Source organism: Corynebacterium sp. p3-SID1194 (assembly GCF_025144155.1).
Lineage (GTDB): Bacteria > Actinomycetota > Actinomycetes > Mycobacteriales > Mycobacteriaceae > Corynebacterium.
This window is the reverse complement of the sequence record NZ_JALXWY010000002.1, coordinates 1-112,801: the sequence shown is the minus strand read 5'-3', so window position 1 is coordinate 112,801 and position 112,801 is coordinate 1. Positions and strand designations below refer to the sequence as shown.

At 63.8% G+C, this 112,801-nt stretch carries 119 protein-coding genes, 1 pseudogene and 1 riboswitch (1 of these 121 cut by a window edge); of the genes and pseudogenes, 93 read left to right on the top strand and 27 right to left on the bottom strand.

Annotated elements, in window-relative coordinates; translation table 11 throughout:
* From M3G19_RS02740 to M3G19_RS02680, 13 genes are all read left to right on the top strand, one after another.
* Positions 1–313 carry the 3' end of a hypothetical protein gene (locus M3G19_RS02740; RefSeq protein ID WP_259900328.1) on the top strand. It extends 1,496 nt beyond the left edge of the window, so 313 of the gene's 1,809 nt are visible here — the last part of the coding sequence; the start codon falls outside the window, past its left edge; its stop codon occupies positions 311–313.
* A complete protein-coding gene (locus M3G19_RS02735; RefSeq protein WP_259900327.1) occupies positions 313–1,353 on the top strand; it encodes a hypothetical protein in 1,041 nt (346 codons plus the stop codon). Before M3G19_RS02740 ends, M3G19_RS02735 begins: the two co-directional genes overlap by 1 nt.
* The gene (locus tag M3G19_RS02730; RefSeq protein ID WP_259900326.1) at positions 1,353–2,447 is read left to right on the top strand and encodes a TRAFAC clade GTPase domain-containing protein; all 1,095 of its coding nucleotides are present in this window, start codon (positions 1,353–1,355) and stop codon (positions 2,445–2,447) included. The genes M3G19_RS02735 and M3G19_RS02730 overlap by 1 nt, the downstream gene beginning before the upstream one ends.
* Positions 2,444–3,022 (top strand): hypothetical protein, encoded by a 579-nt coding sequence (locus M3G19_RS02725; RefSeq protein WP_259900325.1) that lies wholly within the window; start codon positions 2,444–2,446, stop codon positions 3,020–3,022. Before M3G19_RS02730 ends, M3G19_RS02725 begins: the two co-directional genes overlap by 4 nt.
* The gene (locus M3G19_RS02720) at positions 3,019–3,453 is read left to right on the top strand and encodes a hypothetical protein (RefSeq protein ID WP_259900324.1); all 435 of its coding nucleotides are present in this window, start codon (positions 3,019–3,021) and stop codon (positions 3,451–3,453) included. The genes M3G19_RS02725 and M3G19_RS02720 overlap by 4 nt, the downstream gene beginning before the upstream one ends.
* Before the next feature lie 19 nt (positions 3,454–3,472).
* Entirely contained in the window at positions 3,473–4,225 is a 753-nt protein-coding gene (locus tag M3G19_RS02715) for a hypothetical protein (protein WP_259900323.1), read from the top strand.
* A 27-nt stretch (positions 4,226–4,252) separates the two neighbouring features.
* On the top strand, positions 4,253–5,635 hold the full coding sequence (locus M3G19_RS02710; RefSeq protein WP_259900322.1) for a hypothetical protein: 1,383 nt from the start codon (positions 4,253–4,255) through the stop codon (positions 5,633–5,635).
* A gap of 255 nt (positions 5,636–5,890) precedes the next feature.
* The gene (gene rpsL, locus M3G19_RS02705; RefSeq protein WP_259900321.1) at positions 5,891–6,262 is read left to right on the top strand and encodes a 30S ribosomal protein S12; all 372 of its coding nucleotides are present in this window, start codon (positions 5,891–5,893) and stop codon (positions 6,260–6,262) included.
* A 6-nt stretch (positions 6,263–6,268) separates the two neighbouring features.
* Positions 6,269–6,736 (top strand): 30S ribosomal protein S7, encoded by a 468-nt coding sequence (gene rpsG / locus M3G19_RS02700; protein WP_259900320.1) that lies wholly within the window; start codon positions 6,269–6,271, stop codon positions 6,734–6,736.
* A 209-nt stretch (positions 6,737–6,945) separates the two neighbouring features.
* Positions 6,946–9,069: an elongation factor G gene (gene fusA, locus M3G19_RS02695; RefSeq protein ID WP_259900319.1), complete on the top strand. Its 2,124-nt coding sequence runs from the start codon at positions 6,946–6,948 to the stop codon at positions 9,067–9,069.
* Positions 9,070–9,459: 390 nt separating this feature from the next.
* Entirely contained in the window at positions 9,460–10,650 is a 1,191-nt protein-coding gene (gene tuf / locus M3G19_RS02690; protein WP_259900318.1) for an elongation factor Tu, read from the top strand.
* 103 nt (positions 10,651–10,753) lie between these two features.
* Positions 10,754–12,844 (top strand): TerD family protein, encoded by a 2,091-nt coding sequence (locus M3G19_RS02685; RefSeq protein ID WP_259900317.1) that lies wholly within the window; start codon positions 10,754–10,756, stop codon positions 12,842–12,844.
* Positions 12,845–13,317: 473 nt separating this feature from the next.
* On the top strand, positions 13,318–14,085 hold the full coding sequence (locus tag M3G19_RS02680) for a hypothetical protein (protein WP_259900316.1): 768 nt from the start codon (positions 13,318–13,320) through the stop codon (positions 14,083–14,085).
* Here M3G19_RS02680 and M3G19_RS02675 read toward each other — a convergent pair.
* From M3G19_RS02675 to M3G19_RS02650, 6 genes are read right to left on the bottom strand one after another with little or no spacing between them, the layout of a single operon-like run.
* Positions 14,082–14,642, bottom strand: coding sequence for a hypothetical protein (locus M3G19_RS02675; protein WP_259900315.1), 561 nt, complete (start codon positions 14,640–14,642; stop codon positions 14,082–14,084). The genes M3G19_RS02680 and M3G19_RS02675 overlap by 4 nt on opposite strands.
* Positions 14,639–15,211 (bottom strand): DUF6286 domain-containing protein, encoded by a 573-nt coding sequence (locus tag M3G19_RS02670; protein WP_259900314.1) that lies wholly within the window; start codon positions 15,209–15,211, stop codon positions 14,639–14,641. The genes M3G19_RS02675 and M3G19_RS02670 overlap by 4 nt, the downstream gene beginning before the upstream one ends.
* The gene (locus tag M3G19_RS02665; RefSeq protein ID WP_259900313.1) at positions 15,208–16,290 is read right to left on the bottom strand and encodes an Asp23/Gls24 family envelope stress response protein; all 1,083 of its coding nucleotides are present in this window, start codon (positions 16,288–16,290) and stop codon (positions 15,208–15,210) included. The genes M3G19_RS02670 and M3G19_RS02665 overlap by 4 nt, the downstream gene beginning before the upstream one ends.
* The gene (locus tag M3G19_RS02660) at positions 16,290–16,490 is read right to left on the bottom strand and encodes a hypothetical protein (RefSeq protein ID WP_259900312.1); all 201 of its coding nucleotides are present in this window, start codon (positions 16,488–16,490) and stop codon (positions 16,290–16,292) included. The genes M3G19_RS02665 and M3G19_RS02660 overlap by 1 nt, the downstream gene beginning before the upstream one ends.
* Before the next feature lie 54 nt (positions 16,491–16,544).
* Positions 16,545–16,862: a hypothetical protein gene (locus tag M3G19_RS02655; protein ID WP_210574955.1), complete on the bottom strand. Its 318-nt coding sequence runs from the start codon at positions 16,860–16,862 to the stop codon at positions 16,545–16,547.
* 2 nt (positions 16,863–16,864) lie between these two features.
* Complete coding sequence (locus M3G19_RS02650; RefSeq protein ID WP_259900311.1) at positions 16,865–17,362, bottom strand: Asp23/Gls24 family envelope stress response protein; 498 nt, start codon at positions 17,360–17,362, stop codon at positions 16,865–16,867.
* A 632-nt stretch (positions 17,363–17,994) separates the two neighbouring features.
* Between M3G19_RS02650 and rpsJ the strand changes: the two genes are divergently transcribed.
* The 16 genes from rpsJ to M3G19_RS02570 all read left to right on the top strand — a co-directional run bounded on the left by rpsJ (position 17,995) and on the right by M3G19_RS02570 (position 27,795).
* A complete protein-coding gene (gene rpsJ, locus M3G19_RS02645; protein WP_003848085.1) occupies positions 17,995–18,300 on the top strand; it encodes a 30S ribosomal protein S10 in 306 nt (101 codons plus the stop codon).
* 14 nt (positions 18,301–18,314) lie between these two features.
* A complete protein-coding gene (gene rplC, locus M3G19_RS02640) occupies positions 18,315–18,968 on the top strand; it encodes a 50S ribosomal protein L3 (RefSeq protein WP_259900310.1) in 654 nt (217 codons plus the stop codon).
* Positions 18,965–19,654: a 50S ribosomal protein L4 gene (gene rplD / locus M3G19_RS02635; protein ID WP_210574962.1), complete on the top strand. Its 690-nt coding sequence runs from the start codon at positions 18,965–18,967 to the stop codon at positions 19,652–19,654. The genes rplC and rplD overlap by 4 nt, the downstream gene beginning before the upstream one ends.
* Positions 19,654–19,956: a 50S ribosomal protein L23 gene (gene rplW, locus M3G19_RS02630; RefSeq protein ID WP_210574964.1), complete on the top strand. Its 303-nt coding sequence runs from the start codon at positions 19,654–19,656 to the stop codon at positions 19,954–19,956. The genes rplD and rplW overlap by 1 nt, the downstream gene beginning before the upstream one ends.
* A gap of 42 nt (positions 19,957–19,998) precedes the next feature.
* Entirely contained in the window at positions 19,999–20,835 is an 837-nt protein-coding gene (rplB, locus tag M3G19_RS02625; protein WP_259900309.1) for a 50S ribosomal protein L2, read from the top strand.
* A gap of 16 nt (positions 20,836–20,851) precedes the next feature.
* Positions 20,852–21,127, top strand: coding sequence for a 30S ribosomal protein S19 (gene rpsS, locus M3G19_RS02620; protein WP_005286746.1), 276 nt, complete (start codon positions 20,852–20,854; stop codon positions 21,125–21,127).
* Positions 21,128–21,130: 3 nt separating this feature from the next.
* Positions 21,131–21,487, top strand: coding sequence for a 50S ribosomal protein L22 (gene rplV, locus M3G19_RS02615; protein WP_210574969.1), 357 nt, complete (start codon positions 21,131–21,133; stop codon positions 21,485–21,487).
* A 3-nt stretch (positions 21,488–21,490) separates the two neighbouring features.
* Positions 21,491–22,234 carry a 30S ribosomal protein S3 gene (rpsC, locus tag M3G19_RS02610; RefSeq protein WP_259900308.1) on the top strand — a complete coding sequence of 248 codons (744 nt, stop codon included), beginning with the start codon at positions 21,491–21,493 and terminating at the stop codon, positions 22,232–22,234.
* 5 nt (positions 22,235–22,239) lie between these two features.
* Entirely contained in the window at positions 22,240–22,656 is a 417-nt protein-coding gene (rplP, locus tag M3G19_RS02605; protein ID WP_259900307.1) for a 50S ribosomal protein L16, read from the top strand.
* On the top strand, positions 22,656–22,889 hold the full coding sequence (gene rpmC / locus M3G19_RS02600) for a 50S ribosomal protein L29 (RefSeq protein WP_210574975.1): 234 nt from the start codon (positions 22,656–22,658) through the stop codon (positions 22,887–22,889). The genes rplP and rpmC overlap by 1 nt, the downstream gene beginning before the upstream one ends.
* Positions 22,889–23,152 (top strand): 30S ribosomal protein S17, encoded by a 264-nt coding sequence (gene rpsQ / locus M3G19_RS02595; RefSeq protein WP_210574978.1) that lies wholly within the window; start codon positions 22,889–22,891, stop codon positions 23,150–23,152. The genes rpmC and rpsQ overlap by 1 nt, the downstream gene beginning before the upstream one ends.
* A gap of 91 nt (positions 23,153–23,243) precedes the next feature.
* Positions 23,244–24,149, top strand: a complete 906-nt coding sequence (locus M3G19_RS02590) for a hypothetical protein (protein WP_259900306.1) — start codon at positions 23,244–23,246, stop codon at positions 24,147–24,149.
* A gap of 28 nt (positions 24,150–24,177) precedes the next feature.
* Entirely contained in the window at positions 24,178–25,176 is a 999-nt protein-coding gene (locus M3G19_RS02585; protein ID WP_259900305.1) for a hypothetical protein, read from the top strand.
* Positions 25,177–25,325: 149 nt separating this feature from the next.
* Positions 25,326–26,318 carry a hypothetical protein gene (locus tag M3G19_RS02580; RefSeq protein WP_259900304.1) on the top strand — a complete coding sequence of 331 codons (993 nt, stop codon included), beginning with the start codon at positions 25,326–25,328 and terminating at the stop codon, positions 26,316–26,318.
* A 46-nt stretch (positions 26,319–26,364) separates the two neighbouring features.
* On the top strand, positions 26,365–27,294 hold the full coding sequence (locus M3G19_RS02575; RefSeq protein WP_259900303.1) for a hypothetical protein: 930 nt from the start codon (positions 26,365–26,367) through the stop codon (positions 27,292–27,294).
* 57 nt (positions 27,295–27,351) lie between these two features.
* Positions 27,352–27,795: a hypothetical protein gene (locus M3G19_RS02570; protein WP_259900302.1), complete on the top strand. Its 444-nt coding sequence runs from the start codon at positions 27,352–27,354 to the stop codon at positions 27,793–27,795.
* Here M3G19_RS02570 and M3G19_RS02565 read toward each other — a convergent pair.
* The 4 genes from M3G19_RS02565 to M3G19_RS02550 form a co-directional block, all read right to left on the bottom strand.
* On the bottom strand, positions 27,792–29,396 hold the full coding sequence (locus tag M3G19_RS02565; protein ID WP_259900301.1) for a GTPase family protein: 1,605 nt from the start codon (positions 29,394–29,396) through the stop codon (positions 27,792–27,794). The genes M3G19_RS02570 and M3G19_RS02565 overlap by 4 nt on opposite strands.
* Positions 29,383–31,227, bottom strand: coding sequence for a GTPase domain-containing protein (locus tag M3G19_RS02560; protein WP_311198330.1), 1,845 nt, complete (start codon positions 31,225–31,227; stop codon positions 29,383–29,385). The genes M3G19_RS02565 and M3G19_RS02560 overlap by 14 nt, the downstream gene beginning before the upstream one ends.
* A gap of 57 nt (positions 31,228–31,284) precedes the next feature.
* On the bottom strand, positions 31,285–32,079 hold the full coding sequence (locus M3G19_RS02555) for a formate/nitrite transporter family protein (protein WP_259900300.1): 795 nt from the start codon (positions 32,077–32,079) through the stop codon (positions 31,285–31,287).
* A 70-nt stretch (positions 32,080–32,149) separates the two neighbouring features.
* Positions 32,150–33,718 carry a bifunctional hydroxymethylpyrimidine kinase/phosphomethylpyrimidine kinase gene (locus tag M3G19_RS02550; RefSeq protein ID WP_259900299.1) on the bottom strand — a complete coding sequence of 523 codons (1,569 nt, stop codon included), beginning with the start codon at positions 33,716–33,718 and terminating at the stop codon, positions 32,150–32,152.
* A riboswitch (TPP riboswitch) is annotated at positions 33,708–33,863 on the bottom strand. (Overlaps the previous gene by 11 nt.)
* 319 nt (positions 33,864–34,182) lie before the next feature.
* Between M3G19_RS02550 and rplN the strand changes: the two genes are divergently transcribed.
* The 4 genes from rplN to M3G19_RS02530 all read left to right on the top strand — a co-directional run bounded on the left by rplN (position 34,183) and on the right by M3G19_RS02530 (position 37,102).
* Complete coding sequence (gene rplN / locus M3G19_RS02545; RefSeq protein WP_210575002.1) at positions 34,183–34,551, top strand: 50S ribosomal protein L14; 369 nt, start codon at positions 34,183–34,185, stop codon at positions 34,549–34,551.
* Entirely contained in the window at positions 34,552–34,866 is a 315-nt protein-coding gene (rplX, locus tag M3G19_RS02540; RefSeq protein ID WP_210575004.1) for a 50S ribosomal protein L24, read from the top strand.
* On the top strand, positions 34,866–35,447 hold the full coding sequence (rplE, locus tag M3G19_RS02535) for a 50S ribosomal protein L5 (RefSeq protein WP_210575006.1): 582 nt from the start codon (positions 34,866–34,868) through the stop codon (positions 35,445–35,447). The genes rplX and rplE overlap by 1 nt, the downstream gene beginning before the upstream one ends.
* Positions 35,448–35,848: 401 nt before the next feature.
* Entirely contained in the window at positions 35,849–37,102 is a 1,254-nt protein-coding gene (locus M3G19_RS02530; protein WP_259900298.1) for an ATP-binding protein, read from the top strand.
* A gap of 138 nt (positions 37,103–37,240) precedes the next feature.
* Here M3G19_RS02530 and ldh read toward each other — a convergent pair.
* Positions 37,241–37,564, bottom strand: a pseudogene (ldh, locus tag M3G19_RS02525) (L-lactate dehydrogenase); the annotation flags it as partial.
* Positions 37,565–37,587: 23 nt separating this feature from the next.
* Positions 37,588–38,382 carry a siderophore-interacting protein gene (locus M3G19_RS02520; RefSeq protein ID WP_259900297.1) on the bottom strand — a complete coding sequence of 265 codons (795 nt, stop codon included), beginning with the start codon at positions 38,380–38,382 and terminating at the stop codon, positions 37,588–37,590.
* A 130-nt stretch (positions 38,383–38,512) separates the two neighbouring features.
* Between M3G19_RS02520 and M3G19_RS02515 the strand changes: the two genes are divergently transcribed.
* Genes M3G19_RS02515 through M3G19_RS02500 form a run of 4 tightly spaced genes read left to right on the top strand, consistent with a single transcriptional unit; the run spans position 38,513 to position 42,352 of the window.
* A complete protein-coding gene (locus tag M3G19_RS02515; RefSeq protein WP_259900296.1) occupies positions 38,513–39,454 on the top strand; it encodes an ABC transporter substrate-binding protein in 942 nt (313 codons plus the stop codon).
* 7 nt (positions 39,455–39,461) lie between these two features.
* Positions 39,462–40,481: an iron ABC transporter permease gene (locus M3G19_RS02510; protein ID WP_259900295.1), complete on the top strand. Its 1,020-nt coding sequence runs from the start codon at positions 39,462–39,464 to the stop codon at positions 40,479–40,481.
* Positions 40,482–41,510: an iron chelate uptake ABC transporter family permease subunit gene (locus tag M3G19_RS02505; RefSeq protein WP_259900294.1), complete on the top strand. Its 1,029-nt coding sequence runs from the start codon at positions 40,482–40,484 to the stop codon at positions 41,508–41,510. It begins immediately after the preceding gene.
* A 35-nt stretch (positions 41,511–41,545) separates the two neighbouring features.
* The gene (locus M3G19_RS02500) at positions 41,546–42,352 is read left to right on the top strand and encodes an ABC transporter ATP-binding protein (RefSeq protein ID WP_259900293.1); all 807 of its coding nucleotides are present in this window, start codon (positions 41,546–41,548) and stop codon (positions 42,350–42,352) included.
* 37 nt (positions 42,353–42,389) lie between these two features.
* On the opposite strand, the gene M3G19_RS02495 is transcribed toward M3G19_RS02500, so the two are convergent.
* Positions 42,390–43,178: an HAD-IIA family hydrolase gene (locus M3G19_RS02495; protein ID WP_259900292.1), complete on the bottom strand. Its 789-nt coding sequence runs from the start codon at positions 43,176–43,178 to the stop codon at positions 42,390–42,392.
* 138 nt (positions 43,179–43,316) lie between these two features.
* Here M3G19_RS02495 and M3G19_RS02490 point away from each other — a divergent pair, with 138 nt between their 5' ends.
* On the top strand, positions 43,317–44,141 hold the full coding sequence (locus M3G19_RS02490) for an ABC transporter ATP-binding protein (RefSeq protein ID WP_259900291.1): 825 nt from the start codon (positions 43,317–43,319) through the stop codon (positions 44,139–44,141).
* Positions 44,138–44,902, top strand: a complete 765-nt coding sequence (locus M3G19_RS02485; RefSeq protein ID WP_259900290.1) for an ABC transporter permease — start codon at positions 44,138–44,140, stop codon at positions 44,900–44,902. Before M3G19_RS02490 ends, M3G19_RS02485 begins: the two co-directional genes overlap by 4 nt.
* A gap of 21 nt (positions 44,903–44,923) precedes the next feature.
* Here M3G19_RS02485 and M3G19_RS02480 read toward each other — a convergent pair whose 3' ends face one another.
* Positions 44,924–45,931, bottom strand: a complete 1,008-nt coding sequence (locus M3G19_RS02480; protein WP_259900289.1) for an L-lactate dehydrogenase — start codon at positions 45,929–45,931, stop codon at positions 44,924–44,926.
* Between the two features lie 196 nt (positions 45,932–46,127).
* Here M3G19_RS02480 and M3G19_RS02475 point away from each other — a divergent pair, with 196 nt between their 5' ends.
* From M3G19_RS02475 to eccB, 21 genes are all read left to right on the top strand, one after another.
* The gene (locus M3G19_RS02475) at positions 46,128–46,853 is read left to right on the top strand and encodes a DUF2786 domain-containing protein (RefSeq protein WP_210575037.1); all 726 of its coding nucleotides are present in this window, start codon (positions 46,128–46,130) and stop codon (positions 46,851–46,853) included.
* 140 nt (positions 46,854–46,993) lie between these two features.
* Positions 46,994–48,439 carry an esterase-like activity of phytase family protein gene (locus M3G19_RS02470; RefSeq protein ID WP_259900288.1) on the top strand — a complete coding sequence of 482 codons (1,446 nt, stop codon included), beginning with the start codon at positions 46,994–46,996 and terminating at the stop codon, positions 48,437–48,439.
* 388 nt (positions 48,440–48,827) lie between these two features.
* Positions 48,828–49,226, top strand: a complete 399-nt coding sequence (gene rpsH, locus M3G19_RS02465) for a 30S ribosomal protein S8 (RefSeq protein WP_210575045.1) — start codon at positions 48,828–48,830, stop codon at positions 49,224–49,226.
* A 17-nt stretch (positions 49,227–49,243) separates the two neighbouring features.
* Positions 49,244–49,780: a 50S ribosomal protein L6 gene (gene rplF, locus M3G19_RS02460; protein WP_259900287.1), complete on the top strand. Its 537-nt coding sequence runs from the start codon at positions 49,244–49,246 to the stop codon at positions 49,778–49,780.
* Between the two features lie 3 nt (positions 49,781–49,783).
* Complete coding sequence (rplR, locus tag M3G19_RS02455; RefSeq protein WP_246875142.1) at positions 49,784–50,191, top strand: 50S ribosomal protein L18; 408 nt, start codon at positions 49,784–49,786, stop codon at positions 50,189–50,191.
* Between the two features lie 38 nt (positions 50,192–50,229).
* A complete protein-coding gene (gene rpsE / locus M3G19_RS02450; RefSeq protein ID WP_210575065.1) occupies positions 50,230–50,913 on the top strand; it encodes a 30S ribosomal protein S5 in 684 nt (227 codons plus the stop codon).
* Positions 50,914–50,918: 5 nt separating this feature from the next.
* The gene (gene rpmD, locus M3G19_RS02445; protein ID WP_210575049.1) at positions 50,919–51,104 is read left to right on the top strand and encodes a 50S ribosomal protein L30; all 186 of its coding nucleotides are present in this window, start codon (positions 50,919–50,921) and stop codon (positions 51,102–51,104) included.
* Between the two features lie 8 nt (positions 51,105–51,112).
* Positions 51,113–51,631, top strand: a complete 519-nt coding sequence (gene rplO / locus M3G19_RS02440; RefSeq protein WP_259900286.1) for a 50S ribosomal protein L15 — start codon at positions 51,113–51,115, stop codon at positions 51,629–51,631.
* A gap of 308 nt (positions 51,632–51,939) precedes the next feature.
* Positions 51,940–53,271 (top strand): preprotein translocase subunit SecY, encoded by a 1,332-nt coding sequence (gene secY, locus M3G19_RS02435; RefSeq protein WP_259900285.1) that lies wholly within the window; start codon positions 51,940–51,942, stop codon positions 53,269–53,271.
* Entirely contained in the window at positions 53,271–53,816 is a 546-nt protein-coding gene (locus M3G19_RS02430; RefSeq protein WP_210573904.1) for an adenylate kinase, read from the top strand. The genes secY and M3G19_RS02430 overlap by 1 nt, the downstream gene beginning before the upstream one ends.
* Positions 53,817–53,891: 75 nt before the next feature.
* A complete protein-coding gene (gene map, locus M3G19_RS02425) occupies positions 53,892–54,689 on the top strand; it encodes a type I methionyl aminopeptidase (protein WP_259900284.1) in 798 nt (265 codons plus the stop codon).
* A gap of 62 nt (positions 54,690–54,751) precedes the next feature.
* Positions 54,752–55,567, top strand: a complete 816-nt coding sequence (locus M3G19_RS02420) for a L,D-transpeptidase (protein WP_259900283.1) — start codon at positions 54,752–54,754, stop codon at positions 55,565–55,567.
* Positions 55,568–55,757: 190 nt separating this feature from the next.
* The gene (gene infA, locus M3G19_RS02415) at positions 55,758–55,976 is read left to right on the top strand and encodes a translation initiation factor IF-1 (RefSeq protein WP_259850028.1); all 219 of its coding nucleotides are present in this window, start codon (positions 55,758–55,760) and stop codon (positions 55,974–55,976) included.
* Positions 55,977–56,231: 255 nt separating this feature from the next.
* A complete protein-coding gene (gene rpsM / locus M3G19_RS02410; protein WP_005286639.1) occupies positions 56,232–56,600 on the top strand; it encodes a 30S ribosomal protein S13 in 369 nt (122 codons plus the stop codon).
* A 3-nt stretch (positions 56,601–56,603) separates the two neighbouring features.
* Positions 56,604–57,011, top strand: coding sequence for a 30S ribosomal protein S11 (gene rpsK / locus M3G19_RS02405; protein WP_210573900.1), 408 nt, complete (start codon positions 56,604–56,606; stop codon positions 57,009–57,011).
* 30 nt (positions 57,012–57,041) lie between these two features.
* Positions 57,042–57,647, top strand: coding sequence for a 30S ribosomal protein S4 (rpsD, locus tag M3G19_RS02400; protein ID WP_259900282.1), 606 nt, complete (start codon positions 57,042–57,044; stop codon positions 57,645–57,647).
* 147 nt (positions 57,648–57,794) lie between these two features.
* Positions 57,795–58,808: a DNA-directed RNA polymerase subunit alpha gene (locus M3G19_RS02395; protein ID WP_210573898.1), complete on the top strand. Its 1,014-nt coding sequence runs from the start codon at positions 57,795–57,797 to the stop codon at positions 58,806–58,808.
* A gap of 50 nt (positions 58,809–58,858) precedes the next feature.
* Positions 58,859–59,446, top strand: a complete 588-nt coding sequence (gene rplQ, locus M3G19_RS02390; protein WP_259900281.1) for a 50S ribosomal protein L17 — start codon at positions 58,859–58,861, stop codon at positions 59,444–59,446.
* 299 nt (positions 59,447–59,745) lie between these two features.
* Positions 59,746–60,666, top strand: a complete 921-nt coding sequence (gene truA / locus M3G19_RS02385; RefSeq protein WP_259900280.1) for a tRNA pseudouridine(38-40) synthase TruA — start codon at positions 59,746–59,748, stop codon at positions 60,664–60,666.
* Positions 60,667–60,714: 48 nt separating this feature from the next.
* Positions 60,715–62,874 (top strand): DUF6541 family protein, encoded by a 2,160-nt coding sequence (locus M3G19_RS02380; RefSeq protein WP_259900279.1) that lies wholly within the window; start codon positions 60,715–60,717, stop codon positions 62,872–62,874.
* A 98-nt stretch (positions 62,875–62,972) separates the two neighbouring features.
* The gene (eccB, locus tag M3G19_RS02375) at positions 62,973–64,268 is read left to right on the top strand and encodes a type VII secretion protein EccB (RefSeq protein ID WP_259900278.1); all 1,296 of its coding nucleotides are present in this window, start codon (positions 62,973–62,975) and stop codon (positions 64,266–64,268) included.
* Positions 64,269–64,322: 54 nt separating this feature from the next.
* Here eccB and mycP read toward each other — a convergent pair whose 3' ends face one another.
* Entirely contained in the window at positions 64,323–65,549 is a 1,227-nt protein-coding gene (mycP, locus tag M3G19_RS02370; RefSeq protein WP_259900277.1) for a type VII secretion-associated serine protease mycosin, read from the bottom strand.
* Complete coding sequence (gene eccD / locus M3G19_RS02365) at positions 65,549–66,877, bottom strand: type VII secretion integral membrane protein EccD (RefSeq protein WP_259900276.1); 1,329 nt, start codon at positions 66,875–66,877, stop codon at positions 65,549–65,551. Before eccD ends, mycP begins: the two co-directional genes overlap by 1 nt.
* A 279-nt stretch (positions 66,878–67,156) precedes the next feature.
* On the opposite strand from eccD, the gene eccCa reads away from it, so the two are divergent.
* The 10 genes from eccCa (at position 67,157) to M3G19_RS02315 (ending at position 77,792) form a co-directional block, all read left to right on the top strand.
* Positions 67,157–70,804 carry a type VII secretion protein EccCa gene (eccCa, locus tag M3G19_RS02360; protein WP_259900275.1) on the top strand — a complete coding sequence of 1,216 codons (3,648 nt, stop codon included), beginning with the start codon at positions 67,157–67,159 and terminating at the stop codon, positions 70,802–70,804.
* Positions 70,801–71,838 (top strand): type VII secretion-associated protein, encoded by a 1,038-nt coding sequence (locus tag M3G19_RS02355; RefSeq protein WP_259900274.1) that lies wholly within the window; start codon positions 70,801–70,803, stop codon positions 71,836–71,838. Before eccCa ends, M3G19_RS02355 begins: the two co-directional genes overlap by 4 nt.
* A gap of 140 nt (positions 71,839–71,978) precedes the next feature.
* Positions 71,979–72,302: a WXG100 family type VII secretion target gene (locus M3G19_RS02350; protein ID WP_259900273.1), complete on the top strand. Its 324-nt coding sequence runs from the start codon at positions 71,979–71,981 to the stop codon at positions 72,300–72,302.
* A gap of 90 nt (positions 72,303–72,392) precedes the next feature.
* On the top strand, positions 72,393–72,680 hold the full coding sequence (locus tag M3G19_RS02345; RefSeq protein ID WP_087117191.1) for a WXG100 family type VII secretion target: 288 nt from the start codon (positions 72,393–72,395) through the stop codon (positions 72,678–72,680).
* Positions 72,681–73,106: 426 nt separating this feature from the next.
* Positions 73,107–73,550 carry a 50S ribosomal protein L13 gene (rplM, locus tag M3G19_RS02340; RefSeq protein ID WP_210573880.1) on the top strand — a complete coding sequence of 148 codons (444 nt, stop codon included), beginning with the start codon at positions 73,107–73,109 and terminating at the stop codon, positions 73,548–73,550.
* Positions 73,550–74,125, top strand: coding sequence for a 30S ribosomal protein S9 (rpsI, locus tag M3G19_RS02335; protein ID WP_259900272.1), 576 nt, complete (start codon positions 73,550–73,552; stop codon positions 74,123–74,125). The genes rplM and rpsI overlap by 1 nt, the downstream gene beginning before the upstream one ends.
* Positions 74,126–74,305: 180 nt before the next feature.
* On the top strand, positions 74,306–75,649 hold the full coding sequence (gene glmM, locus M3G19_RS02330; protein ID WP_259900271.1) for a phosphoglucosamine mutase: 1,344 nt from the start codon (positions 74,306–74,308) through the stop codon (positions 75,647–75,649).
* Positions 75,650–75,707: 58 nt separating this feature from the next.
* Positions 75,708–76,061, top strand: coding sequence for a hypothetical protein (locus M3G19_RS02325; RefSeq protein ID WP_259900270.1), 354 nt, complete (start codon positions 75,708–75,710; stop codon positions 76,059–76,061).
* Positions 76,054–77,544 carry a hypothetical protein gene (locus M3G19_RS02320; RefSeq protein WP_259900269.1) on the top strand — a complete coding sequence of 497 codons (1,491 nt, stop codon included), beginning with the start codon at positions 76,054–76,056 and terminating at the stop codon, positions 77,542–77,544. The genes M3G19_RS02325 and M3G19_RS02320 overlap by 8 nt, the downstream gene beginning before the upstream one ends.
* Entirely contained in the window at positions 77,544–77,792 is a 249-nt protein-coding gene (locus tag M3G19_RS02315; protein ID WP_210573876.1) for a hypothetical protein, read from the top strand. The genes M3G19_RS02320 and M3G19_RS02315 overlap by 1 nt, the downstream gene beginning before the upstream one ends.
* Before the next feature lie 18 nt (positions 77,793–77,810).
* On the opposite strand, the gene M3G19_RS02310 is transcribed toward M3G19_RS02315, so the two are convergent.
* Positions 77,811–78,662, bottom strand: a complete 852-nt coding sequence (locus M3G19_RS02310; protein ID WP_259900268.1) for a dienelactone hydrolase family protein — start codon at positions 78,660–78,662, stop codon at positions 77,811–77,813.
* A gap of 105 nt (positions 78,663–78,767) precedes the next feature.
* On the opposite strand from M3G19_RS02310, the gene glmS reads away from it, so the two are divergent.
* From glmS to groL, 11 genes are all read left to right on the top strand, one after another.
* Positions 78,768–80,639, top strand: coding sequence for a glutamine--fructose-6-phosphate transaminase (isomerizing) (gene glmS / locus M3G19_RS02305; RefSeq protein ID WP_259900267.1), 1,872 nt, complete (start codon positions 78,768–78,770; stop codon positions 80,637–80,639).
* Positions 80,640–80,693: 54 nt separating this feature from the next.
* Positions 80,694–81,353, top strand: a complete 660-nt coding sequence (locus M3G19_RS02300) for a hypothetical protein (RefSeq protein WP_259900266.1) — start codon at positions 80,694–80,696, stop codon at positions 81,351–81,353.
* Between the two features lie 25 nt (positions 81,354–81,378).
* On the top strand, positions 81,379–82,500 hold the full coding sequence (gene alr / locus M3G19_RS02295) for an alanine racemase (protein ID WP_259900265.1): 1,122 nt from the start codon (positions 81,379–81,381) through the stop codon (positions 82,498–82,500).
* Complete coding sequence (gene tsaE / locus M3G19_RS02290) at positions 82,497–82,997, top strand: tRNA (adenosine(37)-N6)-threonylcarbamoyltransferase complex ATPase subunit type 1 TsaE (protein ID WP_259900264.1); 501 nt, start codon at positions 82,497–82,499, stop codon at positions 82,995–82,997. Before alr ends, tsaE begins: the two co-directional genes overlap by 4 nt.
* Before the next feature lie 10 nt (positions 82,998–83,007).
* Positions 83,008–83,544, top strand: a complete 537-nt coding sequence (locus M3G19_RS02285) for a hypothetical protein (RefSeq protein ID WP_259900263.1) — start codon at positions 83,008–83,010, stop codon at positions 83,542–83,544.
* A 20-nt stretch (positions 83,545–83,564) separates the two neighbouring features.
* Positions 83,565–84,314 carry a tRNA (adenosine(37)-N6)-threonylcarbamoyltransferase complex dimerization subunit type 1 TsaB gene (tsaB, locus tag M3G19_RS02280; protein WP_259900262.1) on the top strand — a complete coding sequence of 250 codons (750 nt, stop codon included), beginning with the start codon at positions 83,565–83,567 and terminating at the stop codon, positions 84,312–84,314.
* Complete coding sequence (gene rimI, locus M3G19_RS02275; protein WP_259900261.1) at positions 84,315–84,845, top strand: ribosomal protein S18-alanine N-acetyltransferase; 531 nt, start codon at positions 84,315–84,317, stop codon at positions 84,843–84,845.
* A complete protein-coding gene (gene tsaD, locus M3G19_RS02270) occupies positions 84,842–85,927 on the top strand; it encodes a tRNA (adenosine(37)-N6)-threonylcarbamoyltransferase complex transferase subunit TsaD (protein WP_259900260.1) in 1,086 nt (361 codons plus the stop codon). The genes rimI and tsaD overlap by 4 nt, the downstream gene beginning before the upstream one ends.
* A 54-nt stretch (positions 85,928–85,981) precedes the next feature.
* Entirely contained in the window at positions 85,982–86,431 is a 450-nt protein-coding gene (locus tag M3G19_RS02265; protein ID WP_259900259.1) for a hypothetical protein, read from the top strand.
* 194 nt (positions 86,432–86,625) lie between these two features.
* Positions 86,626–86,928, top strand: a complete 303-nt coding sequence (gene groES / locus M3G19_RS02260) for a co-chaperone GroES (protein ID WP_076599172.1) — start codon at positions 86,626–86,628, stop codon at positions 86,926–86,928.
* 21 nt (positions 86,929–86,949) lie between these two features.
* A complete protein-coding gene (gene groL / locus M3G19_RS02255) occupies positions 86,950–88,557 on the top strand; it encodes a chaperonin GroEL (protein WP_259900258.1) in 1,608 nt (535 codons plus the stop codon).
* A gap of 143 nt (positions 88,558–88,700) precedes the next feature.
* On the opposite strand, the gene M3G19_RS02250 is transcribed toward groL, so the two are convergent.
* A complete protein-coding gene (locus M3G19_RS02250; RefSeq protein ID WP_259900421.1) occupies positions 88,701–89,012 on the bottom strand; it encodes a WhiB family transcriptional regulator in 312 nt (103 codons plus the stop codon).
* A gap of 559 nt (positions 89,013–89,571) precedes the next feature.
* Here M3G19_RS02250 and M3G19_RS02245 point away from each other — a divergent pair.
* A complete protein-coding gene (locus M3G19_RS02245; RefSeq protein ID WP_259900257.1) occupies positions 89,572–90,186 on the top strand; it encodes a sigma-70 family RNA polymerase sigma factor in 615 nt (204 codons plus the stop codon).
* A 31-nt stretch (positions 90,187–90,217) separates the two neighbouring features.
* On the top strand, positions 90,218–91,162 hold the full coding sequence (locus M3G19_RS02240) for a hypothetical protein (RefSeq protein WP_259900256.1): 945 nt from the start codon (positions 90,218–90,220) through the stop codon (positions 91,160–91,162).
* A 12-nt stretch (positions 91,163–91,174) separates the two neighbouring features.
* Here the strand turns inward: M3G19_RS02240 and M3G19_RS02235 are convergent, their stop codons facing one another.
* On the bottom strand, positions 91,175–91,546 hold the full coding sequence (locus tag M3G19_RS02235) for a DUF5319 domain-containing protein (protein ID WP_259900255.1): 372 nt from the start codon (positions 91,544–91,546) through the stop codon (positions 91,175–91,177).
* Between the two features lie 177 nt (positions 91,547–91,723).
* Between M3G19_RS02235 and guaB the strand changes: the two genes are divergently transcribed.
* The 5 genes from guaB to M3G19_RS02210 all read left to right on the top strand — a co-directional run bounded on the left by guaB (position 91,724) and on the right by M3G19_RS02210 (position 97,340).
* Positions 91,724–93,247, top strand: a complete 1,524-nt coding sequence (guaB, locus tag M3G19_RS02230) for an IMP dehydrogenase (protein WP_259900254.1) — start codon at positions 91,724–91,726, stop codon at positions 93,245–93,247.
* 48 nt (positions 93,248–93,295) lie between these two features.
* Complete coding sequence (locus tag M3G19_RS02225; protein ID WP_259900253.1) at positions 93,296–94,510, top strand: GuaB3 family IMP dehydrogenase-related protein; 1,215 nt, start codon at positions 93,296–93,298, stop codon at positions 94,508–94,510.
* 207 nt (positions 94,511–94,717) lie between these two features.
* Positions 94,718–95,662: a metal ABC transporter substrate-binding protein gene (locus M3G19_RS02220; protein ID WP_396121732.1), complete on the top strand. Its 945-nt coding sequence runs from the start codon at positions 94,718–94,720 to the stop codon at positions 95,660–95,662.
* 32 nt (positions 95,663–95,694) lie between these two features.
* Positions 95,695–96,444 carry a metal ABC transporter ATP-binding protein gene (locus tag M3G19_RS02215; protein WP_259900252.1) on the top strand — a complete coding sequence of 250 codons (750 nt, stop codon included), beginning with the start codon at positions 95,695–95,697 and terminating at the stop codon, positions 96,442–96,444.
* The gene (locus tag M3G19_RS02210) at positions 96,441–97,340 is read left to right on the top strand and encodes a metal ABC transporter permease (RefSeq protein WP_259900251.1); all 900 of its coding nucleotides are present in this window, start codon (positions 96,441–96,443) and stop codon (positions 97,338–97,340) included. The genes M3G19_RS02215 and M3G19_RS02210 overlap by 4 nt, the downstream gene beginning before the upstream one ends.
* Here the strand turns inward: M3G19_RS02210 and M3G19_RS02205 are convergent.
* The gene (locus tag M3G19_RS02205; RefSeq protein WP_259900250.1) at positions 97,290–97,976 is read right to left on the bottom strand and encodes a metal-dependent transcriptional regulator; all 687 of its coding nucleotides are present in this window, start codon (positions 97,974–97,976) and stop codon (positions 97,290–97,292) included. The two genes, M3G19_RS02210 and M3G19_RS02205, sit on opposite strands and share 51 nt — an antisense overlap.
* A 119-nt stretch (positions 97,977–98,095) precedes the next feature.
* On the opposite strand from M3G19_RS02205, the gene guaA reads away from it, so the two are divergent.
* Positions 98,096–99,700, top strand: coding sequence for a glutamine-hydrolyzing GMP synthase (gene guaA / locus M3G19_RS02200; protein ID WP_259900249.1), 1,605 nt, complete (start codon positions 98,096–98,098; stop codon positions 99,698–99,700).
* A gap of 90 nt (positions 99,701–99,790) precedes the next feature.
* Here guaA and M3G19_RS02195 read toward each other — a convergent pair whose 3' ends face one another.
* The 3 genes from M3G19_RS02195 to M3G19_RS02185 form a co-directional block, all read right to left on the bottom strand.
* Entirely contained in the window at positions 99,791–100,963 is a 1,173-nt protein-coding gene (locus M3G19_RS02195) for a PspC domain-containing protein (protein ID WP_259900248.1), read from the bottom strand.
* A gap of 77 nt (positions 100,964–101,040) precedes the next feature.
* Complete coding sequence (locus tag M3G19_RS02190) at positions 101,041–101,787, bottom strand: PspC domain-containing protein (protein WP_259900247.1); 747 nt, start codon at positions 101,785–101,787, stop codon at positions 101,041–101,043.
* An 81-nt stretch (positions 101,788–101,868) separates the two neighbouring features.
* The gene (locus M3G19_RS02185) at positions 101,869–102,279 is read right to left on the bottom strand and encodes a hypothetical protein (RefSeq protein ID WP_259900246.1); all 411 of its coding nucleotides are present in this window, start codon (positions 102,277–102,279) and stop codon (positions 101,869–101,871) included.
* A 91-nt stretch (positions 102,280–102,370) separates the two neighbouring features.
* Here M3G19_RS02185 and M3G19_RS02180 point away from each other — a divergent pair, with 91 nt between their 5' ends.
* Together M3G19_RS02180 and M3G19_RS02175 are read left to right on the top strand one after the other, a co-directional pair.
* Positions 102,371–103,159, top strand: coding sequence for a hypothetical protein (locus M3G19_RS02180; protein ID WP_259900245.1), 789 nt, complete (start codon positions 102,371–102,373; stop codon positions 103,157–103,159).
* A complete protein-coding gene (locus M3G19_RS02175; RefSeq protein ID WP_259900244.1) occupies positions 103,160–104,731 on the top strand; it encodes a DNA polymerase Y family protein in 1,572 nt (523 codons plus the stop codon).
* A gap of 39 nt (positions 104,732–104,770) precedes the next feature.
* Here M3G19_RS02175 and M3G19_RS02170 read toward each other — a convergent pair whose 3' ends face one another.
* Positions 104,771–105,523, bottom strand: coding sequence for an AMIN domain-containing protein (locus M3G19_RS02170; RefSeq protein ID WP_259900243.1), 753 nt, complete (start codon positions 105,521–105,523; stop codon positions 104,771–104,773).
* A gap of 155 nt (positions 105,524–105,678) precedes the next feature.
* Here M3G19_RS02170 and M3G19_RS02165 point away from each other — a divergent pair, with 155 nt between their 5' ends.
* A complete protein-coding gene (locus M3G19_RS02165) occupies positions 105,679–106,587 on the top strand; it encodes a sucrase ferredoxin (RefSeq protein ID WP_259900242.1) in 909 nt (302 codons plus the stop codon).
* On the opposite strand, the gene M3G19_RS02160 is transcribed toward M3G19_RS02165, so the two are convergent.
* The 3 genes from M3G19_RS02160 to M3G19_RS02150 are packed head-to-tail and all read right to left on the bottom strand — an operon-like array spanning position 106,574 to position 109,238.
* On the bottom strand, positions 106,574–107,269 hold the full coding sequence (locus M3G19_RS02160; protein ID WP_259900241.1) for a methionine ABC transporter permease: 696 nt from the start codon (positions 107,267–107,269) through the stop codon (positions 106,574–106,576). The two genes, M3G19_RS02165 and M3G19_RS02160, sit on opposite strands and share 14 nt — an antisense overlap.
* A complete protein-coding gene (locus tag M3G19_RS02155) occupies positions 107,269–108,363 on the bottom strand; it encodes a methionine ABC transporter ATP-binding protein (protein WP_259900240.1) in 1,095 nt (364 codons plus the stop codon). The genes M3G19_RS02160 and M3G19_RS02155 overlap by 1 nt, the downstream gene beginning before the upstream one ends.
* Positions 108,363–109,238 (bottom strand): MetQ/NlpA family ABC transporter substrate-binding protein, encoded by an 876-nt coding sequence (locus M3G19_RS02150; RefSeq protein ID WP_259900239.1) that lies wholly within the window; start codon positions 109,236–109,238, stop codon positions 108,363–108,365. The genes M3G19_RS02155 and M3G19_RS02150 overlap by 1 nt, the downstream gene beginning before the upstream one ends.
* A gap of 138 nt (positions 109,239–109,376) precedes the next feature.
* Between M3G19_RS02150 and M3G19_RS02145 the strand changes: the two genes are divergently transcribed.
* Entirely contained in the window at positions 109,377–112,526 is a 3,150-nt protein-coding gene (locus M3G19_RS02145) for an error-prone DNA polymerase (RefSeq protein WP_259900238.1), read from the top strand.
* Positions 112,527–112,801: the final 275 nt, after the last annotated feature.

Genomic DNA, 112,801 nt, shown 5'->3' with positions numbered 1-112,801 from the left:
CGTGATCACTGCTGATCCCCAGCAGCGGACCGAGACGATCCGCCAGCTCATCGACCTGGCGGGGCGCATCTCTGCCCGCGCGGTGCCGAGCCAGTCCAACGTCGATGCCGTGGCCCTCCGCACCTGGGAAGACTTCTTCCTCACCGCGCCCGACTCGGCGCAGGACACCGCCTTGGCCGCGCACGCCGTCAGCGCACTGCCCGACGCATTCGCTGCCCTGCGTATCGAACGCACCGAGCAGTTCCTCAGCCGCGTCATCCAATCGCTGACGCAGAACACCCGCGGGTACGCGAACCAGAAAGGAGACCGGTAATGGCTCTTGAGAAACGCATGGGGCACGGCGAAGAGTACGAATTCGCCACTGACGGCGGTCCGTTCCGCGCGATTCTGGTCATGGAGCTCAACGACGGCGGCCGCTTCCGCGCCTACAACGGCGAGACCGAGCTGCCTCGCACCGGCGACCGCTACGCCCTGCGCGAATTGAACGGCCCCGCCGCCATCGAGGTGCGGCCGGATAATGAAGTCTTCGGCAACCGCGCCGAACTCTACGTCCGCGTCCAAGCCCGCGACACCGCCGATGGACTCGTGGACTTGGCCCTCCCGCCATTCAAAGTCGCAGCCCGCGACACCTTCACCCCGCTGACCCTCCTTCCCACCGCCACGGGCGTGCGCGTCATCGGCGGCGATGGCGGGGGAGTGGGCGCCGTCCGCCCCCACGTGGGCGACACCGGTGGCAGCTCTGTCAGTTCCGTTAGTTCTGTCAGTTCCGTCAATTCCGGTAGCTCGGTCGCGCCCGCCGCCGGTGCCACCGCCACTTCCGACTCCGCCGCACCGACTGTCGGGTCGACCCCGACTGTTCCGGCTGGCGGCGCTAGCACGGACGCCGTGCACATCATCGTCGACTCGTCCGCATCCATGCTGCGCAGCACCACCGTCGAGCAGATGGACGCGATGCTCAGCTTCGCTGTCAATGCCGTCTCCGTCATGCGCTGCGCAAAGCATCTGACCACCTCCTCCGGTCAGGCCGTGCCCGGCATCGTGGACACCCTTGAGGTGCCCGCCGGGACGACTGAGGCGCTGCGCGGCAACGACATCGGCTGGGAGATCAACGCGACGGATATCTCGCCCACGGCCGCCGTCATCGCCATCTCCGACGATGTTCCGGCCCGCCTGCTCGGCCGCAGCGCACCCGTCCACGTCATCTCGCCGCGACCGGTCGCCACCTCCGCCGGCATCACAGCAACGCTTTTCGATGACCGCCTCCACCGCGCCGTCGCCGAAGGCGATGCCCGCAGCTACCGCGACGCCATTCACTCTCTCCGTGGCGCCATCGATGCGGGGGTGACGTCCTGATGAACCCGAACGTCCCGTACGTGATCCCGTCTAAAGACCCGGTCACATTCGAAATCCTCGACCCTTCCGGCTCCGCGCCGAAGCACGAGGGAATCGACCTGCCCGATAACTGGATCAATTCCGGTGTCCTCACCGTGGCCATGGCCGGCGCTCGCTCGTCAGGGAAGAGTCTGTACATCGCGGTCGTCGTCAAGCTGCTGCGCGATATGTTGGCAGTCAACCGTGGCTTTTTGAATGCCGCCGACGAATACACGCGCCGCACCTACGAGGAAAACTACGAGCGCCCCCTCTTCGAAGAGATGGGACTCATGCCGCCGACCCCGCCGTCAGCGAACCCCGACGCGTACCAGAACCGCCCTCTCATCTACGACCTCGGTCTGCAACCCCGCGTCAACCCCGCCAATAATGAGCCGGTCAACCAGCGCATTTACCTCGTGCTCCAAGACGTCGCCGGCGAGGACCTCCGCGAAGAAGGCTTCCCCGAGCGCGCGCCGAAACTCGGGTTCTTCCGCCACGCCGACCGCATTGTGTTCCTCTACGACCCGATGGCTGTCAACCGCATCCGTCAGCTTCTTGAAGGCACCGTGTCCACCAACGAAGTCGGTCGCGAAAACCCCGCGATGATTCTGCAGAACATCCTGCGGCTCATGTCACCCGAACGCATGCCTGGCATCGCGCTCACCCTGTCCAAGTTCGACATGCTCCAGCGTCTCGCCGACGTTGACCAGGTCGGCAGCGGCGGCATCCAGGGCCAGACCGTGGACTGGCAGGCCGCCATGAGCAACTACGGTGCCTCTTTCCGCCGCGAATCCAACCCGCCCAACGAACCCTTCGATTGGGCCGACCGCAGTTCCATGCACTTCGAGATCCGCAGCATGCTCAGCGCCCTCGGCGCCATGGAGATGCTCAATCTCCTCGAAACCCAATCACCCACTGGCCAGCCCGTTCCGTACAGCTGCCACGCCGTTTCCGCCCTCGGCGATTCCCCCGAAGGCGACAGCGTGTCCCGCATGGGCATCGCCCCGTTCCGCGTCCTTGACCCCATCCGCGAAATGTTCGCCCAATACGGCCTGTTTGAGGGAGGAAAACAATGACCCACCACAACCAAGGCTGGCTCGCCCGCGAGGAACGCCGCCTCACCGACGCGTCCGCCGCCACACCTACCACCACGTCCGCCGACCCCGCCGCTGCCGCCGCCGCGCCCGCAGCCTCCGCCCCGGAGGTTCCGCAGCAGCCGGCACAACCTGCGGCTACTGATCAAACTGCCGCCCCGGAGCAGCCCGTCGCTCCGGCCCAGCCCGAGCAGCAGCCGTACGCGCCGCAGCCTGAGCAGCAGCAGCCTTACGCGCCGCAGCCTGAACAGCAGCCGTACGCACCGCAGCCTGAGCAGCAGCCGGCGCAACCCGAGGTCGCACAGCCTGAGCAGCAGCCAGCCGCACCGCAGCCCGCTGAGTCGCAACCCTCGATGGAGCAGTGGCCGGCACTGCACCCCACCGAGCAGCCTTCGGCACAGCCTGAAGCTCAACCTGCGCCGGGCCAGCAGCAGGTGCCGGGTCAGCAGTACCCGCAGTACCAGCCGCAGCAGCAACCGCACAATGACAACCCGTACGCGTCGCCCTACAAATTCGATCAGGGGGTCGCGCCGCGAGAAGAAGGGCCGCAACGATGACGAACGGCATGAACCCAGGAGCGCAGCCAGGCTTCGGGCCCGGTGGTAATACGCCGCAGTTCCCGCAGCACGCCAACCCCGCGAACCCGGCCCAACCGGCGCAACCCGCAGGTGGCTTCGGCCAGAACCAGTTCGGTGGGCCGCGCCCGTTCCAGCAGGCCGGTCAGGCCAATCCTTCTCAGATGAGCACGGATGAAGCGGACACCATTGCCGCCGCCCGCGACGAGAAGGTGCAGGAGACTGAGCAGCGACGCTCCCGGATTTGGAGCAAAATCCTCGGTGTCATCGGTCTTGCTCTGCTGATTGCCTTCATCGCGATCGTGGCCTGGACGTTCATCCCCGATCCGCCGCTCGACCCCACTGCGGCACCGCTGCACGTGGCAGATATACACCTCAATGCACTGGGCGTTGTGCCCGTTCAGGACCTGTAGGAAAACGAGGTACGAGAAAATGACCCGCGAAAACCCCACCGCAGCTGACCAGTACGACTTCACCGACGTCGCGCCATTCGCGGCACTGCCGGACGCCCCGCAGCCGGCGCATGAGCAGCCGCGCCAGGCAGCACAGCCAGTGCAGCAAGTTCAGCCAGCGCAACCAGTGCAGCCGACGCAAGCAGAGCCGCAGACGGAAGTGATCAAGGCCCAGTCGCCGGGTCCATCCACGCCAGGATTTGCGCTTGGCGCGGCACCGGCTGCCGCAGCATCGGCAGCTGCACCGGCAGGCGGGAGCACCGCTGCGGAGGTCGGGGGAGCGACAGCACAAGCACGGTCGCAGGCCCCGCAGACACCGCAACAGCAGGAGCGCTACGAGTCGACCCCGTACGGTACGCAGCTGGGCGGGGCGACGCGCAATGAGGAGCAGCGCTACGAATCGAACCCGTACGGCGGCGGCAGCTACGAACAGCGCGCGGAGCAGCGTCCGACGGCGCTGGGCGGCGCAGGGGCTGAGCGCTCGCGTGTCCAAGACACGCCGGAGCCGCGGCGGGTTCCGCAGACGACGGCGCGTGACAGCGAGACATACGGTGAGCCTTACGGTGATGCGCAGCAACGCCAGCGGAGCGAGGCGCGCACCGGTGCGAAAGGCAAGCAGGACGGGTCCAAATCGGGTCTGGTCATACTGGCGGCGATCTGCGTCGTGCTGCTGATCATCTTCGTGCTGGGACTGCTCATCCTTCTGAACGTGGTGCCCTTCCCGGGCCTTTAATTCGTCTTGCCAGATTAAGGAGGTGCTATGGCGGACAACCAGAATTCGATCAACTACTTCGGACTCCAGGACTGGTGGGGTGGACTCACTGACATGGACCGGACGATTCTGGACGAGGTCTTCAAGCAAAAGAGCCAGCACGGCCAAAGCATCCTCAACGCGCCAGCAGAGCGGTCCATTGACGTCAGTTTCCTGTCCGATTTGCTCATTTGGGTGAGCAAGAACCCGGAGCTGCAGGGAAAAATCATCGATAAACTAATGGAGCGTTACGCGCACCTTCCCGCACCTGACCAGCTTGACGACGACGCACTGATCGACCTCCACCACGCGCAGATCCGCGTCATGAACTACTTCTACGGGCAACGCAACTACGCCTCGCACGCCCTCGACATGACGTTGCGGATCGCGCAAGACAACGTCAATATCGAAGCGCGCGTCCTGCGTGCCAAGCGCGAGCGCATCAAACGCGGCGCGTACCGCAAAGCCGGCGCGCTGGAGAAGAAAGCGGAAGAAGCAAGCAGCAAGGGGAACCTCCAGGAGGCTGCGAAACTGCAGCTCGAGGCGCGAGAAAAGCGCATCAAAGGCGCGCACGACAGCTCCGCCTACAGCGAGGAGCACCCGTGCTTCCGCCAGATGGCGATCATCGCGGAGAAGAACAACGACCTCCTGCTCGCGTACCGCATCGCACTCGACGCGCGCAGCGCAGGCTGGATCGACCGCAACGACGACTGGACGCGCCGCATCAACCGCCTCGCGCCGAAGCTCGGCAACAACGAAGACAGCGGGCCGTTCGGCGGCTACTTCGGCGCATTCAACCTCTCGGGCTTTTTCAAAAAGGAGTTCACGCCCGACGAGCAATCACGCATCATCGACGAGCTCACGGCAAAGCATCCGCTTATCGACGGCACCGCCGAGCCCGACGGCCACACCGCTCGCACCGCCCTCGCCCTGCTGGCGGAAACCGTCGCCGCAGTGCTCGGCGCCGACAACGGAGCCGTCGTCGCCCATCTGGACAACATGCAGAAGCACCTGAAGCGGTACGCGGGCGACACCGGCGGCGACGCCTGGGAGCGCCACCTCACCTTCGGCCGAAACTCGATGATTTGCTTCGCCGTTGCCCAAGGGCGCGCGAAAATTCCGTGGTCCTGGGCAAACGGCATCGACCCTATGCTCTTGATGCAGTGGTACACCACCAGCGCCCTGGCCTTCGAAAGCGCCGCGCGCAATGATTTCGACGAGAGCCACTCCGGCAACGCCGACACCGTGCCCACCCACCCCGCGCGCAGTGCCATCCTCTTCCTCACAGAAGCGTTGGGGAACGACGGGGAGATCGAACCCATCGCCGCCGAATCGCGTGACGACGGCTGGGCCGGCCCCTGGGACGCCGTCATCGCCCGGCACCGCTCCTAACCCACGCTGGGGCAACGGAGCTCCGCGCTATGGCGAGGCGCGATTTGCTTTTGCCTGTCTTCAGCGTGTAATTTCTCTACCGATTCCGCCCCGCGTGCCGGGGTAGGGAAACCATTGAACTCCACGCACCCTCCAGGGCAGCGAAGGTGAGTTCATGTGAAAACGGCAGGGCCCCGAAGAAGAGCCCCCATTTTTGCATGTTTGACCACCTTTTCGGTCCAGGGGAGTGCGACCCCCGAACAAGAAAGAGTTGGTATGCCAACTATCCAGCAGCTGGTCCGCAAGGGCCGTCACGACAAAAGCAAGAAGGTGGCGACTGCTGCGCTGAAGGGCTCCCCGCAGCGCCGCGGCGTGTGCACCCGCGTGTACACCACCACCCCGAAGAAGCCGAACTCTGCTCTCCGTAAGGTCGCGCGTGTCCGCCTGACCTCCGGCATCGAGGTCTCCGCCTACATTCCGGGCGAAGGCCACAACCTCCAGGAGCACTCCATGGTCCTCGTCCGCGGCGGCCGTGTGAGGGACCTCCCGGGTGTTCGCTACAAGATCATCCGCGGCGCACTGGATACCCAGGGCGTCAAGGACCGCAAGCAGGCTCGCTCCCGTTACGGCGCGAAGAAGGGACAGTAAAGAACAATGCGTAAGCAGCAAGCTCCGAAGCGTCCCGTTGTCAAGGACCCGGTTTACGAATCCGAGCTGGTCACCCAGCTGATCAACAAGATCCTCCAGGACGGCAAGAAGTCCACCGCACAGCGCATCGTCTACGGCGCGCTCGAGATGTGCCGCGAGAAGACCGGCACCGACCCGGTCGGCACCCTCGAGAAGGCACTGGGCAACATCCGCCCGGACCTCGAGGTCCGCTCCCGCCGCGTCGGCGGTGCGACCTACCAGGTCCCGGTTGAGGTCCGTCCGGGCCGCTCCACCACCCTCGCCCTCCGTTGGATGGTGACCTTCACCCGCCAGCGCCGCGAGAACTCTATGACCGAGCGCCTCGCCAACGAGATCCTGGACGCATCCAACGGTCTCGGCGCATCCGTGAAGCGCCGCGAGGACACCCACAAGATGGCAGAGGCAAACCGCGCCTTCGCCCACTACCGCTGGTAGTTCCCCGCTGCAACGTACCCGGCGGGGGTGTTCTTTGGTTGCCCCGCCGGATACTGGCACGAAGTTTCAAAGACTTCGTAATGCCAGATCAGCGATAAAGTGGCAGAATCGACCAAGGAAAATATCCGCCAAGGCGTCTTCGGCCGCCCCGTGAAAAACGGGGGATACGGCTAATGGGCGTCGACGACAAACGAGTTGGGGTACACAACGTGGCACAAGAAGTGCTTAAGGATCTGAACAAGGTCCGCAACATCGGCATCATGGCCCACATCGATGCTGGTAAGACGACCACGACCGAGCGCATCCTCTTCTACACGGGTCTGAACCGCAAGGTCGGCGAGACCCACGACGGTGGCGCAACCACCGACTGGATGGAGCAGGAGAAGGAACGCGGCATCACCATTACGTCCGCTGCCGTGACGTGCTTCTGGAACAACAACCAGATCAACATCATCGACACCCCGGGTCACGTGGACTTCACCGTTGAGGTGGAGCGTTCGCTGCGCGTCCTCGACGGCGCTGTCGCCGTCTTCGACGGCAAGGAAGGCGTTGAGCCGCAGTCCGAGCAGGTGTGGCGCCAGGCCGCGAAGTACGACGTTCCGCGTATCTGCTTCGTCAACAAGATGGACAAGCTCGGTGCGGACTTCTACTACACCGTGCAGACCATCGTGGATCGCCTCGGTGCGAAGCCGTTGGTCATGCAGCTCCCGATCGGCGCCGAGGACGACTTCGACGGCGTCGTCGACCTGCTGCAGATGAAGGCCATCACCTGGCGTGGCAAGGTCGAAATCGGCGCTGAGCCGACCATCGAGGAGATCCCGGCTGACCTCCAGGAGAAGGCGGAGGAGTACCGCGAGAAGCTGCTCGAGACCGTCGCTGAATCCGACGAAGAGCTCATGGAGAAGTACTTCGGCGGCGAAGAGCTGACCATCGACGAGATCAAGGGCGCCATCCGCAAGATGACGGTCGACTCGGAGATCTACCCGGTCTACTGCGGTACCGCATACCGCAACAAGGGCGTTCAGCCGCTTCTTGACGCTGTCGTCGACTTCCTTCCGAGCCCGTTGGACATCGGCGAGGTTCACGGCACCGCCATGGACTCCGACGAGCCCATGACCCGTAAGCCGTCCGTCGAGGAGCCGTTCTCCGCACTGGCGTTCAAGATCGCTGTGCACCCGTTCTTCGGCAAGCTCACCTACGTGCGCGTCTACTCCGGCCAGGCAATCCCGGGCGAGCAGATGCTCAACTCCACGAAGAACAAGAAGGAGCGCGTGGGCAAGCTCTTCCAGATGCACGCGAACAAGGAGAACCCGGTCGAGCACGCCGACGCCGGCAATATCTACGCGTTCATCGGTCTGAAGGAGGCCACCACCGGTGACACCCTCTGCAACCCGGACCACCCGATCATCCTGGAGTCCATGGACTTCCCGGACCCGGTGATCCAGGTCGCCATCGAGCCGAAGACCAAGGCTGACCAGGAGAAGCTCGGCACTGCCATCCAGAAGCTCGCTGAAGAGGACCCGACCTTCACCGTCAAGCTCGACGAAGAGTCCGGCCAGACCGTCATCGGCGGCATGGGCGAGCTCCACCTCGACGTCCTCGTCGACCGCATGAAGCGCGAGTTCAAGGTCGAGGCGAACATCGGTTCCCCGCAGGTGGCGTACCGCGAGACCATCCGCAAGAAGGTCGAGTCCCTCGACTACACCCACAAGAAGCAGACCGGTGGTTCCGGTCAGTTCGCGAAGGTCATCGTCACCGTCGAGCCGTACGAGCCGGACCCGGAGACCCTGGAAGAGGGCGAGTCCGCAACCTACAAGTTCGAGAACGCCGTCACCGGTGGCCGCGTCCCGAAGGAGTACATCCCGTCCGTCGACGCTGGTATCCAGGACGCAATGCAGTACGGCTTCCTCGCCGGCTACCCGCTGGTCAACATCAAGGCCACCCTCGAGGACGGCGCCTACCACGACGTCGACTCCTCCGAGATGGCGTTCAAGCTGGCAGGTTCCCAGGTGCTCAAGGAAGCCGTCGCTAAGGCGAAGCCGGTTCTGCTCGAGCCGATGATGGCCGTCGAGGTCGTCACCCCCGAGGAGTACATGGGCACCGTCAACGGTGACATCAGCTCCCGCCGTGGCCAGGTCTACTCCATGGAGGACCGCTCCGGCGCCAAGGTCGTCAAGGCAAAGGTCCCGCTTTCCGAGATGTTCGGCTACATCGGTGACCTCCGTTCCTCGACCGCGGGCCGCGCGAACTTCACCATGGTGTTCGACTCCTACGCCGAGGTCCCGAGCAGCATCGCTCAGGAGATCATCGACGAGCGCAACGGCAACGCCTAAAACGCGATGCCAACGGTGCTCCCCTAGAACCCTCCGTGCCACTAGGGGAGTGCGGGCGCCGCGGTAGCGGTCGAGCTGAGAGCCTCACCAAGTGAGACTTTGAGCCGGCCGTTACCACTAGGTGGGTCCACGCCACGTGGGTCGCCCGAAAGGCCATGAGGGAGGGCCTGAAAGCCTCCCCACCATGGTTTGAAAAACGGCGTTAACAAATCTAGGATCATGTAACTGGCACATTGTGAAATGGCCATTGTTTCCATGCCCGACGCACCGGTAAACCACCCCCCGAAGGTGGGACACGGTGGACCGCGTGCTAGGAAATGAAAGCAAGGCAGAAGTAAATCCACGTGGCTGCGAGAGTCGTAGTCACATGCACGTCCAGGAGGACAAACAGTGGCAAAGGAAAAGTTCGAGCGCTCTAAGCCGCACGTGAACATCGGCACCATCGGTCACGTCGACCACGGCAAGACCACCACCACCGCCGCTATCACGAAGGTGCTGGCTGACCAGTACCCGGAGGAGAACAAGGCTTTCGCTTTCGACTCGATCGATAAGGCTCCGGAGGAGCGCGAGCGCGGCATTACCATCAACATCTCCCACGTGGAGTACAACACCCCGAAGCGCCACTACGCTCACGTCGACGCCCCGGGCCACGCCGACTACATCAAGAACATGATTACCGGTGCTGCTCAGATGGACGGCGCGATCCTCGTGGTTGCTGCTACCGACGGCCCGATGCCGCAGACCCGCGAGCACGTGCTGCTCGCCCGCCAGGTCGGCGTTCCGTACATCCTCGTTGCACTGAACAAGTGCGACATGGTCGATGACGAAGAGATCATCGAGCTCGTCGAGATGGAGATCCGCGAAATGCTCGCAGAGCAGGACTACGACGAGGAAGCTCCGATCGTCCACATCTCCGCTCTGAAGGCTCTCGAGGGCGACGAGAAGTGGGTCCAGTCCGTCGTGGACCTCATGCAGGCTTGCGACGACTCCATTCCGGATCCGGAGCGCGAGACCGACAAGCCGTTCCTGATGCCGGTCGAGGACATCTTCACCATTTCCGGTCGCGGTACCGTTGTTACCGGCCGTGTCGAGCGTGGTGTCCTGAACCTCAACGACGAGGTCGAGATCATCGGTATCCGCGAGAAGGCCCAGAAGACCACCGTCACCTCCATCGAGATGTTCAACAAGCTTCTCGACACCGCTGAGGCTGGCGACAACGCCGCTCTGCTGCTCCGTGGTCTCAAGCGTGAGGACGTCGAGCGCGGCCAGGTCATCATCGCACCGGGCGCTTACACCCCGCACACCAAGTTCGAGGGTTCCGTCTACGTCCTGTCTAAGGACGAGGGCGGTCGCCACACCCCGTTCTTCGACAACTACCGTCCGCAGTTCTACTTCCGCACCACCGACGTGACCGGTGTTGTGAAGCTGCCGGAGGGCACCGAGATGGTCATGCCGGGCGACAACGTCGACATGACCGTCGAGCTCATCCAGCCGGTCGCTATGGACGAGGGCCTGCGCTTCGCTATCCGCGAGGGCTCCCGCACCGTCGGCGCTGGCCGCGTCACCAAGATCCTGGACTAGTCCTCGACTAGCTTCCTAGATCAGCCGCACCTCCTCTACGAGGTGCGGCTTTTTTATTTTGTTGGCAGGAGTTTCAACGCCCAGAGATCTAAAGTCGTGTGGCATGACGCAACTGCCGTTTGACCCTGTCGCCATAGAAGTTTCCGCAGATGCCCGGCCACGGCTAGCTGAGATAGCGCTCCGCCGACGCAACCTGCTCCATGTTGTGCCGGGGTCTTCATCTCCGGACCAGGTTCACACTTGCCTATACGAGCTAGCGTTACTCGGGTACCGGGTCGAGGACGAGGATGTCGACGCATTGGCGGCGGCAGACCCCCAATCGCTGCGCGATGTGGTCGCTGCAGCAAAGGAGATCACCGGTCAGAGGGCCAAGAAGACGACGCTGCACCCCGACTTCAGGGCAACCGTTCCAGGATTGTCCGACGATAAGTTGATGCTCTCCGCCGTGTTGCATTACGTCTACGGCTCCGCCGGCTACCAATGGTTGCCACCTCGCCCGCCCGCGGAGGTGATGCAACGAGAACCTCTGCAGGTGCGCACGTTGCGTCCGGTGCGGACAGGGAACGGGGCGGACATTGCGTCGATAAGCGAAGCGCTCGTTGCGTCCTCCCAGCCGTATTCTGACGTCGATGCGGCGGATGTGCGCACCTTGAGCCCATTCGTGCCCGCAGCCGTTGACGTGCCCATCCGCGAAAACCTAGCTTTTCTCGCGGCGATCCGGGCTGGCGGCCACGACTGGACACCGTTTCTGAAAACACCAACGGATGTCCTCCGCCTCGCCAGCGAGTTAAGCGGTGGGTCGCGCAGCCTCGGGGAGAACACCCGGTTCCGCCTCCGTCGGGCAGACCGCCGCCGCGTCATGGCGGCTTTGGAGGATGTGCTGCAGCGGGGTGAATGGACTGAGCACCTCCACGACGTGCAGCGGAACATAGAGCGGTGGAAGCGACTGTTTCGCGCCCTGCACCCCCAGGAATACCGGTGGGCGGAGCGAACGAACGCTATGCGCGACCTCGTCCACGGCAACGGCATCGATATCGGCCCAGCGCGCGAACACCGCATTGAGCAGCTTGTCGCCGCAGGCGATATCGATGCGCTGCTCCCGCTGCTCGCGGAGAATCCCGGCGATTTCGCTCGCCGCCTTCACGCTCTCGTACGGCATCTCCCACAACACCGGAACGCTATCGTCCAGGCGTTCCGAGCAATTGCCCCACAAGTGGCGCCTCGTGTGCTCGTGCAGATGTGGAATTTCTTCAACTCGGAACGCATGCAAACCATGCCCTACCGCGTCGTTCTGCCGCGCCGGGCCGGAAGTGGCACGTCATTCATCCTGAACACGCTATCCCTGGACGAGGATTACAGCGATATCGTCGCCGCGGTGGAATACGGGCTGTCCGGGCGCCTTGCCGGAAGATCCTTCTTCTTCGACGAACCGTTCCCCTTCGCCTCCCAACGCCTGGCTATCCCGTTGGGTCTGCGCAGCGCGTCGAGCGGCACCCGGACAGCGGGCCGCGGCAGCCGTATCGCGCTCGGGGATAACCGCTACATGCGCTTCTTCCTGCATTGGCGCAATAAGCCGGAACGGTCCGTCGACCTCGATTTGACGGCGTATTTCGCCAGCGAAGACGGGAAGAAAGAACGCCATATTTCGTACACATACCTTCGCGACGAAGAGACGGGAGCGTTTCATTCCGGTGATCTGACATCCGCGCCGAACGGGGCCGCAGAGTACATCCAGCTGGACATCGAGGCTACGAAAGCCGCAGGCTACCGCTATCTCGTACTCCTTGGGTATGCGTATTCGGGTGGGCCTTTCGACACGGTCCCCGAGGCCCAGATCGGTGTCATGACAAACAGGACCATCTCGGCGGGGGAGGACTTCGAAGCCAGCGAGGTGATCGCGCGGATCGACTTGACAGCAAAGTCGAACTACGCCACGGTCGCCGTCATCGACCTGGAGCGCCGCGAGCTCGTGTGGGTGGACTGGAACACCAAAGTGCACGCGAACGCGCCGATCAACACCGAAACCACACGAACGGAAACGCAGGTCTTGCTCGACAACGTGCGGGGCAATGCCACGATGAGTATCGCCACCTATATTCGACTTGCAGGCGGAACGCTTCTCAGCGAACCAGCCGACCCTTCCCACACCCTCGACCCATTCCACACCGAAGAAGTTCTGAAACTCTTGAGCTAGAATCAGTGGCAGCACTCCGGCCATGAGTGGGCATCCTCCACCTTTCTTGAGATTGCTCTCAAATACCGCACACTCGCCATCCGGGTGCTTTCATTTTGCACTTTGCAGGTTGTGGCGTTTACCCGCGCTGCAATTGCCACTAGGTTTTCGGCTTCGCGTTGATCCACGATCCGGTGACGGATCCGTCGGCGTGCACAGCGCCGCTCCACGAGTAGTGGCGGGGCCACCGTGTGAGAAACGGGATTGCAGGTGGGGTTCCCGGGCGTAGTTGGTGGTGCCGTCGCTGAGACAGTATGCGACGCGCACTCCGCACGCGCCAGCGTTGTCGCGCACGTATTGCGCTTCTAGGAGGGTAACGGGTGAGCCTTCAGCAAAGTCGCAGGGCGCGAGGCGAAGCAGGGACGTATCGACGTCGAGCGCTACTGGCCACATGCCTTGATTTTATCGTTTGCGACCCGCGTAAGCTGGGCAATGTGCATGACCCCGCTCGTATACCGCGTGTTCTCGATCAGCTTCGCCGAACGTGGGAGGGACAGCCGGATTTACCGTTGGCGACGCTCTTCGGCATCTTGGCCAACCGCGGCGCGGGCTGGGGCACGACGGACGAGGAACTCGAGCAATTGCTTATCGACGAATCCTTCGCCCACCCCTCCGACCTTCCCCGCGCCCAGGATGGACGCGTGTCAGACGATGTGCTGGTAGAGACTGCCTCTCCCGCGCACCGTGTCACGCTGACTGCGGCCGGGGATGTCGTGGTGCGCTCTCTTGGGGATCGTGACCGTCAGCCGAGCGTGTGGCAGTACGACTCGGTTCGCCCGACGGGGCCCGGACAGATGCTCACGATCGCAGACAGCGAAGGCGTGGAGCATCGCCTGGGAGTGGTGGCGCTGATTTCCCGCATTGATAGCAGCGTCACCGGCTCCGACACCGGCACTGGCACTGGCACTGGCACTGGCACTGGCAGCGGGCAGGACACCCCAGCCGCAACCAGCATCGACGGCCTGGCGCGCGACACGATCGGCAACGCCGTGTGGCTCGTGCTCCTCGAAGACGGGGCGCGGATGCTGATTACGCAGCGGCTGCACCTCTGGCAGGTCGACAGGCGTGCAGTGACGAAAACAACGCACGCCTGGAACCAGGTCGTGCGTTGTCGTATGGGAGAGAATTTCGTCTACGAGACCGCGGGTGGGGAAGCAGTGGCGCTGGGGGAGGTAGTCAAGCTCCTGCTCGTGGAGAGCTAAGCAGCGACCTTGTCGAGGTGCAGCTTGAACACCGTGTCGATGTCCATCGTGTCGACCGCGTCGCGGAAGTCCGCGTCGATCGCTTCGACGAACGACACGACGGTCTCCAGGTCGTAATCCGGGTTGGCGGTGACGGTGAATGTGGCGGTCGGACGGTCGCCGACGTAGGCGACAGACTGCTTCGCCTGCTTCACGATCTCAGAGCGCTCCGCATGGTTGCACGCCGCCTGCGCAACACGCGCGACGTTGACGCGGGTATCGCCCAGATCCAACGCCGCGGTGCCGATGAATCGGTTGCTGAACCCGCGGTTGCGGATATTCGGCATGATCATCCACAGGCCGAGAATGATCGCACCGATCATCGTGCCCACGAGCGCTACCGTGTACCAGTTCATGCCGGGCACGTCAGTGAGCAGCGAGCGGTTGATGCCGCGCACGAACTCGGAGACATAGGGGATATCCCAGTACAGCGCGGCTGGAATGAGTCCGCCAGCGAGCAGGAGCAGGCCGAGCAGGAAGATGATCAGCCGGTCGAAGAATGCCAGTGTGCGTGTCATGCCAGCTCCTTCGTTTGGGTTGGGCGGTGAACGTTGACGCGGACTTGCGGCGTCTGCGCGAGGCGCTGCATTTCGCCGCCGAGGACGTCGTTGAGGCGGTGGTCGAGATCGGCTGAGCCGTCGTCTTCAACGTCGACGGTGAGCTTTTTGCGCGTGGCGCGGGACGCGATATTGGCGCGGCCGAGCTCGTTGCGCGCCGACGCGGTGGCCTTGCGTGCGACGTCGACGGGGCGCATCCAGATAGAGGAGGCAGAGTCGACGCGTACGTAGCGGCGCGGGCGCGGCTTCAACGCGGCGATGATCAGCCAGAGGCCGACGAGAGCGACGACGATGCCGACTGCGACGCCGACCGGGTTCACGGCTGCGGTGCCGAACCACTCGAGCACGGGGCGCACCCAGGAGTTCTGCGGATCGTTTTCTTGGTAGCGGTACCACAGGTCGCGCCCGATGACGCCGGAGAGGGCGAGCAGCACCAATCCGAGGAGGATGGTGAGCCACCGGACCGACGGGTTGCCTTTGGGCTCGGCGCCAGAGCGTGGGCCGGTGAATTCGTGGGTGGGGCGGGTCACGGTCGCTGCACCTCCTTGTCGGGGCGGATTCGCACGGTTTGCGTGGAGTTGCCGATGGGCTTTTCGAGGGCGTCGTCGTCAGCCCGGTCCGGGTTGATGGTGATCTCATCGAGCGGGCGCTGCGGAGGCAGCTGCGGGCTCACGACGTCTAGGCGCGGAACGGTGATCGCGCGGAGCGGTTCGGGCATTGGCTTGACGACGTCCACATGGTGCGGCCTCCGCACCTCGATCTGCGTCAGCGGGCGCTGCGCCGGCAGTGACACCGGAGTGAGCTGCGACGGGCGTGCGACTTCGACAAGACGTAGTGGTGTGGGTGCGGGTCGCTCCGCGGGAATGCGGGGCGCAATGCGGTTCACGTCGATCGTGCGCAGCGGCGCCGGGGCAGGTGCGCTCACGTGGCGTGGGCGCGTCTGCTTTTCGACGCCGACCGCGCGCAGCGGTGCCGGATCCGGACGCTCCGGAGAAACGGGGCGGACCGGTTCGGGGGTTTCCACTGTCGTCACGCGACGTGGCTCCGGTGCTTGAACCGGCTGCGGGTGCGGCGGGAGCGGTGCGGTGATGTGGCGGATCTGCATCGGGTCCGGGGTATGGACCGGGGTCAGCTGGTTGTAGGTCGAGTCGTCGACGACGATGTCGGCGAGCCTGACCGGTGCTTTCACCTGCGGCGAGAAGACCTTCGACCTGGCGACGCGAATCGTGGCGGGCGCGATGCCCGTCGGGTGGTGCAGCAGGTCGTTGCGGGTCACGCGCTGGCCCAGCGCCATGGATTCGGCGTCCACGACGACGATGTTGACCTTCTGAACAGCAAGTCCCGTCAACGTCTCCACGTGGGAGCCGATGGTCTCGCGGACCTCGTCGGTGATCGCACCGACGGGGGCGGGGTAGGAGCTGACGATCTCGACGTCGAGGATCACGGAGCCCCCAGGCCTGTCGATCTGGGCGTTCACGCGCGGGAAGCTGCGGCCAGCCAGGCCAGCGAGCTTCGCGTCGATGGCCCGGACACCCGGGACCGTCAGTACGGCGACTTCGCCGATCCGCTGGACGGTTTTTTCGCTAATGCGGTACGCGGCTGGATCCATTACCCACGACCCCGCCCGGAGGTGGTGCTGACGAGTTCAGCCAGGTCGATGCGGCCCTCCAGCTGCGCGCCGACGACGCCGCCGATGGCGCCGAACAGGAGCGTGAAGAAGAACCCGAGCCAGCCTCCGAAGATCAGAGCGAACGCCAGAACGATACCGATGACGGCACCGAGGACGGTCTTGTTAGAGAAAATGTTCATGTGTATTCCACATTTCTTGTGCGTTGTTGATTACGCGGTTGTTCGCGCGGTTCTTTACGCAGCGTCATCGAAAACGACGTCGATGCGCGGATCGGCGTCCATGTCCGCGAAGACGGGCAGGGACGTTACCGCCGTGCGGACATCAGTCACGATCGCGGGGATCTGGCGGCGGGAGGACAGGTCGTAGGTGAGGTGCAGGGCGAGGTGGGGGACGCTGTCGTCGATAAGCTGAATGCCTTCGATCATCGCGCCGCTGACCCGCAGGAACGCTTGCCCCATGCGGCCGCCGGACACTCCCGCCACACCGTCGACTGACAACGCCGCGTCGCGGATGGTTTCCGCGACTTCCTGGGTGACGGAGAATGCGGCCATTCTTACTGGTCCAGAGCCTGCTGGTTGGACTGGGTGGTCTGCTCAGTCTCGGTAGCTTCCTCCGGCAGGTTCACGTCGTGGACGGTGACATCGACGCGGTCGACGATCAGGCCGGTCATGCGGGTGATCGCGATGGTGATGTTCTCGCGGATAGCGTTAGCCAGCTCGTGGATCGCGACACCGTACTCAGCGATGACAGCGACAGCGACGTTCGCGTGGCCGTTCTCCACAGCGACATTGACGCCCTGCTGAACATTGGTGGAAGAGGTCAGAGACTCACGCACAGCACCCCACATGCGGGCAGCGCCGCCACCCAGGTTGTGCACGCCGGAGACCTCGCGGGCAGCGATGCCGGCGATCTTGCCCACGACGTTGTCATCGATGACGGTGGTGCCGTGCTCGGTCTCAAGAACCTCGTTGCGCGGCTGTGCCTGAGCCTCCGGGGTGGTGGAGCCGCCGGTTGCCGGAGTGTTCGGGGTGTTCTCGTTGTTGTCAGCCATGACAATCCTTTCAGGAAGTTTTTATCGTGTGGTGTCTGCGCCGGTGAGACATACCGACGTAACACCAGCCCATCGTATGTGTAAAACTCCGGTCCGGCCACGCAGGAGCGGAAATGACACCATTTTGAGACTATTTGCCTTTTCGGCGACCAGTGTGTTTGAATACCTGGGTTGCTTTAACACGGCGCATAAGCGCTGCTGGTAAGGCGAACATGACACCTTTGCACGATGAGCATCATGCTTATCGACGAAGGACCTGCGATCGAGCACAGGCCACCACCTGAGTAGGCACTCTCGAGACCGGGGACCGGAGAAGGGGCATGGCAAATAAACAGCGGCAGTACGTAAGGGCCACGTGAGTGTGGTCGTCGATAGGCGATCATGCTTTATGAAACCCCTTCCGAGCCTGACGATGGGGATCTCATCCCAGCGGAAGCACTGAACATGCGCTGTTTAGGCGCGTGCGCACCTTCCGCCGATTGTCATGGCAGTCATTCGTTTGAACAGACACTGGCGTTGGCGCCGGCCCCAAACCGGACAACGTTATAGAGAAACTGAAAGCTATCAATCCCACCTCTTTTGTGGCGAGCGCGAGCAAGACACAGAACGTGGGAAGCGAGGAAGAGGTTAACGTGGCGGGACAGAAGATCCGCATTCGGCTCAAGGCCTACGACCACGAAGCGATCGACGCATCTGCGAAGAAGATCGTTGAGACGGTCACCCGCACGGGTGCCCGCGTCGTCGGACCGGTGCCGTTGCCCACTGAAAAGAACGTGTACGCCGTTATTCGTTCTCCCCACAAGTACAAGGACTCGCGCGAGCACTTCGAGATGCGCACCCACAAGCGCCTCATCGACATCCTCGACCCGACGCCGAAGACGGTTGATGCCCTCATGCGCATCGACCTCCCCGCGAGCGTTGACGTGAACATCCAGTAGGGAGAACAAGACATATGACTAACGAGATCAAGGGCATTCTGGGCCGCAAGCTCGGTATGACCCAGATCTTCGACGAGGAGAACCGAGTCATTCCGGTCACCGTCGTCGAGGCTGGGCCGTGCGTTGTCACCCAGATCCGCACTGAAGAGACCGATGGCTACTCCGCCATCCAGATCGCCTACGGCGAAATCGATCCCCGTAAGGCAAAGAAGCCTCAGGCAGGCCACTACAAGAAGGCCGGCCAGAACCCGCGCCGCCACGTGGCAGAGATCCGCATGGACGACACCTCTGCTTACGAGCTCGGCCAGGAAGTGACCGTCAATATCTTCGAGGATGACACCTTCGTCGACGTTGCCGGCACCACCAAGGGCAAGGGCTACGCAGGTGCCATGAAGCGTCACGGCTTCGCAGGCCAGGGTGCCGCTCACGGTAACCAGGCTTCGCACCGCCGCGTCGGCTCCATCGGTGGCTGCGCCACCCCGGGCCGCGTGTTCAAGGGCACCCGCATGGCTGGCCGCATGGGCGGCAACCGTGTGACCACCCAGAACCTCAAGATTCAAAGGATCGACGGCGACTCCAACCTGCTCCTCATCAAGGGTGCTATCCCGGGTGCTAAGGGCAGCCTCGTCACCGTCAAGACCGCAGTGAAGGGCGGTGCTCACGCATGACACTGACACTCGATGTCCACACCGCTGACGGAGCCACCAAGGGTTCCGTCGAGCTCCCGGCTGAATTCTTCGACCGTGAGGCATCCGTTCCGCTGATGCACCAGGTCGTCATCGCGCAGCTTGCTGCTAAGCGTCAGGGCACCCACGCCACGAAGACTCGTGGCATGGTCGCCGGCGGTGGCAAGAAGCCGTTCCGCCAGAAGGGCACCGGCCGCGCCCGTCAGGGTTCGATCCGTGCTCCGCACTTCACTGGTGGTGGCACCGTCCACGGTCCGCAGCCGCGTTCCTACGCGCAGCGCACCCCGAAGAAGATGATCAAGGCCGCTCTCGCCGGCGCCCTGACCAACCGCGCTCAGAACGACCGCATCCACGTGGTCGAGGAGCTCGTCCCTGGCCAGACCCCGTCGACGAAGTCCGCACGCGCCTTCATCGAGCGCCTGACCGACCGCAAGTCGGTGCTGCTGGTCATCGGCCGCGAGGACGCTAACTCCCGTCTTTCCGCACGGAACCTGCCGGGCGTCACCATCCTCGAGCCGGGTCAGCTGAACGCATACGACGTGCTCAACGCCGACGATGTCGTCTTCTCTGTCGAGGCTCTGCACGACTTCGTCAACCGCGCCAACGCCGCAACCACTGAAGCCTCCGGCTCCACCGTGGTCGCAGCTGCTGAAAGCGAGGAGAACTAATGGCTAAGACCGCTAACTCGCGCGACATCATCATCGCCCCGGTCGTCTCCGAGAAGACCTACGCGCTGATGGAGCAGAACACCTACACGTTCTACGTCAACCCGAACGCGAACAAGACCCAGATCAAGATTGCCGTGGAGGACATCTTCGGCGTGAAGGTCGCTTCCGTGAACACCGTTAACCGTGAGGGCAAGCGCAAGCGCTCCCGCACCGGTTGGGGCAAGCGGAAGGACACCAAGCGCGCGTATGTCACCCTCCGCGAGGGCAGCGACTCCATCGACATTTTTGGCGGCGTCGCCTAACGGCTCCGCACCAAAAAGAGTTCGAGCAGAAAAGGAACCACTATGGCTATTCGTAAGTACAAGCCGACAACCCCGGGTCGCCGCAACAGCTCCGTTTCCGAGTTCGACGAGATTACTCGTTCGACCCCGGAAAAGTCCCTGGTGCGACCGCTCCCGAAGACCGGTGGCCGTAACTCCCACGGTCACATCACTACCCGTCACCGCGGTGGCGGCCACAAGCGCCAGTGGCGCGTGATCGACTTCCGCCGCTCCGACAAGGACGGCGTCCCGGCAAAGGTCGCTCACATCGAGTACGACCCGAACCGCACCGCCAACATCGCGCTGCTGCACTACGCAGACGGCGAGAAGCGCTACATCATCGCACCGAAGGGCCTGACCCAGGGTACGGTCATCGAGGCTGGCGCCAACGCCGACATCAAGGTCGGCAACAACCTGCCGCTGCGCAACATCCCGACCGGTACGACCATCCACGCTGTGGAGCTCAAGCCGGGCGCAGGTGCGAAGCTGGCTCGTTCCGCTGGCGCGTCCATTCAGCTGCTCGGTAAGGAAGGCTCCTACGCAGTTCTGCGTATGCCGTCCTCCGAGATCCGCCGCGTGGACATCCGCTGCCGCGCGACCGTCGGTGAGGTCGGTAACGCTGACCAGATCAACATCCGTTGGGGCAAGGCCGGCCGTATGCGCTGGAAGGGCTGGAGGCCCACAGTCCGCGGTGTTGTCATGAACCCGGTCGACCACCCGCACGGTGGTGGCGAGGGCAAGACCTCCGGTGGTCGCCACCCGGTTTCCCCGTGGGGCCAGAAGGAAGGTCGCACCCGCAACCCGAACCGTTATTCCAACAACATGATCGTGCGTCGCCGCCGCCCGAACAAGAAGCGCTAAGAGGAGGTAAATTCACATGCCACGCAGCCTGAAGAAAGGCCCGTTCGTCGACGAACACCTCCTCAACAAGGTGGACGCACAGAACGAGGCTGGCACCAAGCAGGTCATCAAGACCTGGTCCCGCCGTTCGACCATTCTCCCCGATTTCATCGGCCACACCTTCGCCGTCCACGACGGCCGCAAGCACGTGCCGGTGTTCATCGACGAGTCCATGGTCGGCCACAAGCTCGGTGAGTTCGCACCGACCAAGACCTTCAAGGGTCACGTCAAGGAAGAGAAGGGGCGTCGATAAGCGATGAGTGAAACGATCACTTCCGCACACGCAACCGCGAAGTACGTGCGCACTTCCCAGATGAAGGCGAACCGTGTTCTCGACCTCGTCCGCGGCAAGTCCGTGTCCGAGGCCCTGGCGATCCTGAAGTACGCGCCGCAGTCCGTGTCCACCCAGGTGGCCAAGGTCGTCGCGTCCGCTGCTGCGAACGCCGAGAACAACTTCGGTCTTGACCCGCGCACGCTGGTCATCTCCGAGGCATACGCCAACGAAGGTCCAACGATGCGCCGCTACCAGCCGCGCGCCCAGGGCCGCGCCTTCCAGATCCGTAAGCGCACCTGCCACATCACCGTGGTAGTCGAGAGCCAGAAGGAGGCTTAAACAATGGGTCAGAAAATCCACCCGCACGGCCTCCGGCTGGGCATCACTTCTAACTGGAAGTCCCACTGGTACGCCGACAAGTCCTACGCGGATTACGTCTCCGAGGACATCAAGATCCGCGAGTACCTGAACAAGAACCTGCAGCGCGCCGGCATCGCTGACATCGTCATCGAGCGCACCCGCGACCGCGTCCGCGTGGACATCCACACGGCACGTCCGGGCATCGTGATCGGCCGCCGCGGTGCTGAGGCTGACCGCATCCGCCGCGAGCTGGAGAAGCTCACCGGCAAGATGGTCGCCCTCAACATCCTCGAGGTCAAAAACGTCGACGCCAACGCCGCTCTGGTCGCCCAGAACGTGGCTGAGCAGCTGGTCAACCGTGTGGCTTTCCGCCGCGCGATGCGCAAGGCTATCCAGTCCGCTATGCGCCAGCCGCAGGTCAAGGGCATCAAGATTCAGTGCTCCGGCCGTCTCGGCGGCGCTGAGATGTCCCGCGTTGAGCGTTACCACGAGGGCCGCGTCCCGCTCCACACCCTGCGTGCGGAGATCGACTACGGCCTGGCTGAGGCAGAGACCACCTTCGGCAACATCGGTGTCAAGGTGTGGATCTACAAGGGCGACGTCGTTGGTGGCGTGCGTGAGTCCGAGCTGAACGCTCCGGGCAATGAGCGCCGCGGCCGCGGTGACCGCCGTCCCCGCCGCGGTGGCCAGCGCCGCCAGCGCGCAGAGCAGAAGAAGGAGGGCTAAGACACATGCTTATCCCGAAGCGCGTTAAGTACCGTCGCCAGCACCGTCCGGGTCGTACCGGTGTGTCCAAGGGCGGCAACACCATTAACTTCGGTGATTTCGGCCTGCAGGCTCTCGAGCCGGCCTACATCACCAACCGCCAGATCGAGGCAGCTCGTATTGCCATCAACCGTCACGTCAAGCGTGGCGGCAAGGTCTGGATCAACATCTTCCCGGATCGTCCGTTGACCCAGAAGCCGCTCGGCGTGCGTATGGGTTCCGGTAAGGGCCCGGTGGAGAAGTGGGTGGCCAACGTCAAGCCTGGCCGCATCCTGTTCGAAATGTCCTACCCGAACGAGGCTGTCGCTCAGGAAGCTCTGCGCCGCGCTGGCGCTAAGCTGCCGTGCAAGACTCGTATCATCTCGAAGGAGGACCAGTTCTAATGGCTACTGGAACCCCTGCACACGAGTTCCGTGAGCTCAATGATGCTGAGCTGAATGACCGCCTGAGCGCCGCCAAGGAAGAGCTGTTCAACCTGCGCTTCCAGCTGGCGACCGGTCAGCTGACCAACAACCGTCGTATCCCGGCGGTCAAGCGTGACATCGCACGTATCTACACGGTGCTGCGTGAGCGTGAGCTTGGCCTGTCCACCGTCCCTGGTGAAGGAGCTAACTAATGTCTGAAACGAACAAGGGCCTGCAGAAGCGCCGCCGCGGCTACGTGGTCTCCGACAAGATGGATAAGACCATCGTTGTCGAGATCGAGGACCGCAAGTCCCACGCGCTGTACGGCAAGATCGTCCGTAACACCAGCCGCGTGAAGGCACACGACGAGGAGAACACCGCCGGCATCGGCGACCTCGTCCGCATCGAGGAGACGCGTCCGCTGTCCAAGGACAAGCACTTCCGTCTCGTTGAGGTCATCGAGAAGGCACGCTAAAGCGCTTATCGACGACCACCCCACGCCCGCCCCCAATCCACCCGCTGGATTCGGGGGCGGGCGTTTGCTGTGCTGCATTAAAGTGACCCGTATGGTGCGCAGAATTCTCCTTGGTGTGTTCGGTGCTCTCGCTTTGCTGCTCGGGGCGTGTGCGGACCCCGTGAAAGACGAGGTGGCTGCGTTGTCGGTCTGGGCCGAGTCGGATCCGGTGATGCGGGAACTGACGTTCACGCGCGTGGTTGCGGGCGGGTTCGAGTCCTCGGTTGTCTCGGTCGGGGGAGAGCTCAACGTCGACAGCGTGCCTGCCTACATTGATGCCCTGGTGGCTTTGCGCGGCAAGGAGAAGGAGGCCACTAAGGGCGCGATCACAGAGTTTACCTCCCACGTCTCCGCGGATATCGGCGGGACGACCTTCAGCTGGGAAGGACCGTTCCCGGAGGAGGCTTTCGGGGCGGAATCGGCGGAGATGCTGGCTCCCTTCGCCGCGCCGGCTGTGGAGAAAGTCGAGGTGACGGCATCGGGGAGCGACGGGGGATTCGCGGGGAGGGTGTACAGGGAGGCGTCGATAAGCGACGGCGAAGCGCGCGACTTCCGTGACGCGGCGTACGAGCAACTCGGTGCGGACGGACGGAGCTTCACGTTGAGCGGTTTTCCGCCCGTGGGGAGGCTGCTCCTCGACTCGGAATCCGCGACGCACGCTGAGCTGCTCGCGCACATCGACCGTGTCGCTGCGGCAAGCAGGATGCGCCTTGACGCCGTCGACAACCACGGCCGCAATTCCGTCTGGGATTTCTACACAGAAGAACCTTTCGACGATGCTGGCGTGCGCGCTGTCGTCGAACTGCTCGCCTCGCCTGTCGACGGCAAAACCGCCACCCTCATCATTCGCGGCCCCGACGGCAAACTCGGCACGGCCTACGCGGGGCGGCCCCGTGACACGCAGCCCGCCGGCAACGAGCCCTGGAGCGCGCAACTGCAAGCCATCGCCGCATCGTAGCGGAAGTTTCGCCGCTAAAATCGCGCCTGTGAAAAAGAAGGACAAGATCGGGCTCGGCGCGGTGGTCGCGACCTACTCCTTCGTGTTCCTCGCCGCGTTTCTCTACGGCCCCGCCGGCGAGCCGCACCGATCCAACATGAAAAGCCTGGATGAATGGGCTGCCGAAGATCCCGTGATGAAAGACCTCACCTTCTCCTACGTCGGAAGCGAGACGGAGGAATTCACCCGGGCGGAAGTCAGCGGGACCCTCAATGTCGGAAGCGTGCCCGAATTCTTCGCTGCTTTGGTCGCCCTCGAGGGCAAGGGGCCGGAGCCGGGTCGTGCGACGAAGCTGACCGCTGCTGGCGTGTCGGCGGACATCGACGGGACGACGTTCACCTGGTCCGGCGAGCTCCCCGAGGCGGAGAAAGCCGCTGACGCGGAAGAGCTGTACGCGCCGTTCGCTGCGCCCGAGGTGAAGAAACTGAAACTGCACGCGCCCCACCGGATAGAAATCGACGCGGAGGTGACCCGGAATATGTCCGTCAGCGACGATGATGCCCGCGCCTTCCGGGACGAGGCGTACAGCCATGTGCAGAAGTACCCCGACGCGTCCTTCGTGCTGATGGGCTTTCCTCTGGCCAAACCGGCCCAGGAACGCGGTACGACAGGCGTGCCGGGCGGTGAAGGCGAACAATTCTTATTGCCGCGCCTTCAGCTTGTCTCCGAATACACCACCTACGCCGAACTGGTGGAACAAGCCGAACATGTGGACGCCGCCTCCGACATGTTCCTCACAAGCGTGAACAACGCTGAAGGCCCTGACAGCGAGTGGACCTTCTACACCGAGGGCGAATTCGACGAGGAAGGCTTGCGCGCGATCAAAGAGATCCTGACCGAACCCGTCGACGGGAAACGCGTGTGGGTGCGAATCGAAGGCCCCGACGGACTCCTCGGAACAGTGGAAGTGGGAAAGCCGCAGGCGAGGCCGGAATCCTACGAGAAAGATCCGTGGGAAGAGCGCATGCAGGAAGTGCTGGGCCCGTAAACGCCGGGTGACGCCTCGCATCGGCCGTTGAACTCAGGCGGTATGGTGCGGTCGCATTGCGCAGCAAGGAGATCGAGGTGCAAGACGGTGCGATCAACAGCCGTGGAATGAGCAGCTGCATGCGGTGATTTCCCAGTAGGATGGCTCTCATGAAGGCGAAGAACCAGGTGAACACCATCGTGTTGTTGGTGACCGTTGCGATCCTCTTCGCCTTCGCCGCCGCCTACCCATCTAACAAAGACGAAAAACTCTCCGAGACCCAGCGCCTGGAGAGATTCGTCGCAGACGACCCAGTGATGAAGGACCTCACGTTCGATCGCGATACAGGCAGGTCGGGGTACCCTCAGCGAATCAGCGTTGACGGCGTCCTTCACGTCGAAAGCGTGCCGCAGTTTATCGATGTTTTAGAAACCCTCCGCAAGAAGGAGCGGAACCGAGAGCAGGCAATTGACCTAACGTCCACCGAAGGCATCACTGCGGATATTGGAGGAACGTCACTGGTCTGGCGCGGAAGAATGCTGGATCGGAAAGACGCGCGCAGAAACGAGAAACTGATCGAACCGTTGGTGGCGCCGGGCGTTGCAGAAATTAAAGCCACCCTATATGAGGAGGACATAGGGCTAAAACTGGTAGCTAAGCGTGGTTCGACCCTCTCTGACAGCGAAGCTCGCGCCTTCCGCGACAAAGCCTATGAGAACTTCGCTGCGGACAGTGACGCACGACTCGAATTATGCGGTTTCCCCCTCATGCACTCCACGGAGTTTGTCGAGCAACAGGACTGCGCGCCGCCACTCCTCGCCCTCAACCCTGAGGATGGGACCTACCAGGAGCTTATTGAGCGCGCCAACCGCATAGATGTTGCGACCGATATGTCCCTCACCTTCGTGAGCGGCACCAGAGAACACCGCGAGGAAGAATACAGCGTGTGGGGCTTCTACACCGAAGGCGAATTCGATGAAGAAGGTCTGCGCGCCGTCAAGGAGATCCTGTCCGAAACTCCCGAAAAGAGGCCCACTCTAATCGTCATCCGTGGCCCCGAGGGGGCCCTCGGTGGTGTTTACATGGGGAAGCCTCCGTCGGAGTCAGCGTCCTATGCCGAGTGCCCGTGGCAGGAACGCATGCTGCAAGTTTTAAACGGGTAACCTGCTCAAAGCAGTGCGTCTGCTTTCGCCGTTAAAATCCGGCGTTATGGCGAGGAAACCTTTTTCCATCATTGTTTCGGTGCTGCTCGGCGTATGCGCACTGTTGCTTGGCGGCTGCATGAGAATCGACAAGCAGGTCAACGCCGTCGCTGAGTGGGCGGACCAGGACCCGGTGTTTTCGGGCCTCACCGTGCAGCAGAACAATGAAGGCGTTCCCACGACGCAGGTGAAACTCAGAGGGGAACTCAACGTTGACGACGTCGACCAGCTTTTCGAGGCATTGACAGCACTCCACGCTAAGCAAAAGGAGATGAAACGCAAAGGTGTGGCGTCTTTCAGCCTCGCACTGAAAGCCCAGATAGGAGCGACGCGGTTCTTCTGGGACGGGCAGCTCCCAGAGCCAGCCACGCAGGCGGAGCAGCAGAAAGCCTACGAACTGCTTGCCGACGCCGCCATCGGGAGCGTCCACATCTTGGCAGGCAGTTCTAGCACCCGTGTGACCGTGGATCCGTCGGAAAGCGCGGACGACAGCCGCACGATCCAGATCCGCGACAGTTTGTACCGGACGCTCGATGCCACGGACACAGGCATTGCGACCAGGTTCAACGGCACGCCGCTCAGACCGGGCGGCGCACCGGTGTCGTTGGAGCTCGGAGCGTTTCAGGTGCCGTACACAGAGGCACTGGCCTTCGTGAAGCGTGTCGACGCAGCGGTGCCCGAGATGCGCGTAGAGCAGGTCGCAGGCGACACCAAATGGCGGTTCTACACCGAGTCGCAGTACGACGAGGCGGACCTGCGCGCGCTGAAAAAGATCCTCTCCGAGCCGGAGGCAGGAGAAGAGAGCCCGTCGGTGATCATCGATGGGCCGGAGGGTCGGCTGGGGTGGGTGTACGTCAATAAGCCGCTGGCTGAGCAGCCGGACGATCCCTCCGAATGGAGCCCACGCATGCAGGAACTTTTCGCTTCGGACGCCTGATGTGTGATGTGCGTTACTCTTGAGGCAGGGAAGCCAGTGAAAGGAGATACGCACACCATGAAGAAGATTGTCAGTCGTTTGAGCGCAGCCGTGATCGCCGCTGCCGTAGTGGTCGCTCCGGTGAGCGCCCCGGTGGCCGCCGCATCAGTGATGGAGACCAAGCTGACCCCGCCGCCGCCCGGCACCGAGTTCCCGTACTGGGACGAAGCCCAGTTCACGCAGTGGGCGGAGACGCCGGTGGTTCGCCCGGGCGACGAGGCGTTTAGCGACCCGTACGGCCGCGGGCTGAAAGTCCTCGGCCACACCGAGGCGGATACGGCGGTGTGCGCGTACAGCAAGCCGGGGCGCGGCGCCTGCTTCGTCAACGGTGAGCAGGCTGTGGACATGGGGAACGAGGTCTACTCCTTCGATGACCGGGTGTCTGCGTTCGCCCCGCTGACGCGCCCGGTGCTGAATTTCTACGGTGCGGCGAAGGCACGCCTGTCGTCGCAACGCTACTAGGAGCCGGCGGCGAGAGCGATGCGTTCGCTGAAGCGGGCGTAGTCGTCGCGGATCGCGCCGAGGGGTTCCACGACGGCGGATTGCGAGGTCGCGGCGACTTCTTTTCGTAGCGCCGCGCGCGTTCGTCGTTTGACGCCGCTGCCGATGACTCCGCCGAAGACGGCGGTCACCAGCCCGATCACGAGGCCCATCAATAGCCCGGCCATGATGAGCAGCGTCGGGATCGGCCAGCCTTCGACGTCAGGGACAAGGTCGCCGCCGAGTAGCGGTGTCAGCGCTCCGGGCACGAATGCGACGAGCAGGTACCACAGCACGCCGACGAGCGCGGCAAGCAGCGCCAACCATTGGACGACGGTGAGCAGGGTCCAGCCTTTCGACGGTTCGGCCGGCAGTCGTGTGCGGGCGACTGCGCGGTCGAGCTCGGCGGGAAGTGTCTCGGCGACCTCGTCGGCGCGATCGGAGACGGCGGAGGCCCATTGCGGGGGCAGGTCGTCTGCGACGGAGGCGGCGTAGTCGCGCACGCCGCGGTTGGCCACGGCTTTGGAGGCGGCGGAGAGCTCCGGCAGCGAGGAGCGGTGCACGCCCACGGTGTCGGCGTCTTCGCGCAGGCCCATGCGTTTGAGGGGGTCGGGGCGGAAGCGGGTCACCCAGGAAGTGAGCAGCCAGCCGGTGCGTTCGTGGAGGCGTTTGCGGTATGCGGCGGCGGTCGAGTTGGCGACGCGGTCGGCACCGGCGGCCTGGGCGAGCACAGAATCCAAGTCTCGCTTTGCTCGCTTATCGACGTCTCCTGCTTTCTCCCTGGCAGCGTATTCCCCCGTCACAGAGGCGATGTCGGCTTCGATGCGCGCAGACTGTGCGCTGTGGGCGGCGGCGACGCGGGTGATGGCGGAGCGGAGGTCGTCGATACCCGTTTGCGTGTAGGTAGAGGTGGGCACGACGCTCACGTTGGTGAGGCCGTCTTCGCGCAGCAGCTGCGCGTAGGACTGGGAGACGGTGGGGACGTCGGTCTCTGCCAGGAGGTCTGCCTTGTTCAACACCGCGAGCGTGACTGCCGAGTGGTTGGCGTGGGGGCGGATGAACTGGTCGTGAATGACGCTGTCGGCGTATTTCTCCGGGTCAGACACCCAGACCAGTACGTCGACCTGGCCGGCGAGGCGCTCCGCGATGGCGCGGTTGGATGCCTCCACCGAGTCGAAATCGGGAAGATCAAGCAGGATTAGGGGGCCGGCCTTGGGAGCGAATTCGCCCGAGCGGACGCGGCGGTCCTCGACGCCGAGCCAATCGAGGAGCTCCTCGGATCCTTCCGGTTCCCAGATCGCCGCGAGTGGCGAGGAGGTGGTGGGGCGACGCGCCGCTGCCTTGCCGAGGTCCTCGCCCACGACAGCGTTGAACAGGGAAGTCTTGCCGGAACCGGTCGCACCGAAGAAGCCGACGACGGTGTGCTCCGCAGACAGGGCGCGGCGTTCGGCACCTGCGCGGGCAATCTTTTCCAGGCGCTCGCGCTGAGCGGGGGAGAGGTAGGGCGCGCCGATCTCGGCGGCTTCGTCGAGAGCTGTGAGACGTTCCCCGAGGGAGGCGCTCTTCCGCTTAAACAGAGCCATCGTCGCCTCCCCGGAAACCGCCGCGCAGCTGGGCGAACAAGTCGCGGAGCGGGCCACTCGAGGCGCTCTCTTCGAGGCTGGATGCCGAGCTCGGTCGAGTTTCCTCGACCGCCTGGGTCGGCTTCGGGGTGCCGGCGAGCTCCGGGAAGCGCTCAGCGACAGCTGCGCGGGCAGCGTTGGTGGCCGTGGTGAGATCATCGGCGGTGGTGCCCTCGAGGAGGGGGTCGGTGACCGGGTAGTAGCGCTCGCGTTCGCGCTGGAGGAGCTCGCGCAGACGCTCATTCAAGTCGTTGCGGGCATCGGTGGCCATGCGGCGGACGGTGTCCTCGCCGAAGATCGTCTCCAGCAATTTCTGGCCGAGCACAGCGGAACCGCCGGCAATAGCGACTTCGCCGCCCGTGATACCGGCGGTGGAGGCGAAGACGACGAGCATGAGCGCCACGGTCAAGACATTGAGGCCGAAAGACATGACGCGGGCGCGCTGGCGTTTGGCGCCGGCGGTGTCCTGGATGCGGTCGAGAAGCGCGCCTTGCCATTCGCGGACAAGGGCAGCGGCGCGCTCGTCGATATCCGAGGAGGAACGGGCGAGGGATGGGTCGGCAGCAGCGCGCAAGTCTGGGGCGACGGCACCGATGTGCGACCACGAACGTGCGGCGGCGGTGTCTGCGGCATCGACGATCACGGCGTGGAGACCGGACTCGAGCTCAGTCTCCACCTCGCGCAGGGGAGCGGGCTCGCCGGTGAAGAAGCTTCCCACCTTGTCCATCGTCTGGGAGAACCAGCGCTCGAAACCGCGGGAAATATCCGACGTGCCCACGACATCCTGCCAACGGTCCATGACTTCGGAGCGCAGCATCTTGCCGTCGGAGGTCGCATCGATCACATGCGTGTGGGCGGCGGAATACTGCTCACTGATCGCGCTATCCAATTGGGAGGCGAAGGCTTCTTGGCGAGAGCGGGCGTCGATAAGCTTCTCTGCTTTCTCGATGGCTCCCGTGGCGGCCCCTGCGACCGTTTTGCCTGCGACTGCGCGGCGCGCGGCGGAATCCTCCGCGAGGTCAGTGAGATAGGAACGAAGCTCGGCGACCAAGGTGTCCTGCAGGAATTCCTCGCCGCCGAGGCCGGGGACGAACGGGACCGTGAAAACCGTCGCTCCGTGCAGGCCCGCCTCGTCCATCATGCGGCGCAGATCATCGGGGACAGTCTCTGCAGATGACTCGTCGAGGCGGTTGAGCACCACCAGGACCTCGATCCCGCGGCTGGCGGCGTCGTGCAGGAAATTCCACACCAGCTGGTCGGCATAGCGCGCCGGGGTAGTGACGAAGACCCAGAGATCCGCTGCGGCCAGCAGCTGAGAAGCGAGGGCGCGGTTGCGGTCGTCGATGGAGTCGAAATCGGGGGCATCGAGAAGCGCGAGCCCTTCCGGGATGCTGCCCGTGGGCACGATGCGCAGCGTCGTCGACTGCTCGTCGCCCGCGCCGTGAGAACGCGCGAGCCCCGGCAGGACCTGCGGCGAATTGAACCAGTCCGCGTCCGCCGGATTGGCCACCAGCACCGGCTGACGCGTCGTCGGGCGGATCACGCCCGGATTGGACACTCGCTCACGCAGCACCGCGTTCACGAGCGTGGACTTGCCGGAACCGGTCGAACCACCGATCACCGCCAACAACGGAGCATCGAGATTGGCGAGGCGCGGCAGAACATAATCGTCGAGCTGGTTGACGACAGCGCGGGCATCAGCTTCCACGCCGCCATCGCTCAAACGCGTGCCGGCGACAGCGTCCCGAACGCCACGCACGGCATCGAGCATGTCAAGGTTAGGGGTGTTCACCTAAGCCATTCTGGCAGACAGCTCGATGCCGTGCGGATTACGGAGTGAAAGGAAGAACTAGTCGCGGTAGTTGGTGCGCGTGCGGTTGAGCCAGCCGTAAATGCCGCCCATGATCAGACCGCCGCCGACCAAGTTGCCCAGCCAGACGATCGTCCAGTTGCGCAGCACGTTGCCGACCGTGAAGCCCTCGATGGAGGACGGGTCGAACATGAAGCCGTTCAGCGTCGTCAGCACGAAGTTCGCAATCGAGTGCTCGTAGCCCATTGCGGCGAACGCCGGAATGATGATGGCCACGGCCCAAATCTTGGCGCTGTGATCCTTACCGGCCTGCGCCGTCAGGATGAAGCCGACGTTCACGACCATGTTGGCCAGGATGGCCTCGAAGAAGAGGGTCAGGCTGGGCTTCGCCAGCTTCGCCTCCCACAGGCTGGACAAGAACGGCATCGTCGTCTCGGCGTTCTGACCGGTGGTGGTCATGGAAATCAGCCACGAGACGATGATCGCGCCGACCAGGTTGAAAAACGTCACGAACAGGATGACCAGCAGGGCGCGCGGGATCTTCGTCATCTTATGGACGAGGCCGTACGTCATGAACATCATGTTGCCGGTGGCCAGCTCGGATTGGAGGACGACCATCATGTAGAGGGTCACTGCGAAGATCATCGCGAAGGGGTACTTGCCCCAACCCGGGGCGTACGATTCGGTCAAAGTTGCTGTTGCTGCGGCGAACGCAGTCATGATGCCCAACAAGACGCCGGCCATGATGGCGCGAAGGGCGAAGCGACCAGGTTCGCGGCCGAACAGGTCTAGCTTGTTCTGGATTGAAATTGGGGCCTTCTCACTGAAACTCACTCTTCCCAAGCTAAAGCATTCTCGGGTAGGTGGCTAACCGTGATTTTGGCCCCGAAGCTCTATCCGCGAACTAGTTGCGCGTGGCCTGATCGAAGAATTCGCGTTCGTAATAGCACGCGTACATGAACGCCTCGAGAGCGTCCGCGCGCTGCTTTTCGCTTGCGCCAGAGAGAGCCTTCTCCACCGAATTCAGGGCCATACGCACGGCATCTGTGAAATCTTCGCCCCCGTACATGGACAGCCACGCGTTGTACGGATGCTCAGGATGATTGTTTTCCGCGAGGTGCAAACCGACCTCCGCGTAGAGCCAAAAGCACGGCAACACTGCCGTGGCGCCGACAATATAATCCGAAAAAGCGGCCGTAGATGTGAGCATATTCACGTAGCCGAGGGTGACAGGAGAGGGGGGAGTGTCCGCCTCGATGTGGTGCTCAGAAATCCAGTTGCGGTGCAGTTCCGACTCCGCCTCGATCGCGACCGTCGCGGACTGCGACCACCACACCTGATCCTCCGCGTCCGGGGCCTTCGCACTCACCGTCGCCAGTGCGCGGGAGTATTCGCGGAGGTAATACGCATCCTGCACTTGGTAGAAGCTGAACTGCTCCTCCGGCAAAGTGCCGTCGCGCAGCGCGCGGATGAACGGCAACTCCAACGTCTCCGGCCACACCTTCTGCGCAGCCTTGTCCCACAGCTCGCGGGTAAACGGTCCGGCAGCAGGAATCTTGGGGTCGAGGGAGGGGGAGGATGGGGCGGTCCAGTCGTCGATAAGCTTCCATGGCTGCGTTGACCCTGCTGCGGCGAGGCGGCGCGAACGGTGGAAGTGGTCCACCGGCCCGTGACCCGTGCCGACGTTGAGGTCGTCCGCGTGCGCGATCGCCTCGTGGAGCCAACTCGACGTCCATGCGAGCGCGCCGTGAGGGTCGATCGCCATGCGCGTGGCGAAAGCCGACGACAACGAACAACCCGTGCCGTGCGTATTCTTCGTGTCCACGCGCGGCACATGCGCGACCTCGACCTCGCCAGCCGGCGTGACCAGCGCGTTCGATGCGTAACCCGCCTTGAGGTGTCCGCCCTTCACGAGGACCTTCACGCCCGCTGCCTTCGCGTATTCGCGGCCCTGCTCGAGCGCCTCATCGAATGTCTCCGCAGGCGTCGTGCCCGCCAGCACAGCAAGCTCCGGAATATTCGGCGTGACGACGCTCGCGTGATCCTTCACGAACTGCCTCATCGCCTCCTCCGCGTCCTCGGTGAGCAGGCGATCGCCGCTCGTGGCCACCATCACCGGGTCGACCACCACCGTCGGGACCGGGTGCGCTGCCAAGTAATCGGAGACCGTCTTCGTCGTCTCCACATCCCCCAGCATGCCGATCTTCACCGCGTCCACCTCGACGTCGTCGAAGACCGCGTCCAGCTGCTCCTTCAGGAAATCCTGCGGCGGCACATGAATGCTGCGCACCCCGTGCGTGTTCTGCGCCACCAGCGCCGTCACCACGCACATGCCGTAGCCGCCCGCCGCCGAGATCGACTTCAGATCCGCCTGGATTCCCGCCCCGCCCGTCGGGTCCGTGCCCGCGATGGACAGGATGTTCGGGATCGCGCTGCGCTGCGCGCCGCCATCAGAAGTGGACAAAGAAGCCATCAGACAATTCCTCCGCGAATGTTGGTTCGTTCAGGTTCGACGGGTGTGATCTCAGCTTCGTACCCGCCTCCGTTTCGCGCGGCTGCAGCTCTGGCGAACTGCGGCGTTGCGCGGCGGCGGGTGCGTGGCACCCCGTGTCTTGACCCGACATCGTACGCGAACGGGAGGTGGCGGGGGCTGAATTCGATCCAGCAGCAGAAGGGGAAGTGCAGAGCAAATGGAAAAGGCCCGCGGCTGCGGGAATTTGAGGTTCGCGCAGGCGGCGTGGTTTAATACCACAGTTGTCTATCGCTGGTCGCAGTTGACGCGCGTTTCCGAGTTGAGGCTGCGAGACCCTTCGGCGGTGACGGCACGTGAAGTGCTGGGCACTGTTCGTCGATAAGCGAAAAGGCACAAAAAGACATTGACCACGTGCGTGCAGGACGGAAATCTGGCGCACATTGATCCAGGTCAGGAGACCAACTGTGATTCAGAAAGAATCGCGTCTGAAGGTCGCCGACAACACTGGTGCACGCGAGATTCTGTGCATCCAGGTGCTCGGCGGTTCTGTTCGACGCTTCGCCGGTATCGGCGACACGATTGTCGCCACCGTGAAGGAAGCCGCCCCGGGCGGCAATGTGAAAGAGGGCGAGGTTGTCCGCGCCGTCATCGTTCGTGCGAAGAAGGAGACCCGTCGTCCGGACGGTTCCTACATCGCGTTCGACGAAAATGCAGCTGTTCTGATCAAGAACGACACTGAGCCCCGCGGCACCCGTATCTTCGGCCCGGTCGCTCGTGAGCTGCGCGATAAGAAGTTCATGAAGATCGTGTCTCTCGCACCGGAGGTGATCTAGTTGAAGATCAAGAAGGGCGATATGGTCCAGGTCATCGCTGGCAAGGACAAGGGCGCTCAGGGTCGCGTCATCGAGGCGTACCCGCAGCGTGACCGTGTCCTCGTCGAGGGCGTGAACCGTGTGAAGAAGCACGTTGCTAACTCTTACAATGAGCGCGGCGCTGAGTCCGGCGGCATTGTCACCCAGGAGGCCCCGATCCACGTGTCCAACGTGATGGTGGTCGATTCTGAGGGCACCCCGACCCGTGTGGGTTACCGCTTCGATGAGAACGGCAAGAAGGTCCGCGTTGCCAAGTCGAACGGGAAGGACATCTAATGACCGAGGCTAACTACACCCCGCGTCTGAAGACGCGTTACCAGGACGAGATTCGCGGCAAGCTGTCTGAGCAGTTCGGCTACGAGAACGTCATGCAGATCCCGGGTCTGACCAAGATTGTGGTCAACATGGGTGTCGGCGACGCTGCCCGCGATTCCAAGATGATCAACGGCGCGCTCGAGGACCTCACCGCGATCACCGGCCAGAAGCCGCAGCTGCGTCGCGCGAAGAAGTCCATCGCTAACTTCAAGCTCCGTGAGGGCATGCCGATCGGCGCGAAGGTCACCCTGCGCGGCGACCGTATGTGGGAGTTCTTGGATCGTCTGCTGACGGTCGCTCTTCCGCGTATTCGCGACTTCCGTGGTCTGTCGGACACCCAGTTCGACGGCAACGGCAACTACACGTTCGGCCTGTCCGAGCAGACGATGTTCTACGAGATCGACGTGGACAAGATCGACCGTCCGCGCGGTATGGACATCACCGTTGTCACGTCCGCTGTCAACGACGAGGAAGGCCGCGCGCTGCTGCGCCACTTCGGCTTCCCGTTCAAGGACAAGGACGGCAAGATGCAGCAGGCATAAGCGCTCGCTTGCATTGCTTATCGACGCCCCCTGGGCCCCGGTTGTTTTCAATCCGGGACGCAGGGGGTGTTTCGTCGTCCCTGGGGTAAGCCGATTCAGTTCAGGGCTCCCCGCAGCAATCGTTCCGTGATTTTTCTGAAGTCCTTAGGCGACGCTGCCGCGTGGGGGCCGATTCGGATGCAATCGCTTGGTGGAGTGCCGGATCAAGCTGCCTTCCCGCAGGGCAATATCGGGATCGATGCGGCGATTTTGCTGGCCGGTCTGCGTCGTGTTGCTCGGAGTCGCCTCGTTCAGTCTACGGCGTAGGACGCCATAGGAGGTCGACACTTCCGGCAGGTTTGCGTCGACTATTCCGTTAGTTTAGCGTCGACACTTCCGGCAGGTTTGTCTATTCTTGCAGTATGAAGACTTATCGTCCGCGGATTGTGGACCAGCTCTTGAACGCTTATCTGGAAGCTTCACCAGCGGTGCAGTTAGCGGGTGCCCGTGCCTCGGGAAAGACAACAACTGGCATGCAGGCCGCATGCTCAATCGCGCAGATTGACCGTATGGGAGTTGAGGCGGCTGAGATTGTTGCCCTCAATCCCTCCGCGCTTCTCGAAGGTGAGGCACCGCGCTTGTTGGATGAGTGGCAGCTTGCCCCGAGTTTGTGGGGTGCGGTTCGCCGAGCTGTCGATGAAGATCCCACTCCGGGGCGGTTTATACTTTCTGGCTCGGCCTGGCCCGACAGTGAAACAATCAAGCATCCCGGCGCCGGGAGAATTCTGAACTTAACGATGCGCCCGATGACACTCTACGAATCGGGTGATTCGCCCGGTAGTTTTTCCCTGCGCCGGCTTCTTGCGGGAGAAACTCCACTCGAGGGCGCGGCGTCGAGCACACATTCGATCTTGGATGTCTGTCGTCTCATCACGAGGGGCGGTTGGCCTTCCTGGGTTGACAGGGATGCGGATGTCGCTGAACTGCTGGTCGAAGGCTATTTGGATAATCTCGCCGAGAACGAATTCCCGTTTGTGGGAGGAACACGACGCTCGCCACAGCGGTTCCTGCATTTCGTCCGCGCATACGCGTCCTTAACAGCCCATCCATCTCCGTTGACCACAATCCAGGAACGGTTAGGAGAAGAAGGAATCGAGGTCGGGGAAAAATACGCGCCTCTTTTCCATGAATTCGCTGGCCGAATGTACCTTGTGGAGGACCAGCCCCCGTGGGCCCCGGCCCGACGCTCCAAGTCGCGTCTGAATGCCACACCGAAAAGACACTTAGTTGATCCATCGTTGGCGGCTGCGGCGATGGGTGCATCTCATAGTGCGCTCGCGAAAGATCCCCGCACACTGGGTTTTCTATTTGAATCCCTAGTGCTGCGTGACCTTCGCGTCTACAGCCAGCCTTTGCGCGGGACCGCTTTCCACTTCCGGAATAAGGACGGGACAGCGGAGATCGACATTGTGCTAGAACTTCGTGACGGAAGATGGGTCGGTGTCGAGGTCAAACTCACCCAAGAAGCAGCTATTGAAGCTGCGCCGCGTCTGCAACAGGTGGCCGAAAGTATTAAGCGTCCTCCCGAGGCGCTGCTGCTTGTCACTCCAACTGGTGTCGCGGCACAAGTCAGCGATCGGACGTGGATCGTGCCCATCGGCCTTTTTGGTCCATGATCCCGGCCGCTGATCGCAAGGTGCCCCAACCTACCGCGTCAGGGCTGCAGTTCACATTTTCCGGGCAGCGGCCCCCTGCCGCGCGCCGTCTCGGGGGAGGCGGGGTCAGGGGGTGTGAACGCGTCCGTCGAAAAGCTCTTAGTCGGTGAGCTCCGCCTGGGTCATGACATCGCGCAGGACCTTAGCGGAGTGAGCGAATTGCTCGGACTCGTGCTCGTCGAGGGAGAGCTCGACGATGTCCTGGATGCCGTTGCGGTTGATCACGGCCGGGGTGCCGATGTAGATGTCTTCTTCGTCGTACTGTCCCTCGAGCAGGGCGCTGATCGGCAGGACGACATCCTCGTTCTTGAGTACAGCGCGGGTGATGCGGGCGAGACCGCCACCAATGCCGTAGCTGGTGGAACCCTTCGCGCGGATGATGTCGTAGGCCGCGTCGCGGGTCTTGACGAAGATCTCCTCCATCTTGTTGGAGGTGTTCGGGTTGGTTATGGCCGGGCCTTGCCGTGGAACCAGAACGGGACCCAGACCACGTCGGACGGGGCAAGGCCCCAGTCCTTCACGGCAAGTGCGCGTACGGATTTGGTGAGGTTGCCTTCGCCGGAGACCCACACGGAACGCGGCGGTTGCCCTGCGTCGAAGTGTTCGCGCAGGACGGCCAGGGTGGCTTCGGTCTCGGCCGTTTTCGGTGCTTCTATGACGGTGAGGGAGGCGAGCTTTTCATGCCACTGTTCAGCCAGTCCGTCCTCGATTTCCTCTGGAGACGTGACGACGGCGACGGCGTGGGTCTGCGTGAGGGCCTGGGGTGCGTTGGCCTCCTGGTAGGCCAGGATATGGCGCAGGGCGGGCAGCGCCGAAGCATCGGCGACGAGTAGCTGTGAGGATGCGGGAGGCTTCCACAGGGCGGGGCACGTGAACATGCCGGCGGTGGCGCCTGGGCGCGCCTGGCGGATCCACCGGGAACCGGGGCCGGAATCGCCGTGGGTGACCACGTCGACGTCGATAAGCTTGCGTGCCCTGTCGAGACTGCGGATGGTGTACCAGCGGAGGTCGGGGCGTGTCTCCTCGGGGATTGCTGCCACGGCCGCGCGGATGTTGACGCCGCTGAAGCTGAAGGGGCGGAAGGGGTGGCCCGGCTTCGGCATGACTAAGCCGAAATACTCGTCGGGGCCGCTCAGGGGGTAGTCCGCGAAAGCCTCTCCGGTGAAGGTGAGGCGATGCAGACGTGGCTTGAGCTGCTCGTTGGAGACGAGGGTGACGGGGTGGAGGAGGTGTGTTGGCATGTGTCGTAGGGTGTCCTAAGTAAGGTGAGGCTTGCTTTATTGTACCTGTGGGGTCTACGGTACGACAGTCGACACAATTTGAACACATTTTTGTGCCCTAAATGGGCCCGGATGCTCCAAGGACCCCACTATGAATTTTCTGAAAAAGCGTGCCGCCAGCACCGTCGCCCTCGTGGCAACCGCCGCCGTCGCACTGACGGGCTGCTCGCGTGGCGAGGGTGAGCCCGAGCCCGCGGCGAACTCCGCCGAGATGCGCGTGGCCAGCCTCGGCCTCGGCGACGCTGATACGCTGCTCGCCCTCGGGATCACTCCTGTCGCCGTTGCCCCGTGGGGAGCGGAGGGAGACGTCGGCCCTTCCGGCGTCGGTCCGTGGTCTGAGCACTTGCTTGGCGATGCCGACCCCGTGGCCATCTATAACTCCGCTAGTGGCTTCACCGCCGATATTCTCGAGCAGGTCTCTGCGGTGGACCCCACCCATATTGTCGCCGTGAACCAGGCGGTCGATGTCGAGGCCCAGGAGTCACTGGAAAACATCGCGCCGACGACGCTAGCTCCTGAAGAGTTCGACGACTGGCAGGTCCCCTGGGAGGATCAGGTCACTGCGATTGCCGAGGGCGTCGGAAAGGGGTCTGAGGGCCAGGAGCTGGTCAAGCAGACGCAGCAGGTCTTCGATGATTTCCGCCGGGATCACCCTGAGGTGCAGGGCGCGCGTGCCGCCATCGTCATGCCGTACGACGGCAAGATTGGCCTCTACACGGCCGAGGACGGGCGAGGGCAGTTCATTGAGGACTTAGGCTTTGATATCCCGGATGAGCTGCAGGGCGACGGCTCGACTTTCTTCGTCGATTATGCGCCGGAGAATTACACCGAGCTCAATAACGTGGACTACCTGTTTGTCCTCGACTACAATGGCTTGGTCGACCAGATCAAAGATGACCCGACGTTCAAGAATCTCGATGTGGTGCGCGATGGGCGCGTGCGCTACCTCGACACCGATACCGGCAGCGCTATGAGCATGCCCAACCCGGTGACCATCCCGTGGGTCGCGGAGAGGTTCGAGGAACAGCTCTGAGAGCCCGATGAGCACAGCTAATATCCTGGTCCGCACCGCGGCAACACGACGAGCACTCATCACACTCGTTGCCGTTTCAGCCGTGGCGGTGGTGGCCTCATTGGCGCTTGGATCACGCGCGATCCCGCTAGGTGAGCTCGTCGGCGCGGCAAAAGGGCAAGGCAGCATCGACGTGCGCACCATCTTCTGGCAGCTACGCGTTCCGCGCACCCTGCTCGCCTACGCCGTCGGGGCGTGCTTGGCCGTTGCCGGCGTTTTGGCTCAGGCGTGGACACGCAATCCGCTGGCGGACCCCGGGTTCATCGGAGTCACCGCGGGCGCAGCGTTCGCGGTGGCCCTCGGTAGCGCCATAGGCACGGTGGTCGGCCTTGCCGGAGCCACCGTTCACGCTTTCGTTGGTGCGGCTGCCGCTTCCGCTCTGGTGCTCGTCGTGTCACGCCGCTCTGCTAGCCCGCTCACTCTGATTCTGGTGGGTATGGGAGTCGGCGCCTCCTTGAGCGCGGGTTCAGTCCTCATCGGACTGTTCGACACTGAGGTGCTCGACAGCATGAGGCACTGGGTGGTCGGCTCGACCATTGGACGCGGCTATGCCGATGCTGCTGTTGCGTGGGCCGGGCTCGCCGTCGGGATGCTGGTCGCTGTGTTAGCCGCACGTCCCCTGGACCTTTTGGCCATGGGGGAGGAGACGTCCCTCGCGCTGGGCGGCTCGCCCTGGCTGGCGCGGGTTTTCGCTGCACTCGGCGTGGTGATTCTCGCCGGTTGCGCCACCGCGACCGCCGGACCCGTCGCCTTCGTCGGCTTCGCGGCGCCACACATCATGCGTCGCGTCGTCGGCCCTCAGGTTAGCCGTCTCCTGCTGCCATCGGCCCTGTTCGGCGGAGCGCTGGTGCTGATTGCAGATGTCGTTGGGCGCCTGATCATGTGTCCCGGTGAGGTCGAGATGTCGATCGTCATGGCCGTGATTGGTGGGCCTGTGCTCATCGCGGCGGTGCGCCAGGGCTCGACGATGCAGAAGGCGGTGGCGTAGATGGACCGGATCGTAGAGATCCTGGGTGCGCAGCGGCGCGAGCGCAGGAGAAGGACGGCTGTCGCTGGAGCAGTGTTTGCCGCCGTGGCTGGAGCCGCCTACCTGGTCCTTCTCGGGCAGGGGGCGTTGGAGCTGAGCCCAGCGCGGGTGGTGGACGTGCTTACCGGAGGCGGCACCAACCGCGAGATCATGGCGGTGTGGGACCTGCGGATGCCCGTCGCCTTGGCGACACTCATCGTCGGGGCAGCGCTCGGAATGGCGGGGGCGTGGACGCAGTCGATGTCACGCAACATGCTGGCCTCCCCGGATATTTTGGGGGTGACCTCCGGTGCGGCGGCTTTCGTGGTGCTGGGCAGCATCACCTACCGCCCCTCCTTCGCGGACGAGATCCCCGTCTTCTGGTGGCGCGCGCTGCTCGCACTGGTGGGTGCGGCCGCCGTCGTCGTGGTGCTGGCGCTGATCGGGGGAATCGGGACAAGTGACAGGATCGTCATCGTCGGTGTCGCGCTGACCCTCATGCTGCATGCGGCGGTGAGTTACCTGCTGCTTCGTGCCGAGATCCTGCGCGCCGCCGAGGCGCAGACCTGGCTGGCTGGGTCCACTGAGTTTGTCCGCATGGATGCCATCCTCCCGCTGCTGGTGGGGCTTGCGCCCTTCGTCGCGCTCGGGGCGTGGTGTGGACGCGACCTGCCGATTTTGGCGCATGACGACGACTCGGCCGCGATGCTCGGTGTGAACATTACTGCGCAGCGCAAGGCGTTGCTCATCGCGGCCACGGGTGTATCGGCGGTGGTGGTCGCAGCTGCCGGGCCGATCGGCTTCGTCGCGCTTATCGCTCCGCACTTCGGTCGGCTCGTCGCCGGCACCCCGACTCCCTCGCCGCTGGTGGCGGGGGCTGCGGGGGCGGCGATCTTGGGGGTGTGCGCTGTGATCGGCGGTTTCATCCCGTCGACCGCGCCGGTGGGAGCTGTTTCCGCCGCTCTCGGAGGGGTCGTTCTGGTGGTGCTGGTGTGGAGCCGAGACCGCTAGCGCGAGGCGCAACAATCCAGAAGGAAAGCAAGGAAATGAACAGCAAGACACAGACCGCGGACGCACTTGTGGCTCAGGGCATAAGGGTGGGTTACGGGGACGGAGCGGAGGTGCTCCACGGCATCGACTTAACGGCGCGCGCAGGGGAGGTGACCACGCTCATTGGGCCGAATGGCTGCGGCAAGTCGACACTGCTCAAGGCGATGTCCAAACTTCTCGTGCCCAGTGCGGGAATGGTGCACGTCGATGGTGTCGATATCCACTCCCTGTCGGCGCGCGAGGCCGCCCGCCGTGTGGCTCTCCTGCCGCAGCACCCGAGCGCACCGGGCGGGTTGTATGTCGGGGAGCTCGTCGCCCGCGGGCGACATCCGCACCAAGCTCGCATGGCTGGTCCGTCCGCCGCTGACCATGAGGCGATCGCCCGCGCCTGCGAGGCCACGGGGATCAGCGACCTCCTTGAACGCGATATCGACGCATTGAGCGGCGGACAGCGTCAGCGAGTGTGGCTGGCCATGACCTTGGCGCAGGACACACCCGTGCTGCTGCTCGACGAGCCAACTACCTTCCTCGATCCCGCCCACGCCATTGACATGCTCTCCCTCGCCCGGGAGCAGGCGCGCCGCGGCAAGGCCGTAGTGATGGTCCTGCACGACCTCATGCTGGCCGGCATGTTTTCCGACACGATGGTGGTCATGCGCGACGGCGCCATCGTGGCGCATGGCACGCCGGAGCAGGCCTTGACTGCGGAAGTTCTGGCACAGGCTTACGGGCTGCGGGCCGAGGTGTGGGACGACCCAGCCGGTGTTGCCCCCGTCATCGTCCCGCGCGGGACCGTGCGCTAGGTGCTTCCCATGCCGGCAAGCGTGGAAGAGAGCTCCCCTAAGCCTCGTTGTCGTTGAACGGGTCGTGAACGCGACTTGCTAGTTCGGCTACGGAGTCGAGGATCGTGGTGGGGCGGTAGGGGTAGCGGTCGATTTCGGCGTCGTCGGAAATGCCGGTGCGCACGAGGATGGTGCGCATGCCGGCTTCGAGGCCGGCTTTGACATCGGTGTCCATGCGGTCGCCGATCATCACGGTGTTTTCGGAGTGGGCGCCGATATTGTTCAGGGCCGTACGCATCATCACCGGATTGGGTTTGCCCACGTAGTAGGGGCTCCTGCCGGTCATGGCGGTGATCATTGCGGCGACTGCGCCGGTGGCAGGCACGACTCCGTTCGGGCCGGGGCCGGTCACATCCGGGTTGGTGGCGATGAAGCGGGCACCGTTCATGATCAGGTTCGCCGCGGTGGAGATCGCTTCGAAGGAGTAGGTGCGCGTTTCACCTAGGACTACGAAGGCGGGGTCGGCGTCGGTGAGGATCCAGCCTTGCTCGTGAAGAGCCGTCGTCAAGCCTGCTTCCCCGATGACGTACGCGCTGGACTCGCCCGCCTGCTTGGACAGGAAGTGGGCGGTGGCTGTCGCAGATGTCCAAATCCTTTCGGGGTCGATGTTCAGGCCCATGCGCACGAGCTTCGCGGACAGGTCCCGCGGCGTCTGCATGGAGTTGTTCGTGAGCACCATGAACGGGATTCCCTCCTCCCGCAGGGCGGAGACGAACTCCTCAGCGCCCGGGATCACCGATCCCTCGCGGTGCAGCACGCCGTCCATGTCGGTCAAGTAGGAAATCATGCTTTCTCCTTCCGGGCGAGAATCCGCTCGCGAGTCTACTCGCCAAAAAACAAGGGAAATATATGGACAAGTGAGCCACATCACGCTTAAATTTATTTTGTGATCCAAACACGGGGATTGAAAAAAGAATTCGGGAGTGTGACGGCCCTCAACGATGTCTCGCTGGATGTCGGGGAGGGCGAAGTAGTCGGCTTGCTGGGGCGCAACGGTGCGGGCAAGACGACGTTGATCGACCTATTGCTCGGACTGACACGGCCTACATCGGGGGACGTGCGGATTGCTGGAACGACTCCGCACGATGCTGTGCGCGATGCTCGTATCGGCGCGGTCATGCAGACCGGCGGGCTGTTGCCAGACCTGACGGTGCGCGACACCGTCGCGATGATCGCGTCGACCCACCACGATCCGATGAGCGTCGACAGCGCCATCGAAGCGGCAGGTCTGCAGGATATTGCAGGACGCAGGGTGGGGAAGTGCTCGGGCGGGCAACAGCAGCGGGTGAGGTTCGCGCTCGCATTGCTGGGGCACCCGGACATCCTCGTGCTCGACGAGCCCACAACGGGCATGGATCCCGCTGCTCGGCACACTTTCTGGGATGCCATGCATGAGCAAGCCCGAAACGGGCGGACCATTTTGTTCTCCACGCATTATCTGGAAGAAGCCGAACAGATGGCGCGCCGCATCGTCATCCTGGACAAGGGCCAAGTGATCGCAGATGGTAGTGCTACAGAACTGCGGGAGGCCACGGGGTGGAATTGGGTGAGCGCTGTCGTCGATAAGCAATATGCGCAGCAGGTTCCCGGGGCCGAATACCGTGACGGAACGCTGACGGTGCGAACCGGGAATTCCGATGAGTTGGTGCGTTGGTTGCTCACGGAAACCGACGCCCGCAATCTCACCGTGACCCCCTCCACGCTTGAAGACACATTCATCGAGCTGACCGGAAAAGAGATCAACTCATGAGTTCCGCAAAATTCGCACTCTTTAACCTCAAACGCATCAGCACCCGGTGGAGCACGCTCATCTCCTCAGTCGTGCTCCCCGTCGTCTTCTATCTCATCTTCAGCTCGGCAACCCAGCAAACCGACGCAGAATTCGGCAACGGCAATGTCGCCGCCTACGTCATGGTCGGTATGGCCCTGTACGGCGGAATCACCGGAGCTGTCTCCACGGCGAGTAATGCCGTCGTGGAGAACATCACGGGGTGGGGGCGAACGCTAGCGCTGACCCCGCTGCGCAGCTCGCAGATCATGGGGGCCAGGCTGCTACTCATCGCCGTGCATGCCGTGCTGCCCGTCGCCGCAGTCTTCCTCACAGGCGCCCTGTTCAACGCCGAGATGCAGCCGAATGCCTGGTGGCAAACATTCTTGCTCACCTCGTTGCTGTCGCTTCCGTTCGGGTTCTACGGGCTTGTGTGGGCGCAGGCGCTGAAGACGCCCGCTTCCGTGTCCATCGCGACGATGTCGGTGGTGGTGCTCGGCTTCGCGGCGAATATGTTCGTTCCGCTTTCCGGCGCAATGCTGCAGGCCGCACGATTCACCCCGCTGTACGGGGCGGCCGTGTTGACCCGGTATCCGCTGACCGAAGGAACTCAGGTGACCAACGATGGTGACCAACTCGTCACCGACCCACTGTGGTGGGCCATCGTCAGCGTCATTGTCTGGAGCATAATTTTCGCCGGTGCGAGCATGATGCTCGACCGGCGAGAGAAAGGCCGCGAGTAGCGGCCGCGGTTAGAGCGGGAACTAGTCCGTGAGCTCCGCCTGGGTCATGACATCGCGCAGGACCTTAGCGGAGTGAGCGAACTGCTCGGACTCGTGCTCGTCGAGGGAGAGCTCGACGACATCCTGGATGCCGTTGCGGTTGATCACGGCCGGGGTGCCGATGTAGATGTCTTCTTCGCCGTACTGGCCTTCGAGCAGGGCGCTGACCGGCAGGACGACGTTCTCGTTCTTGAGCACCGCGCGGGTGATGCGGGCGAGACCGCCACCGATGCCGTAGCTGGTGGAACCCTTCGCGCGGATGATGTCGTAGGCCGCGTCGCGGGTCTTGACGAAGATCTCCTCCATCTTGTTGGAGGTGTTCGGGTCGGTCTCCGCCATCTTTTCCAGGCGGGTGGTCAACGGGATGCCCGCTGCGGAACCGGAGGAGACGACAGCCAGCTCCGTGTCGCCGTGCTCGCCGATGACGTAGGCGTGGACAGAGGAAGCGCTGATGCCGAAGTACTCGCCGAGAGCGAAGCGGTAGCGTGCGGTGTCCAGCACGGTGCCGGAGCCGATGATGCGGTTGGACGGCAGGCCGGAGAACTTCCAGGTCGCGTAAGCGAGGACATCGACCGGGTTGGTGGCCACGACGAAGATGCCGTTGAAGCCGTGGTCCATGACCTCATCGACGATGGACTTGAAGATCTTCACGTTGCGGCCGACGAGCTCGAGGCGGGTCTCGCCGTCGCGCTGGGCGACGCCCGCGCAGTTGACCACGACAGCGGCGTCGCGGCAATCCTCGTAGGTGCCCTGGGTGATGCGGGTGTTGTGTCCGGACCACGGCACAGCGTGGTTGAGGTCAGCGACCTCGCCCCAGACTTTCTCTTCATTCAGGTCGATGATGGCGAGGTGGTCGCACAAGCCCTGGTTGACGATGGCCGTGGCGTATGCCATTCCGACGTCGCCGGCACCGATCAGAACGACCTTGTTGCCGGGGGTGGGGGTGTTGGTGTCGACGTCGACCTTGCGCGATGCGTTCGGATGGATCATTGATGCTCCTTCGCTCGTTGTCGCTGCTGTGCAAAAGCAGTTGGCAGCCTTAGTTCCCGACCCTAGTCCCGGCCGTAGAATCGTGCCGGGGACGAAGTTATCCACAGGGCAGTGTTCGACAGCGGGCGACGTGGGTGCAAGCGCGCGATAGAACCAGTGGCGTACCTTCCACACAACAAAAATCAAGGGGGACATTATGGGTACGACGAATATCGACAAGGTCAAAGAACGTGTTCAAAAGCTGCTTAACCAGGCAGCGGACCGGGCCGGAACGGCCGAGGGGGAGATCTTTTACCAGAAGGCTTTTGAGCTCATGGCGGCGTACGGTTTCGAGGAAAGGGACCTGCGGAACCCGACCGACGGTGATGAGGTGATTATGCGCACATTCGCCTTGGGCGGCTCTTATACCGACATGCAAGCGTCGCTTTTGCTGAATCTCTGCAACGCATTGCACTGCATGGGCTACATGGAAAGCACCAGGCGCTCCCGCAAAATCTCTACCGTCACCGCTTTCGGCCTCCGCCGCCACATAGAACGGGTGGACATGCTCTTCGGAGTCCTCAACCCGCAGATGGCTGCCGGGGCGCAGCAGATCAGCGGCAGCCGCGCACTCGGTGTGGCGACGGTGGTGGCGCGCCGCTCTTTCATGGGCGGGTTCATCAGCGTGATCACTGAGCGGCTGCAAGCGGCCGAAGGCACGGTCGCCGCAGGCAAGGGCGAATACGCCCTAGCGCTGATGGACGACCGCGATAAAGCAAGCGACGCGATGAGCGCTTTCGCTGCACAGCAGGGCATCGAATTCACCAACCGCGCATCGAAGGCGACGGTCGACGCCGGGTCGTATTTCCGTGGCGTGAGTGCGGGGGAGACCAGCGATCTCGGCCAGACTCGTGTCCGCGCGCGCCCGGCGTTGCCGTGCTAGGTCACATCCGGGGCGCTCCGACGAGTTGAACGCGGATCAACGGGTCTATTACGGGGACATGAATTGCCGCTGCAGCGCTTGCGGCACACGCGGTGCTTCTTAGGCTTGGAATCACGTTTCGCCGAGCTTCAGGAGTAGTCATGTCCCGTTCCACCCGTTTCGCTGCTGGCCGCCGACCCGCAGTGCGCGCCGCTGTCGCCCTCACCGTTTCGGTCGCTCTTGCAGCCAACCCGGCACCCGCCGTCGCACACGGCGGGCACCCTGAGCCGGCACCAGCCCCGGCACCCGCTCCGCAGCCGGCCGCGGCACCAGCCCCGGCACCCGCTCCGCAGCCGGCCGCGGCGCCTGCACCCGCGCCCGCTCCGCAGCCGGCCGCGGCGCCTGCACCCGCGCCCGCTATCCCAGGGCTGAACGACCTGTCGTCGCTGCCGTTCGACCTGGAAGGCCTCGGGCAGCGCGAGGTGAATATCGGTGGGGTCACGGTACCGGTGCCGGCGGCGCTGGCGGGTGTCGTGGCCGCTGCCGCGGTGCTCGGCGGGCTCAGCTTCGTGATCATCCAGGCGCTCACGGGCGAGCTGCCGGGTTCTTCGAAGGGGGACAAGGATCAGCCCGCACCAGCGGAGCCGATGAAGGCGGAGTACGCGAACCGCTTCGATTTCAGCGCGGTCAACGATGATCCGGCTGCTGGCGGGTTCAGCGGCATCGACGAGGTCGCGCCGGGCCGCTACGTCGTTCTCTCCGACGACAAGAACGAGCACGGCCCGGTCCGCGCTTATGTCTTCACCACGACGGATCACAAGACTTTCACCCGCGACGGCGTCATCGAGTTCACCGATCCGGAGGGCAAGGCCTACGATGAGTTCATTGACCCAGAGGAAATCCGTGTCCTGCCGAACGGCAATTTCCTGTGGACCACGGAGGGCAACGGCAAGCCCGGTCAGGTCGTCCCGCCGCAGCTCATCGAGTCCGCGCCTGACGGCAAGGAAATCCGCCGCATCGACGTGCCGGGCTACCAGGTGCCCAACGGCATTTCCACGCGCGGCATCTACAACAACAACGGGCCGGAGGGCATGACGCTTATCGACGGCGGGCGCACGGCCGTCACCGTCGAAGAAAACGCCCTCGCCCAGGATGGCGCGAAGAACACGGAGAAGGACGCGTCTGCCAACCGCATCACCTTCTACGACCTGGAGAGCGGCAAGCCGACCCGCGAGCTCGTTGTCAAGCTCGAAGCCGGACGTGGCGCGACGTCGCTTTTGGCTGACGACAACGGCGATCTCTACATGCTGCAGCGTGGCTTCTTCAAGGACTTGGGCGAAAACGGCGAGAACAAGGCTGAGATCTACAAGCTCGATCTCGACGGCGCCGATGACGTGCTGGGCAAAGAAAAGCTGGACGGCGACGAGAAGACGGTGTCCAAGGAACTCGTCTTCGATTTCGCCACCGAGAAGCCGCACCCGGACAACGTCGAAGGCCTGGCATGGGGTCCGCGCACCGAGGACGGGCGCCGCACCCTGATCGTCGTCTCGGACAACAACTTCAACGAGACCCAGACGACGTACTTCCACACCGTCCTGGTGCCGTAGCCGAACGCTCACGATTCGGCAGGACGAGGGGGCAGGCGGGGCGTCGCTAAGCAATTTGTGCTTTCTTTGCCCTGACCTGTATGGTTTACCAACGGTTCTGCGCGCGCGGTATGCGTGCGCCAGATCCGCATTGAACGTATACATCCAACTTTGTTGCAGGCCCCCCGCCGAAATGCGGACCGTATGAAGGGTGGCGGCGAGCATCTTCCGTTATTGAGCGGCAAGGAGCGCCCACACTGTTTGAGTCGGAAAACACGCCGGTCAGGTGAATTTTCCATTCGTAGTAGCCCCCGACAGAACACACGGAAAACGCGAGTTCAAAGTGCTTTCGGGCACATGGACCAGGTGGGTTAATGGGAACCGCAACGAGAAAGGTAAGCGGTCAACCATGACCATGACAGATCCCATTGCGGACATGCTGTCTCGCGTGCGCAACGCAAACAACGCGCACCACGAGACCGTGTCCATGCCCTCCTCGAAGTTGAAGGTCAACATCGCGGAGATCCTCAAGCAGGAGGGCTACATCGCTGACTACAAGGTCGAGGAAGAAAAGGTCGGCAAGACCCTGACCCTCGAGCTCAAGTACGGCCCGTCGCGTCAGACCTCCATCGTTGGTCTGCGTCGCGTGTCCAAGCCCGGTCTGCGTGTCTACGCGAAGTCCAACGACCTGCCGCAGGTTCTCGGCGGCCTCGGCGTGGCGATCATCTCCACGTCCCACGGCCTGCTGACCGACCGTCAGGCCCAAGAGAAGGGTGTAGGTGGGGAAGTCCTCGCCTACGTCTGGTAAAGGGAGGTTGAACAGATATGTCTCGTGTAGGTAACGCACCTATCACCATCCCCAACGGTGTGGAAACCAAGATCGACGGCCAGCACGTCGAGGTCAAGGGTCCGAAGGGCACCCTGACCGTCGATGTCCCGGAACCGATCACCGCAGCCGTTGAAGAGAACCAGATCGTGGTTTCTCGTCCGAATGACCACCGCGACAACCGCTCGCTCCATGGTCTGTCCCGCTCGCTGATCAACAACTGCGTTGTCGGCGTCACCGAGGGCTACAAGATCAACATGGAGATCTTCGGTGTCGGCTACCGTGTCCAGCTCAAGGGCAAGAACCTCGAGTTCTCCCTCGGCTACTCGCACCCGGTCCTCATCGAGGCTCCGGAGGGCATCACGTTCGCCGTCGACGGCAACACGAAGCTCTCCATCGAAGGTATTGACAAGCAGCAGGTTGGCCAGGTCGCCGCGAATATCCGCCGCCTCCGCAAGGATGATCCGTACAAGGGTAAGGGCATCCGCTACGAGGGCGAGCAGGTTCGCCGCAAGGTCGGAAAGACGGGTAAGTAATCCATGAGCACTGAAGAAAAGACTACTCAGAAGCGCACCCCGGTCGGCCGGGACATTGCTACCCGCCGCCGCGAGGCCCGCGTCCGCCGCCACAACCGCATCCGCAAGACCCTGCGTGGCACCCCGGAGACCCCGCGTCTCGTCGTGCACCGCAGCTCCCGCCACATGCATGTCCAGGTCATCGACGACCTGGCCGGTCACACTCTCGTGTCCGCTTCCTCCATGGAAGATGCAGTGCGCACCCTTGAGGGTGACAAGAAGGCTAAGGCAGCTAAGGTCGGCGAGCTCATCGCTGAGCGCGCCAAGGAAGCCGGCATCGAAACGGTCGTCTTCGACCGTGGCGGCTACAAGTACCACGGCCGCGTCGCCGCGCTTGCCGACGCCGCCCGCGAAGGTGGTCTGAAGTTCTAATGACCACCGCAGACGAAACTCAACGGAAGGATCGCGACATGGCCGAGCGTGAACGGCGTGACGGCGGAGCATCCGCCGACGACCAGAAGAACCAGAACAACAACGACCGCGGCGGCCGCAACGACCGCGGCGGACGCAATGACCGCAACGACCGTGGTGGCCGTGGTGGCCGCCGCGACGACCGTCGCGGTGGTGCACAGGACGAGCGCGATAAATACATCGAGCGTGTTGTCACCATCAACCGTGTTGCCAAGACCGTCAAGGGTGGCCGCAACATGTCCTTTACCGCCCTCGTGGTGGTCGGCGACGGCCAGGGCATGGTCGGCGTTGGCTACGGCAAGGCGAAGGAAGTCCCCGCCGCTATCCAGAAGGGTGCAGAAGAGGCTCGCAAGAACTTCTTCCGTGTCCCGATGATCGGCGGCACCATCCCGCACCCGGTTCAGGGCGAGGATGCCGCAGGCGTGGTCATGCTGCGTCCGGCTGCTCCCGGTACCGGTGTCATCGCCGGCGGCGCTGCCCGTCCGGTGCTCGAGTGCGCCGGCGTCCAGGACATCCTGGCTAAGTCGCTGGGTTCCGACAACGCCCTCAACGTGGTCAAGGCCACCGTTGCTGGCCTGAAGGAACTTGTGCGCCCCGAGGAAGTTGCCGCTCGTCGTGGCAAGTCCATCGAGGAAGTCGCCCCCGCACGCATGCTGCGTCAGCGCGCAGGACAGGAGGCTTAAGCACAATGGCACTGAAAATTACACTTCACCACGGCAAGGTCGGCGAGAAGCCGGCTACCCGTAAGAACCTCGAGGCTCTCGGTCTGCGCAAGATCGGTCAGTCTGTCGTCAAGCAGGACAACAGCGCGACCCGCGGCCAGATCCTCAAGGTGGCCCACCTGGTCACCGTTGAAGAAGTAGCAGGGGAGTAGGTACTGACATGGCTGACATCATCAAGCTCCATGATCTGCGCCCGGCTGAGGGTGCAAACAAGGCCAAGACCCGCGTCGGCCGCGGTGAGGCATCCAAGGGTAAGACCGCTGGCCGCGGTACGAAGGGCACCAAGGCTCGTAAGCAGGTTTCCGCTGCTTTCGAGGGTGGCCAGATGCCGCTGCACATGCGTCTGCCGAAGCTCAAGGGCTTCAAGAACAACAACAAGATCGTCTACCAGGTGGTCAACGTTGCCGACCTGGCTGAGGCGTTCCCGAAGGGTGGCACCATCACCACCGCTGACATCGCTGCAGCTGGCCTGGTCCGCAAGAACCGGCCGGTGAAGGTGCTGGGCGACGGCGAGATCTCCGTCAAGCTCGACATCACCGCAGAGAAGTTCTCCAAGTCCGCCGCCGAGAAGATCGCGGCCGCTGGTGGCTCCACCACCGAGGTTGCTGACACGGCTGCTGAGGCCAAGAAGGCTGACAACGCCGACAAGGCTGAGGAGACGGAGTCCAAGGAGGACTAAGCTAGTCCGCTCTGAACTGAAAAACTCCCCGCGCGGGTAGTGCTCACGCACTGCTCGGGCGGGGAGTTTTCTCGTTTCCGGACCCTCATAAACGGAAGCTTGCCGGGGGAATCGTGGTTTCGCATACCCACCTGGTAGGGTGGACGAGTCAAAATATGTCTACCGTTTATCCGGCGGGTCCGCCCAGGCGGAGTGTCGGGTAGCCGGGCTAGGCATCAACGTACGTTATCTACTGTCCGCTACCTACCGCGCAGCCACAGAGACCATCTGCGGCCCCGGCTGCAGGGCGGTTGGAGCCAGGAGGCCACGTGTCAGCCATTGTTCAGGCGTTCAAGGATGCCGATCTACGCAAGAAGATTCTCATCACTATTGCGCTGATCGTTCTCTACCGCATCGGTGCACAGATCCCGACCCCGGGAGTTGACTACGGAATCATCGCGGAGCGTCTCAACGCGCTCACCCAGGGAGATGAAAGCAACATCTTCTCGGTGATTAGCCTCTTCTCCGGTGGCGCGCTGCTGCAGCTATCGATCTTCGCCATCGGCATCATGCCGTACATCACGGCGTCGATCATCGTGCAGCTGCTCACCGTGGTGATCCCGCGCTTCGAGGAGCTGAAGAAGGAGGGCCAGTCCGGCCAGGCGAAGATGACGCAGTACACGCGTTATCTCACCGTGGCGCTGGCTCTGCTGCAGTCCTCGGGCATCGTGGCACTGGCTGACCGCGAGCAGCTGCTGGGTCAGGGCGTGCCGGTCCTGGTGGAGGACCGCAACCTGTGGACGCTGGCGATGATGGTCATCGTCATGACCTCTGGTGCTGTGCTCATCATGTGGCTCGGTGAGATCATCACCGAAAAGGGCGTCGGCAACGGTATGTCCCTGCTGATTTTCGCGGGTATTGCGACGCGTCTGCCCACCGACGGCGCGAATATCTTCCGTCAGTCCGGCCCGGTCGTTTTCGGCGTCGTCATCGCTGCTGTGATCCTGTTGGTCGTGGGCATCGTCTTCATCGAGCAGGGCCAGCGCCGCATCCCGGTGCAGTACGCAAAGCGCATGGTGGGTCGTCGCCAGTACGGTGGCACCTCCACCTACCTGCCGCTGAAGGTCAACCAGGCCGGCGTTATCCCGGTGATCTTCGCGTCCTCCCTGATGTACGTGCCGGTGCTGATCACCCAGATCATCAACTCCAACAAGCCGACCCCGCCGGATAACTGGTGGATGTCCACCGTCATGGCGTGGCTGCAGAACCCGGCGTCTTGGCAGTACATCCTGACGTACTTCGTTCTGATTATCTTCTTCGCATACTTCTACGTCTCCATCCAGTACGATCCGTACGAGCAAGCTGAGAATATGAAGAAGTACGGTGGCTTCATTCCGGGCATCCGTCCGGGCCGCCCGACGGCCGAGTACTTGGCGTTCGTGATGAACCGTTTGCTCTTCGTCGGTGCCATCTACCTCGGTCTCATCGCAATCCTCCCGAATATCGCTCTGGATCTGGGTATCAGCGGCAGCGGCAAGGGGGGCAGCATGTCCGCGTTCGGCGGCACGGCTATCCTGATTATGGTCTCCGTGGCGCTAACCACGGTGAAGCAAATTGAATCTCAGCTACTGCAATCCAACTACGAAGGACTGTTGAAATAATGCGTCTCGTTCTCCTCGGCCCTCCCGGTGCCGGCAAAGGCACCCAGGCAGCGATTCTCTCGGAGAAGCTGAACATTCCGCATATCTCCACGGGCGATCTGTTCCGCGCGAATATCGGTGAAGGAACCCCGCTGGGCAAGGAGGCGAAGGAGTACATCGATGCTGGCAAGCTCGTCCCCACCGACGTCACCGCACGCATGGTGGAGGAGCGCCTGAACGAGGAGGACGCGGCGAACGGCTGGCTTCTCGACGGCTTCCCGCGCACCGTTGAGCAGGCCGAGATCCTCCAGGAGCTGCTGGCCCGCAACGAGCAGAAGCTCGATGGCGTGCTCAACTTCAAGATCAACGAGGACGTCGTGGTCGAGCGCATGCTGGCCCGCGGCCGCGCAGATGACAACGAGGACACGATCCGCACCCGTCTGCAGGTCTACCGCGATGAGACGGCTCCGCTGATCGACCACTACGGCGATGCGATCATCAACATCGACGCCGAGGGTGACGTCGACGAGGTCAACGCCCGCGCTATGGAGCAGCTGGGTAAGTAACCACCCCGCGTTTCACAACGTTTCGCGCTGGCCTGTACTGGGCCAGCGCTTTCTTTTGTTTGGAGGAAATCGCTCATGTTGTTCGGCCGCAAGAAGACCATTCCGGCGAAAACGCCGGGGGAGCTCGACGCGATGGAAGAAGCGGGACGCATCGTCGGTGCCGCGCTTGTGGAAGTGCGCAAGGTGGCGCGCCCCGGTGCCACCACCGCTGATCTGGATGCGGTGGCGGAGCAGGTGATCCGCGATCACGGTGCGATTCCGACATTCAAGGGCTACGGAGGTTTCCCGGGCAGCATTTGCTCTTCGGTGAACGAGGTCGTGGTCCACGGCATTCCCAGTGCCAAGGTCGTGCTCAAAGAGGGGGATCTGGTCTCCATCGACTGCGGTGCCACACTGGACGGATGGGTCGGCGATTCGGCGTGGAGCTTCGGGGTGGGGCAGCTGGCAGCGGACGTCGATAAGCTCAATCGCGCAACCGAGCAGGTGCTGCACGTCGGACTCCAAGCGATGGTTCCTGGCAACCGGCTTACCGACGTCTCCCATGCCCTCGAGCGCGCCACCCGCGAAGCTGAAGCTGAATACGGCATCAAGCTTGGCATTCTCGACGGCTATGGCGGGCATGGAATTGGCCGCGAGATGCACGAGGACCCGTACCTGCACAATGAGGGCCGCCCTGGCCGTGGCCCGCGCATTGCGGAAGGCTCCGTGCTGGCGATCGAACCGATGCTGATCCTCGGCGGCGAGACCGATTCCGACGTGCTTGACGACGAATGGACCGTGGTCTCGGCGGACGGTTCGCCGGCCGCCCATTGGGAGCACACTGTCGCCGCCACAGCCGACGGCCCGCGCATTCTCACCCCTCGGGAGGGGTAAGCGCCGCGCTGGCTGACGGCTTCAATCCCGGTTTTTACTTGAAGAGGGTTATACTTTCCACCATGTTCACTTCCCCGCGCCACGCCAAAGAAACGACCACTTCCCGCTTCGTCCGCCGTGCGGGCTCCCTGCTTGCAGGTGCCGGCATCGCTGCCGCGCTCGTCGTGTCCCCGGCCACGGCTGATGCCGCACCGGCTGCTCCGTCCCTGTCCTCGGCATCGAGCAGCTCCCCGTTCCTCCAGCAGGCAGAGAAGTCTCTGCAGGCTGCGTCGATGACGATCACGACTGATGCCCGCAACGCGGTGTGGGACGCACGCAACGCCCTGCGTGCGAATGCCTCCGCAATCTCGGGTGGAAATAAGGCACAGGAGAAGCAACTCCACGAGGGCATCGACCGACTCGTCGAGGCCATCGCTCCGGGCCTGATCGCTGAGCACACCCCGAAGCCTAAGCCGAAACCGAAGCCGGCACCCAAGCCCGCTCCGAAGCCGGCCCCGAAGCCGAAGCCGGCACCCAAGCCGCAGCAGCCGCAGGGCTGCGCACCGTCGGCACGCGCATGCGTCGATCTGAAGAACCAGCGCACCTGGCTGCAGGAAAATGGCAAGATCACTTACGGTCCGGTCCGCATGGCATCCGGTAAGCCGGGGCAGGAGACCCCGAAGGGCTTCCACTACGTCAACCGCAAGGTCAAGGACGAGATCTCCTACGAGTTCAATAACGCCCCGATGCCGTTCGCGACCTACTTCACCAACAACGGCATTGCGTTCCACCAGGGTGACCCGTCGATCAAGTCCGCCGGCTGCATCCGCATGTACCGCGGCGACGCGCAGACCTACTTCAACACCCTGCGCATCGGCGACCAGGTCCACGTCTTCTAAGACGGAACCGGAGATGCACTCCTCCTCCCAGACCCCGCGGGAACCGGGGCCTGGGAGGATTTTGCTTTTCCGCAGGTAGATGGCTAGAGTGAATCGGTGGTGTACGGGGAAATCCCCAGCGCACTACAAGCAATTGACTCAAATACGTTAGGCACCAGCGGTTTTGCACGGTGCCGGGAAAGCGGAGTGTATGGCTAAAGAAGGCGCAATCGAGGTCGAGGGTCGCATTATCGAGCCCTTGAAGAACGCGATGTTCCGTGTCGAACTCGACAACGGGCACGAGGTTCTCGCACACATCAGCGGCAAGATGCGTCAGCACTACATCCGCATCCTCCCCGAGGACCGCGTCGTCGTGGAACTGTCCCCGTACGACCTGGATCGCGGACGTATCGTCTACCGCTACAAGTAATTCTCCACCGAGAATTCCCTCGTAGGGGAACAAAGGCGTTGTGAGTCAGTCGCAACTGACCTGAAGCCTCCTTACTCTCGGATCGCGCTCGCCGTACATCGACGTACGACGAGGCAGTCCATGCAACCTCCGGCTGCGGTGGCTGGAGCCACGTGAATCACGGCCCAATAGTCCGGTTCGGACCGGACACAAGTGCCGCGTGGCGTGGACGAGTGGGGAGAAAACCACCGAAACAACCCGAAAGGCACGTACCACATGGCACGTCTAGCTGGTGTCGACCTGCCGCGCAACAAGCGCATGGAGGTCGCACTTACCTACATCTACGGAATTGGCCCGGCCCGTTCCAAGGAGCTGCTCGAGAAGACGGGCATCTCTCCGGACCTGCGCACCGACAACCTGACCGACGATCAGGTCGCCGCTCTTCGTGATGTCATCGAGAACTCCTGGAAGGTCGAGGGCGACCTTCGCCGCGAAGTTCAGGCTGACATCCGCCGCAAGATCGAAATTGGCTCTTACCAGGGCCTGCGCCACCGTCGTGGACTCCCGGTCCGCGGCCAGCGCACCAAGACCAACGCGCGTACCCGCAAGGGACCGAAGAAGACCATCGCAGGAAAGAAGAAGTAACCTATGCCACCGAAGACTCGCTCCGCTGCTGCGCGCCGCTCCGGTCGCCGCGTAGCCAAGAAGAATGTGGCCGCTGGCCACGCGTACATCAAGTCCACCTTCAACAACACCATCGTGTCCATCACGGACCCGAACGGCGCTGTGATCTCCTGGGCATCCTCCGGCCACGTCGGCTTCAAGGGCTCCCGTAAGTCCACCCCGTTCGCCGCTCAGATGGCCGCCGAGAACGCTGCCCGCAAGGCAATGGACCACGGCATGAAGAAGGTCGACGTTTTCGTCAAGGGTCCGGGCTCCGGCCGCGAGACCGCTATCCGTTCCATCCAGGCCGCCGGCCTGGAGGTGTCCTCGATCTCCGACGTGACGCCGCAGCCGTTCAACGGTTGCCGTCCGCCGAAGCGTCGTCGCGTTTAACTGGTGAGAAAGGAAAAGAGGTAATACATCATGGCTCGTTATACCGGCCCTGCTACCCGTAAGTCTCGCCGCCTGCGCGTCGACCTGGTCGGCGGCGACATGTCGTTCGAGCGTCGCCCCTACCCTCCGGGGCAGGCTGGCCGCGCACGCATCAAGGAATCTGAGTACCTGCTGCAGCTCCAGGAGAAGCAGAAGGCCCGTTACACCTACGGTGTGATGGAGAAGCAGTTCCGCCGCTACTACGAGGAGGCTAACCGCCTCCCGGGCAAGACCGGCGACAACCTGCTCATCCTGCTGGAGTCCCGTCTGGACAACGTCGTGTACCGCGCTGGTCTGGCGCGTACCCGCCGTCAGGCTCGTCAGCTCGTGTCCCACGGTCACTTCACGGTCAACGGCAAGAAGACCAACGTGCCGTCCTACCGCGTGACCCAGTACGACATCATTGACGTGCGCGAAAAGTCCCGCGGCATGCTCTGGTTCGAAGAGGCCCAGGACGCACTGGTCGACTCTGTCGTTCCGGCGTGGCTCCAGGTCGTTCCGGAGACCCTGCGCATCCTCGTGCACCAGCTGCCCGAGCGCGCTCAGATCGACGTGCCGCTGCAGGAGCAGCTCATCGTCGAGCTTTACTCGAAGTAAAGTAGAAGTTCCGCGCATTGCGGTACTTCGGGGCGTCGACAAGCAATTGCTTATCGACGGCGCCCTTTCAACTGTCATCCGTGTCGGCGACTCACCTCGCTGGCACCCTCTACGGCGTCATATAGCGGTCGCCGGAAGGAGAAGTTCATGCTCATCTCACAGCGTCCTCAGCTCACCGAGGAATACATCGACACCAACCGTTCGAAGTTCGTCATCGAGCCGCTCGAGCCTGGTTTCGGCTACACCCTCGGCAACTCTCTGCGCCGCACGCTGCTGTCGTCCATCCCGGGCGCAGCCGTGACCTCCATCAAGATCGACGGTGTGCTCCACGAGTTCACCACGATTAACGGTGTCAAAGAGAACGTCTCTGAGATCATCCTCAACGTGAAGAACCTGGTCCTGTCCTCCGACTCCGACGAGCCGGTGGTCATGTACCTGTCCAAGGAAGGCCCGGGCGAGGTCACCGGCGCAGACATCGATCTGCCGGCTGACGTCACCGTGCACAACCCGGACTTGCACATCGCCTCGCTCAACGAGCAGGCGCGCCTGGAGATGGAACTTGTTGTTGAGCGTGGCCGCGGCTACGTTCCGGCGATGACCAACTCCGGCGGCGAGATCGGCCGTATCCCGGTCGACCAGATCTACTCGCCGGTGCTGAAGGTGTCCTACAAGGTTGAGGCGACGCGTGTTGAGCAGCGTACCGACTTTGACAAGCTGATCATCGACGTGGAGACCAAGAACTCCATGACCGCCCGCGACGCCCTCGCGTCCGCTGGCTCCACCCTCGTCGAGCTGTTCGGCCTCGCACGCGAGCTGAACACCGCAGCTGAGGGCATCGAGATCGGCCCGTCCCCGCAGGAGACGGAGTATATCGCCGCGTACAACATGCCGATCGAGGACCTGAACTTCTCCGTGCGTTCCTACAACTGCCTGAAGCGCCAGGAGATCCACACCGTCGGTGAACTCGCAGAGTGCACCGAATCGGACCTGCTGGATATCCGCAACTTCGGCCAGAAGTCCATCAACGAGGTCAAGATCAAGCTTGCTTCCCTGGGCCTGACCCTCAAGGATGCCCCGGAAGACTTCGATCCGACCCAGCTCGAGGGCTACGACGCTGAGACCGGCGACTTCGTCGACGGCGCCATGGATGACGCTGAGTAAACGCCGAGTAAACAAAGCGCACTGACACAAACAACACGAGGAGTACAACAATGCCTACCCCGAAGAAGGGCCCGCGTCTCGGCGGTTCGGCTAGCCACCAGAAGCACATTCTGTCCAACCTGGCCAGCCAGCTGTTCGTGAACGGCTCCATCAAGACCACCGAGGCCAAGGCCAAGGTTCTGCGCCCGTACGCAGAGAAGATCATCACCAAGGCCAAGTCCGGTTCGGTCGCTGACCGCCGCGCCGTGGCCAAGGACATCCCGAACAAGGACGTCACCGCGTACCTGTTCGATGAGCTCGCCCCCAAGTTCGAGAACCGTGCAGGTGGCTACACCCGCACCATCAAGCTCGAGAACCGCAAGGGCGACAACGCTCCGATGGTCAACATCTCCCTCGTTCTCGAGGAGACCGTGGCTTCCGAGGCGAACCGTGCTGCACGCGCCGCCGCCTCCAAGGAGAAGGCCGCCGAGGCTGAGGCAGCTGCTGCCGACGCCGACGAGAAGGCTGAGGAGACCCCGGCTGAGGCTGAGGAGACCAAGGCTGAGGCACCGGCTGACGCTGAGTCCAACGACGAGGCCGTCGCCGAGGACACCGCTGAAGCTCCGGAGGTCCAGGAGACCGCCGAGGACGAGAAGTAAGACCTTCTCGCGCCTGTAAGCCCTAAACGCCCGCTCCCTTGTCGAAAGGGGAGCGGGCGTTTTCTCGTTGCTTTCTGCTTGAGTTTGGTTCATGAACATGAATGGGCCCCGCGCGCCAGTAGCAATCAACGGGGCCCGAACTGCTGTGCCGAAGCCGGCAGGGCAGTTCCACGGCATCGAGTATAGGAAATAACAGGATCTCTCATCCAAAGTTTTCCGTTCTCGATAAGCGGCGAGACTTCTCAAAATCCCGTCTCCCCCGGTGAACCTGCCTATTTCGGGCCATTTATTCTGAAGGTATGACTGACACAGGCATACGCGCATCACACGGGGAAGAGATGGTGCGCCTGCGGTTCGATGTCGCCTACGACGGCTCGGACTTCCACGGCTGGGCGCGCCAGAAACCAACCGGCGGGGAGGAACTCCGCACGGTGCAGGGCGTGCTTGAGAACGCACTGAGCTTGATCCTGCGCTACCCGGTGGAGCTGACGGTGGCGGGCCGGACGGATGCGGGGGTGCACGCCTCCGGTCAGGTGGCGCATGCGGATATCCCGGTGGCATCGCTGGACCAGAGGTCGATTGAGGGGGATCCGGGGCGGTTGGTGCGTCGTTTAGCGAAATTGCTTGAGCCTGATGTGCGTGTTTCGGCTGTGTCCACCGCACCCGACGGGTTCGACGCGCGCTTTTCCGCGTTGACGCGCACCTACCGCTACCGGGTGACCACCGCGGACGGCGGGGCATTGCCTCTGCGCGTGCGCGACACCGCCGTGTGGCCGAAGAAAGTGGACCTCGATGCCGCGCAGCAGTTCGCGAATGCGGTGGTGGGGCTGCATGATTTCGCCGCATTCTGCAAAGCGCGCCCGCACGCCACCACGATCCGGGAAGTCCGCTCCTTTGAATGGCGCGACATCTCTACCGACGAGGAACCGGAACTCTTCGAAGCGGTCATTGTCGCCGACGCGTTCTGCTGGCACATGGTCCGCGCGCTCGTGGCGACCTGTCTCGACGTCGGTTCGGGCAAGCGTGACGAAGACTGGGCTGCCGCACTGCTGGGGGCGAAGGAACGCTCGCCGGCGGTGCGCCTGGCACCCGCAAACGGGTTGACCTTGACGCGCGTCGACTATCCGGCGGACGACGAACTCGCAGCTCGCGCGGCGGTGACGCGCGAGCTGCGCGACGCTTCGGAGGTGCACTCCGAGTCACCCCGTGCAACGGAATAAACTGCTTGGGCAGGAATCGTCCGAAAGAGTTGCCCGGAGGTAGAACGCATGGATGCAGTCGGCGCCGTGTGGCTGGCCATCGCTGTGTTCACCCTGCCGGGACTCATCTTCGCGTGGGTCGCGGGCGCGAAACTGCCCGCTGCCGCTGCAGCATCCTTGCCCGCGACCTTCGGCATCGTCGGGCTGGGCAGCTGGCTGTACGGCGCGATGGGAATCCGCTTCGGGTGGCCGTCCTTCATCGTGTTCTTAGTGCTCATGCTGTGCCTGGCGGCCGGGTGGCGCTACGCATTCGCGCGACGGGCGAAAAAGCGCGCCGCGAAGAACTGGGTACGTGCCCTGTGGCCGGGTGACTGGCGGCGTGGCAGCATCGCCGACCCGTCGTGGGTGCTCCCCGGAGCTGGTGTCGTGGCTGGCGTGTGGATGCTGGTCGCGAAACAGCTCGAACTCCAGTCGAAGGTGCCGGGCCAGCTGAACAATATCGTCCAGGGCTGGGACATCCAATGGCACGTCAACGCCGTGCGTTTCATCATGGAAGAAGGCATTGCCTCGCCCACCCGGATGGGCGAACTGCAGAACCCTGAAACGCACATCGACCTGTTCTACCCGTCCGCGTTCCACGCGGCGACCGCGCTGTTCGCCAAAGCTGGCGGCCTTGCCCCTGTGGAGGCAGTGAACCTGGCGTCGATTGTTCTGCCGAGCCTCGCCCTGCCCGCCGGCGCCGCGGGACTGGCATGGGCGATGGCGCGCGGCCACGGCATGGTCGCGCAGATCGCCGCGGGCTTGGCCGCCATCGGTGTGTATGCGTCGCCGGTGCTGGTGTGGATCCCGGACTTCGTGGGCATGCGCCCGTACATCGTGGCGATCGGCCTGTCCGGCCTCGTCATCGCGCTGTTCCACCAGGTGCCGCGCTACCGGGCACTGGCACTGCCGACGCTGTTCGCCTTCCTGGGCATGATGCAGGTCCACCCGTCGGCCGTACTCGTGGTAGTGCTCGCCGTCCTGCTGTACTGGGCGACGTACCTGGTGTGGCGCCCGGACCGCTCGCGCGTCGGCGATGTTCTCTGGTTGGCCATCCCGGCGCTTGGTGCGACGGTGGCGTTCCTCCCGCAGCTGCTCGCCGGCCAGGCTCAGTCTGGGGAAGTGAACACCTGGGACGCGAGTGAGAATGTCACCGCTGAGGAGGCCTGGGACAAGGCGTTCATGATGGAGACCCGCCACGTGGGCGAGTTCTTCCCCGATTTCGACCCCACCATCTTGCTGTGGCTCGCCGGTTTCGGTGCCATCGCAATGGTGGTGTGGCGCGGGCAGGTCTGGGCGCCGGTCTTCTACGGGATCATGGTGGCCACCACCGCACACGCGCTGCACCCGTTCGACGGGATGTGGGAACCGCTTTTGACCATGCTGGGCGCGCCGCACTACAACTCGGCGCACCGCATCGTCACCGTGGTGGCGCTGACCGTCATCGCCGGCGCCGCCGTCGGTGCGGCCGTGATCATCCGCGTCTTCACGCTCGCACCCATCGCCGCCCGCTACGGCACTCGCCCGTGGGTGTGGGGCACCTCGCTCGCATCAGCCGTGCTCGCTGCGCTGACCGGGTGGGGTGCTGGCGCCTGGGCGTCCACCGTCGCCGTCGACGGCGCCGAAATGTCATTCGACGCCTCCCGCCTCAACGACCGCATGGTCGACGACGACCAGATGACCGCCTATGCGTGGCTCGGCTCCCGCCCGGAAGCACAGGAGGGGCTCGTTATGGGTGAATCCACCGACGGCTACTCCTGGGCCTATGCCATCAACGGCGTCCCCACCGTCGCCCGCCACTACCTGTGGCCCAACGGCGGGATGGGCGTCGACTCGAACCTGCTCGCCGACCGCGCCGGCCAGCTCGGCGCCGGTGAACGTGGCCGACCGAACGAGAAATCGCCCGCCGACGACGCCGCTGCCGACCTGGGCGTCCGCTTCATCGTCTCGTCCGGCAACACCTTCTGGCCCGGTCCCAAGAACTGGCAGGTGGACAAGGCCCTGTGGACCACCCCCGGTGTCACGCCCGTCTACCAGCGCGGCCGCGTGACCATCTTCGCCGTCAACGCGCAGCTCACCCCGGCTGAGATCAAGGAACTTCAGCGCGACGCCGTCGCCAACGGCGGCTCCACCGAACTGCCTGAGCTGACTCCGACGAGTGAGGAGCTGGCGGGCGCGGACGTCGAATAGCGTTGCGCATTTCAGTACGCATTTTCGGGTTGAAGCCCGCCCCGCATGCGCTTAGCGTCGTTTAAAGAAGCCATTGCTAATCGACGGGGGGCGTCCACATGGCTCAGCACACTCATGCCATTTCAGGGGAGACAAAGCAGGCGCGCAGGCTGTTGCCGACGACGCGTTCACAGGTGTCCGGGCACCGTTTCATGCGCCGGCGCGTGGAACACGGGCTCATTTACGGGGATATCCGGATGATTCATGATCCGTTGGCGGCACGGCGGCGTTCGGCGATTTTCGGGATTGTCGCGGTGGCGCTCATCGCGGCGGGTTCGGGGCTGTTCGCGTGGTTGCGGCCGAATCCGGATCCGGGCACGGCGGCGATTCTGCGGGCCAATGACGGGGCGATGTACGTGCGGGTCGGGGAGGTGGTGCACCCGGTGACGAACCTGACGTCGGCACGCCTGATCGCAGGCAGCGCGGAGGAGCCGCAGCGCGTGGGGGAGGAGCGGCTCACCGAGATGCCGCGCGGTGTGCCGTTGGGCATCGCTACGGCGCCGGCGATGTTCGCGCCGGGCGATGCGGTGGATGCTGCGTGGTCGGCGTGCGAGGGGGAAAAGCGCGTCACGGTTGTCGCCGGGGAACCGGTGCAGCAGCTCGCCGACGGCCAGGCTGTCGCGGTAACTCAGGGCGGTAACGAGTGGATGCTTACGAATGAGGGGCGCGCAAAACTTCCGTCAGACAGCGATGCACAGGGCAGGCTGATCCGACGCGCGCTGGGCATCGACGCGCGGGTCGTACGCGCGGACATCAGCGCGCCGGTGCTGTCCGCGATCCGCGAACTTCCGCCGGTCCGCCTGCCGCACCCGTTGCCGCGCCTGTTGCTCGCCGACGGCACCGACGAAGCATGGGCTGTCACACAGCATGGCGGCATTCAGCCCGTTTCGGAATTGCAGAAGCATTTGCTTATCGACGCCGCCGCCCCCACCTCAACCTCTTCCCCCTCCCAGATTGCCGCGTATCCGGATGCCCAAGTCCCGCTAGATATCGCCGTTCCGGAGAAAGCGCCGGAGTGGGTGGATCCAAAGAAATCGGCCGTGTGCGTGACCGAGTCAGGCTCTGTTGCACTCGTAGCCCCAGACTCGGATGTCTTGACCGCAGGATCGGTCGAGCTGTCCGGTGATAGCCCCGCGACTCATTTCGTCGGGTTAGCCTCCGGTGCTGTCGGCGTCGACACCGGTGCCGGCTACCACGTCGTGTCCGCTTCAGGCCAGCGCCATCTGGTGGATACCAGGGACAACCTCGATGTCGTCGGCGCACTGCACGTGGACACCGTTCCGTGGAGCATCCTCAGTCTCCTGCCCGAAGGCCCAGCCCTCACACGCGAGGCAGCGCTGACCGCGACCTACTGATAGCGCTGCGGCGCCAGTCAATCTGGTCTCGGCGCTTCACCCTCGCGGTGAGTTTTAGCCGTGGTGAATGGAGCGATGCCGGGGCCGACCCTGGAGGAGTATCCGTCGAAAAGCGCCCACTGCGACAGCAAGGGCAGCGACGAGCACGACGCTTGCGACCGTGAAACTGCTTCGGTGTGGGGCAGCGGAATCAATGGTCTCAATTGGGCGTGCACGCAGCGGTGCGGTGTCGGCGCTCTGCTCGCGTTCGACGAATGAGACAGCTCGCAGCGGGTCGACGGCACCGCCGCGCGGTTCCGCGGAGGCGGTGATCATGTCGCGGAGCTGGGCAGGTGTGGCATGCGGATGGCGCTGGCGCAAAAGGGCGACGGTGCCGCTGACCACCGGTGCGGCGAAGCTCGTCCCGGCGAATGGTTCGATTTCACCGCGCTCGCCCGCCTTGCCCACAGTCCATCCCCTGACACCTGGGGCGGAAGCGCGCTCGACAGTGCCGGGAGCGGTGAGCAGCGTGGCGCCTTCAGGGACGGGGAGGGAGTAATCGGCGATGGTGTGGGAATCGGCACGCGCACCGACAGCGAGGACCGTAGGAAAATGCGCGGGGAAAACAGTGGAACCGGCAGGACACTCGCGTGACAGGTTGCCGGCGGCTGCGACCACCACAGCACCTGAGTGTTCGGCGCGGCCGAGAGCGTCTTTCAGACCCCGGGTATCCACGCGGGGCGCGAGTTCCGGTTCGACGCAGGAAACCACAGAAATATTGATGACCTTTGCGTTCTCGTCGAGCGCGTTATGGATCGCCCGTGTGAGTGTCTCCAGGTCACCCATGGTGGCAGCGGTTGGCGCATCTTCCCCGCGGGGAGCAGGTGAGCGGTAGTGGGCTGAGGACTGGCGGATGGACAGAATCTCCGCGTCCGGAGCGATCCCGGCGTCAGTTCCGGCGATGATGCCGGCGACGACGGTGCCGTGCGCATCGCAATCCTTGAACGGTTCCGGGGTATCGGGTGTGACGAAGTCGGCGCCACCGGAAAGCTGGTTCAACTGCGGATGACCGGCAACACCGGTGTCGATCACCGCCACTTTGACGCCGGCCCCTGTGGCCAGACGGTGCAATTGGAAGCGGGTCTCAGTGGCCTCGCTTGTATGGATGTCATCTGTTTCGCCCGCGGGTGCGCCGACAGCGCAGGTGATGTCTTGAGCAGCCGCGAGGTGCGGGCAGGAGATGGCGGGAAGGAGGAAAGGAAGGGCGGCAAGGGACGTCGAGAGGCGAGAAAATGCGCGCATTACAGCCCCCGAATGAGATCGAAGATGCCAGTGAGCTTCACCGCGAGCGGAATGACGGCAATGATCGCGGCGGCCTCGGCGCGTTCGAGCCAGACGAGCGTGGTCGGTTCGAGATCCGGCACACGGGCAGCCCACAGCGCGGCAGTAGCGGCGGTAAGAGCGGTGATCCCGGCAGCGATGAGTAGCGCCGGGTGTGCGCCGTCGACGACTGCAACGGCCGTGACACCGCAGGTCAGCGCCAGCATCGCGGTGCTACCGAGGCTGAGGCGCGGAATCGTGCCGTGGTGGCGCGATGCGTGGACGATGAGCGCGCCCGCGGTGCACAGACACAACGCGAAGACCCATCCGCCACCGGAGCGGGCGAGTACGACGAGCGCCGGAATGACGCACAGCGCGGCGGCGACGCTGATGCCGGCGGTGATGGCGCGGGCGGCGTCCGAACGCGCGTCCACATCATCCTGGTAATCGTCCGCGATGCCGAATTCCTGCCCAGCGGTGGGGACCCGCGGAATGCGCAAGCCCGCAGCGCGTGTGGCCACCGACGGGGTGAGCATCACCGCGGCGATCCCGGCGAGCACTACCGCCGCGTACGGGGCTGTCGGGGAGGGCATCCAGACTGCGAGTGAGCCGGCGAGAATAAGAGCCGCGCTGGTCAGCGCCGCCGATGTCACGCGCGGGCCGGCGAGGCCAAGCACCGCACCGCCCACGGTCAGGGCGGCCGCGATCACACACGCAGTCATCGCGCCGAATGCGAGATCGGTCGCGGGCGGCCAGGTACCGGTTCCGTCGTGGATCCCGCTCACCCACGCACCGCAGACTGCGCTGGCGGCGCATGCCGCGGCGGGAAAGACAGCGCGGGACCGGGCGGCCACAGCGATCACGAGCAGGAGCAATGCAGTAACGGCCGCACCAGCTAGGGGAGCGGACATGGATGCGGTGAGGATCCCCGCGGCGGCAGCACCGGCGAAGGTCGCGGCAGTGTCAATCCCCGAACGAGTGGTGGCCGCAGCTGCCGCCGCCAATGACTCCGCGGCATCGCGCACCACTGGCGGATCGACGGGTTCGTGCGGGCGTAGGGCGAGGACCTGGCCATCGCGAAGCCGCATATTGTGTAGCGAAACATGCGGGTCCAGCGGTGCGCCCGCCGCAGTGGCGAACTCCCATGGTCGGCCGGCTGTTTGCGGCAGCTCAATCAGCCGCGCCAATTCGGGCAGCACTTCGCTCAGTGTCGATGACGTGGGCAAACTCACGTCGACGGAACGGTAGATCGGTGCCGCGCTGATGCGCACGGTCACGCGGACAACATGATGGGTCGATGCAGCGACCATGATTCCCCCCGGATTCACGATTGGTTGTTCTGTTCCAGTCTGCCCCGTCACGGGGGTGCGTGGGGGCCGTCGATGTCTACTTCAGTAGACAATGCGCCGTTTTCGGGACTTTTCGCTGCGCGCGGTGCGGGGTTGTTGCCTATGATTCGGAATCATCGACGCACCGCCACGCTGTGGTGGGCAGGGAAGCCGGGGGGCTCCCTGACCAAAGAACCGCACGTGCGGACAAAACCGTAAAGGTGTGGGGTGCGCGAATTCTCGAGGGGGGAGAAATCACGAATGTTGGGGCTCGATAACGACCCGATTCAAGCGCCGCCGGCTGCCGGGACTACTGCGCAGACGGCACCGCCACTGCCGACGGGGCAGCTCGATGCGGAGAGCGTGCCGCAGGCGGTGCGCAAACCGCCGGAGCCACTCATGCGCATCATCATGCCCGTGGTGATGGTCGCGGCCATCGGAGCGATGGTGGCTATCTTCGCGCTCAGCGGGCGCGGGATCAGCCCCATGATGATGGTCTTTCCGCTCATGATGATCATGGGCCTTCTGACCACGTTGAACCCGCCGGAAAAGGCCGGTGATATCGACGAGTCGCGCCGGGTGTATCTGCGCCATCTGGATGCCTTGGCGGAGCGTGCACGGAGCAATGCCGCCCAGCAGCGCGAGCACGTGGAATTCTTCCACCCGCACCCGGATCACCTGGTCAATGCCGTGGATGCGGAACGAGTGTGGGAGCGCACGAGCAAGGATCCGCGGGCATACGAGGTTCGAGTCGGCACAGGCAGGTCATCGTTGTGCACTCCGGTGGAGGTCGCAGATCCGGGCTCCCCGGAGGACTTGGATCCGGTGTGCGCGGTGAGTCTGCGCCGCACGGTCGCCGCGGTCAGCACAGTGCCGCGCATGCCTATCGTGATTCAATTGGAGGCATTCCCGCTGCTCACTCTGGCTGGCCCGCGGGCGCACGAGGTGGCGCGGTCGATCGTGGCGCAACTGGCGTTCTTCCATGGTCCGGAGGCAGTCGGGCTGGAAATCAGCGCCCCCGGGTTGGAGGCGGCGAAATGGCTGCCGCATACCCGCGACCCCGGCGCAGCTGGTTTCACTGTGGCGGTCGTGGATGCGGCATCGCCGAAGGCCATGGCCTATGGGGAAGCGGACTGTGTTCTCGCCGTCACCGAGGACACGAACGCGTTCGTCCACGACGATGCACTCCACCTGCTGTGCGGCGACGAGATCGACGCGGTGACCACATCCGGTGTGGAGAGACTCGGCGAGACCGACACGTTCAGCGCAGGCGCCGCCGAATTCATCTACCGCAACCTGGCGTTCTATCGCAGGCCGGACAACGGAAATGGGAACACACCCCGCGGCGGGGGACTGCTGGACTTGCTCGGCATCGACGACATCGACCATCTCGCCGGGCCCGCCATGTGGCCGGGACGCGAGGGGAGCCGGCAGCGTCTCACCGTCCCGATCGGCGTCGACCCAAACGGCGGGCCGGTCTACCTAGACCTGAAGGAATCGGCGCACGGCGGCATGGGGCCGCATGGGTTGTGCATCGGCGCGACGGGGTCCGGAAAATCAGAACTTTTAAGAACACTCGTTGTGGCGCTCGCGGCGACGCATTCGCCGGACGAGCTCAACCTGGTGCTGGTCGATTTCAAGGGCGGCGCGACCTTCCTGGGCTGCGAGGGATTGCCGCACACGTCAGCGGTGATCACCAACCTTGAAGACGAGGCGGTGCTGGTTGAGCGCATGTTTGATGCGATCTCCGGCGAGATGAACCGTCGGCAGGAGCTGCTGCGCGCGGCGGGGAACTTCGCCAATATCACTGAATACAACGCAGCGCGCACGAGCACCCGACCGGATCTCGACCCGTTGCCATCGCTGGTGATTGTGGTCGACGAGTTCTCGGAGCTGCTCGGCCAGCACCCGAATTTCGCGGATCTCTTCGTCGCGGTGGGGCGTTTGGGACGTTCGCTGGGCGTGCATCTTCTGCTTGCTTCGCAACGCCTCGAAGAGGGCAAGCTGCGCGGGCTCGATTCGCATTTGTCGTACCGGATCGGTTTGCGCACATTTTCCGCGGCAGAATCGCGCCAGGTGCTCGGGGTTTCAGATGCCTACGAGCTGCCCGCGGACCCGGGCGCGGGCTATATCAAGACAGCGTCGACGGAGCTCACACGCTTCAAAGCGTCCTATGTCTCCGGCCCGCTCATGCGTCCGGCTGAGCCGACGAGCCCAGGGGCAGCACCGCAGGTCAGGTTGTTCGCGGGATGGGACGAGGTTGATGAGCCCGCGGTCGCGGCGGCTCTTCCTGATCCGACGACGACGATGCTCGCCGAGGTCGTGAGCGCCGCGCAGAAGACAGCGGCAGCGCGTGGACAGAGCGCGCACACCGTGTGGCTTCCGCCGCTGCCGCCACGCGTGGGACTTCCGGAGGTGTGCGAGGACAGCGGGGAGCTCAAAGCGAGCATTGGGCTTATCGACGACCCGTACCACCAACGCCAACACCCCCTGACCATCGATCTCGGTGTCTCCGGCGGGCATGTGGCGCTGGCAGGCGGGCCGCAGACCGGCAAGTCGATGGCGGTGCGGACGATCATTGCCTCCTTGGCGGCGACGCACACCACAGACCAACTGGGCTTTTATGTCATCGACGCCGGTGGCGGGGACTCGGACGTGCTTGAATCCCTGCCCCACGTCGCCGGTGTGGCCGGGCGCGGCGACGAGGAGAAGGTGAAAAGGGTGGTGGATGAGGTGCTGGGGATCGTCGATAAGCGACGTGCGTTTCCCGCGCGGACCGTACTGGTCGTCGATGGCTGGCACTCGCTTATCGCTGCCGATTCGAAGCTGGAGGATCTGAAAGATGCCCTGGCCACGATCGCTGCGGAAGGCCCGGCTGCGGGTGTGCACTTGGTGGTGACCACGCAGCGGTGGAATGCGGTGCGGCCGAATGTGCGCGACCTCATCGGCACGCGTCTGGAGCTCAAACTCACTGAGCCGATGGATTCGCTGCTGGACCGGAAATTGCAGGAGAAGCTGCCTGCCGCGCCGGGCCGCGGCATTACCGCTGCGGGAAAGAGCATGCTCATCGCGGCGACCGCGAAGGAAGACATTGCGCACATTGCCGCGCAGGCGGCGGACCAGACCCCGGTGCCGAAGCTGAAGGTCCTGCCAGCGCGCATTGCCATCGACGAGCTCGCGCAGTCCGTGCCGGCTGAGCGAGACGGGCGGATCCTGCTCGGCATCGGCGGGCGCGACGTGGAACCTGTCACCTTCGACCGCCAGCACCTGCTCGCCGTCGGTGCTTCCGGCGCAGGAAAATCCACGCTGGTGGCAACGGTGATCGGGCAGCTTGCGACGATGCCGCGTGAGCGTGCCCGCATGGTGGTGATCGATCCGCGTCGCACCCATCTGCGGCACGCGGATCACCCGATGGTCGCGGCCTACGGTGGGTCGACCGATGCCGCGAAGACCGCGCTCGCGGATACCGCGACGACCCTGACTGCGCGTCTGCCTGGCCCCGATATCACTGCCGAACAGCTCGCCGCTCGCAATTGGTGGACGGGTCCGGATATTTACGTAGTCGTTGACGATCTCGAACTCGTTGGTGAAGAGAATCTCCGCCCGTTGCTGCCGCTCATCCCGCATGCGCACGACATTGGCCTGCACATCATCGCCGCCCGCAAATTCGGCGGCACGGGCCGTGCCCTGCTCGCACCGTTCCTCAGCGCCCTCAAGGACCAACTGCCCGACGTCGTGCTCTTCTCCGGCACCAAAGACGAAGGCGCGCTCTTCGGCGTTCGCCCGCTGCCGTTGCGCCCTGGCCGCGGCATCTTCGTCCGCGACAACGAGCAGATCGGCCCGATCCACATCGCAGAAAACACGCTTAGCGACGTCCCATCCGCACCCCAATCCGAGGAGACCCCATGACCACCGCCCACGTCACCGGCGGCCGCTCATCCGCTGCCGCCGACACGTCACCAGAACCGGGTGCTAAAGCCCTTCTCACCGTCACCGTCGATGATGAATGCACGGTCTTTTCCGGCCTGGCCAATGTGCACCGCTACGACAAGCCGTCCGCCGGCGAGATCGTCAGTTATGTCCGCAGTGTGCTCGGCGAACACCCGAAGTGGACACCCGTGCATCTCGTCGCGACTGATGCGACACTCAAGCAGCTCATCTGCGCATTCGGCGACTACGAAGTCGAGCTGACCTGCGAGTCGCTGGACGAGGCCGATGACACTGACACCCACCCCTCGACTGACGAATGGGAGGAAATCCGGGAAATCCCCATCCGGCGTCCAGCGCTGGAACCGCGTCGGCAGGAACGCTTCGGCCGATCCGGCTATGCGCTTGTCGGCGCGGTCGGTCTGGTTGCCGCGGTCTGCGCCTCAGCGATCTGGTTCGTCGCCGGACGGGGAAGCGACGAGGAAAGAGATGAGAATAGTGGGGCAGACATCGCAGTCTCCGGTGATTCGGCAGGTGCGGCGTTGCCGACGGACAGCGTCGGTGACGAGCCCGGTGAGACGCCTGCGCCTGATCCGGATCCCGCTGAACCGAAAATAGAAAAGGTCGTCCTCGAACAAGACGGTTTGACCGTGGAATTGCCCGTCGGCTTTCGCCTCGAGCCCGACGGCGACATGTGGCGAGCGACCGGACCTGACCCGGATTTCCGACTGCAGCTCGCGGTGGACCCGCTCTACGGCGTCCCGCCCGAAGACATCATGCGGCAGGTGAAAAAAGACATCGAGGAGGATCCGGAGCTTCGCCACACCGAAAGCGACGAGGTCAGCGTCCGCTACGAGCATGCGCTTCCGGACGGATCCCACGCATTGTGGTCCACCTGGACCGACCGTGACGTGCAGATTTCCATCGGCTGCCACACACGTACCGCGCCCACCACTGTTCAATTAGCCACGTGCACCATGGCCAACGAATCCGCTCGCTTCACCCCGCCCGGCTGAGGCACGAAAAAAGTTCCGGTTCGCAGGGAACCGAAACAGGGTGAAGAACAGTCCAATAAGGGTGGAAAGGTCACAAACGGCCTCAGCGCCGCAGACCACGTCCACAATCCATTGCACACAACAATATCGGGGGAGGAAATATGAGCACCGCTCAGTTCCGTACAGAAGCCGACGTCATGCGCAACGCGGCGAACAACGTAGACGACACCAACGACTCGGTCAATGCCGAGCTCAACCGCCTGCAGGATGTCGCGCAGTCCACGCGCGATTACTGGTCCGGCAGCGCGCAGGCCAGCTTCGACGATTTGATGGTCCGCTTCGATGACGCGGAGCGCCGTCTTGGCGAAGCACTCGGCGACATCGCGTCGAATCTCCGCGACAACGCCAGCAACTTCGAAGACGTCGACGCAACGAATTCCGATGCCTTCGCAAACATCGCACCAGCCGGCGGTCTTGCGCTGTAGCGCGCGAAACAACGCCACAAGCATCGGACCGGACCACACACCGCAACACGCACACACCACCACATTGATCTGAATCAGGGAGAACACACAGTGACAGTGATCAAGTACGGCTTCGGTTCACTCGCCGACGCCGCATCCGACATCGAGACCTCGTCCCGCAATATCGGCAGCCAGCTGGAGGACCTCAAAGACCAGCTCAAGCCGATGGTTTCCTCTTGGGAAGGCGAAGCGGCTGACCGCTACCAGGAGCACCAGAACAAGTGGGACACCGCGGCGCAGGACCTCAACGACATCCTTTCGGCCATCGGCCGCGCCGTCGAGGACGGCAACGACCGCATGCAGTCCGTCAACACCGCCGCCGCGAATAGCTGGGGGTAAAACGACGAACGAACACAAACCCAAACGCTGAACCGCTCATCTACCAAGCGGGCCAATTTTTGATCTGACCCAGCATCCCGCAGGGCAGACGCGGCGAACGGCCCGCACCAGAGCGTTTCTATTCCAATGCGTGCGCACCACCATGGGCAGGTGGGGCGCACGCATTTGTCGTGCTGTCCCCACAGCACGCACCAGCGCAGAAGCGAAAGTCGCGTTTTGGAGTCTGAGTAGGGCGTGCTCTAAGGTTTAAGCCCTGTGTGTTTTACCCACCGTGGATGAACCATGCCCGCCGCGCGAGCGGTGTGCAGTCAAGTGTTCGTCCCCGGGCCGCCCCACCGGGTCTCCACCGGCCGCCGGAACAGGGGAGGGCAAGGTTGAGCGCACCATGGCCGGCAGCCTCTAGATAAAGACTTCAAGGAGTCAAACATGTCTACCTACCACCCGAAGAGCGGTGACATTACCCGCAAGTGGTACGTCGTCGACGCTACCGACGTGGTGCTGGGCAAGCTTGCTTCCACCGTCGCAGACCTGCTGCGCGGTAAGCACAAGCCGCAGTACGCGCCGAACGCTGACACCGGCGACCACGTCATTGTCATCAATGCCGATAAGGTCCACATTTCGTCCAACAAGCGCGAGCGCGAGATGCGCTACCGCCACTCCGGTTACCCGGGTGGTCTGAAGTCCATCACCCTGGGCCGTGCTCTCGACGAGCGTCCGGACCGCGTGATCGAAGAGGCTGTGAAGGGCATGATGCCGCACAACCGCCTCTCCCGTCAGTCCATTAAGAAGCTTCACGTTTACACCGGCTCCGAGCACCCGCACGAGTCGCAGAAGCCCGAGAACTTCGAGTTTAAGCAGGTGGCGCAGTAATGACCGAGCCGAACAACATCACCGAAGAGACCACGAACGCCGCTGACCAGACTGAGGGCGTCGAGGCTACCCAGACCGACATCGATGCGGCTACCGCTGCCACCGAGGAGTTCAACTACACCATCGGCGACGCAGTCGCTGGCGAGGACGACTCCCAGGACGAGGTCGTCGAGGCTCCCGTTTACCACGAGGGTCCGATCCAGACCGTCGGTCGTCGTAAGCGCGCCATCGCACGCGTGACCGTCGTCGAGGGCGAGGGCAAGATCATCGTCAACGGCCGCGAGTTCGAGGACTACTTCCCGAACAAGCTCCACCAGCAGGACATCCTGGCTCCGCTGACGCTGCTTGAGCGCGAGAACCAGTTCGACATCAAGGCGAACATCGGCGGCGGCGGCCCGACCGGCCAGGCTGGCGCACTGCGTCTGGCTATCGCCCGCGCGCTGAACATCTACAACCCGGCTGAGCGCCCGACCCTTAAGAAGGCCGGTTACCTCACCCGTGACGCTCGTGCCGTGGAGCGCAAGAAGGCTGGTCTGCACAAGGCCCGTCGCGCACCGCAGTACTCCAAGCGTTAATCGCTGCTGTACGCAGGCTTTACGCCGCTGCTCCCGCATGTCGGGGCGGCGGCGTTCTGCTTTTCAGGGGGACGAAAGAAAAGCAGCTTATCGACGCCCCGACCCACGCAGTCGGCTCTTGAGAACGGGATGAAAACCCTCACCGAGCGAAACACAACGTGTACGGCATAATTATCTTTCATGACTCGACTGTTTGGTACTGACGGTGTTCGTGGGCTCGCTAACGAAGCGCTGACGGCGCCGCTCGCCCTGAAATTGGGGCAGGCGGCGGCGACGGTGCTGACGCAGAATAAGCGTTCGGAGCAGCGGCGGCCCACCGCGATCATTGGGCGTGACCCGCGTGTGTCCGGCGAGATGCTCGCCGCGGCAATGGCGGCCGGAATGGCGTCGAAGGGGGTGGACGTGCTGCGTGTGGGCGTGATTCCGACGCCGGGTCTGGCGTTTCTCACCGACGATTACGGTGCCGATATCGGTGTGATGATCTCCGCATCGCACAACCCGATGCCGGATAACGGCATCAAGTTCTTCTCCGCCGGGGGCAAGAAGCTCGCTGATGCTGTGGAAGACGAGATTGAGCGCGCAATGGAGAACCTGGAACCCGGTGGTCCGACGGGCACCGGGATCGGCCGCATTATCGAGGAGTCGCCTAATGCGCACCTGCGTTACCTCGAGCACCTGGCGGAGTCGATGACGACATCGCTGTCAGGTATCAAGGTCGTGGTGGATTGCGCGAACGGTGCGGCATCGAAAATCGCTCCGGAAGCGTACGCCGCGGCGGGCGCTGAGGTCGTGGCGATCTTCAACGAGCCGAATGCGTACAACATCAACGACAACTCCGGCTCCACGCACATCGACCAGGTGCAGAAGGCTGTCGTGGAGCACGGCGCGGATCTGGGCCTGGCTCACGACGGTGACGCCGACCGGTGCCTGGCTGTTGATGCAGAGGGCAATGTGGTCGACGGCGACCAGATCATGGCGGTGCTGGCGCTGGGGATGAAGGAGAAGTCGTCGTTACGCGAAAATACGCTGGTGGCGACTGTGATGAGCAACCTTGGCCTGAAGATCGCCATGCAGCGAGAAGGCATCGCCATGCGTGAGACGAAGGTCGGCGACCGCTACGTGCTCGAGGAGCTCAATGCGGGCGATTTCTCGCTCGGCGGCGAACAGTCTGGTCACATTGTGGTGCCCGCGCGTGCGACGACGGGCGACGGAACCCTGTCCGGCCTGCTCATCATGGAGCGCATGGCGGAGACGGGCAAGACCCTGCAGGAGCTTGCGAGCGTGATGACGGTGCTGCCGCAGGTACTCATCAACGTTCCTGTTTCCGATAAGTCCCGCATTCTGGAAAGCCAGGAGATCAAGGACGCTATCGCTGAAGCAGAAGAGGAGCTGGGCACGGGCGGCCGTGTGCTGCTGCGCCCGTCCGGCACGGAGGAGCTGTTCCGCGTCATGGTGGAGGCCTCTGAGGAGGAGCACGCCCGCAAGGTCGCGGGGCGTCTGGCCGCGGTGGTCGCAGCGGTGTAAACAAATTTTCGGTTCGAGGGAACCGAACTGGCCTAGCGGCAGTCTAAGTCTGTGGAAGATGAAGGCTGCCGCTTTTTGCGGCTTCAACCATGCTGGGGGAGTGATGAGTGTGGCCGAGCAGTTGCACCTAGAACCGGACGAGTTCCGGGAAGTGTTGGTAACGAGGATAAACAGTTATAACGAGGCGATTGACCGTCTAGAGCGAGCGAAACCGTCGGTGGACGCCGGAGTGTTCGGGGAGGGGTTCTCGGAGCGCGGGGACAAGATCTCCTCGGCGGTGGACCGTGTCTATGACCGGACGGTGGACCGCCTGCGCGCACGCGTCAACCAGTTTGAGGAGATGTTGCGGCTGGCCGCGGATGTGGACGGGGTTGACCACGACAATGCTGCGAGGTTCAACCAGGATGTCTAATGCGAAGCTCAAAGAAGGTCTGGGGGAGATCGCACGCACCGTAGCCGTACTACCGGGAGTCCCGCCGACGGATGTGGAGTTTGTGGGGCAGAAGGTCTCGTCCATTTCCGCGAAGATCGACAAGACGAATGGGATGGACATCGCGTCCGTTCCACCGCAGGTGGAATCGTTGAACCCGAAGCCGGCGTGCGCCGCTTCCGCGCCGGGGAGTCCCGTGGGCATCGTCGGTGTTCTCGCTGCCATGCCCATGCTGACGGAGTTGGCCTCTGGGTCGGAGGAGTGGCTGTGCAGCGTCGGCGTGGCCAGCCATGAGAGTGACCTTGATGGGGAGCAGGGCACGCATGCTGATGCGTTGGATGATCTCCACCAGCAGTCCTGTGACTGCGCCGATTCCGTCAAGGACATCGATGAGTCAGCCGATTGCGGCATACAGGCGACGATTGATGTGATCCTCGATCTGCTTGCCGCCCTGAAGGATTGCCCATTGGTGGCGCTTGGCTCCACCGTCCTCGCCCCGATTCTGGAGGGCTTGGTGTGCATTGAGGGCACCGTCGACGATCGCAATGATTCGATTGATCAGTGCTACGACGGGTTGGAGCAGCTTTGCGACGGCGCTGGTGCAACCACCCCGCCCGCCACCAAGCAGTACACGCCCTCTGGCGAATGCCCACCTGCCCCTGCGCCCGCGCCTGTGCCGGAGCCCTGTCCGCCGGCACCGCCGGCGCCGCCTGCACCGCCTGCGCACCCCGCTCCGGAACACGTTCCCGCACCTCCGGTTGCCGAGTGCCCTCCGGAGCAGGCACCGCGGCCAGCTGAACTACCTGAACCTGTGCCTGACGCGCCAGCTCTTTCGCAGGTGACCGTTCCTGCGGCCGCGGGGCTCGATGCTGGCGTGAATATCAACGTCAATGTTGACGTCGATGTCACCTTGGGCGCGGACGGCGCTGTCCAGCAGACTCCGGTAGCGCAGACGGTCCCTGCCCAGTGCCCGAACGCGCTCGTTCCCGCCCCACCGGCAGTCCCGCCTATCGGCCCCGCAGGTGACTGCGTGGTCCAGCATGTCATCGCCGGACTCGAAGCTTTCGGCCAATCAGTTGCAGAGTGCCTGGCGCAGATCGAGTGCCCAGTCGAGCCAGTTGTCGATTGCCCAGAGCCAGAACCAGAACCCAAGCCGGAACCGGACTGTCCGGAGGAGAAGCCGGAGCCGGAACCAGAACCAGAGCCGGACTGCCCGGAGGAGAAGCCGGAGCCAGTACAGGAACAGCCCGAGTGCCCGGAGGGGACGATCCCGCCGCCGCCTGAGTTGGCTGAGGTGAAAGAACCGCCGCCACCGCCGAAGAAGGCATTGATGGAAGCGGCTGCAGTCAGCGGCGCGGAGGCGGTGCCGGAGCAGCAGGAGATGCAGATGGAGGAGCCGGCGGAGAAGGCACAGCCTGAACAGGCAGGCGAGAGCCACCGGGCACGTAAGACAGGGGGATGGTAATGGATTTTCAGCAGTTCGCGGAACAGTTCAAAGACCGTACGGCGCGGCGCATGCTTGAATTCGAGCGGGTGCTCAAAGAAAGCCAGCGGCAAATGGAGCAATCGGCGCGTCAGCAGGCGCTGGCCAGGGAGATGAACGTGCAAAAACCGCCCGTGCAGACACCGCGCGGAACATACCGCGGGGCCAGGCACGGGCGGGTGCAGGGAGTGCTCCGGAAAGAAGGGCCGACGGAGCAGCGGCGCGCCTAAGGGCAGCGCCGGCGGACGCTAGAAGATGCTCTTCACATCGCCGCGGGCGAAATCCGCGCGGTCAGCGAGCTCTTTGCCGAAGACGGACTCGACACCCTTGCCGGCAGCATCCATCTCCGAATAAGCGGAGTAGGTCTTGTCGCCGTCCAGCTGGTGCAGCAAAAAGCCGGTGACTAGGCCACGGACGGTCTCCTGGACGCTGGCCTTGGAACGGCCCTGACCGAGCAGGAATTTCTTGAAGCCGTCTTCGCTGAAGGACTTCTGGTTGCCGTCCTCGACAGTGCGGTAGGCGACCGGGCCGGACCAGTTGAAGGCCAGTTTGGCCGGGTTGCCCGGGTCGAAAATAGCGTCCGCGTCCTCATCCGGGCCGATGATCAGGCCGGGCAGGAACAGTGAACGGGCGGCGTTATCCGCAGACGGGGCGACCGAGGCCGGGTAGATCGGGGCGACGGCCTTGACCTTCTCGTTGTTCACGGACGCGAGGACTGCGCACCCGCCGCCCATGCCGTGGCCGATCACGCCGAGCTTGCCCGGGCTGACGGTGGTGTTGCCGTTGCCCAGCTTCACGCCACCGAGGATCTGCAGCGCCGTCTCCAGGTCGGCGGCGAAACCAGCGTGGTTCGGCTTGAAGCCGCACTCCGTGTCGGGAACAGCCACGGCGATGCCCCAGCTAGCCAGGTGGCGCAGGGTCTTCTCATAATCTTTGGCGCTCTTCATCCAATCGTGGCCGAAAGCGACGCCGGGGACTGCCTTCCCGTCGGCGGGGACGTACACCTTGCCAGGCAGGCCGGTGTAGCCAAGGTCGCCTTCCATGACCCGGTGAGGGCCACGCTTGGATAATTCGCTGAGCTTCTTCAACTTCGCAGACACGAAGAATAGGATACTGCATCGACGTGCGCGGGTGCGGCAGATCAGCACGTTGCGGGCAGCGGAGCGCTGCGGAGCGTCTTTGACGCATGCATTATCCTTGTCCACATGTGTGGAATCGTGGGATACGTAGGTAACCAGCAGGGCTTGCCGATCGCACTGGAGGCGCTTCGCCGGATGGAGTACCGCGGGTACGACTCGGCAGGCATCGCAGTAGCGGGCGGGGGAGAACTCAACGTCGCTAAACGTGCAGGCAAGCTGCAGAATTTGGAAGACAAGATCGCTGAGCTCGGCGAGGGCTCGCTGAGCGGCACGACGGCGATCGGCCACACGCGCTGGGCCACCCACGGCCGTCCGACGGATGAGAATGCGCACCCGCATCTGTCGTTCGACGGCCGTGCGGCGATCGTCCACAACGGCATCATCGAGAATTTCGCGCCGCTGCGCGATGAGCTCGAGCGCGAGGGCATCGAGCTGGTCTCCGACACGGACTCCGAGGTCGCGGCGCACCTCGTCGCACGTGCCTACAACGGTGTGGATGACGGTTCCACCAAGGGCGATTTCGAAGCATCGGCGCTCAAGGTCCTGAACCGCCTCGAGGGCGCATTCACCTTGCTGTTCACCCATGCTGACCACCCAGAGAAGATCATCGCTGCGCGCCGATCCACCCCGCTGATGGTGGGCGTCGGCGAGGGCGAGATGTTCCTCGGTTCCGATGTCGCTGCGTTCATCGAGTACACGAAGGACGCGGTTGAGCTGGAATCCGACTCGGTCGTGGTGATCACCGCCGACGAGTACAAGGTGCTCAATTTCGACGGCACCCCGGGCACCGGCAAGCCGTTCACCATCGACTGGGATCTCGAGGCGGCTGAGAAGGGCGGCTACGACTCCTTCATGATGAAGGAGATCTACGAGCAGCCGGCCGCTGTGCGCGACACGCTCGCCGGCCACTGGGACGGCCAGCGCATCGTGCTGGACGAGAACTCGATTTCCGAAGCAGAGCTGAAGGCTTTCGACCAGGTTTTCGTGGTCGCCTGCGGATCCGCCTACCACTCCGGCCTGGCGGCGAAGTACGCGATCGAGCACTGGGTGCGCATCCCGGTGCAGATCGAGGTGGCGTCCGAGTTCCGCTACCGCGACCCGGTGCTGGATGAGCGCACGCTGGTGCTGGCGATCTCCCAGTCGGGCGAGACCGCTGACACCCTCGAGGCAGTCCGCCACGCCAAGACGCAGGGCGCGAAGGTGCTCGCGGTGTGCAATACCAACGGCTCCCAGATTCCGCGTGAATCGGATGCGGTGCTCTACACCCACGCCGGCCCGGAGATCGGCGTGGCTTCCACGAAGGCATTTTTGGCGCAGGTGGCAGCGAACTACATCGTCGGCCTGGCGCTCGCGCAGGCAAAGGGCACGAAGTACCCGGATGAGATCGAAGCGATCTGGGATGAGCTGGAGGCTATCCCGGAGAAGATCGAGCAGGCGCTGGCCAACCACGAGGAGTGCGGAAATATCGCGGAGACCCTCGGCGCGGTGAAGACGATGCTCTTCCTGGGCCGTGGCGTGGGCTTCCCGATCGCGCTCGAGGGCGCGCTGAAGCTCAAGGAGCTGGCGTACATTCACGCTGAAGGCTTCGCCGCCGGCGAGCTCAAGCACGGCCCGATCGCACTGATCGAGGACGACCTGCCGGTCGTCGTGATCGTGCCGAGCCCGCGCGGCGTGTCCCAGCTGCACTCCAAGATCGTCTCCAATATCCAGGAGATCCGCGCCCGCGGCGCAAAGACGATCGTCATCGCGGAAGAAGGCGACACCGCAGTGGAGCCGTACGCAAACTGGCTGCTGCGCATCCCGCAGTCGCCGACGATCATGCAGCCGCTTCTGGCTACGGTCCCGCTGCAGTTCCTGGCCGCGTTCATCGCGGAGCAGAGCGGCAACGAGGACATCGACAAGCCGCGCAACCTGGCCAAGTCGGTCACCGTCGAATAAACCAGCCCCCACAGCACAACTCCGCACAACCAGAACAGGTAGCCACGTCCCGGAATGCTGCACGCCGTCCAGTTCGCGTTCGTTGATTCGATCAACTTGCTGTTGATCGGCGTGATCGTCGCTGTCGGCGTGATGGTGCCCCGGGGCAGCCGCAGGTACGCGAAGACCACGGCGTTGCTGATTGCAGGCGACTGGTGCGGCGTGGCCGCGCTGGCCTTCCTCATGCTCGTCGTCTTCGACGGGCTGGGGGATGTGGTCCAGCGCTTTGTCGAAGGGCCGATTTTCGGCATTCTGCTCATCGCCACCGGCATTCTCACTGGCCTGCTCGCGCTTCGCGGCGGGGATAATTCAGGCCTGGTCAACCGCATTTTGGAGCCGCTGAAGACACCGTCGGCGAAGACTGTCGTGGTCGGTTTCGTGCTCGGCCTGATCCAGTCCGCGACATCGGTGCCGTTCTACGGTGGACTGGCTGTGCTGTCGGCGGCCGGGGTGGATGTGGCGGTGCGCTATGCCTTCCTCGTGCTCTACGCCACGATCGCGCTCAGCTTGCCCACGCTGTGCGCGCTCGCTGTCGGGTGGGTGCGCCGCGCGCCTCAGAGCCCGGCAGGCCGCGCATTCGCCGTCGCGCGCGAGAACTCGGAGAAGGTCTCGCTCGGCGCTACGTGGGCGGTCGCGCTGCTGCTCGTCGTGTTGGGCACCATCCACATGGTCTAGCCCGCGCAGTGGCACAATATTTCCCATGAGTTCTTCTGTCGTGCGCGTTGATCTGGGCGCGATCGCGCACAACACGCGCCTCATCAAAGAGCAGCTGGGCAACGCGCGCTTGATGTGCGTGGTCAAGGCTGACGCCTACAATCACGGTGCGCAGCACGTCGTTCCCACCATGGATCAGGCGGGCGCAGACGCATTCGGGTTGGCCACATTCGATGAAGCGCGGCGCGTGCGCGAGCTCACCGACAAGCCTGTTCTCGCGTGGTTGTGGGAGCCGGGAGAGGAGATCCCTGAGGGGGTCGAGGTCGCCGTCCCTGGCATGGAGCACCTCGCGTGGCTTATTGAGCATCCCGTCGATACATCGGTGCACATCATGGTGGACACGGGCATGAACCGCTCGGGGCTCGACGAGGAAGACTGGGAGCGCGCGTTCGCTCAGGCGCGTAAAGCGGGGCTCAATATCGTGGGCGTGATGTCGCATCTCGCGTGCGCGGACGAGCCAGAACATCCGTACAACATGAAGCAGCACGCCGCGTTCGACCGCGCGATCGCGGCAGCCCGCAACGCGGGGTTCGCTGCCACGCGCAACCACCTCGCTAATTCGCCGGGCACTCTTACCAGAGCAGCATTCGCGTACGAGCAGGTCCGCGCGGGGGTCGCGTTGTACGGCCTCAACCCCGTCGCGGAAAAGAGCGCAACGCTTATCGACGCCGCCTTGCTCACCCCCGCCATGACCTGGTCCGCCCGCCTGACTGCTGTGAAGCGGATCAAGCAGGGTGAAGGCGCAAGTTACGGGCTGACATGGACTGCTCCGGCTGACGGCTGGACCGCCGTCGTCCCAGTGGGCTACGCAGACGGGCTGCCCCGCTCGTGGCAGGACGCGGTGGAAGTGACCATCGACGGTGTGCGCTACCCGCAAGTGGGGCGCGTGTGCATGGACCAGTTCATCATCTGGCTCGGGGATAACGAGCACAATGCGGCTGTCGGCGACGAGGCCGTCATCTTCGGCGACGGCGGCATGAGTGCTGCTGAACTAGCGGACCGCGCCGGGACGATTCACTATGAAGTGGTGTGCGCGCCGCATGGCAGGGTGCGCAGGGAATTTGTGGGCGCAGAAGACATCGAGAAGCGAAAGGGCGAGGGGCAATGAAACCGCCGTTCACGGAAAAAGGGACCGTCGAGTGCGACACAGCCGAGGACACGAAAGCGTTCGGTGAACGCCTCGGCGCGGCGCTGGAAGCCGGCGACGTTGTGATCTTGGACGGTCCGTTGGGGGCGGGGAAGACCACGCTCACCCAGGGAATCGCTCGGGGCATGGGGGTCAAAGGCCGGGTGACCAGCCCGACATTCATTATTGCGCGGGAGCATAAAGCGTCGATAAGCGGGCGCCCTGCGCTTGTCCATGTGGACGCGTACCGGCTGCTCGACAGCGTCGGCGGTACGGGCGCGGTGGACCCGCTGGGCGAGCTCGATGCCCTCGACCTGGACACGGAACTGACCGATTCTGTCGTCGTCGCGGAATGGGGCGGCGGGCTCGTCGAGCAGATCGCGTCGCGCTACCTGCTGGTGGAGCTCGACCGCGAGACGCGCGCAAATGAGGACCCCGAATCGCAGGGTCGCATCATCTCGTGGACACCTTCCGAGTAGGGTTGTGGCCATGCTTAAGCTCACAGGTGCCCAAAAAGGCTGGTTCGCAATCGTCATCGCACTGTGGATCATGGCGCTCGCCGCGATGATCTTCGTTCTGCCGAAGCTGAGCACGGGTTCGGCGACTTCGGCCGCTGCTGCCCAGGACGGGTCTGCCACCGGTTCCCTCGCCGAGACGCTGCAGGCCATGGAGCCTACGAACAGCAACGAAGTCGTCGCAGAGATGATCGATCTGCGCCGCGTGTACGGCGAAGAGATCACCGCATTCGCTCCGGTGTGCTCCGATGAGCCGCAGGAGCTTATCGACGCCAAGCTCGAGGCAGCCGGCGAGCATGCCGATAAGGTCACCTTTGAAAACGGCGAGAACTACATGATGGTTACGAAGGACCCGCAGGTGGGCGTCTCCATCGTCGATGCGATTCCGTCCGACGTGCTGGATCTGTGCAACGGGAACTACTTCGACCAGTTCTTCAGCACTGACCAGGGCTACCCGGTGCACTGGGACAACGAGAACAACATCTGGCGCTTCGGCTTCCGCGCTGGATAGAAGGGCCTGACGTGTCAGGAATGCTCGTCTTAGCTATAGACACTGCCACCACCGACCTCGTGGCCGGCCTGGTGGAGGTGCGCGACGGGCAGCAGCCGCAATCAGCCGCGGCGTTGGCTGAGCGGGTGGTGGCGACGCGCTCGCACAATGAGCTGCTCGTTCCCACCGTGGTGGAGCTGCTCGCTGAGGCCGGCCGTGAGTTTTCCGACCTCGACGCAGTCGTCGTCGGCTGCGGCCCCGGCCCCTTCACCGGCTTGCGTGTCGGTATGGCCACCGCCTCCGCAATCGGCCAAGCCCTCGGCATTCCCGTCCACGGCGTGTGCACCCACGACGCGGTGGCCCAACTGATTCACGCTGATGGGGCAGCGACATCCTGCCTTGTCGTCACCGATGCACGTCGCCGCGAAGTGTATTGGGCGCACTACCGCGACGGTGCACGCATTGCCGGGCCGGATGTCGTGGCACCTGCGGAGCTTCGCATCGACGATGCAGACGCAGTCGACGTGTTGAGCGTGCCGGAAAACCTCCGCGAACAGGTCCTTACCGCCGATATTCACGCCGATGACATCACCTACGTCGCACCACGCCCGACAGGCCTGGTCGCCGTGGCCGATCTGTCAGGTGAGCCTGAGCCGCTCGTTCCTCTTTACTTGCGTCGACCTGATGCGAAAGTACCGGCGCCGACACCGAAATCCCCGGCGATTCCCGACGTTGCGGGCCTTAACGGTTCACCGGTGGGCACCGGTGCGGACAGCACGAAGGGGGAGTAGATGGAACTGCGCGAGCTGACCGTTGCCGATGCAGCTGCGACCGCAGCGATCGAAGCAGATGTCTTCGCGGGCGAAACCCCCTGGTCGCGCGATGTATTTGCCGTGCAATTCGCTCACCCGTACACCTTCTATGTCGGCGCGTTCGAGGACGGCGGCGGGGATGACAGTGAGCTCATCGGTTACGCCGGGCTCGCCAAGCTCGGTCCGCCGGAAGACCCGGAATTCGAGGTGCACACGATCGCCGTGGCGCGAGAACACCAGGGCCGCGGCATCGGCCGGGTGCTCATGGACCAGCTCGTCAACGCCGCGGACATGTATGACGGCCAGATGTTCCTCGAAGTGCGCACGGACAACACCGCCGCGCTCGCGTTGTACGCAAGCTACGGTTTCACTCAGATCGGCGTGCGCAAAGGCTATTACCAGCCCACCGGCGCGGACGCGTACACGATGATGCGGCCGAGCATTAGCGAGCGCGGCGGGAACGAAAACACCGGCGGCAGCAACGGGCCGATTGAAAGGAGCACATCATGATCGTCTTAGGGATCGAATCCTCCTGCGACGAGACGGGCGTGGGCATCATTGAGCTGTCGCCCGACGGCGCCATGGAGATCCGTGCCGACATCGTCGCTTCCTCCATGGAACAGCACGCGCGCTTCGGTGGTGTCGTCCCGGAGATCGCGTCCCGCGCCCACCTCGAGGCTATGCCGCAGGTGATGGAGAAAACACTGGCGGAAGCGGGCGTCGATAAGCCTGATGCTGTCGCGGCAACTGTCGGTCCGGGCCTGGCGGGCGCGTTGCTCGTCGGCGCGTCGGCCGCGAAAGCGTACGCCGCGGCGTGGGGCGTGCCGTTCTACGGCGTCAACCACTTAGGAGGCCATGTCGCCGTGGCCAACCTCGACAGGGGAGAGGAACTTCCGCACTCGATCGCGTTGCTCGTCTCTGGCGGCCACACGCAGATCCTCGAGGTCGATGCCGTGGGGCGCCCGATGAAGGAATTGGGCAGCACGCTTGACGACGCTGCCGGCGAGGCCTACGACAAAGTCTCCCGCCTCTTGGGGCTCGGCTACCCCGGCGGCCCGGTGATTGACCGGCTGGCGAAGCAGGGCGACCCGAATGCCATCCGCTTTCCCCGCGGCTTGTCCCGGGCAGAAGACATGCGCGGCGAGCACCGCTACGACTTCTCCTTCTCCGGACTGAAGACCGCGGTGGCCCGCTACGTCGAAGCGGCAGAACGCAACGGCGAGGTGATCAGCGTCGAAGACGTCTGTGCGTCCTTCCAGGAAGCAGTCGTGGACGTCCTCACCACTAAGGCGGTCATGGCCTGCGAGGACACCGGCGCACAAACGCTGCTGCTCGGAGGTGGGGTGGCCGCGAACTCGCGTCTACGCGAACTCGCGGAGCAGCGCTGCGCTGATAAAGGCATTGAGTTGCGCGTCCCGCGCTTCGCTCTGTGCACCGACAACGGAGTCATGATCGCCGCGCTGGCCGCCCAATTGATTCACGAGGGTGCGCAACCATCAGGCCTGGACACCGCCACGGACACCTCGCTGGAGGTGGAGACCCCGCTCGCGGGGGCAGGGGCCAGCTTCGGTGCCGAGCTAACCGGTCAATAACCACGTACGCTTAGGGTCGTTGCCTTTACCGACCACGCACCAAAGGATGAGAGTATGGCGATCCACAGCGACAACGAGAAATTCGGGCTGCTCGTCAATCCCGACCTGACCTTCCACCGCATCGTCTTTGATATCGACAGCGCGAATCAGTTTCTTGGGCCGGTCGTCCAGGAGAGTGTGAAGGTGGCTTTCGAACAGGACGGTCCGACCTACGACGCGTACTTCTCGCCCGAGGCGAAGGAGAAGAGCGCAGACCCGAACCCGGTCGCGTCGATGGCGCGCAACACCGCGGCCACCGATAACCCCGCGTTCCTGCAGGACCCGTCCACTGCCATCTCCGGCCCGGTGATCTTCACCGGCCGCGAGGGCAAGAGCATCGACGATGAAGTCGTCGAGGGGATTAAGAACACCATCCGCGCTGTGCGCAACTACCGCCAGGACAACGAAGAGGAATACCAGCTCTGGCGCAATGCGGTGCTGAACCTGGGCACCCCGCAGGTTTAAAACAGTGCTGTTCATGCAGCAATAACAGCGATGATCACACAAGGCTGGGCGTTAATGCCCGGCCTTGTTGTCGTCTAGCACTCACGTAGGTAGAGTGCTAATCAGGTTTTGGGCACAGTTTGTTCACCCGCGACGACGGCTGCGCATCGCGAAACCTCGGCAAAGAAGAACAACTTTCAAGAAAGGTTTTCACCGTGGCAAACGTCAACATCAAGCCCCTCGAGGACAAGATCCTCGTCCAGATCGTCGAGGCTGAAACCACCACCGCCTCCGGCCTGGTCATCCCGGACTCCGCACAGGAGAAGCCGCAGGAAGCGACCGTCATCGCTGTCGGCCCGGGCCGCTGGGACGATGAGGGCGAGCACCGCATTCCGGTCGACGTCAAGGAAGGCGACACCGTCATCTTCTCCAAGTACGGCGGCACGGAGCTCAAGTACGGCGACCAGGAGTACCTGCTTCTGTCCGCTCGTGACCTGCTGGCCGTCGTCGAGAAGTAAAGAAGGGGGAACTGACTCCCAATGGCAAAACTGATTGCATTTGATCAGGAGGCCCGCGAGGGCATCCAGCGCGGCGTTGGCGTTCTCGCCGATTCCGTGCGCGTCACGCTCGGCCCGCGCGGCCGCAACGTGGTGCTGGACAAGGCCTTCGGCGGCCCGACCGTCACCAACGACGGTGTGACCATCGCCCGCGACATCGATCTCGAGGACCCCTTCGAGAACCTCGGTGCGCAGCTGGTCAAGTCCGTCGCGGTCAAGACCAACGACATCGCAGGCGACGGCACCACCACCGCGACGCTGCTCGCGCAGGCGCTTATCGACGAAGGACTGCGCAACGTCGCAGCCGGTGCCAACCCCATCGAGCTGAATAAGGGCATTTCCGCCGCAGCCGAGAAAACCGTCGAGGAGCTCAAGGCTCGCGCCACCGACGTGTCCTCCTCCGAGGAGATCGCCAATGTGGCCACGGTTTCCTCCCGCGATGAGGTCGTCGGCGAGATGGTCTCCGGCGCTATGGACAAGGTGGGCAAGGACGGTGTCCTCACCGTCGAGGAATCCCAGTCCATCGACTCCTTCGTGGATGTCACCGAAGGTATCTCCTTTGAGAAGGGCTTCCTGTCGCCCTACTTCATGACTGACCCGGAGGCCGGCCAGGCAGTGCTCGAAGAGCCGCTGATCCTGCTGGTGCGCAACAAGATCTCCTCTCTGCCGGAATTCCTTCCGCTGCTGGAGAAGGCAGTGGGCACCTCCCGTCCGCTGCTGATCATCGCCGAGGATATCGAGGGCGAGCCGCTGCAGACCCTCGTGGTCAACACCATCCGTGGTGCCCTGAAGGTCGCTGCCGTGAAGTCCCCGTACTTCGGCGAGCGCCGCAAGGCCTTCATGGACGACCTTGCAGTGGTGACCAACGCGACGGTCATCGACCCGGAGGTCGGCGTCAACCTCAAGGACGCTGAGCTGGACGTGCTGGGCAGCGCCCGCCGCGTCACGGTGACCAAGGATGACACCGTCATCGTCGACGGCGCCGGCTCCGCTGAGGCAGTGGAGAACCGCCGCCAGCAGATCCGCCGCGAGATCGAGAACACCGACTCCACCTGGGACAAGGAGAAGGCCGAAGAACGCCTGGCCAAGCTGTCCGGCGGTGTCGCCGTCATCCGCGTCGGTGCCCCGACCGAGACCGAGGTCAACGAGCGCAAGCTCCGCGTCGAAGATGCCATCAACGCTGCCCGTGCGGCTGCGCAGGAAGGCATCATCGCCGGCGGTGGCTCCGCTCTGGTGCAGATCTCGAAGCAGCTCGAGACCTACGCCGAGGAATTCGACGGCGAGCAGAAGGTCGGCGTGCTGGCAGTCGCCCGCGCACTGACCAAGCCCGCTTTCTGGATTGCGGAAAACGCCGGCCTCGACGGCTCTGTCGTGGTGTCCAAGATCGCCGATCTGCCGAACGGTGAAGGCTTCAACGCCGCCACCCTCGAGTACGGCAACCTCATCGAGCAAGGCATCATCGACCCGGTGAAGGTCACGCATTCCGCAGTGGTCAACGCCGCATCCGTCGCCCGCATGGTCCTCACCACTGAGGCATCCGTTGTGGATAAGCCGGAAGAGGACGACGAGGAGCACGGCCACAGCCACTAGCTCTTTGTCGCCTCACCGAGGCGCAGCGCGATAGAAGAAACGCCCCGCCTCCCACACCACCTGGAACAGTCTCCAGTTCGGAACAGTTTCCAGAAGGGTGTGGGAGGCGGGGTCTTTTCTATTCGGGCAGCCAGCCCAGAGTTTTAGACGGCGGCGACCTTCGTCTTCGCGCGACGGTTGGTGGTGCCGCGAAGTGCAGCCTGGCGCTCGGACTCGCTCATACCGCCCCAGATGCCGTACGGCTCAGCAACGGCGAGAGCATGCTCACGGCACTGCTCCAGGACAGGGCAACCGAAGCAGATCGCCTTAGCGCGGTTCTCGCGGTTGGTGCGGGCGCGGCCGCGCTCCCCGTCCGGGTGGTAGAAAACATCGGAAGCCTCGCCGCGGCAAGCTCCGTGGAGCTGCCAATCCCAGAAGTCGGCGTTCGGTCCCGGCAGCTGCTGCGGCATGGACATCGTGGGCATTGAGTGAAAATCTCCTCAGACTGGTGAACTTCGAACAACCGCTTCTTGCGCGCCGGCGCAGCTGGGTGAGCCGTTTTAAAAGCCGGGGCGCTGTGAAGCACGAGATAGGAGTGTGCAGGGGGCGGGTAAACAACTGGTTTCTGCCAGGTGTCCCACAGTTTGAACTAAGGGATTTCGCGGGTGCAGCATCGCTGTGAACTGTGGGAACCGCCACAGGTTAAAGGTCGGTGAATTATAGGTGACCGTCCGCGCGTCGTCTCACGACAGATCATGAGTCACAGACGTCCCAAAAATATAGACATCTGGGGGTGGGTATTGGATGCGGTGCGGTGACGGTGTGGGATCGGTGGAGGGCGTGGCCGACGCATTTATGCTGTACATCGTCGAGGACGTACTATGGACTCGCCCAAATACCGGTGATCTGGCGTAGTCTGCACTAGATTCTTCCCGAAAGGGATTCACTGGCAGGTGTTCCCCGGGACTGCGCGGGAGCGCACGGGGAAATGAAAGGACCGCCAAGGTGAAGGACGAGGACCCGCGAAGGAGAGACGTGGCCGCACACGATGCCGACGACCGCCTCGCCTCCCTCGTCCCCCTGGCGCAGGACGGCGATCAGCGCGCACTGAAAGAGATCATCAAGATCGTGCACCCGACGGTGCTGCGGTATGCCCGCGCCCGCATTAGCGGCGGTCGCACCCCCACGGCGGAAGACGTGGCGCAGGAAATCTGCCTCGCGGTGGCAACCTCCGTGCACAAATACCAAGACACGGGCAAGCCGTTCATGGCATTCGTGTACGGCATCGCGTTCAACAAGGTCACCGATGCTCACCGCGCCCTATCCCGCGATAAATCCAGCCCCACCGATGACGTTCCTGACCAGGAATTTCTCGGCAGTACCCCCGAAGATGCAGCCATGGTCGAGGTAGGAAGTAACAGAGTGCGCGCATTGCTCGATCTGCTTAGTGAGAAGGCAAGGGAGATTGTGGTTCTCCGCATTTTCGTCGGGCTCTCCGCCGAAGAGACAGCAGAGATCACCGGCAGTACCGCGGGAGCGGTGCGCGTCGCCCAGCACCGTGCGCTAGCCACGATGCGAAAAGCCGTCGAACAAGAACAACAACAAGAAGAACGAATACCGCGAAAGAGCCGGCACGAACAGCCAAGGTGAAGCGGAGCGGGAAGAAGCGAGGAGGGTAGCCATGGAACCGAAATTCACTAGCCGCGGGGGACACCGCAACGCCGGCGACGCCGATTACACGGCGAACATGGATGAGCTGTCGGCCAGTGATGCATTCTTGACGGATCTGTCGCGCGGTGTGGATCCTGCAGGTGGATCCGATGAATTGGCTGCCCTGCTGCTTGGGCTGCGCGACGAGGTGGAGGCGCCGATGCCGGCGGCTCCGGACCCGGCGGACTTCCCGGAGTTGTTCGGGGAGGACTTTGGCGGCAATACTGTCTCCACGAGCGAGGCTGTGACGGAGGAGAACCCGGCAGTGGTGTCCCTCGACCAGCGTCGTGCGAAGCGGGGCCGCCACTCGCATGCTGCGGCCACGACCGGCAAAGGGAAGAGCTTCCGCACCAACCCGTGGCTCGCTGGCCTCGCCGGCGCTGCCGCAGCGACCGTCATGGTTGCAGGTACCGGCGCGGCGCTCTACCACTCGTCACCAGGGTCGGCACTGTGGGGCCCGTCTGAGTCGATCTTCGGTGAGCGCACCAATTCGGTGGAATTCGCCAGCGCCCTCGACGAGATCGACAGCAAGACGGAATCCGGCGATATTGCCGGGGCCCGTCTGCTTATTGATGAATTGAGGAACTCCCTCGACCAGGATCGTACGGAGCGCGCAAAGCAGGCCGAGGATGACGGCGAAGCGCAGGTCGTGAAGGCACCGTCAACGGTGACGGTCACCCATGACCCGAAACCGGAGGAGAAGCCGGAGCCGGCCAAGGAGGCGAAACCGGCGACGGTCACGGTCACTCCGGAGCCCGTTACTCAAACGGTGACGGTCACTGAGACTGCGCCGTCGTCAGGCGGGAACGGGGGCGAGACGTCGTCAAGCGCGCGCTCCACGTCGACAACCCCGACGATCCCGACGACGACGAAGCGGCTCGGTGCCCCGCAGCAAGCGGAGCAGTCCTCCCGGTAGTTTCGGTTTCGGCTAGCGCTCGTCGAGTCCGTCGAGGTAGCCCAACGCGTAATCCCACGGCACGTACGCGCGCGGATTCGGCTCCGCGCTGGGCTCGTGCACGGGCGGCAACTCGCCCTGCAAGCTGGCAATCATGTTCGTGATCATGATGTCCCAGTCGTAATAATGGACTTCCTCGCAGTCCTCGCACAGGAAGTGGATGCCGAGGATTCCGCGGGGCTCGAGCACGAGCTTGAACTCGCGGGTCTGCGCAAGATCGCGCAGGACCGCCTGGCGCTCTTCCGGGCTGAGCGGCTCCACGACTTCGTCATCCTCGATGAAGGATGCGGGATCGTTGGGATCGTCTGCGAACGGGTCGCGCGGCATCATGGAGTCAAAATTCACGTCTCCAACCTTATGGCCCGGCGGCGGAGAAGTTCAATTTTCGTGCGGTTTTCTTTGCCCGCCCCTGACCCGGCACCCGATTTGCGCGACGCACTATGCTGACAGGGGTACAGGCAGCGGCGTGCGCAACGGCGCCGTAGGCACGTCCCGCGCAGCGGAGAAAGGGAGCGAGTGATCATGTCCAACGAGCGAATCCATACTGGCGGAGACGATCCGAACAAGGTCGCATTCCGCGGCCTGACCTTCGACGACGTGCTGCTTCTGCCAGCTGAGTCGCACATCGTGCCGAGCGAAGTGGATACCTCGACTCAGTTCAGTCGCAATATCAAGCTAGGCATTCCGATCGCGTCGGCCGCAATGGACACGGTCACCGAATCCCGCATGGCCATCGCCATGGCGCGCCAGGGCGGCATCGGCGTGCTGCACCGCAACCTTTCCGCGCAGGACCAGGCCGAGCAGGTGGACGTGGTGAAGCGCTCGGAGTCGGGCATGGTCACCGATCCCGTCACGGCATCTCCGGACATGACGCTTAACGACGTTGACGCGCTCTGCGCCCGCTTCCGCATTTCCGGCCTGCCTGTTGTGGACGAAAATGGTGTGCTCACCGGCATCATCACCAACCGTGACATGCGCTTCGAGCGGGACTTCAACCGTCCCGTCTCCGAGGTCATGACCCCGATGCCGCTGGTCGTGGCTGGCGACGGCGTGTCCAAGGAAGAGGCGCTGAACCTGCTGTCCTCCAACAAGGTGGAGAAGCTCCCCATCGTCGACGACGCCGGCAAGCTCACCGGCCTGATCACCGTCAAGGACTTCGTGAAGACGGAGCAGTTCCCGAACGCTTCCAAGGATGCAGAGGGTCGTCTGCTGGTTGCCGCCGGTATTGGTACCGGCGAGGATTCCTACGACCGCGCCGGCCTGCTGGTTGAAGCTGGCGTCGATGCACTGATCGTCGACTCCGCTCACGCCCACAACAACCGCGTGCTCGAGATGGTCAACCGAGTCCAGCGCGACTTCGGCGACCGCATCGATGTCATCGGCGGCAACCTGGCCACCCGCGAGGCAGCACAGGCCATGGTCGATGCCGGCGCCGACGGCATCAAGGTCGGCATCGGCCCGGGCTCCATCTGCACCACCCGCGTCGTTGCCGGTGTCGGCGCCCCGCAGATCACCGCGATCCTCGAAGCCTCTGTTCCCGCCCACAAGGCCGGCATCCCGGTCATCGCCGACGGTGGGATGCAGCACTCCGGCGACGTCGCCAAGGCTCTCGCCGCTGGAGCGTCCTCCGTCATGCTCGGCTCCATGCTCGCCGGCACCGCTGAGGCTCCCGGCGACATCGTCGTGGTCGGCGGCAAGCAGTACAAGCGCTACCGCGGCATGGGCTCCATGGGCGCGATGCAGGGCCGCGGCCTGACAGGGGAGAAGCGCTCCTTCTCCAAGGACCGCTACTTCCAGGCCGACGTCACCAGCGAAGACAAGCTTGTGCCGGAGGGCATCGAAGGCCGCGTGCCGTACCGCGGCGAGATCGACTCCATCACCCACCAGATCGTCGGCGGACTCCGCGCGGCAATGGGCTACACCGGCTCCGGTTCGGTCGAGGAACTGCAGACGAAGCAGTTCGTCCAGATCACTACCGCCGGCCTGCGCGAGTCCCACCCGCACGACATCACCCAGACCGTCGAGGCGCCGAACTACCGCGCTTAGATAGCGTTTTCGCTCACGTTTCCCACGTAGACAAAGAAGGAAGACACCATGCGTGATTACGTCGAGATCGGCATCGGCCGCGAAGCCCGCCGCGCGTACAACCTGCGGGATATCAGCATCGTTCCTGCCCGCCGCACACGTTCTTCGAAGGACGTGGACCTGAGTTGGAATATCGACGCCTACACGTTCGACATTCCCTTCGCTTCCCACCCGACGGACGCTCTGGCGAGCCCCGAGTTCGTCATCGAAATGGGTAACCAGGGCGGGCTCGGCGTGATTAACGCCGAAGGTCTCTGGGGCCGCCACGCCGACCTCGACGGCGCGATTGCGAAGGTGATCAAAGCGTCGCTCGAAGCCGATCACGTCGATCCGGAGTCGACTGCCGCTGAAGACAGCGCAGTGAAGACGCTCCAGGAGCTCCACGCGGCCCCGCTCGACCACGACTTGCTCTCCGAGCGCATCGCCCAGGTCCGCGACTCCGGCGTCACCGTCGCGGTCCGTGTGAGCCCGCAGCACGCCCACGAACTCGCACCCGTCGTGGTCAAAGCTGGCGCAGAGATCCTGTTCATCCAGGGCGAGATCATCTCCGCCGAGCACGTCCAGGAGGGCGGCGAACCCCTTAACCTCAAGGAGTTCATCGGCTCCCTCGACGTTCCTGTGATCGCTGGCGGCGTGGCCGACTACACGACCGCGCTGCACCTGATGCGCTCCGGTGCCGCCGGCATCATAGTGGGCCAGGGCGCGACGACGTCGGATGCCGCGCTCGGCATCGGCACCCACATGGCGACCCAGATCGCCGATGCCGCTGCCGCCCGCCGCGAGTACCTCGACGAGACCGAAGGCCGTTACGTGCACATCATCGCCGACGGCGGAATCGTGACCAGTGGCGATATTGCTCGCGCAGTCGCCTGTGGCGCCGACGCCGTCATGCTCGGCACGCCCCTCGCCGCTGCGTCCGAGGCGGCCGCAGGCGGCTACTACTGGCAATCGCAGGCAGCACACCCGCGCTTCCCGCGCGGTGTCATCGCTCGTGTCGACGGCGGTTTCAGCTTCGGCTGGGGCCTCGACGACCCGGGTGCTGCCGAGGACGTCCTGGAACAGCTCCGCACCGGTAGCCCGAGTCTGGAAACGATTCTGCACGGCCCGAGCACCAGCACGTGGGGCGGCCACAACCTCGCCGGTGGCCTGCGTCGCGTGATGGCCAAGTGCGGCTACACCGATATCAAGAGCTTCCAAAAGGTCGACATCACTCTCACCAGCTAGCTGCGCACTTTCGCAGCCGACAACGCCCGGTGGATCTTCAATGATCCCCCGGGCGTTTTTCATGTCTACGGGGTGAGTCGCATGTCACGGCCGAGTCATCTTGACTCTCCTGTAAGTCCGACTAAAGTTTATCCAGAATAAAAAGTACGTCTAGGCGTAACTTGTGGAACAGCCTTGGCGAATGCATTTTCAGGAAAGGAAAACTCAATGGTTCGGTCGGAAAAGCGGGAGTCACGATCAGCACTGTTCGTGGCAGCAGCCGCGATGATGGCGATGATTCTCGCGGCGGCGCTCGCAGCGTGCGCGCCGGAGGAGGATCGTGCAGACGGCGGAAAGCCGAAAGTGCTGACCACTTTCACTGTGATCCAGGACATCGCCCAGAATGTCGCGGGGGAGCACTTGACTGTGGAGTCTTTGACGAAGCCGGGGGCGGAGATCCACGGCTACGAGCCCACGCCGGCTGATATCCGCCGCGCATCTGATGCCGACCTCATTCTGGATAACGGCCTGAACCTGGAGAACTGGTTCGCGCAATTCGTCGAGGACGTCGACGCGCCCCACGTCACCGTCAGCGACGGCGTGGACCCGATCGACATCACCGAGGACGAGGGCGCGGGCAAACCGAACCCGCACGCGTGGATGAGCCCGGTTGAGGTGGAGAAGTACGTGGACAATATGGTCACCGCCTTCAGCGAACTCGATCCGGACCATGCTGAGGACTTCAAGCAGAACGGCGAGCAGTACAAAAAGGAGCTGCAAGAGGTCCAGGACGGCATGGTCACTGAGTTGGCGAACCTGCCTGAGCAGCATCGCGCACTGGTGACGTGCGAGGGCGCATTCTCCTACATGGCACGCGACGCTGGTCTGGAGGAACGGTTCATTTGGGCCGTGAACTCCGAGAATGAGGCAACCCCACAGCAGATCACCCGTGCCATCGAATTCGTCAAGGAGAACGACGTGCCGGCCGTATTCTGCGAGTCCACGGTCTCGGACGCACCGATGCAGCAGGTAGTTGACGCAACCGATGCCACCTTCGGCGGCACTCTGTACGTCGACTCCCTTTCGGAAAAAGACGGTCCGGTTCCGACCTACCTCGACTTGATCAAGCACGACGCCGACGTAATCACGCAGGCGTTGACGGATAAGAAGTAGGTGCCACGGTGCAACAGGAAGCGTCATCACCCGTGGCGGCCGTTTCGTCGAATGCGACTCCCGCGATATCCGTGCACGATGTCACCGTTCACTATGGGAGCGTGCTCGCGCTCGACGGTGCATCCCTCGAGATTGCGCCGGGACGCGTGTGCGGACTCGTCGGAATGAATGGATCCGGGAAATCTACGCTATTCAAAACGATCATGGGGAAGATCCGGCCGGATACCGGGACCGTCGCCGTCAACGGAGACGACCCCGCGGTTGCCCGCCGCACCGGTGTGCTCGGGTACGTGCCTCAGCGCGAGGCAGTGGACTGGGATTTCCCGGTCAGCGTGCGGGAGGTGGTCATGATGGGCCGCTACGGACAACTCGGTTTCACGCGCCGGCCCCGCCGGGCTGATATCGAAGCCGTCGACCATGCACTCGAGCGTGTGGAGCTCACGGACTATGCCTCACGTCAGATCGGTCAGCTTTCCGGCGGCCAGCGGAAACGCGCCTTTGTTGCCCGGTGCATTGCCCAGGGGGCGAGGATCATGCTGCTGGACGAGCCTTTCGCGGGCGTCGATAAGCGCAGCGAAGCGACGATGACCCGGCTGTTCCGTGAGCTTGCAGACGGCGGTGCCACCGTCTTCGTGTCCACGCACGACCTCCCTGCGTTACCTGAGCTGGCTGATGAAGCGATGCTGCTCAACCGGCATGTGCTCATGCACGGCTCGCCCAAGGATGTCCTGCAACCCGATAATCTCGCCGCTGCCTTCGGGCTGGATGTGATGAAACGATGATCTCTTTTCTCGTCGACCCATTCGCCTACGACTTCATGGTCCGCGCGTTCGCCACGAGCCTGATTTCCTCCATCGTGTGCGCGGTGCTGTCGTGTTGGCTGGTCCTCGTCGGCTGGTCGCTGATGGGCGATGCCGTGTCCCACGCGGTGTTCCCCGGCGTGGTGCTGGCGTATATCGCGGGCATTCCCTTCGCTGTCGGGGCAGTGGTCTTCGGCTTCCTCGCCGTGGGATTGATCGGCGTCGTGCGTGATACGAGCCGGCTCAAAGAAGATGCTGCGATCGGAATTGTCTTCACGACGCTCTTCGCGTTCGGGCTCGTGCTCATCTCCGTCACGCCCTCGCAAACAGACCTCAACCACATCATCTTCGGCAACCTACTCGGCGTCTCCAAAGCTGATCTTGTGCAGATCCTCGTTTTGGGCGTGGCCACGCTGGCTGTGCTCGTGCTCAAGCGCCGCGATTTCACGCTTTTCGCTTTTGATCCCGTGCATGCTCACGCGATTGGTCTGCGGCCGAAGCTGATTGGAGCAGTGTTGCTCGCTCTGCTCGCGCTCACCTGCGTGGTGGGGCTGCAAGCCGTCGGGGTGATCCTCGTGGTGGCGATGCTGATCATTCCGGGTGCGACCGCGCACCTTTTGACCGACAGTTTCGGCCGCATGCTGCTGATCGCTCCTGCGGTGGCCACCGTATGCTCCGTCGTGGGGCTGTACGCGAGCTACTACCTCGACGCTTCGCCTGGCGGACTCGTGGTCATGGCGCAGGGTATCGCATTTTTGCTGGTGTACCTGTTCAGCCCGAGCCAGGGGATCGTCACAGCGCGTGCGCGCCGGGGCGGAACGGCGCGACTAACTGGAGACGAACAGCGCGTCAGTAGCGGTGCGGCCGAGCGGAACTGAGTTCTTTGCCCCGTCCACCTTCACATCGAGCGACTCGGAAAACGGCGCGCCTTCTGTGACCGTGAGAACGGCGCCGACAACGATGCCGTTCTCCTCGAAATACTTCAGCAGGGTCGGGTCCGAATCGGAGATCCGCTCGACAGTGACCGTCGTCCCCGCTGCACCGGCGCCCGCTCCAGCATCCGTGAGGCGGCGCGCATCCAACGCGGGAACCGTACCGTCAGCGGCCGGGATCGGATCCCCGTGCGGGTCGCGGGTGGGGTGGCCGAGCAGCTTGTCCAGCCTGTCCACCAGGTAGTCAGAGACGGCGTGCTCCAAGTGCTCCGCTTCGTCATGCACTTCGTCCCACGTGTACCCGAGAGCCTCCACCAAGAACGTCTCGATGAGCCGGTGGCGCCGAATCATGTCTACTGCGTACCCGCGGCCCTTCTCGGTCAACTCCACCGAGCCGTACGGGGCGTGCACGATCAACTCCTGTGCGGCGAGCTTGCGCACAGCATCCGAGACCGACGACATCCGCAGCCCCGTCTGCTTCGAAATCAGGGTCGCCGTCACGGGTTCTGCCGACCATTCCGTGAGACTCCAGATGACCTTCAAATAGTTCTGGGTCGAGGTGGATAATTCGCTCACCGACATGCGTTCAACTCTACTTACCTTCCGGGACCACGCTTATCGACGCCGCCGTGAGCCCGCAATCCGCCCTGCACAGTTGCGACTGTTCAGTCTATTCAGGCCATGAGTTAGACTCTGAAACCGTGACTACCTCCGCGAACGCACCAGAGCAGACCCCGCCCGCAAACGCCCACCCGCGCCCCGTCCTCGTCGTGGACTTCGGCGCGCAATATGCGCAGCTCATCGCACGTCGTGTGCGTGAGGCACGCATCTATTCGGAGGTCGTGCCGCACACGATCACGGCCGCAGAACTCAAGGCTAAAGACCCGGTGGCGCTCGTGCTTTCGGGCGGCCCGTCGTCCGTGTACGAGGACGGCGCACCCCAGCTCGACCCGGAGATTTTCGAGCTCGGCCTGCCAACCTTCGGTATCTGCTACGGCTTCCAGGTGATGACGCAGGCGCTGGGCGGCACCGTGGCCAAGACCGGCTCCCGCGAGTACGGCCGCACCGCCATGGATGTCCGCGGCGGCGTCCTCCACGACGGCCTGGAGGCCAACCACCCGGTGTGGATGAGCCACGGCGATTCCGTGACCGAGGCTCCGGAGGGCTTCGACGTGACCGCCACCTCTGAGGGTGCGCCCGTCGCCGCTTTCGAGAACACCGACACGTGCATGGCCGGTGTCCAGTATCACCCGGAGGTCATGCACTCTCCGCACGGCCAGGAGGTGCTCACGCGCTTCCTCACCGAGATCGCCGGCCTTGAGCAGACCTGGACCGCGTCCAATATCGCAGAGCAGCTTATCGACGCCGTCTCTCAGCAGATCGGCCCCGATGGCCGCGCCATTTGCGCCCTGTCCGGCGGCGTTGATTCTGCCGTTGCGGCCGCACTGGTGCAGCGCGCCATCGGCGACCGCCTCACCTGTGTTTTCGTTGACCACGGCCTCCTGCGCCAGGGTGAGCGCGAGCAGGTCGAGACCGACTTCGTCGCCGCCACCGGCGCCAAGCTCGTCACCGTCGATGAGCGCGAGGCCTTCCTGAACAAGCTCGCCGGCGTCACCGAGCCGGAGGCCAAGCGCAAGGCCATCGGCGCTGAATTCATCCGCTCCTTCGAGCGCGCTGTCGCCGGTGTCCTCACCGAATCCGGCGATGACGCACCCGTCGACTTCCTCGTTCAGGGCACCTTGTACCCGGACGTCGTCGAATCCGGCGGCGGTGCCGGCACCGCGAATATCAAGAGCCACCACAACGTCGGCGGCCTGCCCGACGATGTCGAATTCGAACTCGTGGAGCCCCTTCGCCTCCTGTTCAAGGATGAAGTCCGCGCCGTCGGCCGCGAACTCGGCCTGCCCGAGGAAATCGTCAACCGCCAGCCCTTCCCGGGCCCCGGCCTGGGCATCCGCATCATCGGTGAAGTCAACGAGGAGCGCCTAGAAACCCTCCGCGCCGCCGACGCCATCGCCCGTGAGGAGCTGACCAAGGCCGGCCTCGACGACCAGATCTGGCAGTGCCCCGTCGTCCTGCTTGCCGACGTCCGCTCCGTCGGCGTCCAAGGCGACGGCCGCACCTACGGCCACCCGATCGTGCTGCGCCCCGTCGCCTCCGAAGACGCGATGACCGCCGATTGGGTCCGCATCCCTTACGAGGTCCTGGAAACCATCTCCACCCGCATCACCAATGAGGTCGAAGACGTCAACCGCGTCGTCCTGGACATCACGTCGAAGCCACCGGCCACTATCGAGTGGGAGTAGCGCCCCGGCCCCAGCTGGGCTCACGCATTGCGCCCAGCTGGGCAGCTCCGCTAGCCAGACCGGCCAATTCGGCCTATATTCAGCGCGTTTTCACTGTGCGTTTTCCACGACCCGGATATCGCCGATTTTCTGGCTCAGATTCAGCGTGAGAACTTGGCCATCGCCGTCCACTCGTTCGTGGGGGCAGTCGGTCTCGCCGATGCTTGTGTGGCATCTGACATCGACTGGGCTTCCTTCTGTCGGAAGGAGGACTTCAATCGACCCGACCATGCCATTCACATCGAGTGTCGCTGGCTCATCCAACGGCCAAAGCCCCGTGAGGTCTACCGTGATGCTGCCGAACGTGTTCTTCACAGGATGGATTGATTCTGGGTCCGTGATGAACTCTTCCTTCGGCCCGACCCACCCCGCTTCCCGAGCGCGGAACGTGATGGAAGTGCCCATCCCAAGGACAGTGATGATGGCCAAAGCAGTCACCATGTTCTTCCACATTCGCTCTGGATTCTCCGGCGGCTGTTCCCCGGTAGTGACTAGCGGTCGGCAGCGGTTCCGGTTCGGGGCTTGGTAGGCCCCAGCCTGGTAAGCACCCTGAGGTGTGTACGGCGAATGCTGCGGGTGCCCAGCCCCAACTCCCGTGGGGTGGCCGGGTCCAGCTGGAGTGTATGGATTGTGCGGTAGTTCAGGCTCAGCCGCCGGGTGATAGCCATGAGCATCGTGGCTGCCGGGTGCACCGTAAAACCCTTGCGCACCGTAGCCATTTTGAACACCGGGGTGGGGGCCTGCCGCCGGAGGCGGGGGCACAAGTAGCCCGGGTGGCGATTCGGGATAACGCTCGTGCAAGCGCTTCCAGCCGAGGTAGAAGATCAGTGCGGCCAGGGGGACTGTCAACCCGTAGGCTTCACCGAACTTGAAAATGGTGCTCGAAGAGAAGCAGGCCAGAAGGAGGATCATCGCCCACCCTAAGATGCGATCCTGCTCGTCTTCCGGGGTCAGAGGGAGTTTAGGTTTGACGATTACATCGATGGGGGCGGAGTGCCTACCTTTTTTGGGCATGAGCAGGATGCACAGGGCGTACAGCAAGAGGCCGATGCAACCGATGAAGAACAGGACGAGGAATGCGATTCTGATAAATGACGCATTCACCTGGTAACGCACTGCGATGCCTTGGCAGACACCAGCGAGTTGGCCGTCTTCATTGCGACCGGGAATGCGGGGTGGGCGTGTATCCCACATGTCCTTGAAAGAAGTGCCTGCGGTGCTCATGCGTTAGGTGTGCATTCTGTGCTGGTGCCCGTTTTATCCCTGGCGCTACCAAAGCGCCGGAGCCTGGAAACCCAGGTTTAGGCATACGGGTTGTTCTGCGGAGAGTACGGGTTGGCGTTGCCGCCCGGCTGGCCGTCATTGGTCTGCGGTTGCTGCTGCGCCTCCGGCTGCGGCTGAGCCTGCGGCTGCTGAGCCTGCGGTTGCTGCTGCGCCTCGGGCTGCTGCTGCACCTCGGGCTGTGGCTGAGCCTGAGCCTGCGCGTGGCCGCCACCTGCCGGCGGCTGGGGTTGGGGGTTGCCGGCGGAGGGCTGGGGCTGCTGTGGTCCTGGGGTGGTCGGTGGGATGCCGAGTCCCTGGGGTGGCACGGGGGTGCGGTTGTGGAGGAGCCACCACGCAACGAGTCCAAGAATGGGGCCGACGAGCGGGAGGACAATGAAGCCGTACCGGAAGCCCATGATGATGGAGGGGAAGGCGGACATGAGGAAGATGATGAGTGCGATGAGCAGGATCCAGCCGGTGCTCTGCTCCTTCTTCTCTGTTTCGGTCAGGTTGTTCTTGTCGCCGAGGACTGCGCTCAAGGGCGAGGAGGCGGTGTTGATGCGCGGCATGGTCAGCCAGCACAGGAGGTAGAGGAGGATACCACCGCCGCCGCCGAGTACTGTTAGCACGGCGAATGCGATGCGGACGATCGTGGGATCGATTTGGTAGCGCGCGCCGATTCCTTCGCAGACGCCTGCAAGCATGGCCTTGCCGCCGTTTTCTTTGGGGATGCGCGGAGGTCGAGTTTCCCACATGTTCTGAGGACTGCTTGTGGAGTTGGTCATATATCCAAGTATGCAGTTTCCTGGGTCACTTCGCTGGCACCGTCGACCGTTTTATAATGCGGGCCTGGTTGTTGGTCGCGCTCAGTCGGCGTAGGCGAGGCGTCGCGAGCCGTCGACGTGCGGGTAGAGCACCCATGCCGCGCCCGCGACGAGCAGGAATGTGAGCGCGACGCCCCACGCGGGCCACTGTGCGAGCGGGGCCAGCATCAGTGCGAGCCACCAGAGCATCAAGGGCACGAGCATGCTTATCGACGGCACCGTGCTCACCTTTTTCCTCACAGCGAAAGCCCGCATCTCCGCCCGGTAGGGGTGGAGAAGAGTGACCGCCACGGCAAGTACTGCGCATCCGATGGCGATCAGGACTTTCGGGCCGATGGCCAGCTGCGAGACCATGACAGCGATCGACCCGGCGACACCTGCGGTGCCTGTCGTCCGCACGAGTGCTGGCGTGGGAATCGGGGTGATGCGGCTGCGGACATCGTGGGCGTACATAGGAGTGGACGCTACCACACCGCTGCTGATAGAAAATGTGTTCGAAAGATTTAATTGACCTTGGTTCACTCGGGGAGCATAATCAACGTCCGTGAGTGGAACAAGTGTTCGTAAGGTGGCCCAGGAAGCGGGTGAGGTGCCGGTGTCGGCAGCCCCCGCTGGCCTTGCGCGCGCCGAACAGATCGCTGAGCTCCGCTCCAAGATGGCGCAGATCGGCGGGGATGTTCCTGGCGGCGGCACCTTAGCCGGATTCGGGGAAGGGGTCGTGGCCGGAGAGGATGTGCTGGCGCTCGGCGAGCAATTCCGCTTTGTCCTTCCTGGTGGAGGTTTGCCACGCCACGCAGTCACACATATGAGCGATACCCCGGCGCTGGTCGCAGAAATGCTGCTGAACGTGGTCGAGGCGGGCGGCCACGCTGGTGTGGTGGGGTGGCCGGAGCTGTCGTATGCCGGGATCGGCAGGAAGCACCTGGACAGAATCATCGCGGTCCCGGATCCGGGCGCGGACCCGCTGGGGATCGCGGCAGTGTTCACGGAGGGGCTGGACCTGGTCGTGTACCGCTCGCCGGTTCAGCTCGCCTTGTCGCCGGTGCGGTGTCGCCCGCTGCTGGGCAAACTTCGTAAGGGCCGCGCCGCGCTGATGATGGTCGGTGCGACTGTTCCGTCGCCGGCGCTCACTATCACGGGGGACATCCAGTCTTTCCGCGGTATTGGGCGCGGCACTGGCCGGATCACTGGCGTGGATATCCGGGTGCGCGCGCAATCGAAGAGCGTCCATCCGGCCTCGGCCACTGTCACCGTGGGTCAAGCGGCTGCGGAAACAGTTGCTGAGACAGCAGCCGAGACAGCCAGTCACCCCGTGCTGAAGGTGGTGCGGTAAGTGCGCGTCGCGGCGGTGTGGTTCCCGGATTGGCCGGTGCAGGCCGCGCGGCTGGAAGCGGATGATGAGCTGGAAGAACCACTGGCCATTGGCGCGCAGTACCGCATCAAGGTGGTCTCTCACCGCGCTCGCGCGCTGGGTGTGTGCCGCGGAATGAAGGTGCGTCATGCGCAATCGGTGTGCCCGGAGCTGACGGTCATCGATGACAACCCGGACCGCGATGGGCGCATGTTCACCGCGTTGGCTGCAGGCTTTGATGATGTCGCAGCATCGGTGGAGGTGCTGCGCCCAGGTCTCGTGGTGGTCGATATCGCGGCTGCGGGCGCATTCCACGGCAGTGAGGAAAAGGCGGTGGAGATGCTGCTTGACGCAGCTGCACGCCGCGGCATCGACGCTTTTGCCGGAGTGGCCGATGAGATCGCCACGGCAGTTGTGGCCGCACGATCGTCCGCGGTAGTACCGCCGGGCGGGTCGGGTGAATTCCTGGCCCGGCAACCTTTGAAAGTGCTGGTGGCGGAGTCCAGCCTGGGTGCGGATGTGGAGACGGTCAAGGCGCTGGGGCAGCTGGGTGTGACCACGCTGGGGGAGCTCGCCCAGTTGCCTTCGACGGCGGTGTCCACCCGCTTCGGCCGCGCGGGCATGGCCTGCCACCGTATTGCCCGTGCTGCGCCGGATCGGCGGGTCGCGCCGGAACTCCCGGTGGCGGACCTGAGCGTCGCCATCACGCCGGAGGACCCGATTGACCGGGTGGACGCGGCGGCGTTCGCTGCCCGTGCGCTGGCGGCGAGCCTGCACGAACGCTTGGCGGAAGCGGGGCAGAACTGTCTGCGCTTGAAGGTCAAAGCAGAGCTGGCTGACGGCACTGTGGTCGAGCGCATCTGGCGTACTCGTGAGGCGCTTACGGAGGAGGGCACCGCCGACCGTGTGCGCTGGCAGTTGGACGGGTGGTTGACCAGCGGGGGAGCGGGCACGATCACTGCGCTTGTCCTGGAACCGCTGGAGCTCGCCCAGCCTGATTCAGCAGGCCAGCTCTGGGGCAGGGGCGCGGGTGGCTCTGGTGCTGGTGAGGCGCGTCGCGTGGCGGAACGGGTGCAGTCGGCGCTGGGGATTGATGCGGTGCTTCAACCCCGGTTCGTCGGCGGGCGCGGTGTGGCGGAGCGCATCGCGTTGGTCCCGTTCGGGGAGCGCGACCCGGAGACGGCGGATGGTCAAGACCCGGCGGAGGCATCGTGGCCGGGAACTATCCCGCCACCGCTGCCAGCACGAATTGGCGGCGGTGTGGATCACCCAGCGGCGAAGATCACCATGATCGATGATTCCGCGCGTCCTGTCGGCGTCACGGCCGAAGCGTTGCTCAGTACGACGCCGTACGCGTTGAGCTGGGGCGGCAGCCACTACCTGATCACGGGGTGGGCAGGGCCGTGGCCGGTGGACGAAGGCTGGTGGGGTGAGCACCCGCACAAGGTCGCGCGGCTGCAGGTCGTCGGCGAGCGAGAAGACGGTGGCGCGCCGTTGGCGTGGTTGCTGCTGTGGTCGAAGCAGAACTGGAGGGTGGAAGCGATGTACAGCTAAGGGATCACAGGCGCTGCGCCGGCGTTATGCCCGCCCCGGTCAATCCCGCGCGATGTCGATGACGAGGCGGGTGGGGTTGTAGAGCGTCTGCACGGAATACGGCGTGGCCTTCTTCAGACCAATGACGATCTGGCTGCGGCCGGCAGAGGTGCCTGCGTTGAGGACCTCGACGACGGAGCCGGCACCGTCGGCGTGGTTGGCTTCGACATCGCCACGGCCGATGTCCTGCGGGTAGACGGTGCCGTCGATGTTGACGTTGAGAAATGCGCGGCCCTCCACCTGGAGTGGGGCACCTACGGTCTGTCGGACGGGGGAGGAGACATAGTCCACGAACCAGCCGGGTTCGCCGTCGCCGTCGAGGTTGATGATGACGCGGTCGTATTTGTCCTGGCGACTGACTTCCATGCCGGTCACGGCGAGTCGGCTCGGTGCGCTGGGGCGGGTGGTTTTCGGCGCGGAATTCGCCTCCGCCAGGTGGCCGTCCTTGGTCGCGACCAGCGCGTCGGAGTTCTGGTCGCCGCGAGGGCGTTCGCCGCGGCGTTCCTCGCGTTTATTCACGGTGCCGGCTTCGTTGAGGGTTTTGCCTGCCTGCAGTTCCTCTTCATTGTCGGGGAGGATGCCGGCGGTGTCGGCTGTCTCGGCGCCGGGGGCACTCCCGCCGGTTTGAGATGCTGCCCCGCACCCGGAAAGGGTCGCCAAAGCGAGCGCTGCGGCGGTCACGGCCGCGCCTGCGCGCGCAAAGCCCGGGGCGCCGAGATTCCGGCGACTCGGGGAGGCATTGAAATTGAACACGGGAACAGGGTATCGAGCACTGACCTAAACGCGAAATTTATTCATGTGCGACGGGGAATTGAGACGCAATAGTGACCGATTCGTTGTGGGGAGGAGCAGGGAGCGTCGATAAGCTACTTTGAGGCTGTTTTGAAAGATAGGCTACCCTTAGAAGCATGTCTGTCGACCGCCGAACATTGTGCTCTGATGTGGAAGTTGAGCCCCTGCCCGGCACTGCGAAACAAGCGGGCGTGTACGTACTCTTCGAGTATCCGGGCCCGTGGAGCCACGACATTTTGGACGGCGACACTTTCGGCGCGGAGTTGACCGCGAGGCTCAAGGCCAAGATGAAGGAAGCGGGCGCGTCGCTGCAGCTCATCCGCCATCCCACGCGCGAGGGGCGCGCGATCGACGACCATCATCTCTACATCGTGTTCTCTGATATTGGGGTCACGGAAGTCCTGCACGTCGACGGCCCGGAGGCGATCCTCGACCTCGATTTGTCGGGGCCTGGCAAAAACGGCGGGCAGACGCGCATCGCGCCGCTGCTGCTCGTGTGCACGCACGCGAAGCGCGACCGCTGCTGCGCCGTGAAGGGCCGCCCGCTGGTCAGCGAGTTGGAGCGTCGCTACCCGTTCAAGAAAACGGGCGATGTCGTGTGGGAGACCTCCCACGTCAAGGGGCATCGTTTCGCGCCCGCGCTGCTGCTCATGCCGTGGGGCTACAGCTTCGGCCGCATGAACCTCGAGGCGACGGAGGCGATGCTCGCCGCGGCGATGCGCGCGCAATATTTCGTGCCCGGTAACCGCGGCCGCGGGACCCTCACCCCGCCCGAGCAGGCCGCGGAAATCGCGGTCGCCGCGCACCTCCAGCGTGAAGGGGGCGAGGTCGCCTACGGCCAGCTGTCGGTCGATCACTCGGAAGTCGGCGAGAATACAGCGTCCATTTCGCTTCTCGACGCCTCCTCCGCCCGCACCTTCACCGTCTCCCTGCGCAAAGAAGAAGCCGCAGGAGTGGTGTCCTCCTGCGGCGATGAACCGAAGACCGGTTCGTACTGGGCTGTCAGCTCTGTCAGCGGCGCATGACCTTCCGTGACAGGTAGTTGCCCAGAAGCTGCGCCAGCTGAACGATCACCACGATGGTGATCACAGCCACCCAGGTGACCTCTGGCTGGTAGGCGCGGTAACCGTAGACGATCGCGAAGTCACCGAGACCGCCACCGCCGATGTAGCCCGCCATGGCGGACATGTCGATCACGGCGATGAAGATGAAGGTGAAGCCCAAGATCAGCGGGCCGAGCGCCTCCGGGATGATCACGGTGCGGATGATGCGCCACGGGCCGGCGCCCATCGCGCGGGCCGCCTCGATCACGCCCGGGTCGATGGCCACCAGGTTCTGCTCCACGATGCGGGCCACGGTGAAGGTGGCGGTCACGCACATCACGAAGGTGGCGGCCTCGCGGCCGATCGTGGTGTCCACCACCGCCAAGGTGACGGCGTAGAGCATGGCGATCATGATGATGAACGGGATCGGCCTGAAGAAGTTCACCAGGATGTTGAGCACCCAGTAGACGACCTTGTTCTGCAGTACTCCGCCCTGTCGGGTGGTGTACAGGAACAGGCCGATGATCAGGCCGAAGAAACCACTCACGATCATGGTGATGACCACCATGAACAGGGTGTCGCTGATGGCGTTGAGATAGGTGGGGCCGAGGCGCTCCCAATCGACCTCGCCGGCGGCGAGAATGAGTTCGTTCGTGGCTGTCATTAGTGAGCCTCCCCAGTCGTCACGGCGGTGGATCCTGTCGTAGGTCCTGTAGTGGTGCCAGCTGTGATCTCGTTGATCGTGGTGGTCTGGCTCAGGGTGGAGTAGAACTCCTCGATGGCCTCGTGGTCGCCGGTCAGGCGGACGGTCATCTTGCCGAAGGAGTGGTCCTGCAGCGTGGTCACGGAACCGTGGACCACATCAAGGCTCACTCCGCGCTCCTGCAGCTTCGCGGCTGCGGAGAAGAAACCGGACTCGGCGGTCAGGTCGACCGTGAACAGGCGGCCTTCCTTGCCCATGAGCTCGTGCTCTTCAGCGGCAGACGGGGTGTTGCGCAGGCTGGTGGACACAAAGCGGTGCGCCACCTGGGTCTGCGGGTTGGAGAAGACCTCGTACACCGAGCCGTGCTCGACGATCTTGCCGTCCTCCATCACAGCCACCTTGTCGGCGATGGCGCGGATGACATCCATCTCGTGAGTGATCACCACGATGGTGATGCCGGTGCGCTCATTGACCTCCTTGAGCAGAGCCAGGACTTCCTGGGTGGTCTCAGGGTCGAGGGCGGAGGTGGCTTCGTCGGCAAGCAAAAGCGAGGGGCTCGTGGCGAGCGCGCGGGCAATGCCGACGCGCTGCTTCTGGCCGCCGGAGAGTTGCTCCGGGTAGTTCTTCCCGCGCTCGCTAAGGCCGACGAAGTCAAGCAATTCCGCGACCCGGGCCTTGCGGTCAGCGGCGCTCATGTTCGTCATCTTCAGCGGGTATTCAATATTGCCCGCCGCGTTCAACGACGAGAACAGGTTGAACTGCTGGAAGATCATGCCGATATTTCGGCGTACCTCGCGCAGCTGCTTGGCCGGCATACCGACGATATTGGTGCCGTCCAGCAAGACCTGTCCCGAGGTGGGGGTGTCCAGCCCGTTGATCATGCGCACGAGCGTGGACTTGCCGGCACCCGAGTACCCGATCACGCCCAAGATCTCGCCCGGTTCGACGGTGAGATTGACGTTGTCCAGCGCGTGGACGCTGGGGCCCTTCCTCCGGGGGCGGAACACTTTGTTCACGTCCCGGAATTCGATCCTGGTGCCGACTGTTTCGGCCATTACTTCGCTTCCTCCACGAGGCGGTCGAGGATCTTGTTCAGGTCCTCCTTGGATTTCTGGACCTGAACGGCGGTGCCGTTGGAATCCTCGTTGAGGGCATCGGTGACCTCAGGGGTCTGCCAGATCTCGACGAGCTTCTCGTAGGTCGGGTTGTCGATGTCCTCAGCGCGGACCGCGAAGACATTGATGTACGGCTCAGCCAAGTCGGAATTCGGATCGTCGGAAGCGACAGCGGTGGACGCGTCGATGCCAGCGCGGGAGAGCCAGTTGTTGTTGATGATCGCCGGGTCGCCCTGGTTGTAGGCCGTCGGGGTCTGGGATGCGTCGACCGGGGTGACCTCGACCTTGGAGCCGTCCTTGTCGATGTCGGCCGGGGTCGGGTTCAGCTTGTCGGCACCGTCCTTGACCTTGAGCAGGCCAGCTTGGACGAGAACGTTGATGGCGCGGCCCTGGTTCGACGGGTCGTTCGGGATGGCGATTTCCTGGCCCTCAATGCCGTCGAGAGAGTCGTGGTCCTTCCAGAACAGGCCGAGGGTGTTGATCTCGGCGGAGCCGACGATCTTCAGGTCGTTGCCGGAGGTGGCGTTGTACTGCGACAGGTACAAGATGTGCTGGAACTTGGAGATGTCGATTTGGTTCTCCGCCAGCGCCGGGTTCACCGGGGTGTACTCGGTGAAGGGGACGAGCTCGAGTTCGATGCCCTCTTCCTTCGCCTTGTCCATGAACACAGACCAAGCCTTCTGGTCGGAGTCGGTGGTGCCGATGCGGATGACCTGGTCATCGCCGCTCTCTGCGGAATCAGAGGAGCATGCAACCAGGCCGGTAGCTGCCAGGATGGAGGCTGCTGCGGTTGCGATTACACGGTTCAGGCGCATGTCGCTTCCTGCTTTCTTGATCGTCGTGAAAAGAATGTGAGAAGAATGTAACACCGTGTGTACCGCTTAGTCTAGTTTGGGTTCACCCCAAGTAAACGTCGATTGGAACACAGTTTCGAGTGGCGCTATTCTTGTGGCGTGGATTTCCGTGGTGGTGAAGGTCTGTCCTGGTCGCGGCTGGAGCGTGTGCTCTCCGGCCGTCCCGGGCCTGTACCCGTGCCCGTCGATCACACCCGCGAACCCGCCCGCGAGCGCATCCCGCGCGGCCAGCCGACCGTGCCGTTCGCCGAGCTTCATGCCGTGTCCACGTACAGCTTTCTGTCGGATACTGGCGGGGCGAGCGAGCCTGAGGAGTTGGTCGCCCGCGCCCGTGAGCTCGGTCTTTCCGCGCTCGGTGTGCTGGACAGGGATGGTTTCTACGGTGCGGTCAAATTCGCCGAAGCAGCGGCGGAAGCTGATATCCCTACGGTTTTCGGCGCGGAGCTTTCGCTTATCGACGCCCCGCCTTTACCCCTCATCGCCCGCGGCCCCGAGGGGTACCGTCGCCTGTCCCGTCTGATGGCCCGCGCGCATATGGCAGGAGGGGAGAAGGGTGTGCTGTACTACCCGCCTTTGCAAGATATTGCTGCCGAATTGGATGGCACCTGTATTGCCCTGGCTGGGTGGCGCTGGGCTGACCGTATCGATGATCTGATCGAATGCTTTGGAATAGACCGAGCGGTCAGGGAATTCGAGATCTCCATGCTTCCGGAAGACGTTGACCGCCACGCCGCACTGCGTGCTCATCCCGAGATCCCCGCCATTATCACTGCTGCTCCCGGTGCGGCGACCAGGGACCGGGCGAGGTTGGCGGGGGCGAAGAGGGCATTGGGGCGTCGTCAAGCGATTGCTTCTTCCTACCGCGACGTGCACCCGATGGGCGCGAACTGGCTGCGGTCTGGCGAGCAACTCCTGGCGATGGCCCCCGACTGCGCCGACGCCCTCGCATTCACCGTTGAGCTCGCCGAACAGTGTGCGTTCACCCTCGACCTCGTTGTGCCGCAGCTGCCGCGGTTTCCCACGCCCGATGGCCACGACGAGATGAGCTGGCTGCGGAAACTCGTGGAGGAACGAGGCCGCGAACGGTACGCCGCGCGCCCTGACGACGTGCGCGAACGTGCTCGCGCCCAGATCGAACACGAGCTCCGCGTCATCGAGCAACTCGGCTTTCCCGGCTATTTCCTGATCGTCGATGACCTCGTTTCGTTTTGCCGCGACGCGAATATTTTGTGCCAAGGTCGCGGATCAGCTGCGAACTCCGCGGTATGCTTCGCGCTGGGCATCACGAATGTCGACCCGATTTCCGCTGGTCTCCTCTTCGAGCGCTTTCTGTCGCCGGACCGCGACGGGCCGCCCGATATCGACATCGATATTGAATCCGGCCGCCGCGAAGAAGTCATCCAGTACACCTATGCGACCTACGGCCGCGAGAATGCCGCGCAGGTGGCCAACGTGATCACCTACCGCACGAAAGGCGCAGTGCGCGACGCCGCCCGCGCGCTCGGCTACCCGGCGGGCGCTGCCGACGCGTGGTCCAAAGGCATCGCCTCGCCTCCTGAGCGCGTCGAGACCTTGGCTGCGCAACTGAAAGGGCAACCCCGCCACCTGGGAATCCACTCCGGCGGCATGGTGATCTGCGACCGGCCCATCGCCGATGTCGTGCCGGTGGAATGGGCCCGCATGGAGGGCCGGTCCGTCGTGCAGTGGGACAAAGACGACTGCGCTGCCGCTGGCCTGGTCAAATTCGACCTGCTCGGCTTAGGCATGCTCGAAGCGCTGCACCACATGATCGACCTCGTGCGTGAGACCACCGGCCGTGAGGTCCATCTGTGGGAACTCGACCTTGCCGACCCGAGCGTGTACGACATGCTCTGCCGCGCCGATGCCGTCGGCGTGTTCCAGGTCGAGTCCCGCGCGCAGCTGAACACCTTGCCGCGTCTCAAGCCGCGCCGGTTCTTCGATCTCGTCGTCGAGGTCGCCCTGATCAGGCCCGGCCCGATCCAGGGTGGGTCCGTCCATCCCTACCTGCGCCGACGCGACGGTCTCGAGCCTGTCGATTACGAGCACCCCGTCCTCGAACGATCCCTCGGTAAAACCCTCGGCATCCCTTTGTTCCAGGAGCAGCTCATGCAGATCGCCGTCGACGCCGCCGGCTTCACCGGCGCTGAGGCTGATTCCTTACGCCGCGCCATGGGCTCCAAGCGCTCGCCCGCGAAGATGGCCGCTCTTCGTGAACGGTTCTTTGACGGATGCTGGTCCACGAACCGGATTGACGCAGCTACGGCTGACCGCCTGTGGCAGAAGATCGTCGCGTTCGCCGCCTACGGCTTCCCCGAATCCCACTCCCAATCGTTTGCATCCCTGGTGTATTTCTCCGCCTGGTTCAAGCGCTATTACCCGGCCGAGTTCTGCGTCGGACTCCTGCGCGCTCAGCCGATGGGCTTCTACTCCCCGCAGTCCCTGATCCAGGACGCCCGCCGCCACGGCATCACCGTCCTGCCCGTCGACGTGAATGCTTCTGGCGTTGAGGCCCGCTGCGTCGATTCCGGCACCATCCGCGTTGGGTTGAACCTGATCAAGGGACTGGGTGCCAAAGTCACTGAACGGATTGAGACTGCCCAGGCTTCCAGCGCCTTTACCGGTATTCCCGACCTGTCCCGCCGCGCGGATCTCTCCGTCGAGCACGTCGAAGCGCTCGCTCGTGCGGGGGCTTTAGATTGTTTTGGTGTCGACCGCCGCCAGGCCCTCTGGCAAGCCGGCGTCGCCGCGACCGAACGCGACGGCATGCTGCCCGGCCTCTCAGCTATCGACGCCCCCGCCCTCCCCGGCATGAACTCCTTCGAACTCATGGCCGCCGACATCGCCGCCACCGGCGTCACCCCCGGCCTCATGCCGATGGACATGCTGCGTGATGCTTTGACCAGCTCCAACGTTCTAACCGCCGCAGACCTGAAACGCATTCCCGACGGCACCCGCATCCGCGTCGCCGGCGTGGTCACTCACCGCCAAGCCCCGCGCACCGCCGCCGGCGTGACCTTCCTCGGCATGGAAGACGAGACCGGCCTGACCAACATCATCATCCCCAAAGGCCTGTGGAACCGGCAGAAGATCCTTGCCCGCACCGCCAAAGCCCTCATCGTCCGCGGCATCGTCGAGAACGCCTCCGGCGCCGTCAGCGTGCTTGCCGACAAACTCGAGCCCCTCGAGATGGGGGAGTGGCTCACCCGCGGGTCCCGCGACTTCCGGTAGCGCGTGCTCGGGGCAGGTCTTAGAAGGAGGCGAGTCTGGTTGGCCCTTGCAGGCGGGTGGATCTACTTTGCATTCCCAAAGTGGGTCATTTCTTATAAGCCCATGTCAGGGGATTTTCACTATGCAGGGCAGAGGGCCCAAATGTAAAGCAGATCCACCGTGGTTGTCGCACGGGCGGCTCCCACTTCGTTTGCTGCGCCCGCCGCGCCGGTGCTGCCTGGAGCGTTCGCAGTGGCCGGTCTCTACCGACCGGTGAATCTGTTTACATGCCCCCC

Coding starts and splice junctions, on each gene's coding strand:
- M3G19_RS02735 (WP_259900327.1), top strand. CDS start 313: ATGGCTCTTGAGAAACGCATGGGGCACGGCGAAGAGTACGAATTCGCC.
- M3G19_RS02730 (WP_259900326.1), top strand. CDS start 1,353: ATGAACCCGAACGTCCCGTACGTGATCCCGTCTAAAGACCCGGTCACA.
- M3G19_RS02725 (WP_259900325.1), top strand. CDS start 2,444: ATGACCCACCACAACCAAGGCTGGCTCGCCCGCGAGGAACGCCGCCTC.
- M3G19_RS02720 (WP_259900324.1), top strand. CDS start 3,019: ATGACGAACGGCATGAACCCAGGAGCGCAGCCAGGCTTCGGGCCCGGT.
- M3G19_RS02715 (WP_259900323.1), top strand. CDS start 3,473: ATGACCCGCGAAAACCCCACCGCAGCTGACCAGTACGACTTCACCGAC.
- M3G19_RS02710 (WP_259900322.1), top strand. CDS start 4,253: ATGGCGGACAACCAGAATTCGATCAACTACTTCGGACTCCAGGACTGG.
- rpsL (WP_259900321.1), top strand. CDS start 5,891: ATGCCAACTATCCAGCAGCTGGTCCGCAAGGGCCGTCACGACAAAAGC.
- rpsG (WP_259900320.1), top strand. CDS start 6,269: ATGCGTAAGCAGCAAGCTCCGAAGCGTCCCGTTGTCAAGGACCCGGTT.
- M3G19_RS02685 (WP_259900317.1), top strand. CDS start 10,754: ATGACGCAACTGCCGTTTGACCCTGTCGCCATAGAAGTTTCCGCAGAT.
- M3G19_RS02675 (WP_259900315.1), bottom strand. CDS start 14,642: ATGACACGCACACTGGCATTCTTCGACCGGCTGATCATCTTCCTGCTC.
- M3G19_RS02665 (WP_259900313.1), bottom strand. CDS start 16,290: ATGGATCCAGCCGCGTACCGCATTAGCGAAAAAACCGTCCAGCGGATC.
- M3G19_RS02660 (WP_259900312.1), bottom strand. CDS start 16,490: ATGAACATTTTCTCTAACAAGACCGTCCTCGGTGCCGTCATCGGTATC.
- M3G19_RS02655 (WP_210574955.1), bottom strand. CDS start 16,862: ATGGCCGCATTCTCCGTCACCCAGGAAGTCGCGGAAACCATCCGCGAC.
- M3G19_RS02650 (WP_259900311.1), bottom strand. CDS start 17,362: ATGGCTGACAACAACGAGAACACCCCGAACACTCCGGCAACCGGCGGC.
- rplC (WP_259900310.1), top strand. CDS start 18,315: ATGACTAACGAGATCAAGGGCATTCTGGGCCGCAAGCTCGGTATGACC.
- rplD (WP_210574962.1), top strand. CDS start 18,965: ATGACACTGACACTCGATGTCCACACCGCTGACGGAGCCACCAAGGGT.
- rplW (WP_210574964.1), top strand. CDS start 19,654: ATGGCTAAGACCGCTAACTCGCGCGACATCATCATCGCCCCGGTCGTC.
- rplB (WP_259900309.1), top strand. CDS start 19,999: ATGGCTATTCGTAAGTACAAGCCGACAACCCCGGGTCGCCGCAACAGC.
- rpsS (WP_005286746.1), top strand. CDS start 20,852: ATGCCACGCAGCCTGAAGAAAGGCCCGTTCGTCGACGAACACCTCCTC.
- rplV (WP_210574969.1), top strand. CDS start 21,131: ATGAGTGAAACGATCACTTCCGCACACGCAACCGCGAAGTACGTGCGC.
- rpsC (WP_259900308.1), top strand. CDS start 21,491: ATGGGTCAGAAAATCCACCCGCACGGCCTCCGGCTGGGCATCACTTCT.
- rplP (WP_259900307.1), top strand. CDS start 22,240: ATGCTTATCCCGAAGCGCGTTAAGTACCGTCGCCAGCACCGTCCGGGT.
- rpmC (WP_210574975.1), top strand. CDS start 22,656: ATGGCTACTGGAACCCCTGCACACGAGTTCCGTGAGCTCAATGATGCT.
- rpsQ (WP_210574978.1), top strand. CDS start 22,889: ATGTCTGAAACGAACAAGGGCCTGCAGAAGCGCCGCCGCGGCTACGTG.
- M3G19_RS02590 (WP_259900306.1), top strand. CDS start 23,244: ATGGTGCGCAGAATTCTCCTTGGTGTGTTCGGTGCTCTCGCTTTGCTG.
- M3G19_RS02580 (WP_259900304.1), top strand. CDS start 25,326: ATGAAGGCGAAGAACCAGGTGAACACCATCGTGTTGTTGGTGACCGTT.
- M3G19_RS02575 (WP_259900303.1), top strand. CDS start 26,365: ATGGCGAGGAAACCTTTTTCCATCATTGTTTCGGTGCTGCTCGGCGTA.
- M3G19_RS02570 (WP_259900302.1), top strand. CDS start 27,352: ATGAAGAAGATTGTCAGTCGTTTGAGCGCAGCCGTGATCGCCGCTGCC.
- M3G19_RS02565 (WP_259900301.1), bottom strand. CDS start 29,396: ATGGCTCTGTTTAAGCGGAAGAGCGCCTCCCTCGGGGAACGTCTCACA.
- M3G19_RS02550 (WP_259900299.1), bottom strand. CDS start 33,718: ATGGCTTCTTTGTCCACTTCTGATGGCGGCGCGCAGCGCAGCGCGATC.
- rplE (WP_210575006.1), top strand. CDS start 34,866: ATGACCGAGGCTAACTACACCCCGCGTCTGAAGACGCGTTACCAGGAC.
- M3G19_RS02530 (WP_259900298.1), top strand. CDS start 35,849: ATGAAGACTTATCGTCCGCGGATTGTGGACCAGCTCTTGAACGCTTAT.
- M3G19_RS02520 (WP_259900297.1), bottom strand. CDS start 38,382: ATGCCAACACACCTCCTCCACCCCGTCACCCTCGTCTCCAACGAGCAG.
- M3G19_RS02515 (WP_259900296.1), top strand. CDS start 38,513: ATGAATTTTCTGAAAAAGCGTGCCGCCAGCACCGTCGCCCTCGTGGCA.
- M3G19_RS02510 (WP_259900295.1), top strand. CDS start 39,462: ATGAGCACAGCTAATATCCTGGTCCGCACCGCGGCAACACGACGAGCA.
- M3G19_RS02505 (WP_259900294.1), top strand. CDS start 40,482: ATGGACCGGATCGTAGAGATCCTGGGTGCGCAGCGGCGCGAGCGCAGG.
- M3G19_RS02500 (WP_259900293.1), top strand. CDS start 41,546: ATGAACAGCAAGACACAGACCGCGGACGCACTTGTGGCTCAGGGCATA.
- M3G19_RS02495 (WP_259900292.1), bottom strand. CDS start 43,178: ATGATTTCCTACTTGACCGACATGGACGGCGTGCTGCACCGCGAGGGA.
- M3G19_RS02485 (WP_259900290.1), top strand. CDS start 44,138: ATGAGTTCCGCAAAATTCGCACTCTTTAACCTCAAACGCATCAGCACC.
- M3G19_RS02480 (WP_259900289.1), bottom strand. CDS start 45,931: ATGATCCATCCGAACGCATCGCGCAAGGTCGACGTCGACACCAACACC.
- M3G19_RS02475 (WP_210575037.1), top strand. CDS start 46,128: ATGGGTACGACGAATATCGACAAGGTCAAAGAACGTGTTCAAAAGCTG.
- M3G19_RS02470 (WP_259900288.1), top strand. CDS start 46,994: ATGTCCCGTTCCACCCGTTTCGCTGCTGGCCGCCGACCCGCAGTGCGC.
- rpsH (WP_210575045.1), top strand. CDS start 48,828: ATGACCATGACAGATCCCATTGCGGACATGCTGTCTCGCGTGCGCAAC.
- rplF (WP_259900287.1), top strand. CDS start 49,244: ATGTCTCGTGTAGGTAACGCACCTATCACCATCCCCAACGGTGTGGAA.
- rplR (WP_246875142.1), top strand. CDS start 49,784: ATGAGCACTGAAGAAAAGACTACTCAGAAGCGCACCCCGGTCGGCCGG.
- rpsE (WP_210575065.1), top strand. CDS start 50,230: ATGGCCGAGCGTGAACGGCGTGACGGCGGAGCATCCGCCGACGACCAG.
- rpmD (WP_210575049.1), top strand. CDS start 50,919: ATGGCACTGAAAATTACACTTCACCACGGCAAGGTCGGCGAGAAGCCG.
- rplO (WP_259900286.1), top strand. CDS start 51,113: ATGGCTGACATCATCAAGCTCCATGATCTGCGCCCGGCTGAGGGTGCA.
- M3G19_RS02430 (WP_210573904.1), top strand. CDS start 53,271: ATGCGTCTCGTTCTCCTCGGCCCTCCCGGTGCCGGCAAAGGCACCCAG.
- map (WP_259900284.1), top strand. CDS start 53,892: ATGTTGTTCGGCCGCAAGAAGACCATTCCGGCGAAAACGCCGGGGGAG.
- M3G19_RS02420 (WP_259900283.1), top strand. CDS start 54,752: ATGTTCACTTCCCCGCGCCACGCCAAAGAAACGACCACTTCCCGCTTC.
- infA (WP_259850028.1), top strand. CDS start 55,758: ATGGCTAAAGAAGGCGCAATCGAGGTCGAGGGTCGCATTATCGAGCCC.
- rpsM (WP_005286639.1), top strand. CDS start 56,232: ATGGCACGTCTAGCTGGTGTCGACCTGCCGCGCAACAAGCGCATGGAG.
- rpsK (WP_210573900.1), top strand. CDS start 56,604: ATGCCACCGAAGACTCGCTCCGCTGCTGCGCGCCGCTCCGGTCGCCGC.
- rpsD (WP_259900282.1), top strand. CDS start 57,042: ATGGCTCGTTATACCGGCCCTGCTACCCGTAAGTCTCGCCGCCTGCGC.
- M3G19_RS02395 (WP_210573898.1), top strand. CDS start 57,795: ATGCTCATCTCACAGCGTCCTCAGCTCACCGAGGAATACATCGACACC.
- rplQ (WP_259900281.1), top strand. CDS start 58,859: ATGCCTACCCCGAAGAAGGGCCCGCGTCTCGGCGGTTCGGCTAGCCAC.
- truA (WP_259900280.1), top strand. CDS start 59,746: ATGACTGACACAGGCATACGCGCATCACACGGGGAAGAGATGGTGCGC.
- M3G19_RS02380 (WP_259900279.1), top strand. CDS start 60,715: ATGGATGCAGTCGGCGCCGTGTGGCTGGCCATCGCTGTGTTCACCCTG.
- eccB (WP_259900278.1), top strand. CDS start 62,973: ATGGCTCAGCACACTCATGCCATTTCAGGGGAGACAAAGCAGGCGCGC.
- mycP (WP_259900277.1), bottom strand. CDS start 65,549: ATGCGCGCATTTTCTCGCCTCTCGACGTCCCTTGCCGCCCTTCCTTTC.
- eccD (WP_259900276.1), bottom strand. CDS start 66,877: ATGGTCGCTGCATCGACCCATCATGTTGTCCGCGTGACCGTGCGCATC.
- eccCa (WP_259900275.1), top strand. CDS start 67,157: ATGTTGGGGCTCGATAACGACCCGATTCAAGCGCCGCCGGCTGCCGGG.
- M3G19_RS02355 (WP_259900274.1), top strand. CDS start 70,801: ATGACCACCGCCCACGTCACCGGCGGCCGCTCATCCGCTGCCGCCGAC.
- M3G19_RS02350 (WP_259900273.1), top strand. CDS start 71,979: ATGAGCACCGCTCAGTTCCGTACAGAAGCCGACGTCATGCGCAACGCG.
- rplM (WP_210573880.1), top strand. CDS start 73,107: ATGTCTACCTACCACCCGAAGAGCGGTGACATTACCCGCAAGTGGTAC.
- rpsI (WP_259900272.1), top strand. CDS start 73,550: ATGACCGAGCCGAACAACATCACCGAAGAGACCACGAACGCCGCTGAC.
- glmM (WP_259900271.1), top strand. CDS start 74,306: ATGACTCGACTGTTTGGTACTGACGGTGTTCGTGGGCTCGCTAACGAA.
- M3G19_RS02325 (WP_259900270.1), top strand. CDS start 75,708: ATGAAGGCTGCCGCTTTTTGCGGCTTCAACCATGCTGGGGGAGTGATG.
- M3G19_RS02320 (WP_259900269.1), top strand. CDS start 76,054: ATGTCTAATGCGAAGCTCAAAGAAGGTCTGGGGGAGATCGCACGCACC.
- M3G19_RS02315 (WP_210573876.1), top strand. CDS start 77,544: ATGGATTTTCAGCAGTTCGCGGAACAGTTCAAAGACCGTACGGCGCGG.
- glmS (WP_259900267.1), top strand. CDS start 78,768: ATGTGTGGAATCGTGGGATACGTAGGTAACCAGCAGGGCTTGCCGATC.
- M3G19_RS02300 (WP_259900266.1), top strand. CDS start 80,694: ATGCTGCACGCCGTCCAGTTCGCGTTCGTTGATTCGATCAACTTGCTG.
- alr (WP_259900265.1), top strand. CDS start 81,379: ATGAGTTCTTCTGTCGTGCGCGTTGATCTGGGCGCGATCGCGCACAAC.
- tsaE (WP_259900264.1), top strand. CDS start 82,497: ATGAAACCGCCGTTCACGGAAAAAGGGACCGTCGAGTGCGACACAGCC.
- M3G19_RS02285 (WP_259900263.1), top strand. CDS start 83,008: ATGCTTAAGCTCACAGGTGCCCAAAAAGGCTGGTTCGCAATCGTCATC.
- tsaB (WP_259900262.1), top strand. CDS start 83,565: ATGCTCGTCTTAGCTATAGACACTGCCACCACCGACCTCGTGGCCGGC.
- rimI (WP_259900261.1), top strand. CDS start 84,315: ATGGAACTGCGCGAGCTGACCGTTGCCGATGCAGCTGCGACCGCAGCG.
- tsaD (WP_259900260.1), top strand. CDS start 84,842: ATGATCGTCTTAGGGATCGAATCCTCCTGCGACGAGACGGGCGTGGGC.
- M3G19_RS02265 (WP_259900259.1), top strand. CDS start 85,982: ATGGCGATCCACAGCGACAACGAGAAATTCGGGCTGCTCGTCAATCCC.
- groL (WP_259900258.1), top strand. CDS start 86,950: ATGGCAAAACTGATTGCATTTGATCAGGAGGCCCGCGAGGGCATCCAG.
- M3G19_RS02250 (WP_259900421.1), bottom strand. CDS start 89,012: ATGTCCATGCCGCAGCAGCTGCCGGGACCGAACGCCGACTTCTGGGAT.
- M3G19_RS02240 (WP_259900256.1), top strand. CDS start 90,218: ATGGAACCGAAATTCACTAGCCGCGGGGGACACCGCAACGCCGGCGAC.
- guaB (WP_259900254.1), top strand. CDS start 91,724: ATGTCCAACGAGCGAATCCATACTGGCGGAGACGATCCGAACAAGGTC.
- M3G19_RS02225 (WP_259900253.1), top strand. CDS start 93,296: ATGCGTGATTACGTCGAGATCGGCATCGGCCGCGAAGCCCGCCGCGCG.
- M3G19_RS02220 (WP_396121732.1), top strand. CDS start 94,718: ATGGTTCGGTCGGAAAAGCGGGAGTCACGATCAGCACTGTTCGTGGCA.
- M3G19_RS02210 (WP_259900251.1), top strand. CDS start 96,441: ATGATCTCTTTTCTCGTCGACCCATTCGCCTACGACTTCATGGTCCGC.
- M3G19_RS02205 (WP_259900250.1), bottom strand. CDS start 97,976: ATGTCGGTGAGCGAATTATCCACCTCGACCCAGAACTATTTGAAGGTC.
- M3G19_RS02195 (WP_259900248.1), bottom strand. CDS start 100,963: ATGAGCACCGCAGGCACTTCTTTCAAGGACATGTGGGATACACGCCCA.
- M3G19_RS02190 (WP_259900247.1), bottom strand. CDS start 101,787: ATGACCAACTCCACAAGCAGTCCTCAGAACATGTGGGAAACTCGACCT.
- M3G19_RS02185 (WP_259900246.1), bottom strand. CDS start 102,279: ATGTACGCCCACGATGTCCGCAGCCGCATCACCCCGATTCCCACGCCA.
- M3G19_RS02165 (WP_259900242.1), top strand. CDS start 105,679: ATGTCTGTCGACCGCCGAACATTGTGCTCTGATGTGGAAGTTGAGCCC.
- M3G19_RS02160 (WP_259900241.1), bottom strand. CDS start 107,269: ATGACAGCCACGAACGAACTCATTCTCGCCGCCGGCGAGGTCGATTGG.
- M3G19_RS02155 (WP_259900240.1), bottom strand. CDS start 108,363: ATGGCCGAAACAGTCGGCACCAGGATCGAATTCCGGGACGTGAACAAA.
- M3G19_RS02150 (WP_259900239.1), bottom strand. CDS start 109,238: ATGCGCCTGAACCGTGTAATCGCAACCGCAGCAGCCTCCATCCTGGCA.